Origin of the sequence: Burkholderia lata, from assembly GCF_000012945.1 — a bacterium.
Taxonomy (GTDB): Bacteria; Pseudomonadota; Gammaproteobacteria; order Burkholderiales; family Burkholderiaceae; genus Burkholderia; species Burkholderia lata.
The window spans coordinates 2,778,289-2,890,827 of sequence record NC_007510.1; the positions used below are offsets into that span (position 1 = coordinate 2,778,289).

Consider the following 112,539-nt stretch of genomic DNA (forward strand, 5'->3'; position numbering starts at 1 on the left):
CCATGCGACGCGACGATGCCGTGCGATCGCGGCGAGCACCGCGCCACCGATCGCGAAGCGCACGATCAGCAGCCCGAGCACGTCGACGCCGGCCGCATACGCGTAGCGGCCGAAGATCGCCATCGCGCCGAACGCGGCGGCGGACAGCGCGACGTAGAGCGTGCCCTGCAGGGCGGCGGACGATGGGCGGGTGGTGGCGGTCATGACGGAACGGGGGCAAGCGGCGTGGCGCCGGAAATCGTCGGAGTGTAACGGCGCGGCGGCGGCGAGCCTAGCCCGCGCTTACCCGTTCCCCGGCGCCGGCTCAGAATGCGGGCAACCGGCCGGCGCCGCGCGTCTGCACGGCCCGCGCGCCATCGCCATCGCCACGGGCACCGCGCAACCCGCTCCCGCCCGCCGCCAGCGCCGTCCGCCGACCCGGCGTACAATGCGCGACGCGGCATCACGCCGTCCGAATCACGACGTTTCCCCACCATGTTCAATCCAAGCCGCGACGAAGTGCGTCGCTTTTTCACCGAGACCTGGCGCAAGCAGCGCGCGGGCGAGATCCTGACGCCGCTGGAAGCGATGGCAGCCGACTGGATCGTCGAGCATCCCGAATACCACGACGAACTCGCCGACGCCGATGGCGCGACCGCGCGCGAGTACACGCCCGAGGAAGGCCGCACGAACCCGTTCCTGCACCTGTCGATGCATCTCGCGATCAGCGAGCAGTTGTCGATCGACCAGCCGCCCGGCATCCGCGCCGCGCATGACAAGCTCGCGGCCAAGCTCGACTCGACCCACGACGCGCAGCACGTGATCATGGAATGCCTCGGCGAGACGATCTGGGAAGCCCAGCGCACGAGCACGCCGCCCGATACCGACGCATACCTGCAGCGCATCCTGCGCCGCGCATCGCGCGACTGAGCGCCGCGGCGCCGGCCCCCGGGCGCCTGAGCGCAGGCAAAAAAATACCCCGCCTCGGCGGGGTATTTTTGCTGCGCGAGCCCGTCAGGCCCGTCGCGCTTACTTCTTGAACACGAGATCGGTCTCTTTCAGCGACTCGATGTAGGCAGCGATGTCCTTCATGTCGCTGACCGACAGGCTCTGCACCTGCGCCTGCATGATCGCGTTGTTGCGACCGAGCAGCGGATTCGTCAGGCCCATCTGGTACTGGCGCATCGCCCACACGAGGTAGTCGGCATGCTGGCCGGCGAGGCGCGGATATTCGGCGTTGATCGGCTTGTTCATCTGCGCGCCGTGGCAGGCGGCGCAGTTGTGCGACTCGACCAGCTCCTTGCCCTTCGTGGTGTCCGCCGCGTGCGCGGTACCGATCGCGAGGCCGGCCGCCAGTGCAACCGCCGCCGTCTTGAATGCGTTGTTCATGAATGCTCCTGTCCCGCCGGTCAGATCGGCGGCGCGCGCTTTACTTGTAGGGATTGTCCTTCGTGTCGGCCTTCTGCACGGCGTAGTACGCCGCCAGATCCGCGATGTCCTGGTCCGTCAGCGAACCGGCGATCGCATTCATCGACGGGAAGTGACGATCCTTCTTGCGGTAGGCCTTCAGCGCGTTCTCGAGGTATTGCTGGTTCTGGCCGCCGAGGACAGGCACCCGGTAGACCTCCGGGTACGCCGCGCGGTAGTCCTGGATGCCGTGGCAACCGATGCACATGGCGGCCTTGCTCGCCCCGTCCTTCGGGTTGCCGACCACACCGGCCGCCTGCGCGCTGCCCGCGAGCGCCACGAGCGCTGCGACAACGACGTGTTTGCCGACGAATTTGTTCATAGCTCTTGTAACCTAGCTTGAGGGGAAACTGGCGCCAAAGCGGCAACGGCCCGCGCCGTTATGCTTATCAGGTCGCCACGCAGGCCAAAAAAAACGGCCAGATTGTACCGCGTCGGTGGGGAATGCGTCCACAAGGCGCCCCCGTTCGCCCCGCCACAGCCCTGCAACGATACGCGGGCGTGGCCCAACCGGACAGCCCTTCTGACTTATACTGGGTTTTTTCCCCGATTGAGAAGAGCGCCGCCATGCGTTTCGAAGGGTCCTCGCACTACGTCGCCACCGACGATCTGAAGCTCGCGGTCAATGCCGCACTGACGCTGCAACGCCCGCTGCTGATCAAGGGCGAGCCCGGCACCGGCAAGACCATGCTCGCCGAGGAAGTGGCCGCCGCGCTCGACATGCCGCTGCTGCAGTGGCACATCAAGTCGACCACGAAGGCGCAGCAGGGCCTGTACGAATACGACGCCGTATCGCGGCTGCGCGATTCGCAGCTCGGCGACGAGCGCGTGAAGGACATCTCGAACTACATCGTCAAGGGCGTGCTGTGGCAGGCGTTCGATGCCGAGCACCCGAGCGTGCTGCTGATCGACGAGATCGACAAGGCCGACATCGAATTCCCGAACGACCTGCTGCGCGAGCTCGACCGGATGGAATTCCACGTGTACGAAACACGGGAAACGGTCCGCGCGAAGCACCGCCCGCTCGTCATCATCACGTCGAACAACGAGAAGGAGCTGCCCGACGCGTTCCTGCGCCGCTGCTTCTTCCACTACATCCAGTTCCCCGACCCGGCGACGATGCAGAAGATCGTCGCGGTCCATTTCCCGGACATCCGCGAGGAGCTGCTGCGTGCGGCCCTCGAGAGTTTCTTCGAATTGCGCGGCGTGTCGGGCCTGAAGAAGAAACCGTCTACGTCCGAGCTGCTCGACTGGCTGAAGCTGCTGCTCGCCGAGAACATCCCGGCCGACCAGTTGCGCGGCGTGGATGCGAAGCAGATCGTGCCGCCGCTTGCGGGCGCGCTGCTGAAGAACGAGCAGGACCTGAGCCTGCTCGAACGCCTCGTCTACATGAACCGGCACAACCGGTAATCCTCTCTCACCCGCGAAGGCCCGGCCATGCTGCTCAATTTCTTCTACGCGCTGCGCGCAGCCAAGCTGCCCGTCTCGGTGAAGGAATACCTGACGCTGCTCGAATCGCTGAAGGCCGGGCTGATCTCGCCGTCGATCGACGCGTTCTACTTCCTCGCGCGGATGACGCTCGTCAAGGACGAGCAGTACTTCGACAAGTTCGACCAGGCGTTCGGCGCGTATTTCCACGGCGTGTCCACCCTGCCGTCCGAAGCATTCGACATTCCGCTCGACTGGCTCGAAAAGCGCCTCGAGCGCGAGCTGTCGCCTGAGGAGAAGGCGCAGATCGACGCGATGGGCGGGCTCGACAAGCTGATGGAGCGCCTGAAGGAACTGCTCGACGAGCAGAAGGAACGCCACGAAGGCGGCAACAAGTGGATCGGCACCGGCGGCACGTCGCCGTTCGGGCACGGCGGCTACAACCCGGAAGGCGTGCGCATCGGCGGCCCGTCGAACGGCAACCGCACCGCGGTGAAGGTGTGGGAAGCACGCGCGTATCGCGACTACGACGATTCCGTCGAGATCGGCACCCGCAACATCAAGGTCGCGCTGCGACGGCTGCGCCGCTTCGCGCGCGAAGGCGCCGCCGAGGAGCTCGACCTGCCCGGCACGATTCGCAGCACCGCCGCGAACGCGGGCTGGCTCGACCTGCGGATGGTGCCCGAGCGCCACAACAACGTGAAGGTGCTGATGCTGCTCGACGTCGGCGGCTCGATGGACGACCACATCAAGCGCACCGAAGAGCTGTTCTCGGCCGCGAAGGCCGAATTCAAGCACCTGGAATTCTTCTACTTCCACAACTGCGTGTACGACCACCTGTGGAAGAACAACCGCCGCCGCCACTCGGAACGCTCCGCAACGTGGGACGTGCTGCACAAGTTCACGCCCGACTACAAGCTGATCTTCGTCGGCGATGCAACGATGAGCCCGTACGAAGTGCTGCAGCCCGGCGGCTCGGTCGAATACAACAACCCGGAAGCCGGTGCCGTGTGGCTGCGCCGACTCGCCGACCAGTTCCCCCATCATGCGTGGCTGAACCCGGAGCCCGAGCGGCTATGGGAATACCGGCAATCGGTCGCGGTGATCCGCGACCTGCTCGGCCATCGCATGTATCCGCTCACGCTCGCAGGCCTCGAAACCGCGATGCGCGCACTCAGCAAGTAACGACACCCACCAAGACACGAAGGCCGCGTCCGAACGGCCTCCCCCGGAGATAGCATGAACCCCTTGCCCACCGCGAGCGCCAGCCGCGCCGGCGGCCGCCGCTTTTTCGCCGATACCTCCGTGTCGGCACTCGTCGCCGGCTTCGTCGCGATGATGACGGGCTACACGAGCTCGCTCGTGCTGATGTTCCAGGCCGGCCGCGCCGCCCACCTCACCGATGCGCAGATCTCGTCGTGGATCTGGGCGCTGTCGATCGGCATGGCGCTGACGACGATCGGCCTGTCGCTGCGCTTTCGCGCGCCCGTCGTCGTCGCGTGGTCGACGCCCGGCGCCGCGCTGCTGATCGCATCGCTGCCCGGCGTGCCCTACCCCGAGGCGATCGGTGCATTCGTCGTCTGCGCGGTGCTGCTGATGGCCGTCGGCTTGAGCGGGCTGTTCGACACGCTGATGCGCAAGATTCCGGCCGGCATCGCCGCCGCCTTGCTCGCGGGCATCCTGTTCGAGATCGGCATCGAGATCTTCCGCGCCGCGCAGTTCCAGACGGCGCTCGTGCTCGCGATGTTCTTCACGTACCTGATCGTCAAGCGGCTCGCGCCGCGTTACGCGATCGTGACGACGCTGATCGTCGGCACGGCGGTCGCCGGCGGTCTCGGCCTGCTCGACTTCAGCGGCTTTCACGTCGCGTTCGCGAAGCCCGTGTTCACGATGCCCGCGTTCTCGATCGCGTCGATCGTCAGCATCGGCATTCCGCTGTTCGTCGTCGCGATGGCGTCGCAGAACGTGCCGGGTATCGCGGTGCTGCGCGCGGACGGTTATCAGACCCCGTCGTCGCCGCTGATCGCGACCACCGGCCTCGCGTCGCTGCTGCTCGCGCCGTTCGGCTCGCACGGCGTCAACCTCGCGGCGATCACGGCCGCGATCTGCACGGGCCCGGAAGCGCACGAGGATCATGCGAAGCGCTACACGGCCGCCGTGTGGTGCGGCACGTTCTACCTGATCGCGGGGATCTTCGGCGCGACGATCGCCGCGCTGTTCGCGGCGCTGCCGAAGGCGCTCGTCGTGTCGGTCGCCGCGCTCGCGCTGTTCGGCTCGATCATGAGCGGCCTCGCGAACGCGATGCAGGACGTGAAGCAGCGCGAAGCCGCGCTCGTCACGTTCATGGTCACTGCGTCGGGCCTCACGCTGCTGTCGATCGGCTCGGCATTCTGGGGGCTCGTCGCCGGGATCGTCACGCAGGTGATCCTGAACGCGCGCCGCCCCGCGTGATGCGGCACGGCGCCCGCCGCTGCGGCCATCGGACACGCCGGAACGTGCCCGACACGAATCGGGCCTAGAATAGCGGATCGGAGGCGGTGCCCGGCGCCGCCTCGCTTCGCCGCCGCGTTCGCGCGGCCCGTGAGAACCCGGCGCCTTGCGCCCTTCTTCCGAATCGCCATGACTACCGCACTCGACCAGCTGAAGCAGTACACGACCGTCGTCGCCGACACGGGCGATTTCCAGCAGCTTGCGCAATACCAGCCGCAGGACGCGACCACGAACCCGTCGCTGATCCTGAAGGCCGTCCAGAAGGACGCGTACAAGCCGATCCTCGAGAAAACCGTCCGCGATCATCGCAACGAAAGCACCGATTTCATCATCGACCGCCTGCTGATCGCATTCGGCACCGAGATCCTGAAGCTGATCCCGGGCCGCGTGTCGACCGAGGTCGACGCGCGCCTGTCGTTCGACACGCCGCGCTCGATCGACAAGGGCCGCGAGCTCATCAAGCTGTACGAAGCAGCCGGTATCGGCCGCGAGCGCATCCTGATCAAGCTCGCATCGACGTGGGAAGGCATCCGCGCGGCCGAAGTGCTGCAGAAGGAAGGGATCAAGTGCAACATGACCCTGCTTTTCTCGCTCGTGCAGGCCGCCGCATGCGCGGAAGCCGGCGCGCAGCTGATCTCGCCGTTCGTCGGCCGCATCTACGACTGGTACAAGAAGCAGGCCGGCGCCGAGTGGAATGAAGAGAAGGACGGTGGCGCGAACGATCCGGGCGTGCAGTCGGTGCGCCGCATCTACACGTACTACAAGACGTTCGGCTACAACACCGAAGTGATGGGCGCGAGCTTCCGCACGACCAGCCAGATCACCGAACTCGCCGGCTGCGACCTGCTGACGATCAGTCCCGATTTGCTGCAGAAGCTGCAGGACAGCAACGACACCGTCACGCGCAAGCTGTCGCCGGACGCGCTGCAGGACAAGCCCGCCGCGCGCGTCGCGATCGACGAGGCCGCGTTCCGCTTCCAGCTGAACGACGACGCGATGGCGACCGAAAAGCTCGCCGAAGGCATCCGCGTATTCGCCGCCGATGCGGTGAAGCTCGAGAAGCTGATCGACTCGCTGCGCTAAGCCGCGACACGCGTCAGCGGCTGTCAGCAACACTGGCAACAGCCGTCAGCACGCACGCCGCACACGGCCGCGAACGTCATGTTCGCGGCCGTTTTTATTTTTCATTCCATCGTCAAGCACGCGCACTACAATCCACGTCACGGGTGCGTCGGCCGCCTCCCGAGGCCCCCTTTCCCAGTCAGTCTTGCACGACGCCGAACCCGCGCAGATGCGCAGGCCGGCTCCCCACTACAGGAGACAACGATGCAAGTCCAACCGTACCTGACGTTCTACGGTCGCGCCGACGAAGCCCTTCAGTTCTACGAAAAGGCACTCGGTGCGAAGACGATGTTCAAGATGCATTTCAAGGACGCGCCGCCGAATCCCGACTACCCGATGACGCCGGAGATGGCCGACAAGGTGATGCACGCGAGCTTCACGATCGGCGACTCGATGATCATGTGCTCGGACGGCGACTGCAGCCAGCCCGGCGGCGGCATGCACGCCGGCTATTCGCTGTCGCTGAACCCGGCGACGGTCGAGGAAGGCCAGAAGCTGTTCAATGCGCTCGCCGACGGCGGCGAAGTGACGATGCCGTTCGGCAAGACGTTCTGGGCGCTCGGCTTCGGGATGGCGAAGGATCGTTTCGGCGTGCACTGGATGGTCAACGTCGAGGACCTGTCGCAGCGCGAGGATCTCGCGCAACGCGCGGGCCAGTAACGCCCGCGTCAACCGCCCGGACCGCCGCACAACCGCGGCGATCCGGGCGGGACCGTTATTTGCGCAGCACCTCCGCCAGCGCCTGCTCGAGCGTGTCGTTCGAGCGGCACGCGACGCGCGCCCCCTTCTGCTTGCCGGCCGCGACCACGCCGGCCATGCCCGCGACGTCGATCGACACGGTCACGCCCTGCGTCGCTTCGTCGACGCGCGTGACGACCTTCAGCGTGTGCGTCACGTTCGACGTCTGCTTGAGTTCGGAACAATCCAGGAAGTTGCCCGCGTTCGGATAGTCGGCATACGCGGCGGCAACGAGCCCCGCGTCGCGATCGCTGACGCGCACCGCCAGCTTGTGATCTGCGTAGAACTGCGCAACCGCCGCCCACACTTCGTAATACTTGCGATTGCCGATCACGATGCGCGATGCGGCGTCACCCTTTGCCGCGTCGGACGCGTCGGACGCTTCTGACGCGCCGGCCGCATCGTCGGCCGCGTCATGTTTTTCCTGCGACGCATTGCGCGCCGCGTAGCGCTGCCCGGGGCCATACACCGAAATGCAGCCGGTGAGCGCCGCGCACAGCACGGCGGCCGACAAGATCGTTTTCATCGCGGCCCGCCGTCAACGGTAGTACATGTTCGCGCAGCCGGCGAGCAGGATCGGTGCGACCAGCGCCCACATCAACAGGATTCTCATCGCGCGCCTCACCGGTAGTACGCATTGACACAGCCGGCCAGCGCCACGCAGCACATGCCCATTACCCAAACCCAAATCTTCGTCATTGCATCCCTCATATAATCGGATCGTGTGGAGATCGAATCACCCGGTACGGCCGGGCGGGACGCATTATTGGCAAGCAGGCCGCCGACCATCCAATCGGTCTTGCACCGATTTTCACCACGGCGCGGCCACCCTAGAATCGCTTGGAGATCGGCGCAAACGGGCGCACGGCCACACGCGGTATTCGCGGCGCACCATGCAAAACGCCCGCGATCTGCATCGCGGGCGTCGTGTCGAAACTGCAACAGAAGGCGGGGAAATCAGCCCTCGACGACGTCGAGATAATCCTCCGGCCGCGTGCGATCCTCCGCATGCGCCATGCCCATCACGCGCACCAGCACGCTCACCACCACCGCCACCACCAGGTTCACGATCAGCGACCACACGGCTGCATAGCCGGGGATCGCGAGGCCGAACAGGTGGATCGTGAAGATCGACCCGGCCAGCTTCAGCGAGATCGCCATCCACGTGCCGCACACGATGCCGGCCGCCCAGCCGGCCAGCAGGCCGCGATGGTCGAGCACGCGCGTGTACAGGCCGAGCACGATCGCCGGCAGCGTCTGGATGATCCAGATCCCGCCGAGCAGTTGCAGCTGGATCGCGTAGGTCAGTGGCAGCCCGAGGATGAACGCGACGGCGCCGACCTTCACGATCAGCGACACGAGCTTCGCGACGTGCGTTTCCTGCTCGTGCGACATGTTGCGGTTCACGAACTCGCGGTGAATGTTGCGCGTGTACAGGTTCGCGGCCGCGATCGACATGATGGCCGCCGGCACCAGCGCGCCGATGCCGATCGCCGCGAACGCGACGCCGACGAACCACGACGGGAAATACTCGAGGAACAGTGCGGGCACCGCGAAGTTCGGGCCGAACGCCTTGAAGTACGGCGCGTACTGCGGCATGTCCTTCACGCCCGATGCGAGCGCCATGTAGCCGAGCAGCGCGAGCAGGCCGAGCACGAACGAATACGCGGGCAGCATCGCCATGTTGCGGCGGATCGAGTTGCCGGACGACGACGACAGGATCGCCGTCACCGAGTGCGGATACAGGAACAGCGCAAGCGCCGAGCCGATCGCGAGCGTCGCGTACGCGCTGTAGCCGTTCAGGCTCATCGCGTCGGGCGCCTTCAGCAGCAGCTTCGCGGGCGGCACGCTCGCGAAGATGTGCCCGAAGCCGCCGAGCTTCGCCGGGATCACGATGACCGCCGCGGCGATCGTGATGTAGATCAGGATGTCCTTGACGATCGCGATCATCGCGGGTGCGCGCAGCCCCGACGTGTACGTGTACGCGGCGAGGATCGCGAATGCGATGATCAGCGGCAGGTCGCCGACGAAGCCGGTCGTGTCGAAGCCGAGTGCGCCGATCACCACTTCGATGCCGACGAGCTGCAGCGCGATGTACGGCATCGTCGCGAGAATGCCCGTCACCGCGATCGCGAGCGCGAGCATCCGGCTGCCGTAGCGCGCGTTGACGAAGTCGGCGGCCGTCACGTAGCCGTGCCGCTTCGCGATGCTCCACAGCTTCGGGAACACGACGAACGCGAACGGATAGATCAGGATCGTGTACGGCAGCGCGAAGAAGCCCATCGCACCGGCGCCGAACACGAGCGCGGGCACCGCGACGAACGTGTAGGCCGTGTAGAGGTCGCCGCCGAGCAGGAACCACGTGACGATCGTGCCGAAGCGGCGGCCGCCGAGGCCCCATTCGTCGAGATGGGCGAGATCGCCGCGCCGCCAGTTCGCGGCCAGGAAACCGATGATCGTGACGCCGATGAACAGCAGGACGAAGACGAAGGTTGCACCGAGATTCATCGCGCACCTCCCTGCGGGCCGCTCGCCTTCCACGCGTTCTTGGTCTTGAAGTACACGAACGCGGTGATCACCGCGCTGATGAAGACCCAAAGGAGCTGGTACCAGTAGAAAAACGGAAAACCCAACCATTGCGGTTCGATCTTGCTGTACGACGGTACCCAGACCATCGCAATCAGCGGCAGTACCAGCAGCCAGAGCCAGCGCTTGGCAGCCCGGTTGGCGTCGGCATCGTGAGCCATGACGTCTCCTCTTCTTTCCCGGTTATCGATCTTGTTGAGCGGGTACGGCGCCGAGAGGAGCGCAAAACGGGTAGGCTGCGGCTCCCCTGGCTTCGCGCCAGTATAGGAGCCGCGAGCACGCGGTCAAGCGGGGGCGAACCCGAGGTGATCCGCCCCTTGTCGCGTGGTTGCACCGGCATGCCGCCGGTGCATGAAGCGTCAGATCGCGAACGAAGCGTCGCGCGCGCCGGTCGTTTCTTTCAAAGCTTTCACCCACTTGCGTGCGGGCAGCTTCAGCGTGTCCTCGATCAGCTTCGCACGCTCGTCGAGCTGCGCGAACGACACGTCGAGCGCGGGGCCCGAGAACGCGATCGCGATCCGGTTGCCGTCATGCACTTCCGGCAGCGCGATCACGCGGTGATCAAACGCCGCGTTCAGGTGCTTCATGTTGCGCACGAAGCTCGGATGATCGCCGAACAGGTTGATCGTCGCGATGCCCGCGTCGGCGAGGCAGCCGCGCACCGCGCGGTAGAACGAAACGCTGTCGAGCACGGGGCCGCGCGCGGTCGCGTCGTACAGGTCGATCTGGATCGCGCCCGTGGTGCCGCGGTTGGCCGGATCGTTGACGAAATCCCACGCGTCGGCTTCGTGCACGGCGAGGCGTGCATCGTCGGGTGGCAGCGCGAACATCGTGCGCGCGGCGACGATTACGGCCGGGTTCAGCTCGACGGCCTCGACCTTCGCGTGCGGCAGGAAGCGGTGCGAGAACTTGGTCAGCGCGCCGGTGCCGAGCCCGAGCTGGACGACCCGCTCGGGCGTTTCGAGGAACAGCAGCCACGCCATCATCTGCTGGGCGTATTCGAGCTCGATATGCAGCGGCTTCGAAATCCGCATCGCGCCCTGCACCCATTCGGTACCGAAATGCAGGAAGCGCACGCCGCCCTCTTCCGAGAACGTGACGGGCGCGAAGCGCGGCTTGCGCGGGGCTTCGAGCACGGGCACGTCGTCGTGTTCGTCGATCTCCGGGCGGCGCTTCACGCGCGGCGGCTGGAGTTTTTCGGAGCCGTTGTAGGCGGACGGCTTGCTGCGCTTGGACGCGCGCGCCTCGGCGGACGCGCGCTTGATCAGTCGGGTCATGTGTGAATCTCGCTGGGTGAAGCTGGTTTTAGCGGACGAGAGGATAGCATTGGTGCAGAGCCGAAGCCGCGCCGACTGCCCGGCCGCGCATGACTTCGACTCCCGTTGGCGCTACGCTGCAATTGTTGATCGAAGGAGGACACATGACCTCGAACGACAAGAAGATCTGGTTTCCGGCAAAACGCTATGGCTGGGGATGGGGGTTGCCGGTCGCGTGGCAAGGCTGGGTGGTCCTGCTGCTCTTCGTGATCGGCGTCGTGGCGGTTGCGACGCACCTGTCGCCCGCCCAATCACCGTTCGCGTTCGCGGCATGCATCGTGGCGCTGGTGGCCGCGCTCACGATCGTATGCTGGCTGAAAGGCGAACCGCCGAAATGGCGCTGGGGGAAAGACGACTAGCCGCCGCCATCCCGGGCCATCAAGACAGAAGCCCCCGCCACTGCGCAAGCTTCTGCTCGAACGTCAGCATCGCATTCGCCGGGCTCGACGAAGGCAGCACGAGCGTGTCGTACCCCGCCGCGCCGATCACCTCCGCAAACCGCCCTGCCGTCTTGCCGTTGAAGCACACGCGCTTCAGCAACGGCGCATGCTCGCGCAACGCATCGAAATCGTTCGGCTTCGCATGCCGGATCGCCGAATCGAGGCTGCCTTCGCGATGGCACGCGGCCAGCACGTCCCAGATACCGATCCCGTGCGACAGCACACGCTCGAGCCGCGCGTCATACGCGAGCTCGTGCAGCCCGTGCTCGCCGAGCACCGTGCCGAGCAGCCGCCAGAACTGGTTGCGCGGATGCGCGTAGTACTGCGCGGCATCGAGCGACGCCTCGCCCGGAAAGCTGCCGAGGATCATCGTGTGCGTATTCGCCGCGACGACCGGCGGGAAACCCCGCAACATCACGCGCCTCCGCCCGGCCCGCCCGAGCGCGGCCCGTCGCCGTGCGCGTCGAGATGGCGCCACAGCGCCGGCAGCATGCACTCAGTGACCATCAACGGCTTGCCGTGGCGCTGGAACACCGAGCGTCGCGCGGCGAACGAATGCGGCGCTCGCGCCCCGCCAAGCGCATGGGTCGCCAGCGCATACAGCGGATGGCCGGCGATCACGCGCCGGCTGACGAGCGCCGAACGCTCGACCTGCGGATCGCTGTACAGCAGCTCCGCCAGCGGCCGCGTGCGCAGCCGCCGCATGGCCTGCCACACGCCCTTGCTGGCCGCGAGCGGCGCGATGCTGTGCGCGGCGACGTACGGCGTGCCGTCGACCGACAGGATCACCTCGCGCACCCACATCGGCGCGCGCGGTGCACTGGCGACCGCGTCCGGCTCGTCGAACCACGGGCAGTCGACGGCCTCGCGCGTCACGCGCACGTTCACGCGGCCGAGCCGCGCGAGGTGCGCGGTCAGCGATCCGCCACGCGTCAGCCAGTCGCGCTGATCGAGCGTGCAGCCAGGCCGCGGCGTCTCGCGCCAGCCGGCCTGACCGCCGTCGAATCGCATGCGTGTGTTCACGCGGCGCGCGACAGCAGCAGCGCGTTGGTCCGCTTCACGAAGCTTGCCGGATCGTCGAGCATGCCGCCTTCGGCCAGCAACGCCTGATCGAACAGCAGATGGCACCAGTCGCCAAAATCGGCGCTGTCGGCCTTCAACTGCTTCACGAGCGCGTGCTCCGGATTGATCTCGAGGATCGGCTGCATCGCCGGCGCGTTCTGGCCGGCCGCCTTCAGCATGCGCTGCAGGTAGCCGCTCATGTCGTTGTCGTCCGCGACGAGGCACGACGGCGAATCGGTCAGGCGGAACGTGACACGCACTTCCTTCACCTTGTCGCCGAGCGCTTCCTTCATCTTCTCGACGACCGGCTTGATCGCCTCGCCCGCCTCTTCCTGCGCCTTCTTCTCTTCGTCGTTCAGCTCGCCGAGATCGAGGTCGCCGCGCGCCACGCTCGCGAGCGGCTTGCCGTCGAATTCCTGCAGGAACGACAGCATCCATTCGTCGACGCGATCGGTCAGCAGCAGCACCTCGACGCCCTTCTTGCGGAACACTTCAAGATGCGGGCTGTTCTTCGCGGCCTGCCATGCGTCGGCGGTCACGTAGTAGATCCTGCTCTGCTCGGGCTTCATGCGCGACACGTAGTCGGCGAGCGACACGTCCTGCGCGTCGGTATCGCCGTGCGTCGACGCGAAACGCAGCAGCTTCGCGATGCGCTCGCGGTTCGCGTGATCCTCGCCGAGGCCTTCCTTCAGCACCTGGCCGAACGCGCCCCAGAACGTCTTGTACTTCTCCTTGCCGGCATCCTCTTCCGCATTCGCGAGCTCTTCGAGCATCGATAGCGCGCGCTTGGTCACGCCTTCGCGGATCGCCTTCACGTCGCGGCTTTCCTGCAGGATTTCGCGCGACACGTTCAGCGGCAGGTCGGCCGAATCGACGACGCCCTTCACGAAACGCAGGTATTGCGGCAGCAGCTGCTCGGCATCATCCATGATGAACACGCGCTTCACGTACAGCTTCAGGCCGCCGCGATAGTCGCGGTTCCACATGTCGAACGGCGCGTGCGACGGCACGAACAGCAGTTGCGTGTATTCGCTGCGGCCCTCGACGCGGTTATGCGTCCACGTGAGCGGATCCTGATGATCGTGTGCGATGTGCTGGTAGAACTGCGTGTACTGCTCGTCGGAGACCTCGCTCTTCGAACGCGTCCACAGCGCGCTCGCCTGGTTGACGGTCTCGTCCTCGTCCTTCAGGACCATCTCGCCCTTTTCCTGATCCCATTCTTCCTTCTGCATCAGGATCGGCAGCGCAATGTGGTCGGAATACTTCTGGATGATCGACTGCAGGCGATGCGACGACAGCAGCTCGTCCTCGCCTTCGCGCAGGTGCAGCGTGATCGTCGTGCCGCGTTGCGCGCGCTCGATCGCGTCGATCGTGAAATCGCCCTCGCCCGCGCTTTCCCAGCGCACGGCTTCGCTCGCCGGCAGGCCCGCGCGACGCGTTTCAACCGTGATCTTGTCGGCGACGATGAAGCCCGAGTAGAAACCGACGCCGAACTGGCCGATCAGCGCCGCATCCTTCTGCTGGTCGCCGGACAGCTTCGTGAAGAATTCCTTGGTGCCCGAACGCGCGATCGTGCCGAGGTTCGCGATCGCTTCGTCGCGGCTCATGCCGATGCCGTTGTCGTCGATCGTGATCGTGCGCGCGGCCTTGTCGTAGCCGATGCGAATGCGCACGTTCGGATCGTCCTCGTACAGCGCGTTGTCCGCGAGCCCTTCGAAACGCAGCTTGTCGGCCGCGTCGGACGCGTTCGACACCAGTTCGCGCAGGAAGATTTCCTTGTTGCTGTAGAGCGAATGGATCATCAGGTGGAGGAGTTGCTTGACCTCTGCCTGAAAGCTCATCGTTTCGTGTGCCATGGATGCTGTTTCCTCTTACTTGAACTTGAATGGTGTGGCGCGAGCGCCCGGCGCGCGATGCCGGCCGGCCCGTGAAAGGCGACCGCCTGACGCTGGCGGTTTGCGCGCGTATCTGGGGATGGCACGCCCGATTTCAAGGGCGGGCGTGCCGCGCCGCGTCACGACGCGCGGCGCACGGCCGAATCGATATAGCGCGACAGCAGCCCCGGCAGCGCCGGATCGCCGCAGTTCGCGACGTTGAAGCGCATCCACGTGGACGGCGATTGCTGCGGCGAGAACAGGCTGCCCGGCGTCAGCAAAAAGCCGGCCTCGTGCGCGACTGCCGCGAGCGCGTCCGAATCGACACCCGTGTCGGCCCACAGGAACATCCCGGCCGCCGGCATCGTGAACAGGCCGAGCCCCGTGCGCTCGAGCATCCGCGCGGTCTTGTCGCGCACGCCGTCGAGCCGCGCGCGCAGCCGCTCGACGTGGCGCCGGTAATGCCCTTCGGTCAGGATCTTGTAAAGCACGCGCTCGTTGAGTTCGGGCGTCGTCATCCCGACCAGCATCTTCTGGTCGGTGACCGCCTTCGCGATCTCCGGCGCGCATGCGACATAGCCGACCCGCAGGTTCGCCGCGAGCGTCTTCGAATAGCTGCCGAGGTAGATCACGCGCTTCAGCTGATCGAGGCTCGCGAGGCGCGTGGCCGGATAGCTCGGCGGGCACAGGTCGCCGTATACGTCGTCCTCGACGACGAGGAAGTCGTACGCCTCCGCGAGCTTCAGGATCCGGAACGCCTGCGCGGCCGACAGCGACGTGCCGGTCGGGTTCTGCAGCACCGAATTGATCACGAGCATCTTCGGCCGCCACATCTGGACGAGCGTCTCGAGCGCGTCGAGATCGGGGCCGTCCGGCGTGTACGGCATCCCGACGAGCTGCGCGCCCTGCGCCGCGAAGCGGCCGAACATCTGGAACCAGGCCGGATCGCCGACGATCACCGCATCGCCGGGCTTCACGTAGATCCGCGAGATCAGGTCGATCGCCTGCGTGATCCCGGACACCAGCACGATCTGTTCGGGCTTCGCGCCGATTTCCACTTCGGCGAGGCGCGTCTGCAGTTGCTGGCGCAGCGGCAGGAAGCCCTGCGCGGTGCCGAAGCCGAGCATCTGCGCGCCGGACTGGCGCCCGAGCGCGCGCAGCGCACCGGTGATCAGTTCGCCGTCGAGCCAGCGGCCCGGCAGATAGCCGAGACCCGGCCCCTTTTCCGGGCTGACGGTGTGCAGCATGTTGCGCAGCAGCCAGACGACGTCGATCGTGTTGTGCACCGGCGCAGCCTCGGCCACGCGTGCGACGCTGTCAGCCGGCTGCGGGCCGGCGGCCGTGCGCTCGCGCACGTAGAAGCCCGAGCCGCGCCGCGAGTCGAGGTAGCCCTGCGCGACGAGCCGCTCGTACGCCTCGACGACGGTGAAGCGCGACACGCTCTTGTCGAGCGCGAGCTTGCGGATCGACGGCATCCGCATGCCGGGCCGGAACACGCGTTCGTCGATGCGCCGCCGCGCCCACTGGACAAGCTGGTCGACGAGCGTGAGCGTGGCCGTGTCGTGCGGCACGGGAATCTGGGCGAGTGGGACGGTGGACATGGGCTGGAGCTCCAACTGTACCGAAGGCTATCGCGCCGATTGTACCGTTACTGTGCCGGTAGCGACGATTACAGTTGATCGCAATGGCGACCGTGCGGCCGCCGCTCCGGCCCCGCCGCATCGGGCATCGCGCCCACCGGCCTGCATCGCGGCCGGTACGCCGGCCGGTCCGGCCACCGCCCGGCGCATCGCCCGCCCACCATGACACTTTCGCTTCCCGACCGACGTTCATGCCAGCCCGCTCCCTGACACTCGACCATCTCGTGATCGCCGCGCGCACGCTCGACGAAGGCGTACGCCATGTCGCCGACGCACTCGGTATCGAACCGGCCGGCGGCGGCCGCCACCCGCTGATGCGGACCCACAATGCACTATTCGGCGCGTGGGGCGGGCTCTACCTCGAAGTGATCGCGATCGACCCCGATGCGCCGGCGCCGAACGACAGCGCGGAGCCGCCGCGCGCGCGGCTGTTCGGGCTCGACGAGCCGGCCACGCACACGCGGCTCGCGCAAGGCCCGTTTCTCGCGCACTGGGTCGCGCGGGTCGACCGTCCGCGCCAGCTCGCGCTGTGGCAGAGCCAGTACCCGGCGCGCATCCCGCCGGTCGTCGCGATGCGGCGCGGCGACCTGAGCTGGGGCCTCACGGTGCCGGACGACGGCACGTTCCCCGCGTGGCAAGGCACGGGCGACGGCCTCCTGCCGTCGCTGATCCAGTGGGACAGCGCGCGCCACCCGGCCGAATCGCTGCCGGGCGACGGCGTCGCGCTGAAGGCACTCAAGGGTGCCCACCCGCGTGCGGACGCGATCCGCGAGCAGCTCGACTGGCTCGGCGCCGCCCACCTGCTCGACCTCGAAGCCACCGACGGCCCGCCCGCGCTGGTCGCCGAATTCGACACGCCGCAGGGCACGCGCACGCTGCGCTGAACCCCCTGCCGCCCCCTGAACTACACCAATACCGGCAACACGGAGACACCCCTCACATGAATTCGCGCGAAACCCGGGGCATGCTGCTCGGCCTCATCGGCGTGATGATCTTCAGCCTGACGCTGCCGATGACGCGCATCGTCGTCTCCGAACTCCATCCGCTGCTCAACGGGCTCGGCCGCGCGCTGGCCGCCGCGGTCCCGGCCGGCCTGCTGCTGTGGTGGCGCCGCGAGCCGCTGCCGACCCGCGCGCAACTGAAAAGCCTCGCGATCACGTCGCTCGGCGTGATCATCGCGTACCCGGTGTTCTCCGCGTGGGCGATGAAATCGGTCCCGGCGTCGCACGGCGCGGTGGTCAACGGCCTGCAGCCGCTGTTCGTCGCGCTGTACGCCGCATGGCTGTCGCACGAACGGCCGTCGAAGGCGTTCTGGGCCAGTGCGGTGGCCGGGAGCGCGCTCGTGATCGCGTTCGCGCTGCGCGACGGCGGCGGCACCGTGCAGGCCGGCGACGCGCTGATGCTCGTCGCGGTTGGCATCGGCGCGCTCGGTTATGCGGAAGGCGCGCGCCTCGCGCGCCAGATCGGCGGCTGGCAGGTGATCTGCTGGGCGCTCGTCGTGTCCGCGCCGTTCCTCGTGCTGCCGGTCGGCTGGCTCGCGTGGATGCAGCATGCCGCACATCCGGGCCCGCTCGCCCTGCGCACGTGGCTCGCATTCGGCTACGTGACCCTCTTTTCGCAATTCATCGGCTTTTTCGCGTGGTATGCGGGGCTCGCGATGGGCGGCATCGCGCGCGTCGGCCAGGTGCAATTGCTGCAGATTTTCTTCACGATCGCCTTTTCCGCGCTGCTGTTCGGCGAAACGGTGACGCCGTCGACGTGGCTGTTCGCGGCCGCGGTGATCGCCACCGTGATGCTCGGGCGCCGCTCGGCGGTCACCACCGCCGCGCGACCGGCTCGCGCCGGCTGAACAGCTGCGCCATAATGGACGTTTTGCCTGATCGGTTTTGCCCACCCGGCCGCGAAGGCTCGATCGCGCTCGTGCCTGCCCACCCGGCAGCGTCGAAGCGATTTGCCCGAACGACCTTTCTTGACTGACCACGATATCCGAACGAGGAGACTATGAATCCGAGCGACCTGCATCCGCCGCACTGGCAGCTTTCCGAACGCGCACGCAAGCTGACGAGCTCTGCAATCCGCGAAATCCTGAAGGTCACGGAACGCCCCGAGGTCATCTCGTTCGCCGGCGGCCTGCCCGCCCCTGCCACGTTCCCGGCCGAGCGCATGCGCGCCGCCGCCGATCGCGTGCTGCGCGACGCGCCGGCCGCCGCGCTCCAGTACAGCGCGACCGAAGGCTACCTGCCGCTGCGCGAATGGATCGCCGAGCGCTACAGCGTGCGCGTGTCGCAGGTGCTGATCACGACCGGCTCGCAGCAGGCGCTCGACCTGCTCGGCAAGGCGCTCGTCGATCCGGGCAGCCCGATCCTCGTCGAAACCCCCACCTACCTCGGCGCGCTGCAGTCGTTCTCGCTGTACGAGCCGCGCTACGTGCAGGTGCCGACCGACGAGCAGGGCCTGCTGCCGGACGGCCTCACGCCCGAACTCACGCAAGGCGCGCGCCTGCTGTACGCGCAGCCGAACTTCCAGAACCCGACCGGCCGCCGCCTGCCCGTCGAGCGCCGCCGCGCGCTCGCCGCGTTCGCGCAATCGAGCCCGTTCCCGGTGCTGGAAGACGATCCGTACGGCGCGCTGAACTACCGCGGCGAGCCGCTGCCGACGATGCTGTCGATGGCGCCCGATCACATCGTGCACCTCGGCACGTTCTCGAAGGTGCTCGCACCGGGCCTGCGGATCGGCTACATCATTGCCCCCGAAGAACTCCACTTCAAGCTCGTACAGGCCAAGCAGGCCACCGACCTGCACACGCCGACGCTCACGCAGCGCATCGCGCACGAAGTGATCAAGGACGGCTTCCTCGACGAGCACATCCCGACGATCCGCGAGCTGTACAGCGCGCAATGCGACGCGATGCTCGCCGCGCTCGAGCGCCACATGCCGGAAGGCATCACGTGGAACCGCCCGGAAGGCGGGATGTTCATCTGGGTGAACCTGCCCGCGCAGATCGACAGCATGAAGCTGCTCGCCACGGCCGTCGACAACCACGTCGCCTTCGTGCCGGGCGCGCCGTTCTTCGCGGACAACGCGCAACAGAACACGCTGCGCCTGTCGTTCGTGACGGTGCCGCCCGAGAAGATCGAGGAAGGCGTCGCGCGCCTCGGCAAGCTGCTGCGCGAGCGTCTCTGATCCCCTTTTTCCTGTCACGACTCTCTACGAGGAATCGAATACATGGCTAACGTCTACGACAAACTCAAGTCGCTCGGCATCGAGCTCCCGACCGCCGGCGCACCGGCCGCCGCCTACGTGATGAGCGCGCAAACCGGCAACACGGTCTTCCTGTCGGGCCACATCGCGAAGAAGGACGGCAAGGTCTGGGCCGGCAAGCTCGGCGCGGATCTGCAGACGGAAGACGGCAAGGCCGCCGCCCGCTCGATCGCGATCGACCTGCTCGCGACGCTGCACGCGCACACCGGCGACCTGAACAAGGTCACGCGCATCGTCAAGCTGATGAGCCTCGTCAACTCGACGCTCGACTTCACCGAACAGCACGTCGTGACGAACGGCGCGTCGGAACTGATCGCGGAAGTGTTCGGCGACGCAGGCAAGCACGCGCGCTCGGCATTCGGCGTGGCACAGATCCCGCTCGGCGCGTGCGTCGAGATCGAGCTGATCGCCGAAGTTGCGTAACGGACGCACCGCGATGTCCGGTCATCGGGTCCGCTTCAAGCAGGTCGACGTGTTCACGGCGGTGCCGTTCAAGGGCAACGCGCTCGCCGTGGTGTTCGACGCCGATTCGCTCGGCGACGACGACATGCTCGCGATCGCCCGCTGGACGAACCTGTCGGAAACGACGTTCCTCTGCACGCCGACCGATCCGGAAGCCGACTACCGCGTCCGGATCTTCACGACGGAAGGCGAACTGCCGTTCGCCGGCCACCCGACGCTGGGCACCGCGCATGCGTTCCTGGAAAACGGCGCCCGACCGCGCACGCCGGGCCGGCTGATCCAGCAGTGCGGGGTCGGCCGGGTCGCGCTGCGCGAGCAGGCCGACGGCTGGGCGTTCGCCGCGCCGCCGGCACGCGTCACACCGCTCGACCGTTCGGACTACGCGGCGCTGGCTGCCGCGTTGCGCAGCGACGCGATCGACCTGGATGCCGAGCCGTGCGCGGTCGACAACGGCGCACCGTGGCTGGTCGTGCGACTGCAGTCGGCCGATGCTTGCATCGGCCTGACGCCCGATCCGGCTTTGCTGGAGGCGCTCACACGCCGCTACGGCACGGACGGCGTCGCGGTCTACGCGCCACACGCCGAAGGCGGCCCCGCGACGTTCGAAATCCGCTGCCTGATGACGGGCGGCAACTTCGGCTTCGGCGAGGATCCCGTCACCGGCAGCGCAAACGCCGCGCTCGCCGGGCTGCTGACGCGGCAGGAACGCCGCCCCGGCCAGTCGTATACGGCCCGCCAGGGTACGGCGATCGGCCGCGACGGCCGTATCTTCGTCAGCTATGACGAAGACGGCACCACATGGATCGGCGGCCACGTCGTCACGGTCGTCGACGGCACCTTCCTGTCACCTGCCTGACATTTCGCGATGTGCGATGGCGCCGGCCCGTCCGGCGCCCCCTACGATTCGCCCAACTATCGCAAAAACGTTCCAGCCAGTAATATCGGGCCTAATCCGTTGTTTCGGAGGTCTGTCCATGGTTGCGTGTCCCGCGAACGAACAGACGTCGGGACAACCCCAACCCTAGATAGCCATCCAGACGGATGGCGCACGCGAGCAGGACGCCGCCCTCTTCGATGAGATCATCGCGCGGCTGTCGGTGGAAAAGGACAGCGCGTACAAGGAAGCCGCGGCTTCCGCCGCAATCCTGTCCTCCGCGCTCGAGCAGCATACGGTCAAGGCGATCCACCAGGTCGACCAGATCACCCGCTTCGTCAAGTTCGAATTCGAGAAGTCGCCCGCGCGCTTCAATCTCGCCAGCGCCGTCGAGAAAGGCGTCGTGCCGAGCGACACGCTGATCCAGGTATCGCTCGTCAACGCGAAGGGCATCCTGTTCGCGAACACGGCCGAGCTGCATCCGCAGCCGATCAACCTGTCCGACCGCGAGCACTTCAAGGTCCACCTCGCGCACAACGACGACCGCCTGTTCATCAGCAAGCCCGTCCTCGGCCGCGTGTCGAGCCACTGGACGCTGCAGATGACGCGGCGCCTGAACAACCCGGACGGCAGCTTCGCGGGCATCGTCGTCGTGTCGGAAGACCCGAGCTACTTCACGAACGACTTCTACAACAACGCGGCGATCGGCAAGGAAGGCGTGATCGCGGTCGTGTCCGATACGGGCGCCGTGCTCGCGCGGCGCACGGGCTCGGTCAGCAACGCACCCGGCGCGTTTTCCGCGTCGGGCGTCTACCCGATCGCCGAGCGCGTGACGGGCACGATCATCGACCCGATCGACGGCGTGACGCGCATCGTGTCGTACCGCCACCTCGACGGCTACCCGCTCGCGGTGATGGTCGGGCTGTCGCAAACCGAGGAATTCGCGGACTACTACCACACGCGCAACGTCTACCTGCTGATGACGAGCTTCATCACGCTCGCGATGCTCGCGTTCTTCGGCGTCGCAACGGGCCTGATCGGCAAGCTGCTCGGCCGTGAGCGGGAAATGACGCAGCTCGCCGAATACGACCTGCTCACCGGCCTCGCGAACCGCTATGCGACGCTGCGCGGGCTGCGCAACGACGTGTCGATGCCGGCGAGCCTGTCGCGGCTCGGGCTGCTGTTCATCGATCTCGACAACTTCAAGACCGTCAACGACACGCTCGGCCACAACGCCGGCGACATCGTGCTGCAGATGACCGCGTCGCGCCTGTCCGATGCGGTCGGCGACGAAGGCTCGCTTGCGCGCATCGGCGGCGACGAATTCGTCGTGGTGATGAAGGGCGACGACGTCGAGCGGCGCGCGGTGCGGCTCGCGGAAGCGATCATCCGGATGTTCGGCGAACCGTTCGACGTGCGCGGCAGCTCGTTCGTGCTGCATGCGAGCATCGGCATCGCGCTGCACTCGGTGGCGAACGAAAGCGAGATCGACCTGCTGAAGAAAGCCGATCTCGCGATGTACAGCGCGAAGGATGCCGGCAAGAACTGCTACCAGTTCTATGCGCCGCACCTGTCGCACCGCGCCGACCACCTGATGCGCTGGGAGCAGCAACTGCGCGTCGCGCTCGCCGAGGGGCAGCTGTTCCTCGCGTACCAGCCGAAAATCGACCTCACGCACCGCCATATCACCGGCTTCGAGGCGCTCGCGCGCTGGGATCACCCCGAGCATGGGATCATCTCCGCGAACGAATTCATTTCGATTGCCGAATCAACGGGCCTGATCGTGCCGATCGGCGACTTCGTGATCCGCACCGCGTGCGAGCAGATCGCGCGCTGGCGCGACGAGGGCCACGACACGCTGACGCTCGCGGTCAACATCTCGCCGGTGCAGTTCTGGCGCGGCGACCTGATCGAGACGATCTCGCGCACGCTGCTGGAAACCGGCATCGACGCGAACCGGCTCGAAATCGAGATCACCGAAACCGCGATGATGGAATATCCGGAGCTCGTGTCCGAGAAGATCGTCGCGCTGAAGAAGCTCGGCATCCGGATCGCACTCGACGATTTCGGCACCGGCTATTCGTCGCTGTCGTACCTGCACCGCTTCTCCGTCGATACGCTGAAGGTCGACCGCTCGTTCGTGCAGGCCATCCCGAACGATCGCAGCGTGTGCGTGATGGTGTCGTCGATCGTGCATCTCGCGCGCTCGCTCGGCCTGACCGTCGTCGTCGAAGGCACGGAAACCGAGGAGCAGATCACGTGGCTGGCCGCGCTCGGCGAGATCGAGGCGCAAGGCTTCCTGTTCTCGCGACCGGTGCCCGCCGACGCGATTCCCGCGCTGATCGCACGCTTCGGCGTGCGTGGCGACGCCCCGCACGTCATCGCGCACCGCGCGACCGGCAGCACCGGCGCGTAAGCGCATCGCGGCCGTGGCGCGCGTTGCGCGCGCCGTCATTGTTTCGTTTTCCGATCCGATTGTTTAGTTCATGAACTAGCGTTTTCGCGCATGGCAGTGTCACGGTGCGCGGCGGACAATCGGGAGGGCCAACGTGTCGGCGGGCCGCCGGCATGGCCACACGCGAGAGATCGGGCCCCGCGCTCACACCACCAACATGACCACCGTAGAAATCGAAGCGACCGCTGATGTCGAACAGGCGCAGGCGTCCCTGTGGGACCTGTTCAAGGTCGTCGCCAGCATTTCGGCGGTGTCGTGGGGCGGGCTGTCGATGATGGCGCAGCTCGAGCGCCACTACGTGGAACGGCTGCGGCGCATCGAGCCCAACGTCTTCGGCGACCTCGTCGCGCTGGCCTGGCTGGTGCCGGGCCCCGTCGGCTGCAACGTGGCGGTGCAGGTCGGCCAGATCCTGCACGGCCGCGTCGGCGCGTGGATCGCCGGCATCGCGAGCGTGCTGCCGTTCTCCATCCTGATGACGCTGTTCGCGATCTTCTATCGCACGCCGCTCGTGCGCTCGCTGGCCGCGCCGATGCTGATCAATCATTTCGGGATGGTGCTCGCCGCGCTGATCGGCGTCACGTGGGTCAAGCAGTTGCGCTCGCTCGCGCAAACGCGGCGCGAGCAGTTGATCGCCGCGTTGTCGACGATTCTGCTCGGTTTTGCGCATAATCCGGCCGCCTTCGTCGGGATTCTGTTTGCGGCATTCGCGGCAGGCTGGCTGACGGGACCGCCGCAACGCGACGCGGTCGATTTCACGCTGTCGACCCGCGACCGCAACCTGCTCGTGCTGCTCGGCATATTCGTCACGCTGTTCGCGGTGCCGCTGCCCGGCGATTACCAGGCGACGCTGCTGTGGCCACGCCTCGCCGGCGCCGGCATGACGCTGTTCGGCGGCGGCTTTTCCGCGCTGCCCGTGCTCAAGACGCTGTTCGTCACGCCCGCAACGGGCATCTCCGATCACGACTTCACGCTTGCGTTTGCGCTGTCACCGGTCGCGCCGGGACCGCTGCTGAACGTCGTACCGTTTCTCGGCTACCTGACCGACGGCTGGGTCGGCGCGCTGCTCGCGACGGCCGCGCTGTTCATTCCGTCGGGGTGCCTCGTCGTGTTTGCGCAGAACCATCTGTCCCGGCTCAAGCGCCATTCGCGCTTCGAGTACGGGATGCGCCTGCTGCGTGCCGCGACGACGGGTTTTCTCGTCGTCGCCGTCGTGAGGATCCTGTACCGCGAACCAGCCGACCCCGTTTACTGGCTGACGGGCGCCTTCGCGACGCTGTGCTTTGCGCGCTTCAAGGTGCCCGTCTATGCCGTGTACGGCACGGTCGCGGTTGCGTGCGGCGTGTGGCTACTGGCCGCCGCGCGCTGACGGGCGACCGCCGCCGCCCTGCCGGGTTCTACCGGCATTCGTCCCGCTCGCCCGCCTGACCCGTCCTCAACCTGCCTGCACCGCGATCCGGCGTGCGATCCAGCGGGCGCGCAGCGCGTCGTAGGCGAGGTTGAAGCAGAACGTGTAAGGCAGGAAGAACAGCACGATGCCGAGGTCGAGCAGCAGCGCCTCGACGAGGCTCACGTTCAGCCACCACGCGGCTACCGGCACCACCATCGCGACGAGGCCGAGTTCGAACATGACCGCATGCGCGATCCGCATGCCGAGCGTGCGCTTCAACCCGGCCCGCCGCTCGAGGCGGTCGAACAGCGTGTTGAACGCCATATTCCACGCCATCGCGATCAGCGACACCATCACCGTCAGCACGCCGACGTGCGACACCGGCATGTCGAGCAGCCACGCACCGATCGGCGCGCACAGCGCGATCGCGACCAGTTCGAACGTCAGTGCATGCAGCAGCCGTTCCGTCACCGTTTTATTGACCTGTTTCATGATTCCCTCCGATTCGTCTACTTCGTTCATGGCGGCCATTTTGATCGGCGGGACCGTATGAATCCAGTTTGATATCATCGGTTTTACCAATATATCGCCACCAGGAGCGCCGCATGCGCCACGCCCCCGAAGCCCTGCTCGCCTTCGCCGAAGCCGCGCTGCTCGGTTCGTTCACGGCCGCCGCGCGCAAGCTCGGCAAGCGCCAGTCGACCGTGTCGGAGGCGATCGCGAACCTCGAGATCGATCTCGGCGTGCAGTTGTTCGACCGCTCGACGCGCACGCCGACGCTGACCGACGCCGGGCGCGCGCTGCTGCCGCAGGTGCAGCGCGCACTCGAGGCCGGCGCAGCGATCGACCGCACGGCCGCGCGGCTCGCGCGTGGCGAGGAAGCACGGCTGACGCTCGTCGTGTCCGATACGTACCAGTCGAAGCGCTACGAAGAAACGTTGATGGCGCTCGAACGGCGCTTTCCGGCACTCGAGCTCGAATGCCAGATCGCCGAGCACGAAGACGTGCTCGACCTGATCCAGCAGGGGCGCGCGCAGCTCGGGCTGATGGCCGCACGCGCGGCCTACCCGGCCGATATCGGCGCGGCGACGATTGCGGAGGAGTCGGAAATCGGGCTGTTCGTCGGCCGCACGCACGCGCTCGCCGAATACGGCGACGCCGACGTGCCGCACGCCGCGTTGCGCGACGTGCGCGAACTGCGCCTCAATACCTATGTGAAAACGGAAGGCCGCGGCGCCGACGACCGGATCGTCGTCGGCACGCAACACTGGCTGGCACCGAGCTACCTGATGCTGCTGGAGATGGCCGTGCTGGGGTTCGGCTGGGCCGAACTGCCGCGCTGGATGGTCGACCACTTTGCGCGCGATCGCCTGTGCGAGCTGCGCGCACGCGGCTGGCCGCGCCGCGTGCGGGTCGATGCGGTCTGGTCGCGCAACCGGCCGCTCGGCCCGGTCGGCTCATGGCTGCTCGACGCGATGCTGGCCGCGTAGCGGCGTTTGCCGGCGCACCGGCGGCTGCACGCGGGCCAGCCGGCTCCGGTGAATCAGAAGCCGCGCGACAGCACCGCCGCGCCGATCGTGACGACGCCGAGCACGAGGTTCACGAGGACGAGCAGGCGCACCGTATTCACCGCGCGTGCACCGTCCGGCCACTTCTGCGCCTGCACCGCACGGCGGATGCGCGGGAACAGCGCGAACCGGATATGCCCGAAGATCAGCATCATCACGACGCCGAGCCCGGCCATCGCGTGCAGCGACCACGTCGCGTGCGCACCGCCGAATTCCATGAGCAGGAAGCCGCCGGACAGCAGGATCACGATCACGGAACCCGACACCCAGTTGAAGAAGCGGCCGAACACGCCTTCGATCAGCGGCAACCGAAGCTGCGGCGACAGGTCGGACAGCGCCGGACGCAGGCAGAAGTTGGCGAAGACCATGCCGCCCACCCACACGGCGACGGCCAGCAGATGAAGAAACAGCGCGACGGAGACAGCATGGGACATGACGGCAATCCTGTGAGGAGTTGGGTGCGGCGAACGGCCGCGTCGTACGCGGCATCGAGCGACGTTCGACCGGATTGTCGCTGCTCGGTTCAGACCCCAGGCGCGATTTCACACTATTTTGCAAGTTCCGCGTGACAGCGCCACGCTTGCTTACCCGAATCCCCCTCCAAAAGAAAAGGCCGCACGTCCGCCGAAGCGGAGGTGCGGCCTTCGATCGCGGCCGAGCCGGACGATCTAACGGGTGCGGCGTCAGCCGAGCAGCGGACGCAGTTCGCTGACGACCTTGAGCTTCGTGTCCGGCGCGCGGCCCTTGCGTGCGCGCTTGCCGACGTGCGGCGCCAGCCCCGCATACGACAGCGTCTCGTCCATCGCCTTGCCGCCGCGACCGGTGCCGATCAGCACAACGCCGGCCGGATCGATCGCGAGCGCCTGAACGAGCGTCTCCTTGTCGTCGAGCGCCATCAGGATCACGCCGCGCCCGCCGCCGGACAGCGTCTTCATCTCGTCCATCCCGAACACGAGCAGGCGGCCGCCGCTCGACAGGCACGCGACCTGCGTGGCGTTCGGCAGCACGGGCATCGGCGCGAGCGGCACCGCGCCCGCATCGATCGTCATGAACGCCTTGCCGGCCTTCACGCGGCTCACCATGTCGCCGACCTTCGCGAGGAAGCCGAAGCCGTTGCTCGACGCGAGCAGCAGTTGCTGGTCGGCCGGTGCCGCGAAGTAGTGCATCAGGTGCGAGCCCGATTCGAGCTCGATCAGCGACGTGACGGGCACGCCGTCACCGCGCCCGCCCGGCAGCACCGACACGTCCACCGAGTACACGCGGCCGCTGCTGCCCCACGCGATCAGGCGGTCCGGCGTGCGGCACTGGAACGCCGCGTACAGATGGTCACCGGCCTTGAACGAGAAGCTGGCCGGGTCGAGTCCGTGGCCCTTCAGCGCACGCACCCAGCCCTTCTGCGACACCACCACCGTCACCGGCTCGTCGACCACCTTCGCCTCGAACGTCGCGCGCTTTTCCTGCTGGATCAGCGTGCGGCGATCGTCGCCGTACTGCTTCGCATCGGCCTCGATCTCCTTGATCATCAGCCGCTTCATCGCGCTTTCGTTCGCGAGCAGTTCCTCGAGCTTCGCCTTTTCGTCGCGCAGCGCTTCGAGTTCCTTCTCGATCTTGATCTTCTCGAGCCGCGCGAGCTGGCGCAGCCGGATTTCGAGGATGTCTTCCGCCTGCCGTTCGCTGAGACCGAACGCGCTCATCAACGCGGACTTCGGCTCGTCCGACTCGCGGATGATGCGGATCACCTCGTCGATGTTCAGGAAGACGATCATCCGCCCTTCGAGGATGTGGATGCGGTCGTCGACCTTCGCGAGACGATGGCGGCACCGGCGCGTCATCGTCAGCTGGCGGAACTTCACCCACTCGTCGAGGATCGTCAGCAGGCCCTTCTGGCCCGGCCGGCCGTCGGCGCCGATCATCACGAGGTTCAGTGTCGCGTTCGATTCGAGGCTCGTGTACGCGAGCAGCGTGTTCACGAATTCCGTCTGGTCGATCGTGCGCGACTTCGGCTCGAACACGAGCCGCACCGCCGCTTCCTTGCCCGACTCGTCGCGCACCGCGTCGAGCAGGTCGAGCATCGCCTTCTTCGTGTTGAGCTGCTCGGGCGTCAGCGTCTTCTTGCCGAGCTTGAGCTTCGGGTTCGTCAGTTCCTCGATTTCCTCGAGCACCTTCTGCCCCGACGTGTTCGGCGGCAGCTCGGTGACGACGAGCTGCCACTGGCCGCGTGCGAGATCCTCGATCTTCCAGCGCGCGCGCACCTTCAGGCTGCCGCGGCCGGTTTCATAGGCCGCCGCGATTTCGGTGTCGCTCGAGATGATCTGGCCGCCGCCCGGGAAATCCGGGCCGGGAATCAGGTTCATCAACTCCGCGTGCGAAAGCTTCGGATTGCGGATCAGCGTGACGGCCGCCGCCGCGACTTCACGCAGGTTGTGCGACGGGATTTCGGTCGCAAGACCGACCGCGATGCCCGACGCGCCGTTCAGCAGCACGAACGGCATGCGACTCGGCAGCGTCTTCGGCTCCTCGAACGAGCCGTCGTAGTTCGGCATGAAGTCGACCGTGCCCTGGTCGATTTCGTCGAGCAGCAGCTTCGCGATCGGCGTGAGGCGTGCTTCGGTGTATCGCATCGCCGCGGCGCCGTCGCCGTCGCGCGAGCCGAAGTTGCCCTGCCCGTCGATCAGCGGGTAGCGCAGCGAGAAATCCTGCGCGAGACGCACCAGTGCGTCGTACGCCGACTGGTCGCCGTGCGGGTGGTATTTACCGAGCACGTCGCCGACCACGCGCGCCGATTTCACCGGCTTCGCGTCCGGGCCGAGGCCCATTTCGTTCATCGCGAACAGGATCCGGCGCTGCACCGGCTTCTGGCCGTCGCACACGTCGGGCAGCGCGCGGCTCTTCACGACGCTGACCGCGTAGCTGAGGTACGCCTGCTCCGCGTAGTTGCCGAGCGTCAGCGCTTCGGCGTCCGGTGCATCGGAGCTGGCGAAGAGATCGGAAGTGTTGTCGTCCATCTGAATTCCGTATTCGTAAGTGGCGTGAGGCCGGGCCGGGCGTCAGGCCCGGCCGCGCAGGTGTTCGGCTTAGATGTCCGCTTCGACGTCGTTGCCCTTTTCCTCGAGCCAGCCGCGCCGCGCGGCTGCCTCGCCCTTGCCCATCAGCATCGTCATGCGTGCGACGGTCGCCTCGTAGTCGAGCTCGCCGAGCTTCACCGGCATCAGACGCCGCGTGTCGGGGTTCATCGTCGTATCCCACAGCTGCTCGGCGCTCATTTCGCCGAGACCCTTGAAGCGGCTGATGCTCCATTGCGTCTCGCGCACGCCGTCCTTGCGCAGCTTGTCGAGGATCGCTTCGAGTTCGCCGTCGTCGAGCGCATAGAGCTTCTGCGCAGCCTTCTTGCCGCGCGCGGGCGCGTCGACGCGGAACAACGGCGGGCGGGCGACGCACACATGGCCGCGCTCGATCAGTTGCGGGAAATGCTTGAAGAACAGCGTGAGCAGCAGCACCTGGATGTGCGAGCCGTCGACGTCCGCGTCCGACAGGATGCAGATCTTGCCGTAGCGCAGGTTCGACAGGTCGACGCTTTCATCGGGGCTGTGCGGATCGACGCCGATCGCGACCGAGATGTCGTGCACCTCGTTGTTCGCGAACAGGCGGTCGCGCTCGGTTTCCCACGTGTTCAGCACCTTGCCGCGCAGCGGCAGGATCGCCTGGTATTCCTTGTCGCGGCCCATCTTCGCGGAGCCGCCTGCCGAATCGCCCTCGACGAGGAACAGTTCGTTGCGCGCGATATCTTCCGTCTCGCAGTCGGTCAGCTTGCCGGGCAGCACCGCGACGCCCGAGCTCTTGCGCTTCTCGACCTTCTGGCCCGCACGCGTACGCGCCTGCGCCTGCTTGATCACGAGTTCGGCGAGCTTCTTGCCGTGCTCGACGTGCTGGTTCAGCCACAGTTCGAGCGCCGGACGCGAGAACGACGACACGAGCTTGACCGCGTCGCGGCTGTTCAGGCGTTCCTTGATCTGCCCCTGGAACTGCGGATCGAGCACCTTCGCGGACAGCACGAACGACACGCGCGCGAACACGTCTTCCGCGAGCAGCTTCACGCCCTTCGGCTGCAGGTTGTGCAGTTCGACGAAGCTTTTCACCGCCTGGTAGAGGCCGTCGCGCAGGCCGGATTCGTGCGTGCCGCCGGCCGGCGTCGGGATCAGGTTCACGTACGACTCGCGCACGAGCGAACCTTCCTCGCTCCATGCGACGACCCACGACGCGCCCTCGCCTTCGGCGAAGGTGTCGTCGCCCGAACGCGAATCGGCGAAACGCTCGCCTTCGAACAGCGGGATCAGCAGCTCGCTGCCGTTCATTTCGTCGAGCAGGTAGCCGCGCAGGCCGTCTTCATATTTCCACGTCTGGCGCTCGCCCGACTTCTCGTTGACGAGCACGACCTCGACGCCCGGCAGCAGCACGGCCTTGGAGCGCAAGAGGCGTTGCAGTTCGCCGAGCGGCAGGTTCGGCGAATCGAAGTACTTCGGATTCGGCCACACCTGCACGCGCGTGCCGGATTTCTTCTCGCCGCGGCCAGCACCCTGCGTCGCGAGCGGTTTCACGACATCGCCTTCGGCGAAGCCGAGCTCCGCGATCTTGCCGTCGCGCCAGACCGTCACGTCGAGGCGCGTGGCCAGCGCGTTCGTCACCGACACGCCGACGCCGTGCAGACCGCCCGAGAACGTGTAGGCGCCGCCCGCGGCCTTGTCGAACTTGCCGCCCGCGTGCAGGCGCGTGAATACGATCTCGACGACCGGCACACCCTCTTCCGGGTGCATGCCGAACGGGATGCCGCGGCCGTCGTCTTCGACCGAGACCGACTGGTCGGCGTGCAGCGTGACCGTGATCTGCTTGCCGTAGCCGCCGAGCGCCTCGTCGGACGCGTTGTCGATGACTTCCTGGATGATGTGCAGCGGATTCTCGGTACGGGTGTACATGCCGGGCCGCTGCTTGACCGGCTCGAGACCCTTGAGCACCTTGATCGATGCTTCGCTATAGGCCGCGCTGGGTTTCTTCGTTGACATAGGCGCTGAATTTCATCATTCATCGGGACGTTGTCCACACCTCGTGTGGATAACGTCGTGGACAAAACGTTGAGTTCCGTAAAAAAGCGAATCGAAACAACGGTGTGCTTGGACTGCTCCGAAAGCGGGCGCGCGGCGTGCGCTGCGCTGCCCGGGACGCGCGGTATTTTACTGGTTCCGCGTGGCACGCCAATCGCGGAATCGCGCGCGGCGGCCGCCGGCCGCGCGACGTGTCATGCGTTTTACGCAGGCTTGCGCTTCGCCTCGAGCGTTTCCCACCGTTCGAGCGCGGCGAGCAATTCGTCGTCGATCGCCGCGAACCGCTCGGTCAGGCGTGTGCCTTCCTGCGGATCCTTCGCGAAAATCGAACCGTCTTCGAGCCTGGCGTTGATCGTCTTCTGCTCCTCTTCGAGCGCGGCGATCTTCTCCGGCAGCGAATCGAGCTCGCGCTGCTCGTTGAACGACAGCTTCACCGTGCGTTGCGTGTTGCGGCCCGCGGCACTTTTCGCCGGTTCTTCCTTGACGGGTGCGGCTTCCTTGACCGCGCGCTTCGCGGCTTCCTGCTGTGCGAGCTGATCCGCGCGCGCGCTCTGGATCTGCCAGTCGCTGAAGCCGCCCACGTATTCGCGCCACTTGCCGTCGCCCTCGGCCGCGATCACCGACGTCACGACGTTGTCGAGGAACGCGCGATCGTGGCTGACGAGCAGCACCGTGCCGTCGTAGTCGGCCAGCAGTTCCTCGAGCAGCTCGAGCGTCTGGATGTCGAGGTCGTTGGTCGGTTCGTCGAGCACCAGCACGTTGGCCGGACGCGCGAACAGGCGCGCGAGCAGCAACCGGTTGCGTTCGCCGCCCGACAGCGACTTCACCGGCGAACGCGCGCGTTCCGGCGCGAACAGGAAATCGCCGAGATAGCTCATCACGTGCTTGCGCACGCCGCCGATCTCGACCCATTCGCTGCCGGGGCTGATCGTATCCGCGAGGCTCTTTTCCTGGTCGAGCTGCGCACGCATCTGGTCGAAATACGCGACCTGCAGGTTGGTGCCGATGCGCACCGTGCCTTCGTCGGGCTTCAGTTCGCCGAGAATCAGCTTGAGCAGCGTCGTCTTGCCGGCGCCGTTCGGGCCGATGAAGCCGATCTTGTCGCCGCGCATCACCGTCGTCGAGAAACGATCGACGACCGCCCGGCCGCCGTAGCGCTTCGTCACGTCGGTCAGCTCTGCGACGATCTTGCCGGACTTCTCGCCCTGCGCGACATCCAGCTTCACGTTGCCCAGCGTGTTGCGGCGCTCCGCGCGATCGTTGCGCATCTGCACGAGCCGCGCGATGCGGCCGACACTGCGTGTACGGCGCGCTTCGACGCCCTTGCGGATCCACACTTCTTCCTGCGCGAGCAGCTTGTCGAACTTCTCGTTTTCCACGCGCTCGATTTCGAGCTGCTGCTCCTTGCGCGTCTGGTATGCGGAGAAATTGCCCGGGTACGACAGCAGCCGGCCGCGATCGAGGTCGACGATGCGCGTCGCGACGCGGTCGAGGAACGCGCGATCGTGCGTGATGAACAGCAGGCCCGCGCGCTGCGCGACGAGCAGCTCTTCCAGCCAGCGGATGCCGTCGAAGTCGAGGTGGTTGGTCGGTTCGTCGAGCAGCAGCACGTCGGGCTGCAGCACCAGCGCGCGTGCCAGCGCGACGCGCTTCTGCATCCCGCCCGACAACGCATCGACGGGTGCATCGACGTCCGCCAGGCCGATCTGCGCGAGCGTCATCGACACGCGTGTGCGCCAGCTCCATGCGTCGTGCGCGTCGAGCGACGACTGCAGCACGTTCATCCGTGCGAGCAGTGCATCGTGCTCGGCGCCTTCGGGGATATCCGCGAGGCGGTGCGCGATCGAATCATATTCTTCGAGCAGTTCGCGCGTGTGCGCGAGCCCCGATGCCACGGCATCGAACACCGTCGCGCCCGGCTCGAATTCGGGCTCCTGCGGCACATAGACGGTCACGAGTTCCTGCTGGCGCGTGACCAGCCCGTCGTCGGGCTTCGCGAGCCCGGCGACGATCTTCAGCAGCGACGACTTGCCCGCGCCGTTGCGGCCGATCAGGCCGACGCGCTCGCCGGCTTCCAGCGAGAAATCCGCGTGATCGAGCAACGCGACGTGACCGAACGCGAGCTGCGCGCCGGAAATGGAATAGAGCGACATGGGGAGACGGCGAAGAGAGAAATCGGAAGCGCCCATTGTACCGGTCGCGGGCGGCGTCACCGGTATGGCCGGATGGATAAGGCAGGCAAACGGGTTGGGAGACGGGCTGGAACGCGCGTTTGACGGCTGGCGGATGGCGTCCATCGAGCGCATCGGCGCGATGCGATGGCACACCATGTGCGCCCGGCTTCCGTTAGCGGACGCCGGCAGTGGGTTCTGGGTGAAAGGTCCAATGCCGACCGGATGCCGGCGGTCGGCCTCGACCATGCCGCGCCGGACGCCTCGAGCGCCCGTACGCGGCACATACGCTTACTTCACGTTGACGTTGATCGTCGAGCTCATTTCGGGGCCGTACGAGCGGTGCGCGCCGTCGCCGAACTGCAGCGTCAGCGTGTGCGGGCCGGGCGGCAGCTTGATTTCGGTTCCGGTCTGGGCCTTGCCGAAGTGCAGCGAACGCTCGCTCGCGGGGATCACGTCGCCCTTCGGAATCGGCCGGCCGTCGATCAGCAGGTGATGATGGCCGGTATTCGGCGTCATGTCGCCGGCGGGCCGAAGCTCCATCCCTTCGAGCCCGAACTTCACGAGCACCGGGTTCGACACCGTCGCGCCATCGCTCGGCGCTTCGAAATACACGCGCGCCTCGGCCCGCGCCATCGTCGACACGGCCATCGCCGCCACACATACCGCACCTGCGATCCACTTTCTGTTCAGCATCGCATTCTCCTTATGATTGGACAGCCTCGGAAGCATACACCGCACGCACGGCAGTCGTGTTTCAGTTGCGTTGTTCGCGATGCGTACGTTTAAAACGACGTTGCGGAGCCGTTCGGCGAAATTCCGGTACCATTGCGCCTTTCGTCCGCCGGCCAGGCCGCGGACGGCATCACCGGATTTCCATTTTCCCGAGCGCTACATGAGCGAAGTAACCGAATACCAGAGCTGGGTCTGCCTGATTTGCGGGTGGGTCTACAACGAAGCGGAAGGGCTGCCCGACGAAGGCCTCGCGCCCGGCACCCGTTTCGCCGATATCCCCGCCGACTGGCGCTGCCCGCTGTGCGATGTGGGCAAGGAAGACTTTGTTGTCGTCGATTTCTGATTCGCCGACTCCCTGATTTCTGATCTCGGCTGATTGCGCGATCGCGCGCGTCGGCGTGCATTCCGCCCCGCCGACGCGCCGCGCGTTTGCTATACTCTGCGCGCTGTCCACACCGCCGTCCGGTTCGCGTTTTTTGCGTTTCACCCGGACATGGCTCTCCCCGTAGTTCAATGGATAGAACAAGCGCCTCCTAAGCGCTAGATACAGGTTCGATTCCTGTCGGGGGGACCAGCTAAGTTCCCAACTCTTCCCAAGTTTGCCCGGTACGAGCAGCCTAACTTGGGGGCATTTTTTGGGACATGCCTCCATACCCACGAACTTGATGCTCCCGCGCGATGCCGAAGCGCGCTACCCCGCTGACCGAAATGCAGATCCGCAAGGCCAAACCGACCGAGAAACCTTATCGCCTGGCTGACGGAAAAGGCTTGTATCTCGAGGTCATGCCGAACGGGTCGCACAACCGGCGGATGAAGTACGGCTTCGACGGCAAAGAGAAGCGTGCTGGCGCAGCAGTCATCCCAATCAATGTCGAGCGATGACTGCGTCGGTACGGACAATTTATTCGCGCTCTAAAAGGCAACGGTCTTTCAATTTGACGGAGCCTTTGTGCATCGCCACGGATACCGAAAAGATAGCCATCCAACTGATCGAGCGCGGAGACGGTTGCTATATTTTGAGATTTTGAAGGTACCGAGATGCCCGAGGAGAGGCAGCGAGCCCAGCTTTTAGCCTATTTAGCTGGGTGAAATCGAAGTCCGGTGGCTTCGGCACCCATATGCCAGACGTAACATTCCTCTCGACGTCTGCGACGAACAACGCCTGCGCGTACTTGTAAAAAGCGAAGCTGCTATGAGTGATGAACGGATGCTCACCTGCCTGGAACACACAAGTCGCATCGTATGATGTCGCTACTGGCACGCTTGAAAAGCCGACAACACAAACGCATTTTTGCGCTCCCATCGACGGAAACGCAATCGGATCATTAAGAATGGCGAAGAGGTGTGAGTAAGTCCCGGGGCCGGACGGCGCCAAAAATGCCGCCCCCGCATGAGCGGCCCAGGTCGGGACAGTGCTCACGCGTGGCTAAACGCAGCTCGGATGTGATCAGCTTCTTCCAGACGAGCTAGTAGCTCCTTGATTGCGACTTGATCGTAACCAAGGGCCTTAAACAGGCGCTCGTACGTCACTTCAGACGGAACCCCACGGCCGTCCGTCCACTCGCGACATTTCGAATGAATGTAGTCTGCGAGCGCCCAATGAGTCATTCCTCCGAACTCATCCCAGACCGCATCCAAGACCGCTATGTCAGCATCGCTGAGTTGCGTCGAATGGTCGAAGTACGCTTCCGGCTCTTCTGCAAATATCGGCACGCGAACTCTTAACTCGTGGTTCGCCAAATTCTCTATCCGATCTTCCCAGCCCGGGACGTCGCCGGCAAGCCTCTGATACGTGCCGTACAAGACCGGGCTCTTCTCAAAAACAAGGAGCTGATCGCCTGTCAGCGGCTCACCATAGCGGGCAAAGGACTCGCGCTCCGCCAGATAGAGTAAGCGGTTCAATTTGGCCCCATTTACCGGCGCGCGAGCACGAACGAGCAGATACATCGCTGCATCTGCCGCCTTCCTTTCGTCGTATAAGTGCTCGAACATGATATGTCCCCGGACGTGCCATTGACGGCGGAGTCGGTCTGCCAATCGGTTGGAAACTACGGAAACTTGACAAACCTCGAATTTTGCAACCGCAAAACACACCTCGACTGTATCTCGGAGCGTCCCGCACTGTCTATACGCAGATATCGGAATACAGTGACTGAATTTTAGTGTCGCAATTCCACCACTACCGAAAAGAGAGCAAGTTTTGCACCATTCCCCAATCGGCGGCCCTCAGAGCGTTGCGCCCTTTGCGAAAGGCAGAAAGGGCGCTCGATCCGTTGCATCCGCGAAACGCCTACTTGCCAAAATAAATCAGTGACAGAATACCTGTCCACCCCTGATCAGCGCTGCGTACCCCACTCGAGGTGTCTAGACAGTGCCAGCGATCGGTCGTTCAATATTGAAGCGTGGAGACAAGAATGAGCGAAGAGAATCTCGACCCAGTGGGAACCAAAGCGCTTGCCGAAGCCGCCAAGATCGTCACCGAAAAGACTGTGACCGGCATTGGCGCCTTTCTAAACAAGGTTTGCATGCCGGCAGCCGAGGAATTTGGACTCCTGCTCCAAGACAGAGTCCGAAGCTGGCGTGCGTCCAATGCAGTGGCCATTCTCGAGAGGAGCCGAGCCCACCTCGAGCGGAATGAACAAGCCGGCGAGATTCATGTACATCCCCGCATCGCAGGTAAGATCATCGACAAAAGCTCGTGGGTAGACGCTGAGAACCTGCAGGAGATGTGGTCGGGACTTTTCGTGAGTTCGTGCTCCCCCACTGGCACAGATGACAGCAACCTTATTTTCATCACACTGCTTGATCAATTGACGGCAAGCGAAGCAACGCTGATCGAATTTCTCTGTAAGGACACTCGGATATGCACGTCCGAACATCGCTTGGTACTTGCCGAAACTCAAGTAATTGTTCCGCTCGAAGGTCTGCGCAAAGTCACGAGCATCGATAGCGCCAGCGAGCTTGACATAGCGATCGACCATCTTCGTGAGGTTGGCCTTCTTCAAATGGAAAGTGGATTTAATCTGAATAGCAGTCCAACCCCAGTCGCGATCCTCACGCCCAGTGCACTCGGCCTAAATCTCTTTGCTCGGACTCAAGGATGGACGAGCGACCCATACGATTTTTACGAAAAAGGTTCGCCTGTAGGTGTTCGCGAGATCGCGCCCGTAGCACCGAACACTTCACACCCAAGTGGGTATCACGACGCGTTCTAACTCTAGTCACCTCGATACCAAACCAACCATGCGCCTCTACTATCTCACTGCGCAGCGATGGGCAGAGAAGATCCTGCAAGAACAGCGGTTTAAACTGTCAACTATCCATGAAGCTAACGACCCTTTCGAGCTTCTTGGCGCGTCGATAGGTGCAGCAAAGGCACGCCGCGCCTATAAGGCCCTACATGCACATTGGGCTCAATCCATCGGCATGCTCTGCACCACCAAATCATGGGATAACCCAGTCATGTGGGCGCACTACGGCGATCGCCATCGCGGAATTTGCCTAGGTTTTGATGTAGTGGACGCTGAGATACATCAAGTCCAATACGAGGCCAACAAACTTACGGGCCTACTCGAACACATAGAAAGCGGCTCGCACTTGCTCGAAGAGCAATTTAGGGCAATCCTGACAACCAAATTCAAAGACTGGGAGTACGAACGAGAATGGCGCATCTTTGCCAGCCTGAAAAATCGGGAAGCCCAGAGTGGTCTTTACTACTTGAACTTTGCCCCGCACTTCATGCTTCGAGAAGTGATTCTCGGAGCTCGATGCCCTGCAACGCCTGAGGAACTTGCGGGCCATGTGAAATCGGGCAGCGCATGCGTCGAGATCTTCAAAGCGCGACCAGCCTTTCAGAGCTTCAGAATAGTTCGTCAGAAGCAGATCCCTATCATAACGGTCACATCACAAACGACACCTTCGGAACGCACCGTATAAGCACCCAGATAGTCAGTCTCTCCGGAAAATGTGATCAACCATGAGCTCCATCTCCCCTAAGGAACCGCGAAGTGAACATCTACTTCGACAACAATACCTTGACCAATTTGGCTCAAGCCGGTATCGACCCTGTCGCCGCGCTAGCGCATAGCGAGTTCAGTCTAGCGGTTACGCCGGACCTCGCCACCGAGTATCAGCAGGGTGTCGACAGTGACAACACAACAGCGGCTGAGAAGGATCTGTGTCGGCGCCTTCTCGCCGCTGCGCCCGAGCGCGGCATCTTCGGTTTTGCTGGCCCTGACGGATCGAGTGGAGGTTACTCTGGTTTCGACCACGGCTATTGGGCAGATGAAGGCACGATCGGAACTCTACAGTCAGTCAAAGTCACCGAACGTCCCGGCAAAGCAATCCCGAAGAATCGCACGGATGCGTTCCTCGTCGCTCTAGCTGCTGATGCAGTAGTCGTTACGAACGATACCGGCAAGCACTTTCGGCTCGCACGGAAAAGCGGCCATCACGTCTACTCATGGGCAGAACTCGTCGACGTCGGCAATGCGCCCACCGTGATCGCGCGCCGCCTTGTGGCACTGTTGAATCAGCGGCATTAATCTGCACAAACCCTCATCGCCGATCGCCTACCGATCAATACAACGTTCCGAGATCCACTTGATCATGTGACTGCGAGACCTCAGCGCCGTCCGGCATATCCTCCGTGTCATGATCAAAATGTATTCCGGAAAGAAGGCGGTCGCGTACTGGCACAAAGAAGTCTTTTCCATCGTTCCACGCCACAACCAACGGGCCAAATGAGCCGTCCTTAGACGAAAGGACTTCAATCACCTGGCCAGTAGCCAATAGAGCCAAGGAGTATCTACCCTCATATGTCGATCCATTTTTCATAAAATTCGATTCGATCATAATATGCTCTTTAACATGAGCCCTATAGATCAGGGTAAATTCCGCCGCAATCTTCCCTTTCTCCTTCGACATTACAATACCATCGAAAACCGAACGATCTGCTCCAGCCAAACCTATGACGTACGGCTTGAGACTAAGAATCCGCCTCGATAGTGTTGAGGGATCAGATTTCACACGAAGACACGCCCCCCAGAGAAATGCAACGTCCTGTAGAGCAAGGTTCGCAATGTCCAACTCTCCTAACACACGATCTATAGCCCCAGAATCAGGCGTCAGCCCATGTGCTACCCACGTGTCTTGAATCGAACGAAGAAGTCGAACAATTGCGCTGGCAAAATATTTTTCCACCAAATCGGGGAATGCCAAGAGTAGGTCTTTAAGATCCTTCTCCTCAACGACGTGCAATCGATACGACCTCTGAACCTCAATTTTCCTCAACCAGTCGCGAGCTGGATTAGTCGGGTACGACGACATGAAGAACACAAGATGGTCTGGTTGCTCCGCATCCGCCCACGCAATTTTCGATGTTAAGTCGTCAGGCGGCACACCACCGGATGTGTAGTGCTTACATTCGAAAAACCACCGCTCTTCGATAGTTCCCACCACTGCATTGTGCAGCCGCAACGTCGCTTCGATGTCTCGGCCGCTATCTGCCCCTCCGCGACGCCACTTCAGTGCATAGAATCCATTCCTGCTCACTAGGTCATAACAAAGCTCTTCAAACTGTGACGGAGTAACTTTGCGAAAATCAATATCGAGGTCGGTGAATTTCATACTTAGTTGCGGGCGTCGTGGAATTCTTGATTCTATCTAACATCACGTCCTTTCAAAGCATCGAGGTTGTTTTCTCTGGTACCCACTTAACGCTAGCCATGGGGGTCGGCCAGATATCGGTGGATCTCACCGTTCTTCCACACTGTGCACCGTGACGACAATTGAATCGGCTGCGGCGCCCGTCCAGCCACGCAGAGCTTTCGCCATGTCTCCCGGCAGACGCCCACAAACGGAGCGATTTGCCTCCAGCACGATTGCCCAGTCAACCTGCACACCACGAATCGTCACGCTTGGTGAAGGCGAGCCGCAGATTCCATTCGATGCAAATCACAGATCGATTGACTCTCGACATCAGCCCTAGTACACTTCGCGCCGCGGGGTGGAGCAGTCTGGCAGCTCGTCGGGCTCATAACCCGAAGGTCGTAGGTTCAAATCCTACCCCCGCAACCAATACCGAAGCCCGCTCTGCGAAAGCAAGCGGGCTTCTTGCTTTCCGCATGCACGGCTGCGTGTGCACTGACTGCCAGCATCACATACGGATCAAGGAACATTCAGCCCCTGGCATCGCCTGCGACACACGATCGCATCCCACTCAATCGCCACGGCCCTGCACCGGAGATTGCGTAGAATTCCGAACCTTCTCCAGCATCCGGACTCCCGCAATGATTCGAGCGATCGTGGCACTCGCCGCGCTTTCAGCGACGACCGGCACGGCTACCGCCGCCGACACCGTCACCGCGCCCGCAACGCAGCGCTATGTCAGCCCCGGCATCGCCAACATCACGAACGCAGCAGCACCGCACGCGGAAAACCCCGCCCCCAACTCACGCTGCCGTGAACTGGCCGCCGGCATCGATGCCGTCACGCACGCTCCCGACCGCGGCCAGAAAATCGTGCGCGGGATGGGCCCGGACGGCAAGCCGCGCAACGAACTGCGCGCTTACGACAAGCGCGCCGATCTCGAAACCGAGCATCACCAGCTCGGCTGCCGATAACGAACGCAACACCGCCCGGTCGAAAACCCACGCCGGGCGTCGGCATTCACGCAATCACGCGTTCGCGCCACCATCGATCGTCAACCCCGTCCCGTTGATCGACCGCCCTTCCGGCCCGACCACGAACGCGACGAGCGCCGCCACGTCGTCGGCTTTGCCGTACTGCGGGATCGCCATCCGCGAACGCTGCGCATCGGCATGCTCACCGCCGGCCGGGTTCATGTCGGTATCCGTCGACCCCGGATGCACGATATTGACCGTGATGCCGCGCGAACCGAGATCGCGCGCGAGCCCCTGCGTCCAGCCGATCAGCGCGGCCTTGCTCGCCGCATAGAGGCTCATCCCCGCATCGGGCACGCGCGTCGCGAGGCAACTGCCGGTCGACACGATGCGCCCGCCCTCCCCGAGATGCCGTGCCGCCGCCTGCGACGCGACGATCACCGCGCGCACGTTCACGTTCAACGTTGCGTCGATATCGTCGAGCGTGAGGTCGCCCAGCGCGCCGGCCCTGAAGATCCCCGCGTTGTTGACGAGAATGTCGAGGCCGCCGAACGCCTCCGCAGCACGATCGACCGCGTCGCGCACGGCCACCGGATCGGCGCTGTCGGCCTGGATCGCGACGGCGCGGCGGCCCAGCGCCTCGATGCCGGCGACGACGGCCTGCGCCCGCTCGGCCGATTTCTCGTAGGTAATCGCGACGTCCGCGCCATCGGCCGCCAGCCGTTTCGCGATCGCCGCACCGATGCCGCGGCTGCCGCCCGTGATGAGTGCACGCTTGCCCTGAAGTCGGTTCATGTCGGTTCCTTTCCTCATTTATGTAACGACCGACACAGAATGTGGCAAGTTGCGCGACACAGTCAATTGATTTAATTTATCGATCGATACAGATATCTGCGAAGGAGCGGACGCAATGGCTGAACGGGGCCGACCGAGAAGCTTCGACAAGGAAGCGGCGCTGGAGCGTGCGATGGAGGTGTTCTGGCGCCTCGGCTACGAAGGCGCATCGATGACCGACCTGACGGCCGCGATGGGCATCGCGTCGCCGAGCCTGTATGCGGCGTTCGGCAGCAAGGAAGCGTTGTTCCGGCAAGCGCTCGAGCACTACGGCGCAACGGAAGGACGGGAAATCTGGGGAGGTGTCGAGCAGGCCGGCAGCGCGCACGACGCCGTGCGGAACTACCTGATGGATACCGCACGCGTGTTCACGCGGCGGTCGAAGCCGGCAGGCTGCCTGATCGTGCTGTCGGCGCTGCACCCGGCCGAGCGCTCCGATACGGTCCGGCAAACGCTGATCGCGATGCGCGAGCGCACGGTCGAGAACCTGCGCGAGCGCCTCAGGCAAGGTGTCGCGACCGGCGAGATCGCGGCACAAGCGAACCTCGACGCAATCGCGCGGTACTACGTGACGGTCCAGCAGGGAATGTCGATCCAGGCGCGCGACGGTGCGAGCCGTCGCGATCTGGAGGCCGTCGCACAAGCCGCGCTGGCTGCGTGGCCAGCGCTCGTCGGCACGGGCGGCGCGTAGCGGCAGGACGCTACCGCCGCACCGTTACGTTACTGCTTCGCTGCGTGCTGCACGTCCTTCGACGCATGCCACACGCGATAGCGCACATCAAAGCCGTCCGGCACATAGACGACGAGCGGCAGGCGGCTGTTGTAGCGCAGCAGCTGGCCGTCACCGCGCACCTGCACGAACCGTTGCTGCGGCGCCTGGCCCGGGCATGCCATCAGCGTCGATGCCGGCCCCTTCACGTCGGTGAGCTGGTAATACGTATAGCCCCAGCCCTTCACGTCCTCGGCGGTCAGCTCGCCGCCGAACCACTGCTGGTTGCAGTCGGTCTGCAGCGTCTTGCCGATCATCAGCTCGACGCGCGCATCGCCTTCGTTCTCGAGCGCGGGCAGCGCGATCACGACGCGCTGCTGGCCGGCCGCTGCCTGCGGAAACATCTTGATCGACTCGGCCGTCACGGCAGGCGCCGAGGCAGGCGCGGCCACGCAAGCGGCGGCAGTCGTCACGCAGAAGGCGGCCAGCGCGGCCCGGATCGCGAATTTCATCGATGTACTCCTGAAAAACAAAATGAGCCCCGGATGCTAACACTTTCGTCGCAGGACCTTACGGCGCTGTAATTTGACGACACAATTGCAAACAGCTGGCAATCCCCTTGCGCGGTACTTATAGGGGAACCAACGGAGAACATCATGCTGAAGCTCATTGCTGCCGCCGGCGTCGCCACCCTGCTGGCTGGCTGCGTCGTCGCCCCGGACGCCGGATACGGCTACGGGCAGCCCTACTATTCCGCTCCGGGCTATGCGTACAGCCCGTCGCCCGTGTACGGCACGGTCAATATCTGGGGCGGCGGCGGTGGCGGCGGACGCGACTGGGATCGCGGCCGGCGCGACTACCATCGCTGGGACGGCGATCGTGGCAACCGCGGCAACGGCTGGGGGCACGGCGGCGGACACCGCGGTGGCGACTGGAACGGTGGCGGCGGTGGCGGCGGCGGCCATCGCCACTGACGCGCATTTGCAACCGTTTGTATCCGCGCACGGCCCGCCGACGGCCGACGCGTCACGCAGTTGAACGGACGGTCCCGCAAAAGACAAAGGCCCTCGCACGAAGCGAGGGCCTTTTGTCGTCCGGTGCGGCGAAGCGAACGGCGGCGGCGCCGACCGCTCACGCTTCGCGCGTCCGCCGGCTTACCAGCCGGCCGGCTGCGCGTAACCGCCCGACACGGGCGCGCCGCACACATACGCGCGCTGGTAGCGGTCGTAGCAATAGTTCGGGCCGTCGTCCTGGTACTGCGCCTGCTGGTAGGTCGGATAGGCAGGCTGCTGATACGCGGGCGCCTGGTAGTACGTCGGCGGCTGATAGGCCGGTGCCTGGTACGCGGGCGCCTGATACGCGACGGGCGGATTCATCGCGGACGTCACGATCGCGCCCAGCACCGCGCCGCCGATCAACGCGCCGATCACGGCGCCACCGTCGCGGCCATGCGCGGACGCCGGACCTGCCACGGCAAGCGAACCGGCGAGGACACACACTGCGGCAATTTTTTTCATGATGGACTCCCACGCGAAGTGGTACTGGATGCGATGCATTGTGGCGGCTTGCGGCCGTAATAGATGCAGCAAGTGGTAACGCGCGATTACCGGCATCACGCCCATCGAAATGCGCCGTCGCCGTGCTACGATTTTCGGCATACAGGAGACGCCGTCATGCAGCCCGAAACCGCCCGCCGTTTCGATACCGAATTTGCCCCGCGCATCGCACAGGCAATCGCCGCCTTCTTCGCCGATCACGTGCTGACCGACGTCGTCCCGTATGGCGGTCACGGGCACCCGACGCGCGTGCAGATCCGCAGCGCGCCGCACGAGCACGTTAGCGGCTTCGACCATCCGCTGAACCTCGAGCTGACCTGGGACACCGACGAAATCGAGCGGCTGATGGAACCGGACGGCCGGCAACGCTTCGAGCACTACCTGGCCGCACTGCCGAAAAAGCTCGGTGCCTGGCAGGGCGCGCGCGACATCGATCTCCTGTCGCGCACGCAGGCCGACCCGCTCGTGCGGCTCGGCGGCCTCGACTTCGAAGGCTGAGTGCCGGCGTCGCGCCATGCGGCCCGGTGATACACTCGACCGGCCCCGCTCCGGTGCCGCTGCATCGGCCGGGCCGCTCATCGCCGCCTCCACCCCTCCGCATGGTTGCGCACGCAACCGGCAACCGGGCGCGCGGACAACCACGCATCTGCTCCCGCCATGAACGCCGATACCGGCCTGCCGCTTCCGCAACGCTACTGGGCGATCGTCTGCGTCGCACTGGGCATCACGCTCGCCGTGCTCGACGGTGCCATCGCAAACGTCGCGCTGCCGACGATCGCGCGCGACCTGCATGCATCCGATGCCGCATCGATCTGGATCGTCAACGCGTACCAGCTCGCGGTCACGATCACGCTGCTGCCGCTCGCGTCGCTCGGCGAGCGCATCGGCTACCGCCGCATCTACATCGCGGGGCTCGCGCTGTTCACCGCGGCGTCGCTCGGCTGCGCACTCGCCGGCTCGCTGCCGATGCTCGCTGTGATGCGCGTGATCCAGGGCTTCGGCGCGGCCGGCATCATGAGCGTCAACGCGGCGCTCGTGCGGATGATCTACCCGTCGTCGATGCTCGGGCGCGGGCTGTCGATCAACGCGATGGTGGTGGCGCTGTCGTCGGCGATCGGGCCGACGGTCGCGTCCGCGATCCTGTCGTTCGCCTCGTGGCCGTGGCTGTTCGCGGTCAACGTGCCGATCGGCATCGCCGCGGTATTCGGCAGCCTGCGCGCATTGCCGTCCAACCCGCTGCACGATGCGCCGTACGATTTCCCGAGCGCGCTGATGAACGCGTGTGTGTTCGGCCTGCTGATCACGGCCGTGGACGGGCTCGGTCACGGCGAAGGCCATGCGTACGTCGCGGCCGAGCTGGCCATCGCGTTCGTCGTCGGCTACTTCTTCGTGAAGCGCCAGCTGTCGCAGCCGGCGCCGCTGCTGCCGGTCGACCTGATGCGCATCCCGATGTTCGCGCTGTCGATCTATACGTCGATGGCGTCGTTCACGTCGCAGATGCTCGCGTTCGTCGCGCTGCCGTTCTGGCTGCAGAACTCGCTTGGCTTCTCGCAGGTCGAGACGGGCCTGTACATGACGCCGTGGCCGCTCGTGATCGTGTTCGCCGCGCCGCTCGCGGGCGTGCTGTCGGATCGCTATTCGGCCGGCATCCTCGGCGGGATCGGACTCGCGCTGTTCGCGGCCGGGCTGCTGTCGCTCGCGACGATCGGCGCGCACCCGGGCACCGTCGATATCGTGTGGCGGATGGCGCTGTGCGGTGCGGGCTTCGGGTTGTTCCAGTCGCCGAACAACCGCGCAATGCTGTCGTCGGCGCCGCGCGAACGCAGCGGCGGCGCGGGCGGCATGCTGAGCACCGCGCGCCTGACCGGTCAGACGCTCGGCGCCGCGCTCGTCGCATTGATTTTCGGGCTCGTGCCCGATCGCGGGCCGACGATTGCACTCTATGTCGCCGCGGCATTCGCGGCAGTGGCCGCGGTCGTCAGCATGCTGCGCATCACGTCGCCGCGACCGGACACGGCGACCTGACACCACCGCTCGCCGCCCTCGGACCCGCGCGTCATTCGGCGTCGAGCGCGTCCATCACGAAGCGCACGCGCGCCTGCACGCTCTCGCGCGGCAATTCGACCAGCCGGTAGCCATACGACGTGTAACACGCGACCATCGCGTCGTAGGTGCGCACGGCTTCCGCAAAATCCTGCCGACGCTCGGTGTCCTGCGCATAGATATCCGGCCACGGCGGCGCGATGAACACGCGCCGGTGATAGCGGAAACGGCGGGCGGCGGCGTCCGCATGCGCGGGCACCGCGAGCCCTGTCAGCCGTAGATAGCCGACCACGTCCGGCACGCCGCGATCGAAGAACACGGGCCCGCGCGCGTCGCGCGCGAGATCGTACGAGCGCATCTCCCAGCTCAGCATCAGCTCGGCGAACGCGGCCGAATCGCGCCATGGCAACGCGTGGCCGTCGATCGCCATCTGGTCGCGAATCACGCCGCGACCGGCTTCCTGCGAGCGCGCGAAACCGGCGCCTTCGAGCGCGTCGAGCAACGTGCTCTTGCCCGAGCCCGGACCACCGGTCACGACGAAGAAGCGGCGGGAGGCGTCGTCGTCGGCGACGCCGGGCCCTTCCACGACCTCACGCATGCGCGACCCGCCGGCCCGCGCGCCGCGTGACCGACGCGGCAGCCGCGACACTGCGCAAGTCGGCGACGAACGTATCGCGCCAGACCGACAGGTCGTTCACACGCAACCGCGCGAGGTTTTCCTCGTGGCGCGCCTGCCGCTCCGCGAGCGGCATCGACAGCGCGCGCTCGAGCGCCTCGGCCATCTGCGACAGGTCATACGGATTGACGAGGAGCGCGCCGGTCAGCTCGGCTGCCGCACCCGCGAACTCCGACAGCACGAGCACGCCCGGATCGGCCGGATCCTGCGACGCGACGTACTCCTTCGCGACGAGATTCATCCCGTCGCGCAGCGGCGTCACGTAGCCGACCTGCGACATCCGGAAGAACGCCATCAGCAGGTTGCGCTCGTACTTGCGGTTCAGGTACTGGATCGGGGTCCAGTCCAGCTGCGAGAAGCGGCCGTTGATGCGGCCGGCCTCGCCTTCGAGCGTTTCGCGAATGTCCTGATAGGTCTTCACGTCGGAACGCGTCGGCGGCGCGATCTGCAGGAGCGACACGCGCCCCTGCCAGCCCGGCGCGTTCGCGAGCATCCGCTCGAACGACTGGAAGCGCTCGACGAGCCCCTTCGAGTAGTCGAGGCGGTCGACGCTCATCACCAGCTTGCGGCCGTCGAGCGCCTCGCGCAGCATCTTCACCGGCTTGCGCGCGCTGTACTGGACGGCCGCCTGCGCGATCGCGTCGGGATGCACACCGATCGGATAGGCGGCGACCTTCACGACGCGGCCATGCGCGTGCAGCATTCCGTCGTCGCTCGCCGCACCGATCCCGCGCCGTTCGATGTAGTCGGTGAACGCCTGCTTGTCGGTCTCGGTCTGGAAGCCCGCGACGTCGTACGCGCACATGAACTTCACGAGTTCCTCGTGCGGCGGCACGAGACGCAGCATGTCGGGCGACGGAAACGGAATGTGCAGGAAGAAGCCGATCGGGTTCTTCACGCCGAGCTCGCGCAGGTAATGCGCGAACGGCAACAGGTGATAGTCGTGTACCCAGATCAGGTCGTCGGGGCGCAGCAGGGCGGCAAGCTGCTTGGCGAGCATCGCGTTCACGCGCAGATAGCCCGCGTACTCCTGACGGTCGAAGCGCGCGAGATCGCCGCGGTAATGGAACACCGGCCACAGCGTCGCGTTCGAGAAGCCGCGGTAGTACTGATCGTAGTCGCGCCGGTTCAGCCCGACCGTCGCATAGGTGACGTTGCCGTCCTGCTGGATCGCGGGTTCGGTATCGGGTGCGTCGACGATCTCGCCGTTCCAGCCGAACCAGACGCCGCCCGTTTCCTTCAGCGCGTCCATCACGCCGACCGCCAGGCCACCCGCGCTCGGGCGCGTGTCCTCGCCGGCGGCGACACGGTTCGATACCACGATCAATCTGCTCATGCGGCTTCCCCTCCTCGATTCGATTGGCTGGCGCGCGGCGCGCGCCAAGGCGGACACGGCGACCCGAAGGCGGCCGTGCGGCGATTCAGACGTGAGCAATGCAGGTGTGAAAAACAGCGGCGGAATGCGGCGGCAACGACATCAGGCGTCCTGTTCCTGGCCGAGATCCCGCTGATAGTCGAGCCCTTCCGGGCGAGCGCCGCCCTGGTTGTGATCGCCGTCCGACGGCGGCTCGCCGGGCGCGCCGGCAGGCGGTGCCGGTGGCGCGTCGGTCTGCGGACGCGAGCGGTCGGCCCCAGCTTCGGGCGGCCGAGGCGAAAACCGTTTCGAACGGCGCATGGCTGGGTGTCTCATGTGCGGCGCGGCCCGAGGCCGTCGTAGAAACCTTCCATAACTCAAAAGTCTAGGTCGCTTCCTTGCACGTCACGGTAACAATTGCCTTCAATTTGTAACGTTTCGACCCCTCTGGATTCATCTGTCCGACAATGGCGCCGCGCGCACGCGCGCAGCCTGCCGTCCGGCGATTTGTCAAAGCTTTGCAGTTTTCCTATGACAATTGCGAAACAATGACGCGGCATGACGGCGTGCATGCGACGCCGCTCACCCAGACAGGACTTGCACTCAGGGATGAACATTCGTTTCGAATCGCCGCGCCGGGCCACGCCGGCGCGCGTCGTGCTGGCCGTGATCGCCACGGCCGCACTGCTGTCCGGCTGCAACTCGCTGTACAGCGAGGGCGCGACAGCCGGCGCCGGTATCGCGGGCGCCGCGATCGCCTCCAAGGTCACCAACAACGCCGCCGTCGCGACGGGCATCGGCCTCGGCGCGGTCGCCGGCGCGCGCGCAGGCGTCCAGTACACGCAGCGCGTCGCACACCGTTACACACAGGAACAGATCGCGAAGGCCGCCGGCCCACTCGAAGTCGGTGGCGTCGCACCGTGGTCGACGCACCACTCGTTCCCGATCGAGGACGACGAGCAGGGGCGCGTGACGGTCAGCCGGATGATCAGTGTCGGCCCGCTCGACTGCAAGGAGATCGTGTTCGCGGTCGACACGCCCGCGAAAGCCGACAAGGCCGCGCAATCTGCGTTCTACGTCGCCACGATCTGCCGCGACGGCCCCGCGTGGAAATGGGCATCGGCCGAACCGGCAACCGAACGCTGGGGCGCGCTGCAATGAGCGTCGCGCTTCGTATCGCGGCCATCGGCGCGCTGTGCGCGGCGACGGCCACGCTGTCGGGCTGCGGGTCGGTCGGCGCAGCGAGCGGCGCACTCGCCGGCGCGGCGACGGGCCTCGTCACCGCGAACCCGGCGGTCGGCGTCGGCGTCGGGATTGCCGTGCAGGCCGCGACCGACGAAGCCGTCAACCGCACGATGAAGCAGCTCCATCAGAACCAGCAGGACGCGATCGCGAAGGTGGTCGGCAGCCTGGCCGTCGGCGAAGTGAAGCCGTGGAAGGTGAAGAACACGCTGCCGCTGGAAAACGGCGAAGGCGAGGTGCGCGTCGCACGCGCTTATTCGACTCCGCTCGCGCTGTGCAAGGAATTCACGTTCTCGGTGAAGGACGGCGACAAGGCCGACTGGTATTTCGCGAATGCCTGCCAGCAAGGCACGCACTGGAAGTGGGCGTCGGCGGAACCGGCGGTCGACCGGTGGGGGAATCTGCAATAAGGACGCAGTGGGCTCCATGCATGCAGCCCGCCCTGCCGCCCTGGACCACGACGATCTGTCGTCGTGACATACGCGCGTGATGTCGCACGCCCTCCCCTTGATCCCGGCGGGCAGCACGTCGTCCTCCGGACTCCGGAAAATCGACCCGGCTCAGCGGACGGCTTTCCCGATCAGATCGCTCAGGTAGCGTTCCAGCACGCTGAACCTGACGATCGACGCGTTCCGCCTCGTCGGATGCGCACTCGCCGCGGCCCTGACCTCGACTGGCAAATCATCCCTCAGCCACATCTCGGGAATCTGCAGCCTGGCATACGTTCCGCCCGCGATGTCCTCCAGAACCATGTGACCGCGCCACGGATACTCGCCGAACAACCCTGCCCGCGCGCCGACGAACATGAGAGCACGCTCACCGACTTCCAGCGGCACGTTGCCCCAGGTCGGCGGACCGCCGACGAACTCGATCTCTGCCCCGAGATGGTCCTGCGTGATGCCCTTTCCAGCGGAATAGATGTGTTCGACCTTCGCATGAAAGACCTGCGGCCGTGGAGAATCGACAACGGATACGCGCACCAGATCGTACTGTTTCGCCGCGATGGCATACGGCCCCTTCTTCTCGCTCATGGGTGCCCTTTGGATCACTGACGAGGGTCGAAGGCATCGAATCGCTGATGCAATCGATGGAATGCGTTGCACCAGCCTTCGGCGCCTTGCCCGTCAACGTATCAACGCATCAGCGATGCGTGTCGCAGGCAAACGTCCCGGCCGCGACAGACCCAGCGCTTTCTGCCCTGCCAATGAACCCGGCGCCCGTTGCAGGTGCCAGGGACAAGCCGCGTTCGCATTGACTCGAAGCGGCCGAACGAAACCGCGAAACCGGCATTCAGGCGACAGGCGCCCGAATGCCTCGCCGACTTCAGGACTCGACGTCCTCGAGACTGAAGATCTCGGTCTGGTCGTTGTACGAGAAGATCTCGCCGTAACGGCCCCAGTCGATCACCGCGTCGAGCGTCTCCTCGGCCGCACCGTCCGACAGGAAATCCTCCAGTTCCTGCTCGAAGCGCACGCGCGGCGCACGATGGCCCGGGCGCTCGTTCAGCACCTTCTTGATCCGCGCGGCGAGCGGCACGTGCTTCAGCAGGTGATCCGCGAACATCAGCTTGCGCTCCTGCGTGCCGAATTCCGCGAACACGCGCCCCGGCGGCGTCAGGAACACGTCGCCTTCCCGCACGTCCGCGAAACCGAGGTACTGCAGCACTTCGGCGATCGGGAACAGGTCGTCGACCTCGAGGTGCAGCGTGCGTGCGATTTCCGGCATGTCCGCGCGGCCGTGGTACGGCGCCATCGCGAGCGTTTCGATCAGGCCGGCCATCAGGTTGGTCGACACCTGCGGCAGCCAGCTGCCGAGCTCCAGCCCCTTCTTCGTCGCCTCGCCGGTCTGGCGGGCGGTCATCTTCGCGTAGATGTCGTCGACGAGCTTGCGGAACGCCGGGTCGAGACGGTTACGCGGATGCTTGAACGGCACCTTGATCTCGGCGATCACGCGGCCCGGGTTCGACGACAGCACGAGGATCCGGTCGCACATGAACACCGCTTCCTCGATGTTGTGCGTGACGATCAGCACCGACTTGATTGGCATCCGGCCTTGCGTCCACAGGTCGAGCAGGTCGGTACGCAGCGTCTCGGCCGTCAGCACGTCGAGCGCCGAGAACGGCTCGTCCATCAGCAGGATCGTCGGATCGACGACCAGCGCGCGCGCAAAGCCCACGCGCTGGCGCATGCCGCCCGACAACTCGCGCGGATACGCGTTCTCGAAGCCGTCGAGACCGATCAGGTCGATCGCGGCGAGCGCACGCTCGCGCCGCTCGCGTGCGCCGACGCCGAGCGCTTCGAGGCCCGCTTCCACGTTCTGCAGCACGGTGAGCCACGGGAACAGCGCGAAGGTCTGGAACACCATCGCGACGCCTTCGGCCGGGCCGCGCAGCGGCTGGCCGAGATAGGTCACTTCGCCGCCGGTCGGCTCGATCAGCCCGGCGATGATGCGCAGCAGCGTCGACTTGCCCGAGCCGGAACGGCCGAGCAGCCCGACGATCTCGCCCTCGCGCAGCGACAGGTTCGCATCGTCGAGCACGAGCAATTCGCCCTGCGTCTTGTTGAAGCCGCGACAGACGTGATCGACGCGCAGGATTTCCTCACCGAGGCGCGGCGGCTGGTTCGTCTGGACGGGGGCGTTTACAGCATTCGGATTGTGCATCGCGTTTCGCTCTCAATCGGTCTCAGTCGAGCCGCAGCTTCGCTTCGGCGAAGGCATACAGCGGACGCCACAACAGGCGGTTGAACAGGGTGACGAACAGGGACATCACAGCGATGCCCAGGATGATCTTCGGAAAATCGCCGGCGGCGGTGGTCTGCGCGATATACGCACCGAGGCCGTGCGCCTCGATCTTGGTATTGCCCCACTGCACGGCTTCCGACACGATGCTCGCGTTCCACGCGCCGCCTGATGCGGTAATCGCGCCGGTCACGTAGTACGGGAAGATGCCGGGCAGGATCGCCTGCCGCCACCACTGCCAGCCACGGATGCGGAAGTTCGTTGCCGCTTCGCGATAGTCGTTCGGGTAGGACGTTGCGCCGGCGATCACGTTGAACAGGATATACCACTGCGTGCCGAGCACGATCAGCGGCGACAGCCAGATATCGGCGTTCAGGTGGAAGCGCGCGATCACGATCACGAACGCCGGGAACAGCAGGTTGGCCGGGAACGCCGCGAGGAACTGCGCAAGCGGTTGCAGCTTCTCGGCGAGCCGCGGGCGCAGCCCGATCCACACGCCGACCGGCACCCAGATCACGGACGCGATCGCGATCAGCACGGCCACGCGCAGCAGCGTGATGAGCCCGAGCACGAGCACGTGGCCGACCTCGGCCAGCGTCACGCCGGTCGACACGAAGCTGACCACGCGCCACACGACATAGGCCGTACCGATCAGCACGAGAATCGCCCACGCAATGTCGACCGTGCGCGACGCCTTCTTCTCGACACGCGGCAGCGAGAAACGCATCGCGCCCGACAGCGGCAGGCGCAGCGGAATCCGCGCGGCCTTCGCGAAGAACCAGCCCGCCGGCACCAGCAGTTGATGAATCAGGCGCGTGCGGCGCACGAGGTCCAGCAGCCACGACTCCGGCGCGTTGCCCGAGCTGGTGTTCTCCATCCGGAACTTGTCGGCCCACGCGACGAGCGGGCGGAACAGGAACTGGTCGTACGCGAGGATCACGACCGACATCGTGAGGATCACCCAGCCGATCGCGCCGAGGTTCTTGTCCGAGATCGCCTGCGCGAGATACGCGCCGACGCCCGGCAGCGTGATGGTCTGGTTGCCGACCGTGATGGCCTCCGACGCGACGACGAAGAACCAGCCGCCCGACATCGACATCATCATGTTCCAGATCAGGCCCGGCATCGAGAACGGCACCTCGAGCTTCCAGAAGCGCTGCCACGACGTCAGGTGGAAGCCGCGCGACACTTCGTCCAGGTCGCGCGGCACCGTGCGCAGCGACTGGTAGAAGCTGAACGTCATGTTCCACGCCTGGCTCGTGAAGATCGCGAAGATCGCCGCGAGCTCGGCGCCGAGCACGCGGCTCGGGAACAGCGCGAGGAAGAACGTGACCGTGAACGAGATGAAGCCGAGCACCGGCACCGACTGCAGGATGTCGAGGATCGGGATCAGCACCATGCCGGCACGCCGGCTCTTGGCCGCGAGCGTGCCGTAGACGAGCGTGAACACGAGCGACGCGACCATCGCGGCCAGCATCCGCAGCGTGGTGCGCAACGCGTATTCGGGCAGGTTCGACGGGTCGAGCGAGATCTTCTGCGTCTGCAGGGTGCCGATCGGCGCCATCGTTTCGTGGAAACCGACGACCGCCATCGCGATCAGGCAGATGATCAGCGGAAACGCGATGAAATCCCACCGGTTCGGCAGAACGCGCCACGCGGACGCGTTGGCGGTCCGGTTCGGATTGAAGAATCCGACGTCCATCAGGCGCCCTCCCCGGTTAGGCCGAACGAAGCCGGCAGTCGATGTTGATTCATGGCAAAGCGCACGGGTGCGGTAATTCGATTGACTGACGATCGCGCGCGAGCGCGGGGCGCCGTGCGTGCATGCGCTGCCGCGCCCCGGACGAGTCGGCCCGCGACGGCACGACACTACACCAACCTGTATTTCAGGTACAACCGTCCGGGAACGGCGCAGGCGTCGCACGGATCGTGCCTGGCGCGTGGGTGGATGGCGGGTGCGCGGGTCGAGCAGCCCGGCCGCAGTCTTTCGGCCAGCATGCAGGCCCGAATTATGCCGTGATCCGGGCCGCCCGGGAACCCGCCAACCGCACGTGCGTGCAAACCATGTCGGGCGTCACCAGCCGGATACGACTATGCGGGTATGATCAGGGCTGGCCCTTGGGGTATGTTGCGGACGGTCCGATGGCAACGCATGCGCGTGCCCGATGTCAACAGGCCCTGGGGATCGATCGACGAGCGGGAGGAAAGGGAATGGCAGGAAACTTGGTGATCGTCTGCCGCGATCAGGATGCCGACGCGTTCTACGAACTGATGCAGGAGTACGGGTCGTTCCAGACGCGGCTGTCGTCGACGGCGTGGTACCTGAACATGAACGTCGTGCCTGAATCGCTGCAGGAGGAAATCCTGGAGCGCCTCGGCCGGTATACGACCGTCTACATCTTCGAGGCCACCACCGTGACCTACAACACCATCGACAGCAACGCGGCCGAGACGCTCGGCACGCTGTTCGAATGATGCCACGCGGCGCCAGCCCGGCCGGGCCGGCGCCGCAGCCGCTTATGCGGCCTGTGCGTGGGGTTCGTCCTTCGGCACGACCTCGAACGGGAACGTCATCGACACGCGCAGGCCACCTTCGGGGCGGTTGCCGATGTCGCACGCCCCGCCCAGCCTGAGCACCAGCCGCTCGACGATCGCGAGCCCGAGCCCGCTGTGGCCGTTCCCGCCGCGCGCGGGGTCGAGCCGTACGAACGGCCGCGTGGCCGCCGCGAGATCGCGCGGCGCGATCCCGCCGCCGCTGTCGCTGACCGACAGCACGTAGCCGGTCGGCGTGCGCGCCGTCTCGACGAGCACGGGCGGCGCACCGTATGCATGCGCATTGTCGAGCAGGTTCGACAGGATCCGGTCGAGCGTCGCCGTCGGCAGCCGGAAACCCGGATCGGCGTCGAGCCGGGTCTGGACCGTCGGCGCGTTCGGCGCGACCGCGCGATAGCTGCGCGCGATCCGCTCGCACGCCTGATCGACCGGCACCGGCTCGCTGCGATCGGACCCGCCGTGCGCAAACACCAGGAATTGATCGACGATGTGCGACATCGAATCGACATCGCGCACGACGCCGTCGCGCAACCGGACGTCGTCCATCATCTCCGCCCGCAGCCGCATCCGCGCAAGCGGCGTGCGCAAATCGTGCGCCACGCCCGCGAGCATCACCGCGCGGTCGCTCTCGGCCTGCGACACCTGTTCCACCATCTGGTTGAAGCCATGCGTGAGCTGGCGCAGCTCGCGCGGGCCGCGCTCGCGCAGCGGCGGCACCGGCTGGCCGCGGCCGAAGCGCGCGACCGCACGTGCCAGCGAGCGCAGCGGCTGCTGCAGTTGCCAGGCCGCGAACAGCGCGGCGATCACGCCGGCCGAGAAGATCGTGCCGAGCCACAGCAGCATCCGGTCGAGCGAGCGCGGCGGCCGCAGCGGCTGCACCGGCACCACGATCCAGTTGCGGTCGGTCGGCTCCTTCACCCACAGCACCGGCGGATGGCCGGGCGCGCCGATCTCGACGCGCGTGCCGGGCGGCATCCGCTCGCTCACGTCGTCGCGGAACCGCTTGAGCGGCGCCGGCAGGTTCGACGGATCGCCATTCGGTACGTCGGTGCTGTCGGGCGTCACGAGCCGCACGCGCGACGGCAACGGCTGGTCGGGCGTGCGCTCGACGTGCTGGCGCACCGCGTCGACCAGGAACGCGGCCTCTTCGACCGCGTAACGCGTCTGCATCTGGCTGCGCTCGAGCCGCATCGCGAAAAACCACGCGAAGTGCGACAGGAGCAGGACACCGACGACGAGTAGCGCCAGCCGCCCGAACAGCGAATCAATGGGTTTGCGCATGGGCCTCGCCGTCGGGCACGAACACATAGCCGCGCCCACGGACCGTCTGGATGAAGCGTGGCGTCGACGGATCCGTTTCGAGGATGCGGCGCAGGCGCCACACCTGGACGTCGATGCCGCGGTCGGTACCGTCGTACTCGGGCCCGTGCAGCAGCTCGAGCAGCCGCTCGCGCGTGAGCGTGCGCAGCGCATGGTTCACGAAGATCTTCAGCAGCGCGAATTCACTGCTCGACAGCGTGGCCGGCTTGCCGTCGACCGACAGCGTGCGCGCCTGGAAGTCGAGCACGAAGCGGCCGAACGCGAACGGCTCGCGCTGTTCAGGCGCCGCGGCCGACGGCGTCGCGCGGCGGCGGCGCAGCACGGCCTGCACGCGCGCGAGCAGCTCGCGCGGGTTGAACGGCTTGCCGAGGTAGTCGTCCGCGCCGAGCTCGAGCCCGACGATGCGGTCGACGTCGTCCGCGCGGGCGGTCAGCATGATCACGGGGATGTCGTCGCCGGCCGCGCGCAACTGGCGCAGCGCGGTCAGGCCGTCGACGCCCGGCATCATCAGGTCCAGCACGATCAGGTCGGGCCGCTCGCGCTCGAGGCGCTTCTCGAGCGTCGCCGCGTCGTGCAGCACGGACACTTCCATCCCCTGGCGCACGAGGTAGTCGCGCAGCAGGTCTCGGAGTTCTTGGTCGTCGTCGACGATGAGGATCTGGGTAGTCATGGCTCGAAGTTTACCGCGCGAGGGCGGAGTCAAAGAACGAAACAAAGGGACGAAAGGGTTACTGCGAGTTACCGCGCAAGGGAACTGTAATGCGCGGTAACCCAGCCACCGCCCCACGTAACACCGGCCGCGGCTTGCATCGCTAACCTGCGTCTTACCGGATGCGGTACTCGGCTTTCCCGGTACCGCATCGCCGGACCCTTTGGATACAAGGAGTTTCTGAAATGTATAAGAAGACTTCCCGCGTGGCCATCGCGGCCGCCACCGTGCTCGCTCTCGCATTCGGCACCGCGCATGCCCAATCGGCCGATACGCCGCCGCCGGGCGGCCCCGGCGCCCACCAGATGCACGGCGGGCACGAAGGCGGCCCGTTCGGCGCGATCATGAAACTGCACAGCCAGTTGAAGCTCAACGCGTCGCAGGAACAGCAATGGCAGGCGGCCGTCAACACGATGAAGCAGAATCGTGACGCGATGCGCAAGAGCCACGAGCAGATGCGCGAGCAGTTCAAGGCGCAGCAGAACCAGCCGATCCTCGACCTGAGCGCGATGCACTCGGCTCGCCAGCAGGCCGAGTCGCAGAACGCGCAACTGCGCGAGCAGACGTCCGCCGCCTGGCTCACGTTCTACAACGGGCTGAACGACCAGCAGAAGACGATGGTCAGCACGGCGCTCAAGCAGCAGTTCGCGAAGATGGAACAGCGCCACGAGAAGATGAAGGAACGCTGGGAGCAGCATCGCGCGGCGAAGGCCGCGTCGGCACCGGCGCAGTAAGCCGGCGGGCCGCTCCCGGGAGCGGCATCGAAGGGGACGCGGGCACCGGCCCGCGTCCCCTTTTTGCGTTTCAGGCGACGTCGAACAGCAGCACCTCGGCCGCCCGGCCGCGCCCGAACGCCACCGCGTCCACGCCGCTGATCCGCGCGCCGTCGCCCGCAGTCAGCGCGCGGCCGTTCACCTCGACGTCACCGCGCACCACGTGCACGTACGCGCGGCGCCCGGCCGGCACGTCGAACGCCGCCGCTTCATCGCCGTCGATCAGCCCCGCGAAGATGCGTGCGTCCGCCCCCATCTGCAGCGCGCCGTCGCCACCGTCCGGGGCCGCCACCAGCCGCAGCCGCCCGCGTTTCTCGTCGTCGGCAAAGCGCGCCTGCACGTAGCCGGGCCGGCCAGCCGCCCCGGCCGGCGCGAGCCAGATCCGCAGCAGGCGCAGCGGCTCGTCACACGACGCGTTGGTTTCGCTCAGCATGACGCCGGTGCCGGCACTCATGCGCTGCAGGCCGCCCGCACGGACAATCGCCCCGTTGCCGAGGCTGTCGCGATGCGCGAGCGCGCCGTCGAGCACATAGGTGACGATTTCCGCGTCGCGGTACGGCCGCATCCCGTAGCCGCGGGTCGGTGCGATGCATTCCTCGTTCAGTTCGCGCAACGCGCCGAACACCGGCGGCCCGCTCCGGCCGGACGCGCAAGGAAAGCTGTGAAGGAATTCGTGCCAGCCTTGGCTGCGCTGGTCGCGATCGGCGGCGCGGCGGATCTGGAACATGGGACGGACACTCCGTGAGATGCGTGGTTCGGGCATCCCGTCACTGTATGAGTGTGCCAATCGCGCCACAATCCGCCGCCTGCGCACCGCATCGTTGCACCGACGGATGCAATCGGTGCAATGTCCATTGCGAATGCGACGATTATCGCAACAGCCGGATCAATGCGTCGAAGAATCGATCGGTCGGCCCGGATTGCCGGTTTCCGGGTATCGCGTTCGGGTAAAATACCGGCCTTTTGGCGTTCGCCGTTCCGGCGGCCGCCATTGCCAGAGCGCCGATCGGCGATTTTTGGCCGTCTAGAATACGCCGCGGCGCCCGGTCCGACCGGCCGCGAGCACTCCCGGAAAGTCAGCAACAGAAGGATGGAAATGAAGAAGGCCGCCCTGTGCGCCGCCCTCGCCCTCATGGCGGGTAGCGCCTTCGCGAAGGAGTGGAAGACCGTGCGGATCGGCGTCGATGCCAGCTACCCGCCGTTCGAGTCGACCGCGCCGAGCGGCGAGATCGTCGGTTTCGACGTCGATCTCACCAAGGAAATCTGCAAGCGAATCAACGTGAATTGCGTGTGGGTGGCGCAGGATCTCGACGGGATCATCCCGGCGCTGAAGGCGAAGAAGTACGACGTCATCGTGTCGTCGCTGACCGTCACGGACAAGCGCCGCGAACAGATCGACTTCTCCGACAAGGTATACGACGCGCCGGCGCGGATGATCGCGAAGACCGGCTCGCCGCTGCTGCCGACGATCGCATCGCTGAAGGGCAAGCGCGTGGGCGTCGAGCAGGGCTCGACGCAGGAAACCTACGCGAAGGCGTACTGGGAGCCGCAGGGCGTGACGATCATTCCTTACCAGAACCAGGACCAGGTCTATGCCGATCTCGGCTCGGGCCGTCTCGATGCGACGCTGCAGGACGAGCTGCAGGCCGACTACGGCTTCCTGCGCACGCCGCGCGGCAAGGGCTTCGCGTTCGCCGGGCCGGAAGTGAAGGATCCGAAGACGATCGGCGACGGTACCGCAATCGGCCTGCGCAAGGAAGATACGGACCTGAAGCTCAAGATCAACAAGGCGCTGGCCGACATGCACAAGGACGGCACGTACGATCGGCTGTCGCACAAGTATTTCGCGTTCAGCGTCTATTCGGCTGCGGCCCGCTGAGCGACGAAAAGAAGAGACAACGGACGCGGGGGCGGCCTCGCATCCGGGCAGTACAGGCAGTCAACCACGCGCCGCCCGCTCCCTTGCCCGCCGCTCGCGCGACGGGCGGGCCCGGCACCGATGCCGGGGCGGACGGTCATGATACGCACGGGGCGTTCCGCGCAGCTTGGCGGGCGCGTCTTTCGCGGCGCACCGCGTGCGCCCTAAGGGACCACACCAGGGACCACATATGTTTCTACAAGGTTACGGCCCGCTGATCCTCGCTGGCACCTGGCAAACCGTCAAACTGGCGGTGCTTTCGCTTGCGCTGTCCTTCCTGCTGGGCCTGCTCGGCGCGGGCGCGAAGCTGTCGCGCAACCGCTTCACGAGTGGCGTCGGCACCGTCTACACGACGCTGATCCGCGGCGTGCCCGACCTCGTGCTGATGCTGCTGCTGTTCTACAGCCTGCAGATCTGGCTGAACATGGCTACCGACGCGCTCGGCTGGGACCAGATCGACATCGACCCGTTCCTCGCCGGCGTGCTCGTGCTCGGCTTCATCTACGGCGCGTACTTCACCGAGACGTTCCGCGGCGCGTTCCTGTCGGTGCCGCGCGGCCAGCTCGAGGCCGGCAGCGCATACGGGATGACGAACTGGCAGGTGTTCACGCGGATCATGTTTCCGCAGATGATGCGCTTCGCGCTGCCGGGCATCGGCAACAACTGGCAGGTGCTCGTGAAGTCGACCGCGCTCGTATCGATCATCGGCCTCGCCGACGTCGTGAAGGCGTCGCAGGACGCCGGCAAGGGCACGCTGCGGTTCTTCTTCTTCACGCTGATCGCGGGTGCCGTCTACCTCGCGATCACGACGATCTCGAACTTCGTGCTGATGTGGCTCGAAAAGCGCTACTCGACCGGCGTCCGCAAGGCTGACCTATGATCGAACTCATCCAAGAATACTGGCGCAACTATCTCTACACCGACGGCTATCGCATTACCGGTGTGGCGATCACGTTGTGGCTGCTGGTCGTGTCGATCGGCCTCGGCTTCTGCCTGTCGATACCGCTCGCGGTCGCGCGCGTGTCGAAGAAGAAGTGGCTGTCGGGCGCCGTATGGCTCTACACGTACGTATTCCGCGGCACGCCGCTCTACGTGCAGCTGCTGCTCTGCTACACGGGCCTCTACAGCCTGCAGGCCGTGCGCGGCACGCCGATGCTCGACGCGTTCTTCCGCGACGGGATGCACTGCACGCTGCTCGCGTTCACGCTGAACACCTGCGCGTACACCACCGAGATCTTCGCGGGCGCGATCAAGGCGACGTCCTACGGCGAAATCGAAGCCGCGCGTGCGTACGGGATGTCGACGTTCACGATGTATCGCCGCGTGATCCTGCCGTCAGCGCTGCGCCGCGCGCTGCCGCTGTACAGCAACGAAGTGATCCTGATGCTGCACGCGACCACCGTCGCCTTCACCGCGACCGTGCCGGACATCCTGAAGATCGCCCGCGACGTCAACTCGGCGACCTACATGTCGTTCCATGCGTTCGGCATCGCCGCCCTGCTCTATCTCGTGATCTCGTTCACGCTCGTCTGGCTGTTCCGCCAGGCCGAGCGCCGCTGGCTCGCGTATCTGCGCCCGCAAGGCAAGTAAGTTTTCGCAGGACTATTGATGAATTCCCAGACTCAGAAGCTTTTCGTCGACGATCTGCACAAGCGGTACGGCGACAACGAGGTGCTCAAGGGCGTGTCGCTGAAGGCGAACTCGGGCGACGTGATCAGCGTGATCGGCTCGTCCGGCTCCGGCAAGAGCACGATGCTCCGCTGCATCAACTTCCTCGAGCAGCCGAATGCGGGCCGCATCGTCGTCGACGGCGAGGAAGTGCGCACGACACCCGACAAGTCGGGCGCGCTGCGCGCGGCCGACTCGAAGCAGCTGCAGCGCGTGCGCACCAAGCTGTCGATGGTGTTCCAGCACTTCAACCTCTGGTCGCACATGAACGTGATCGAGAACGTGATGGAAGCGCCCGTGAACGTGCTCGGCATCCCGAAGAAGGAAGCCGAGGAGCGCGCACGCGAGTATCTCGAGAAAGTCGGCCTCGCGCCGCGCGTCGAGAAGCAGTATCCGTCGCACCTGTCGGGCGGCCAGCAGCAGCGCGTCGCGATTGCACGCGCGCTCGCGATGCATCCGGACGTGATGCTGTTCGACGAGCCGACGTCGGCACTCGACCCGGAGCTGGTGGGCGAAGTGCTGAAGGTGATGCAGAAGCTCGCCGAGGAAGGCCGCACGATGATCGTCGTCACGCACGAGATGGGCTTTGCGCGCAACGTGTCGAACCACGTGATGTTCCTGCACCAGGGCCGCGTCGAGGAAGAAGGCGTGCCGTCCGAGGTGTTTGCCAACCCGAAGAGCGAACGCCTGCGCGGGTTCCTGTCGGGCAGCCTCAAGTAACGCACGCGGCACGAGCGGGCGCCCGCGGTTCGCCGCGCGGCGCCCGTTTTGCGTTTACGCGGCGCTCACCGGCGCGCTGTCGGCGAACGCGCGCAGTTCGTCGCCCGCGAGCCGGTAACGCACCCATTCGCTCTGCGGCGCCGCGCCGACGCTCTCGTAGAAGCGGATCGCCGGCTCGTTCCAGTCGAGCACGCTCCACTCGAAACGCCCGCAGCCCGACTCGACCGCGATCCGCGCGAGCGCCTTCAGGAGCCGCAGCCCGGCGCCCGCACCGCGAAAGCGCGGCGATACATACAGGTCCTCGAGATACAGCCCCTGCCGGGCCAGCCACGTCGAATACGAGAAGAAATACACGGCAAAGCCGGCCGGCTCGCCGTCGACCTCGCACATCAGCGCGCGCGCCGGCGATCCCTCGCCGAACAGGCTGCGCTCGAGCGATGCGGGCGTCGCGATCACTTCGTGTTCCGCCTTCTCGTAGATGGCCAGCTCGGTAATGAAACGCAGGATCTGCGGCACGTCGGCGACGGTGGCGGAACGGATATCGATTTGCACGGGTTGAGCCCTCCTCCGGCCCTGACTTGAAACGGGAAACGGCGCCGCGCAGCCGCGCTGGCGCCCATCAGATCGTCATGCTACGTTCACGCAGCGCCTGCAGGAAGTGCAGTTTCTTCATCCGGACCTGAACATGATGCATCCCGATCTACGCCGCCTCGACCTGAACCTGCTGCTCGTGTTCGATGCGCTGTACCGTCACCGCTCCGTCGCCGCGGCCGCACACGAGCTCGCGTTGAGCCCGTCCGCGTTGAGCCACGCGCTCGCGCGGCTGCGCGACGCGATCGGCGACGCACTGTTCGTGCGCCTCGGCAACGAGATGCAGCCGACCGTGCGCGCCGACGACATCGCGACCTGGGCCGGCGATGCGCTCGACACGATGTCGAAGGGGCTCGCCCGCGCGCGCCGCTTCGATCCCGCGCAAAGCGACCGCACGTTCGTGTTCGCGGCGACCGACTACACGGCCTTCGCCGTATTGCCGGCGTTTCTCGCACGCATCCAGCATGTGGCGCCGCGACTGCGGATCCGCGTCGTGCATTCCGACCGGAAAATCTCCGTCGACGAACTCGCGGCCGGCCGCATCGATTTCGCGCTCGGCTATCACGAGGAATCGGCGGCCGACGCGCCGGGCATCGAGGACTTCGACTGGTTCTCCGACGACTACGTCGTGATCGCGAGCGCCACGCATCCGGACATCCGCCGGCGGCTGACGCTCGACCAGTACCTGGCGGCACGCCACGTGGTCGTCACGCCGTGGAACGAGTCGCGCGGCGTCGTCGACCATGTGCTCGACCGGCTCGGCCTCGCGCGGCAGGTCGCCGTGCAGTTGCCGACCGTGCTGGCCGCGCCGTTCGTGATCGCGGAATCCGCGCTGCTGATGACCGTGCCGAACCGCGCCGCGCAGGCGCTGCGGCACGCGGCGCCGATCCGCATCTTTCCCGCGCCGTTCGAGATCCCGCGCTACACCGTGAAGGTCTACTCGCACGCGAAGCATGCGCGCACCGATGCGCATCGCTGGATTCGCGCGCAGTTGCTCGAGGCCAGGCCCGCCACACCCTGACCAACGCACGTCGGAACATCGCGCTGCGCGTTGCCGGACAAGGGTTTCAGGCAGCGGCTGGCCCTCTCCGGCAGCCGCTCATTCATTACGAAATACTTACCAATTTTTTGTATCGGACGCTTACGCTCGCGCCCTCGCAGCGTCAATAGTGGCAATCCTTGATCCCTGTTTGCGAAATTCGTGTCTCCCTTGCGGCACAAGGGTTTTCCGTTAATTGCAAACCCTTGGCACCCCTGTTGCGCACCGTGTTGCATGGCAATTTGACGACAGGTGTTAGTCAAACAACGATTTCCATCGCCACAAAATTGTATTTTTGCTAAATTAGTAACCAAAGTAGCAAAACGAAGTTCGTGAAATGTAGTTTAGCTTCACGACACTACAAGGAGACCCCGCAGGCCGACCCGGCTGCGCGGGACCGCTCAACGGTTTTCCGTCCGCTTGCCCGCGTGCTGCGCTTACCGGCCCTGCACGAGGTCTCCCTGGTTATCCCGCTTTTGCCCGGCGCTCGCGCTCCGGGCATCTCGTGCAGTCTGGGTTGACTTTTTGACAGGGTATGGAGGAGATGATGAAGAAAGCTTTGGTCGCGGCCGCGCTGATGGCTGCTGGGGTGGTGACGGCGCACGCGCAGAGCAGCGTCACGCTGTATGGCCGCCTGGATGCCGGCATCGAGTACATGAACGGCCTGCAAAACGGCCACCAAGTGCGCGCGGAAAGCGGCGACTGGGGCACGAGCCTCTGGGGCTTGAAGGGCACCGAGGACATCGGTGGCGGTAACAAGGTCCTGTTCCACCTCGAAGGCGCATTCAACACGATGACGGGCGGCTTCAGCGGCTCGATCTGGGATCGTTATGCGACGGTCGGCATCTCCAACGACCGCTACGGTACGCTGCTGCTGGGTCGCGAACTCGCGATCGCCAACGGCGTGTGGGACTTCGACCCGTTCGGCCAGTCGGCCTGGTCGACGGCCTCGCTGGTGCGCGGCCGCAACTGGAACAAGACCAGCAACAACGTGTCGTACCAGTCGCCGCAGTTCTACGGCCTCGACTTCTACGGCCAGTTCTCGTTCTCGAACTCGACCAGCTTCAACGGCAACACGACGGCCGGCCAACCGGGTCGTGCAGCCGGCGCACAGGTCACCTATACGAATTCGCTGTTCCAGTTGCGCGGTATCTACGACGAAACGCGCGACAGCAACGGCCGCTTCTCGGACGTGTTCAACTACTCGCGTGAATACTTCGCGGGCGTGAACGTGTTCCTCGGCCAGTTCAAGGTTCAGGCAGCCTACCAGGCATCGCGCGCTGACGGCAGCGGCGGCCCGGCAGTGAACGCCGGCGTGACGGGCACCCAGCAGGTCTGGGGCGGCGTGACGTGGCAGGCAACGCCGGCAGCGGCACTGATCGCAGCCGTGTATCACGTGAACGCGAACCACGGCGGCGGCAACGCGAACATCTATACCGTCGGCGGCTCGTACAACATCTCGAAGCGCACGCTGTTCGACCTGCAGGTCGCAACGGTGCGCAACAGCAAGAACGCCAACTTCGGCCTGAACGCGAACGGCGCCGGTACGGCCGTGTCGACGGGCAACCCGAATCCGGGCGGCAGCCAGACGGGCGTCTACGCCGGTATCCAGCACCTGTTCTGATCAGGCGCCGTTCTCAAAGAATCGATTCGACAACGTTTTCCACGCTGCTGCGAGAGGCGCGTATCGGTGCGGTACCCAACCGGGTATCGCACCGTTTTTTATTGGCGGGCCGGCTTTGCGCGGCCCATCGACGAATGCGGCGCTCAGACGGCCGCTTCGTTCTCTTCGCCGGTACGGATGCGGATCACGCGCTCGACGTCCGACACGAAGATCTTGCCGTCGCCGATCTTGCCGGTGCGCGCCGCGCCGATCACCGCATCGATCACCTGGTCGACCTGCGCTTCCGCGACGACCACCTCGATCTTCATCTTCGGCAGGAAATCGACGACGTATTCGGCGCCGCGATACAGCTCGGTATGGCCCTTCTGGCGGCCGAAGCCCTTCACTTCCGTCACGGTCAGGCCCGTGAGACCCACTTCGGCGAGCGCTTCGCGGACTTCGTCCAGCTTGAACGGCTTGATGATGGCAGTGATGCGTTTCATGGTGGTTGTCCCCCAATGCTCGTTTGGATGAAAAATCGCGACCCCGATTGTAAGCCTGCGAGCCGCATGCGGCCCAGCACCGCTCAATCGAGGCGTTCGGTAAAACGTGACGTGATCGGGTAGCGCCAGTCGCGCCCGAACGCGCGATGCGTGACGCGAATGCCGATCGGCGCCTGGCGGCGCTTGTATTCGTTGATCTTGATGAGCCGCGTCACGCGTTCGACGTCGGTCTGCGCATAACCGGCCGCGACGATCTCGGCGAGCGGCCGGTCCTCTTCCATGTACATCCGCATGATCGCGTCGAGCACGTCGTACGGCGGCAGGCTGTCCTGGTCGGTCTGGTTCTCGCGCAGCTCGGCCGACGGCGCGCGCGTGAGGATCCGTTCGGGGATCACGTCGCGCAGCGGGTACGCGGTGGTTTCGTTGCGATAGCGGCAGAGCCGGTACACGAGCGTCTTCGCGATGTCCTTGATCACCGCGAACCCGCCAGCCATGTCGCCGTATAGCGTGCAGTAGCCGACCGCCATCTCGCTCTTGTTGCCGGTCGTCAGCACGATCGAGCCGAACTTGTTCGACAGCGCCATCAGCAGCGTGCCGCGGATGCGCGCCTGGATGTTTTCCTCCGTCGCGTCTTCCGCGCGGCCCGCGAACTCACTCGCGAGCGATGCGCGGAATGCATCGAACATCGGCGCGATCGCGATCTCGTCGTAGCGCACGCCGACGCGCCGCGCCATCTCCGCCGCGTCGGTCGTCGAGATGTCGGCCGTGAAGCGCGACGGCATCATCACCGCGCGCACACGCTCGGGCCCGAGCGCATCGCAGGCGACGGCCAGCACCAGCGCCGAGTCGACACCGCCCGACAAGCCGATCAGCGCACCCGGAAACCCGTTCTTGCCAATGTAGTCGCGCACGCCGGTCACGAGCGCACGGTACACCTGCGCGTCCGTCGACAGCTCGGGCGCAATCGCGCCCGGCAGCGGCCGCGCGCCGTCGAATTCGACGATCGCGTGCCCTTCGTCGAACTGCGGCATCTTCACGACGAGCGCGCCCTGCGCATCGAGCACGAACGAGCCGCCGTCGAACACGAGCTCGTCCTGCCCGCCGACGAGGTTGATGTACACCATCGGCAGCCCGGTTTCGCGAATCCGCGCGCGCAGGATGTCGAAGCGCACCGCTTCCTTGTTCATGTGGTACGGCGAGCCGTTCGGGATCAGCAGCACCTGCGCGCCGGCCGCCTTCGCGATCTGCGCGGCCGATGCGTGCCACGCATCCTCGCAGATGATCACGCCGTACTTCACGCCGTTCAGCTCGAACACGAGCGGCTCGGCGTCCGTCGCGAAGTAGCGCTTCTCGTCGAACACTTCTGCGTTCGGCAGATCCTGCTTGCGATAAGTGCCGACGATCTCGCCGCCGACGATCAGCGATACCGCGTTGTAGGTATCGGTGGGCGGCACGCCGCGCTCGATCGGGCGGTTTGCATTACCATCGACGGCTGGCGCGTGCGCGCCTTCGCCTGCGCCGCGTAGCGGATGGCCGACCAGCACCGCGAGCCCGTCGAATGCCTTCAGCGCATCGGCGAGCGCGTCGAGTGCCGAGGCCGCCGCTGCATAGAACGCGGGCCGCAGCAGCAGGTCTTCCGGCGGATAGCCGGACAGCGCGAGTTCCGGCGCGACCATCAGCTGCGCACCATCGTTGTGCGCGGCGCGTGCGGCCGCGACGATCCGCGCGACGTTGCCGGCGAAGTCGCCGACGGTGACGTTGATCTGGGCGAGAGCGAGTCGGGTCTTCATGGCGGGATCGGCGCAGCCCGGCGGCGCGCCCTGAACGGCTGACGAAATCGTCCCGGTGCGGGCCGCGCAGGCCCTCGCATCCGGCGACACAGAACGGTACGGATTCACGCTTGAAACACGAACGCATCGATTATCGCACGGGCATCCTGTCGTCCCCCGCAGAGGTGCCGGCCGAAGAATGGAACGCGCTGCTCGCCCGCGACGCGCAGCCGACGCCCTTCCTGCGCCACGAATTCCTCGACGCGCTGCACGTCGCGCGCTGCGCGGTCGACGATACCGGCTGGTCGCCGCACTTCGTCACGCTGACCGACGAGCGCACCGGCCGCCTCGCGGCCGCCGCGCCCGTCTACGCGAAGCAGCATTCGTACGGCGAATACGTGTTCGACTGGGCGTGGGCCGACGCGTACCAGCGCAACGACCTGCCCTACTACCCGAAGCTGCTGTGCGCGGTGCCGTTCACGCCCGTGCAGGGCACGCGCCTGCTCGCGGCCGACGACGACGCGCGCCGCCGGCTCGCGGCCACGCTGCTCGCGTTCGCCGAGCAAAGCGACGTGTCGTCGCTGCACGTGCTGTTCCCGACCGGCGACGAAGCGGCGCTCCTCGAATCGATGGGAATGATGCTGCGCGAAGGCGTGCAGTTCCACTGGATCAACGACGGCTACCGCCACTTCGACGACTTCCTCGGCACGCTCGAACAGAAGAAGCGCAAGAACATCCGCGCGGAGCGGCGCAAGGTGCACGACGCGGGCGTGACATTCCGGCGGCTCACCGGCGACCAGATCACCGACGCCGACTGGCGCTTCTTCTCGCGTTGCTACCGGCAGACCTATCGCGAACACTATTCGAGCCCGTACCTGAACCTCGACTTCTTCCGCACGATCGGCGCGACGATGCCCGAGAACCTGTTGCTCGTGATCGCGGAAGCCGACGGACAGCCGATCGCGAGTGCGCTCGCTGTCTACCGGCGCGGCGAAAACGGCGGCGGCACGCTGTACGGCCGCTACTGGGGCGCGGTCGAACACGTCCCGTGCCTGCATTTCGAAACGGCCTACTACCAGTTGCTCGAATTCTGCATCGAGGCCGGGCTCGATACGTTCGAAGGCGGCGCGCAGGGCGAACACAAGCTCGCGCGCGGCTTCCTGCCGACCGTCACGCACTCCGCGCACTGGCTCGCGCACCCGGCGTTCTCCGACGCGGTCGCGCGCTTTCTCGAACGCGAGACCGAGCATATCCACGCGTACGTCGACGAACTGCGCGAACACGATCCGTTCCGGCGCGGCGCCGAGTAACGTCATCAAGCATGCCGGCATGCGACGAAGCCGCGACCGGCTTCGCCGCATGCCGCACGGCCCCGGTCAGCTCAGTGCGCGGCGAGCGTCACCGTCGTCGTCGGCACCTGCGGGTCGCGCGACGAAGCCGCCGCCGACAGCCCGTAGTACCCGCCGCGATCCGCCACGCGTACGCGTGCGCATTCGCATCCCGGATGGCACAGCGCTGCGCCGGCACCGCGACGCTAACGGTCAGCGCCGCGCCCGGCTGCCGCGCGCGACCTTGGTCCAGCCGACGAGCCGCTTCGGCGGTTCGCGGAGCGATGCGGGCCGCACCGCGAGCGCGCACGCGGACACCATCGTCGAACGCCGGGACAGTGAAGTTTTCGTTGATCCGACTGAATTGATCTGTTGTACTTGTCACCACACTCCAGCGTCCAAGCAAAAAACGACCGGTCACCATGCTTGACCGGCAAGAGCAGTACTTGACCTCTCGCAGCGGGGGCAAACCCGAAGGTCATGGAGAGAGACATGGAGTTACGACAGAAATCGGTATCCGTCCGGGTCTACCGACAGGCGCTCGACGACATGCGCCGCAACGGCTTCGACCTCGCGCCGTTGTATGCGACGCTCGGCATCGGCGCGACCGATCTCGCCGACGATGCGCGGCGCATCCCCGGCGATCGGCACGTCGCCGCGATGCGGCTGATGAGCGAATGGCCGTTGTCCTGGCATCGGCCGCCGCCGCAGGTCGTGCCGTGGCTCGCGCCGTTCCCCGAGCTCGCGGGCATCACCTGCAACGCCGCGACGCTGCGCGATGCGCTGCACGGCTACTTGCGCTACCGCGAACTGATCGGCAACGTCGACTGGGTGTTCGCGCATGAAACCAGCGGCGCGATCGCGCTCGAGTACGTGAACGAGGGCGACGGCCGGCCCGCCAGCAGCGCGTTCGCAAATTTCGCGATCCTCGTCGCGCTTGCGCGCCTGTACGATCCGCACGTGCAGGTCGACGAAGCCGCGTTCGCGGGCCGCGCGTTCGCGCCGACGGCCGCGCTGCGCGACCTCCTCGGCGCGGCAGTGTCGTTCGATGCCGCGTACAACCGCGTCGTGCTGCGCTCCGCGCGCCTCGACACGCCGTTCGAGCGCTACAACGCGCCGCTTGCGGACATCCAGCGTCATGCAGCCGACGCCGCGCGCGCGCGCGTGCGCGCCCGCTCGACGTTCGGCTCGTCGGTCGAACAATGCGTGCGTGACTGGCTGCGCACGTCCGACGACGCCGACGTGCCGTCCGACACGCTGATGGAGCACGTCTGCACACGCTTCGCGATGTCGCGCTGGACACTGCGCCGGCGGCTGCATCGCGAAGCGGTCGGGTTTCATGCGCTCGTCGCACAGGCCCGGCTCGGTGAAGCGCGCGACCTGCTGCTGAATACGCAACTGCCGATCGGCGAGATCGGCGTGCGGGTCGGCTTCCGTTCGACGAGCGCGTTCACGCGCTTCTTCACGCGCGAACTCGGCGCGGCGCCGAGCCGCTTCCGCGACGGGCACGGCGATCGGTGGCGTTGACGGGCACTTTTTCTGAGACACTGGCGGCTTCGCATCCCGCCGCCCTGCCATGTCCTGGTTTCTGTATCTGATCGAATGCGCCGACGACAGCGTCTACACCGGCATCACGACCGACGTTGCCGCGCGCTTCGACGAGCACGCATCCGGCAAGGGCGCGCGCTACACGCGCTCACGCAAGCCGCGCGCGGTGCTCGCGTCGTTTCCGCTGCCCGACCGGTCGAGTGCATCGCGCGCCGAATACTGGGTGAAGCGGCTCACGGCGGCGCAGAAACGGGAGCTGGCGGCCGGGTTGCGGACGCTGGAGTCGGTGCTGCCGGCCGTGGTGGCCGTCGATGCGAGTGGTGATGTGGCCGGGTTGAAGGCCGGTGCTCGCGGGCGGAAGAAGGCGAAGGCGGAGAACGTCGATAGCGCGGCGAAGACGGTTGAAGCGGGTAAAGGCACGAAGAAGGCTGGAAAGGCGGGGAAAGCCGAGACGGTCGACAAGGTCGTAAAGGTCTCAAAGGCCGGAAAAGCGGAGAAGGTCGACAAGCCCGCGAAGACCGCCAAGCCGACAAAAGCCGCACCGGTCGCGAAACGCAAGAAGCCCGACAGCGATGCGGCCTCACGCAAAGCTTCGTCGCGCGACGCCCTGGCAAAAAAGGACAAGCCGGCCGCACCCTCTTCGTCGAAAAAAAAGGTGCCGGCAGCCAGTGGCAAACCCGTCACGACCGGACGCGAAGACGCCGCGCCCGCACCGGGTCGCCGCCGCCCGGCAGCCACGAAAGCCACCAAAGCCACGGCGGCCTCCGTTGCACCCGTTGCCCCTCGCCGCGCGAAGCGCACGAAGGATGCGCAGGCCACCGCCACACCGCGTGCGTCCGTGGCCGCCTCGGCGCGCAAACAACCTCAACGCACAAAACAAAACCGCGCGGCCTCCTGAGGAGACACGCGCGGTTTGCGTTTCGCACGAACCGGCCGTCGGCCGGTACGCCGCTTACTTCTTGTAGTTCGCTGCGCCGTCGGTGATTTCCTTGTGCGCGGCTTCGATGCCTGCCCAGCCTTCGACCTTCACCCACTTGCCCTTCTCGAGCGCCTTGTATTGCTCGAAGAAGTGCTTGATCTGGTCCTTCAGGTACTCGGGCACGTCGTCGATCGACTTCAGGTTCGCCGTCATCGGGCAGACCTTGTCGTGCGGCACGGCGACCAGCTTCGCGTCGACGCCCGACTCGTCGGTCATCTGCAGCATGCCGAGCACGCGCGAACGCACGATCGAGCCTGCCAGCAGCGGGAACGGCGTGATCACCAGCACGTCGACCGGATCGCCGTCGCCCGACAGCGTCTGCGGGATGTAGCCGTAGTTCACCGGATAGCGCATGCCCGTGCCGATGAAGCGGTCGACGACGAGGAGGCCCAGTTCCTTGTCTGCCTCGTACTTCACCGGATCGCTTTGCGCGGGAATCTCGATGATCACGTTGAAATCTTGCGGCAGGTCCTTGCCGGCCGGAACATGATTGAAGCTCATGAGCACTCTCTGTAGGTCGATGGGAATTCGGGACAGGGCGCCGCGGCCGATGCACCGCCGCAGACGTCCCGCAAGGGAATGCGCCATTATAGCCAATCGACCGGTGGCGTCCGGATGACGATCGGCCGATAATCGTTCCGGATGCCCGGCCGTCGAACCACCGGCCGCGTTAGGTGGAACCGGCGTTGGTGGCTGAAGCGCTGTCGCCGGTCGACCGCGAAACATGGGGCCCGGGTGAGCGCTGAAGTGCTGACTCGGGTCGATCGTGAAGCATGGGGCCTGGGTAAGCCCTAAAGCGCTAACTTGGATCGACCGCAAAGCATGGGGCCCAAGCAAGCGCTAAAGCGCTAACTCGGGTCGACCGCAAAGCATGGGGCCCAAGCAGGCGCTAAAGCGCTAACTCGGGTCGACCGCGAAGCATGGGGCCCAAGCAAGCGCTAAAGCGCTAACTCGGGTCGACCGCAAAGCATGGGACCCAAGTAAGCGCTGAAGCGCTAACTTGGGTCGACCGCGAAGCATGGGACCCAAGTAAGCGCTGAAGCGCTAACTTGGGTCGACAGGAGCTGGCATGGAAGAGGCGAAGCACTTCATCGCGGGCGAATGGACGTTGCCCGCGCAACTGGAAACCATCGCGGTCGTCGATCCATCCGACGGCCAGCCATTCGCGTCGATCGCCCGCGGCACGGCGCCCGACATCGAGCGCGCAGTCGCCGCGGCCCGCGACGCATTCGCAGGCCCGTGGGGCGCGGCCAGCGCCGCCGAGCGCGGCCGCGTGCTGATGCGGCTGTCAGCGCGCGTCGCCGGCTCGATCGAGGAGCTCGCCGCGATCGAGGCGCGCGACACCGGCAAGCCCCTGAAGCAGGCACGTGCCGACGCAGCCGCGCTCGCGCGCTACTTCGAGTTCTACGCAGGCGCCGCCGACAAGCTGCACGGCGAAACCCTCCCCTATCAAGCCGGCTACACGGTGCTGACGGTGCGCGAGCCGCACGGCGTCACGGGCCACATCGTGCCGTGGAACTACCCGATGCAGATCTTCGGGCGCAGCGTCGGCGCCGCGCTCGCGGCCGGCAACGCCTGCGTCGTCAAGCCGGCCGAGGATGCGTGCCTGTCGTTGCTGCGCGTCGCCGAGCTGGCCGTCGAGGCCGGGCTGCCGGCCGGCGCGCTCAACATCGTCACCGGCTATGGCCATGAAGCCGGTGCCGCGCTCGCGCGCCATCCAGGCATCGACCACATCTCGTTCACGGGTTCACCGGCCACCGGCAAGCTGGTCACGCAGATGGCGGCCGAGAATCACGTACCCGTCACGCTCGAACTCGGCGGCAAGTCGCCGCAGATCGTGTTCGCCGACGCCGATCTCGAAGCGGCGCTGCCCGTGCTCGTGTCCGCGATCGTGCAGAACGGCGGACAGACCTGCTCGGCCGGCAGCCGCGTGCTGATCGAGCGCGCGGTGTACGAGCCGCTCGTCGAGCGCCTCGCCACCGCATTCAACGGGCTGCGCGTCGGCCCGAGCCGCGCCGACCTCGACTGCGGCCCGCTGATCAACGCGAAGCAGCAACAGCGCGTGTGGGATTTCCTGTCCGACGCGCAGCATGACGGCATTCCGATGGCCGCGCACGGGCAGGTCGTCGCCGACGCGCCCGAAAGCGGCTTCTACCAGGCGCCCGCGCTATTGCGCGACGTACCGCCGTCACACCGGCTCGCACAGGAGGAAGTGTTCGGCCCCGTGCTCGCCGCGATGCGTTTCGTCGACGAAGACGAAGCCGTCGCGCTGGCGAACGGCACGCCGTACGGCCTAGTCGCGGGCATCTGGACGCGCGACGGCGCACGCCAGATGCGTCTCGCACGGCGCCTGCGGGCGGGCCAGGTGTTCATCAACAACTATGGCGCGGGCGGCGGTGTCGAACTGCCGTTCGGCGGTGTCGGCCACTCGGGGCATGGCCGCGAGAAAGGCTTCGAGGCACTGTACGGCTTCACAATGCTGAAAACGATTGCGATCCGGCACGGCTGATCACGCCGCAAGCAGCATGCGGCATACGACCGGCAGCGCCCGGTCGCGTGCCGAAGCACGACGACACTCATATCCAGCACAGGAGACACACCATGCGGTTGAGCGGCAAGACGGCAATCGTCACGGGCGGTGGTTCGGGGTTCGGCGAAGGCATCGCGAAGACGTATGCGCGCGAAGGCGCGAACGTCGTCGTCAACGACCTGAACGGCGCGGCAGCCGAGCGCGTCGCGAGCGAAATCGCGCTCACGGGCGGCAAGGCCATCGCGGTGGCCGGCGACGTGTCGAAGCAGGACGACTGGCACGCACTGCTGCAGGCCACGCTCGACGATTTCCACGCGGTGCAGATCGTCGTGAACAACGCAGGCACCACGCACCGCAACAAGCCGGTGCTCGACGTGACGGAAGCCGAATTCGACCGCGTGTACGCGGTCAACATGAAGAGCCTGTTCTGGTGCGTGCAGACCTTCGTGCCGTACTTCCGCGAACAGGGCGGCGGCGTGTTCGTGAACGTCGCGTCGACGGCCGGCGTACGGCCTCGGCCGGGCCTCGTCTGGTACAACAGCACGAAGGGCGCGATGATCACCGCAAGCAAGTCGCTCGCGGCCGAACTCGGCGCAGATCGTATCCGCGTGAACTGCATCAACCCCGTGCTCGGCGAAACGGCGTTGATGACCGAATTCATGGGCTGCGAGGATACCCCCGAGAACCGCAGCCGGTTCCTCGCGACGATCCCGCTCGGCCGCTTCTCGACACCGCAAGACATCGCGAACGCCGCGCTTTACCTCGCATCCGACGAAGCCGAATTCATTACGGGCGTCTGCCTCGAAGTCGACGGCGGGCGCTGCATCTAGCCGCACCGGGCTGTTCACGCGCCGAGCCGGGATTCTTCGGCAGGCACGGCATCCACGCACTGCTTCGCACGAAACCGGGCCTGCCACTGATACGCCGGTCCCGGCCAACTATAAGGACAGCGGTGCATGGGATCCAAGTAACCGCTAAAGCGCTAACTTTGATCGACCGCGAAGCATGGGACCCAAGTAACCGCTAAAGCGCTAACTTTGATCGACCGCGAAGCATGGGACCCAAGTAACCGCTAAAGCGCTAACTTTGATCGACAGGAGACAACATGGCAACATCGACGCAGTCGCTGCCGGGCTCGTCCGGCGCATTCGAGGAAGCAACCTACCGCAAGGTGTCGTGGCGGCTCGTGCCGCTCCTGCTGCTGTGCTACGTGGTCGCGTATCTCGACCGCGTGAACGTCGGGTTCGCGAAGCTGCAGATGGCGAGCGACCTGAACCTCAGCGACACCGTCTACGGGCTCGGCGCCGGGATCTTCTTCTTCGGCTACTTCCTCTTCGAAGTGCCGAGCAACATCATCCTGCACAAGGTCGGCGCGCGCGTGTGGATCGCACGCATCATGGCGACGTGGGGCGTGATCTCGATCCTGACGATGTTCGTCACGACGCCCACGATGTTCTACGTGATGCGCTTCCTGCTCGGCGTCGCTGAAGCGGGCTTCTTCCCCGGCGTGATCCTCTACCTCACCTACTGGTATCCCGCGCACCGGCGCGGCCGGATGACGACGTTCTTCATGACGGCCGTCGCGCTGTCCGGCGTGATCGGCGGGCCGCTCTCGGGCTTCATCCTGAAAGCGTTCGACGGCATCAGCGGGTGGCACGGCTGGCAATGGCTGTTCCTGCTCGAGGGGATCCCGTCGGTGCTGGTCGGCGTGGTCGTGTTCCTCAAGCTGGACGAGCGGATCGAGAAGGCGAACTGGCTGACCGACGACGAAAAGGCACTGCTCACGCGCAACGTCGATGCTGAAGAAGCCACCAAGGAAGACCTGCCGCTCGGCGCCGTGATGTCGAGCCCGCGCGTGTGGCTGATGGCGCTGATCTACTTCTCGTTCGTGATGGGGCTCTACGGCGTCGGCTTCTGGCTGCCGACGATCATCAAGGCCACCGGCGTGACCGACACGTTCACGATCGGCCTGCTGTCCGCGATTCCGTATGCGGCCGCAGTGGTCGCGATGATCCTGATCGCACGCAGCGCGGACCGGCACCGCGAACGCCGCTGGCACGTCGCGATTCCGGCCGCAATCGGTGCGCTCGGGCTCGTCCTGTCGGTGATCTGGGCGCACCAGACCGCGCTTGCGATGCTCGGCCTCACGCTCGCGACGATCGGCATCCTGACGACGCTGCCGCTGTTCTGGAGCCTGCCGACCGCGTTCCTTGGCGGCACGGCGGCCGCGGCCGGCATCGCGATGATCAACTCGATCGGCAACCTCGCCGGCTTCCTCAGCCCGTACATGATGGGCTGGCTCAAGCAGGCAACGGGCGCCAACGATTCCGGCATGTACATGCTCGCCGGGTTTCTCGTGCTCGGCGGGCTGTTGGCATTGTCAGTGCCGAAGCGACTGGTCGACAAGTAACCCTGAACGCATGACGTCCTCCGGCCGATAACCGACCGACACCCGAAACGCCCCGCTGGCCGGAACCGCTCCGGCCGGCGGGGCGTTTCTGCTTCCGCGCACGCACCGCCTGAGCGATACGGGTTCGGTATCCCGCAAACGATGACTTTCCCGCCGCAAAAATGCTCCCTATTAATCCGTTTACCATGGAACAATAAGGAACATTTTGAGCACCACTGGCCGAACATGCTCCATACCATCGAAGAGTCCGCCGCCCGCCTGCGTCTCCACCCGAAGACCGTCCTGCGCTTCATCCGCGAGGGCAAGCTGCCCGCAACGCGGGTCGGCCGTGCATACCGCATCCTCGACGCCGACCTCGCCGCGTTCGCGCAAACGAAGCCGGCCGCGCCCATGCCGCGTGCGGTGCGCGTCACCAGCATCGTCGACATTCCGGACGCATCGCAGTCGCTGCACCAGTACCTGTCGCGGTCGCTGCATGCGATGGCATCCGGCCGCACGTCGTATGTCGACCCGGTGCGAATCGACGTCACGTTCGATCCCGCCGGCAGCCTGGTCAAGATCATCGTTGCCGCAACGCCGGCCGACACGGCCGCGCTGATGTCGTCGGTCGAGGCACTGTTGCAGCAAAGCGGGACATGAGCGCGATCGTCAGGTCGCCCCGCCACGCCCGCGCGATTCGCTCGGCTTACGAGGCTGCGCTGTCGCACTGGCCGGCTGGACATCGGCGCATCACCGTGCAGACGCGCCATGGCACCACGCATGTGATTGCCTGCGGTCCGGAGCACGCGCCGCCGGTCGTACTGATCCACGGCGCGCAGACGACAGCGGCGAGTTGGCAGCACTACGCGGGCGAAGGGTCGAAGCATTTCCGGCTCTACGCGATCGACGTGATCGGCGAAGCGGGACCCAGCGCCCCGTCGCGGCCACCGCTCGCGAGCGACGCGTACGCGCAGTGGCTCGACGACGTACTCGACGGCCTGGGCGTGTCACGCGCCGCGTTCGTCGGCATCTCGCTCGGTGCGCGAACCGCGCTCGATTTCGCGTTGCGGCGGCCGGCGCGCGTCACGCGGCTTGCGTTGCTTTGCCCGTCCGGCATCGGCCGGCAGAAACCGTTTCTGTGGTGGGCGCTGCCGCTGTTACTGCTCGGCGATGTCGGGCGCGCCGGCGTGCGACGGCGCGTGCTCGGCCGCCTGCCGCCCGCATCGACGCCGGCCGAGCGCGACACGTTCGCGCTCATGCGCGCCGTGGATCGCGGCTTCCGGCCGCGCCTCGAAGCGATCCCGGTGTTCGGCGACGGCGCGCTGCGCACGCTGTCCACGCCCGTCATGGCGATCGTCGGCGGTCGCGACGTCATGCTCGATTCGCGCGAGACGCGCGATCGCCTGACGCGTCTCGTGCCGCACGCGCAGGTCCTGTTTCTTCCGGATCAATACCACTTCATCCGCGGGCAGCGCGACACCGTGCTCGCATTTCTCATGTCGACGGAGCCAACCCGCATGCACCACCGAATCGTCCAGGCAGCCGGCCACCGTGTGCTGGTCCGCGATCCCGCCGCCGGCCTGGTACAACGCGAAAGCGATGCGCTCGACCTCGTTGCGCTCGCGCACGAGCATGAAGCCGACTGGGTCGCGGTGCCCGCCGACGCGCTGCACGATGATTTCTACCGGCTCGAAAGCGGCCTCGCAGGCGCCGTGTTGCAGAAGCTCGTCAACTACGGCGTCCGGCTCGGCGTGGTCGGTGAAATCGACCACCGGCTCGCGCGCAGCGAAGCGCTTCGCGCGCTCGTTCGCGAGTCCAATCGCGGTACCTCGGTGTGGTTCGTCTCGAACGAGGGGGATCTGCTGCGCAAGCTCGGCGCGTGACGCGTCATCCAGGCTCACCCCGGACGAACAAAAGCCCCGAAGGCCTTCCGGCATTCGGGGCTTTTGTTGCGCAAGTTGCGCGAGCCGCCTGCATCAGGCGGCCACGCCACCCGCGTCAGACCACCGTAATCGCGAGCGCGCTTTCGCGGTAATGCTTCGCAGCCTTGTCGGTTTCGCCGAGATGCTCGAACAGTCGCGCGAGCGCGCGATGCGCGCGCACCTTCAGCGCCTCGTTGTCGGCCAGCTTCAGTGCCGATTCGAGGAACGACTGCGCCTTGCCCCACAGTTGCTGCTGCTGGCACAGGCGGCCGAGCGCGAACAGCAGGTCGGCATCCTCCGGGTGATCCTTCTTCCACCCTTCCGCCTTCTGGATCAGCGGCAGCGCATCGGCGCCGGCCGTGTCCGGATAACGGCGCAGCAGGCGCGCATCCCAGTTGTGCGCGAGCGCGTCTTCGACGATGCGGCGCGCTTCGTTGCGGCGTTCGAGCGGGACGAGCAGATCGGCGGCGAGATCGGCGAGACGCGGCGACTGGCGCTCGACCGGCGACAGCGACTGCCATACCTCGAGCAGTGCATCCGGGTCGTGCCGGCGTTCACGCAGCAGGTTTTCCGCAGCCTGCTGACGCAGCCGCACGGCCGCGGCCGGATGCAGCGCCTCGCGCTTCTCGAGCGCCTTCGCCAGCTTCAGCACCTCGGCCCAGTTCTTCAGCTGCTGCTGCGCGCGCAGCGCAACCTGCTGCGCATGGATGCGCTTGCCGCCCGCCTGCAGGTCGGCCAGCGCGGCGAGCGCACCGTCGGCATCACGTGCATCCGCGCGCATGTCGGCCGCGGCGAGCAGCCGTGCGTCCTGCCATTCCGGCGCGTCGACCTTCGACAGCCAGTCGTCGCGGCGCGTGTACTCGTGCATCCGGTGCGCAGCGGTGGCCGCGACGAGACTCGCCGCGCCCTGGTTCGCATCGACCGACAGCGCTTCACGCGCGGCCTTCTCCGCGCGCGAGAAGCGGCCTGCGTACAGGTTCGCGATCGCGTCGCGCAGCGATGCCTGCGCCTTCTCGTTGCGCGAACGCGCCCGATACGCGGCGACCCGCTGCGGCATGCGCCAGATGTTGCGCACGATGCGCAGCAGCGCATACACGACGATGAACAGCACGACGATGGCGATCACGAACAGGTTCAGCGACACGTCGATCCGGTACGGCGGATAGACGAGCAGCACCTGCCCCGCGTCGAAACGGCCAACCGTGGCGAGCGCAGCGGCGATCGCGAACAGGACCGCGAGCCAGACGATTCCTCGAAGCGTCATCGTTACCCCCGGCTCTTGAACTGCTGAACGGCGTTCAGGCTCGTGTTCAGGTTCGGCACCGCAACCGTCAGCGATGCGCCGTCAACCTGCTTGAGCAGATCCTCGACGGTCTGCGTATCCTTCGAGGCCTGGTCGAAATACTTCCCGAGCGACGCCTGCGCAGCGTGCAGGTCGGCCTTCATCGCGCTGTCGTTGCGCGCGAGCAGCGACAGGCGCGCGGTCAGCAGGCGCAGCTTCACGTTCTCGCGCACGAAGGAGCCCTGGTCGGGCGACGCGAGCATCGCGTCCGCGTTGTCAATGCGACGCACCTGCACGAGCCCCTTCAACTGCTGGCCAAGGCCGGCCGAGAAGTCATGCCACCACACCTTCCAGCGCGGCTCGCCGGCCACGGCCGACGACGCGGCGTCGGCCGGTGCGGCCTTCGGCGCTTCGTGCGGGACGATCGCCTCGCCGGACAGCGGCAGCGCGTCGATCTTCGCAATGGCATCGTCGAGCTTGATCGCAAGGCCCGTGAGGTCGGCCGCCGGTGCGGCCTTCAGCTTCTCGATGTCCAGCGCGAGCGCCTTGCGCACCGTGACGGCCTGCGCGCTTTGCGACGTTGCGAGGCGTGCGTCGGCGTTCTGCAGCGCGATCAGCGCGAGCTGCGTGTTGCCGGTCAGCTGAAGCTGCTGGCTCGCGCTCGACAGCATCTGGTCGACTTCCTCGAGCATCCACGCATCGCGGTTACGCGACAGGTCCTGATATTGCTGCTGCAGCGCCTGCTGCGCGCTCTGCGCGTCGGCGAGCTTGCCGTCGAGCTGCGCGAGCTGCGTGTCGACCTGGTGCGTGCTCGCGAGCGCCTGCTCGGTCTTCAGGCGCGTCTCGGCGGTCTGCGCATCGAGCGCCTTCTGGCGCGTGACGAACGTGCCGTCGAGCCTGTCGATCTTGCGGTTCAGCGCGTAGCCGCCGACGCCCGCCGCGCAGCCGAGCACGACGACGACGAACCACAGCACCGCGCTGCCGCCGCGGCGCGCAGGCGGTTCGGCGCCCATATAGGCGGGACGGGACGGCGGTGCGGATGCAGCGGCCGGCTGGGAAGCGACGCTTTTGGAATCGTTGGTATCTGTCATGCGTTTAGTCACCGGTGCGGCTGTCGCCGGTTGGACGGCCTCGTCGGCCATCGTTCGAAACGCGCGGACGATGCGCTCATCGCCCGCGCCGGTCAGCGTAATCCTATCAAAACCCAATGAACGCGCGGTCTGCTCGATCCGCGGATGGGGCGTCACGAGCGGCGCGTGCTTCAGCGCGTCGATCTCGGCGTCGTTCAGGTGCGACCGCGCGAGTTCGTGCAGGTTGCGCACGCCTTCCGAGCTCGTGACGAGCCACGCATGCGGCTCGCCGTGGAGCAGCGCGTGCACGCGCTCCCACGCGCCGACGCGCGGATCGGGCACGACGCGCCGGTACGCGGCGACGAGCGTGACGTCCGCGCCGGCCTCGCGCAACCGGTCGGCGAGCCATTCGCGCCCGCCGTCGCCGCGCACGATCAGCACGCGCTTGCCCGCCAGCGCCTGCGCGCCGCCGAATGCGGTCTCGATGCACGCGAACAGGCTTTCCGAATCGTAATGGGGCACGCCACCGTCGGCCGGCGCCTGCGGCGCGATCACGCGATGCGCGGGCGCCGCGATGCCGTGACGCTCGAGCGCGGCGACGCTGCCGGGCCCGACCACGCCGACCGGCAGCGCGTTCGGCCAGATCGCGCCGTACTGCGCGAGCGCGCGGTCGATCGCGTTCGGCGACACGAAAATCACCAGTGTGTAGTCGGCGAGCGCCGCGAACGCCGCGTCGAGCGGCGCCGGATCGTCGACCGGCGCAATGTCGATCAACGGGAATTCGAGCACGTCGCAACCGGCCTCGGCCAGTTGCGACGCAAGCGCGCCGGACTGGCCGTCCGGGCGCGTCAGGACAGCGGTGAACGCGCGCGCGCCGCCCGCCATCAGGCGTCGCCCTTGCCGGCGGGCGGCGAGCCCGCGAGCAGCGCCTGGACGATGTCGAGCGCGCCTTGCGCCTCGAGTTCGTCGGACACGGCGCGGCCGAGCGCGAGCGCATCGGCGACGGTCACGACGGCCCCGCACTCCTCGGCCGTCAGCACACGCTTGCCGTCGGTCGTCGACACGCGGCCGGTGAGGTACAGTTCGCCCGCGCGCCACACCGCGTGCGCGGCGAGCGGCACCTCGCAGCTGCCGCCGAGCGCGCGCGACACCATCCGCTCGGCCTCGACCGCGAGCGCGGTCTGCGGGTCGTGCAGCGGTGCGAGCCACGCGGCGACGTCGCTGCGGTGCGATGCGATCTCGATGCCGAGCGCGCCCTGGCCTGCGGCGGGCGGGCTCGCCTCGACGTCGAGCAACGCGCGGATCCGCGTTTCGAGGCCGAGGCGCTTCAGGCCGGCAGCCGCGAGGATGATCGCCGCGTAGTCGCCGCGGTCGAGTTTCGACAGGCGGGTATCGAGGTTGCCGCGCAGCGGCAGCACTTCCAGGTGCGGATAGCGCGAGCGCAGCATCGCCTCGCGGCGCAGGCTCGACGTGCCGACCACGGCGCCGGCCGGCAGCGCGTCGAGCGACGCGTAGTCGTTCGACACGAATGCATCGCGCGGGTCTTCGCGCTCCATGATCGCGGCGAGCGAGAAGCCGTCGGGCAGCGCCATCGGCACGTCCTTCAGCGAATGCACGGCGAGATCGGCGCGGCCGTCGGCCAGCGCGGCCTCCAGTTCCTTCACGAACAGGCCCTTGCCGCCGACCTTCGACAGCGTGCGATCGAGAATCTGGTCGCCGCGCGTCGTCATCCCGAGGATGTTCACGTCACAAGCTGGATATAATTTGCGCAGCGCATCACGCACATGTTCGGCTTGCCACATCGCCAGGCGGCTCTCGCGCGAAGCAATCGTCAACGTCGCGGGCAGCTGTGCCTGTTGCGGCCCGGCCGCAGGGGTCTCGGAATTCATTGCTGGAACATCGAAGGACGGGATTGAAGATCGAACAATGGTAGCACGCACGCCCCTGCCCGCCCGGGCCTGGAGCCTGCGCCCGGCCTGCCGCCACGCGGGTCGCGGCGCCGATGTGCGAATGTGCCGCACGTAGCTGGTTGCTTGACCGCAGTTTCGCAGTTTCCGCAGTTCCTTTTGACTCGAGCTTTCCCAAGGAAACCCATCGTGAAGTCTTCCGGATCGGCGCGTACGGCGCGCCGCAATGCTGCCCTGTCCTCCTCCGACGCCTCGACGGACACCGTCGCCACCGCCGCGAACGGCCGTGCGAAAACGGCAACGAAACCGAAAGACCCGATACGTCAGACAAAACGCACGGCGAAAGCCGCCGGCCCGGCTGCCCGCACCGCGGCCCGCACGGCCGCCGCGCCGAAGTCCGGCACGCGCACGCGCGAAGACAAGGACGGCCCGCTGTTCGACGACATCCGCTTTCTCGGCCGCCTGCTCGGCGACGTCGTGCGTGAGCAGGAAGGCGACACCGTGTTCGACGTCGTCGAAACGATCCGCCAGACCGCGGTCAAGTTCCGCCGCGAGGACGACAGCGAAGCCGCGCAGACGCTCGAGAAGAAGCTGCGCAAGCTGACGCCGGAGCAGACGGTGAGCGTCGTGCGCGCGTTCAGCTATTTCTCGCATCTCGCGAATATCGCGGAAGACCGCCACCACAATCGCCGCCGCCGCATCCACGCGCTGGCCGGCTCCGCGTCGCAGCCCGGCACGGTCGCGTACGCGCTCGAACAACTGAAGACGACCGGCAACGCGTCGAAGCGCCTGCTGCAGCGCTTTTTCGACGATGCGCTGATCGTGCCGGTGCTGACCGCGCACCCGACCGAAGTGCAGCGCAAGAGCATCCTCGACGCACAGCACGACATCGCGCGCCTGCTCGCCGAACGCGACCAGGAACTGACCGGCCGCGAGCGCCAGTACAACGAATCGATGCTGCGCGCCCGCGTCACCGCGCTGTGGCAGACCCGCATGCTGCGCGACGCGCGCCTGACGGTGGGCGACGAAATCGAGAACGCGCTGTCGTACTACCGCGCGACGTTCCTCGACGAGCTGCCCGCGCTGTACGGCGACATCGAGGCCGCACTCGCCGAGCACGGCCTGTCGGCGCGCGTACCCGCGTTCTTCCAGATGGGCAGCTGGATCGGCGGCGACCGCGACGGCAACCCGAACGTGACCGCACCGACGCTCGAAGAAGCAATCAACCGCCAGGCCGCGGTGATCCTCGAGCACTATCTGGAACAGGTGCACAAGCTCGGCGCCGAGCTGTCGGTGTCGAACCTGCTCGTCGGCGCGAACGACGCCGTGAAAGCGCTCGCAGCAGCGTCCCCCGACCAGTCGCCGCATCGCGTCGACGAGCCGTATCGCCGTGCGCTGATCGGCATCTACACGCGCCTCGCCGCAAGCGCGCGCGTGCGTCTCGGCGAAGGCACGGTGCCGGTGCGCAGCGCAGGCCGCGGCGCGGCGCCCGTGCGCGCGACCCCGTATGCGGATTCCGAAGCGTTCGTCGCCGACCTGAAGGTGCTGACCGCGTCGCTCGACGAACACCACGGCACGTCGCTCGCCGCGCCGCGCCTCGCGCCGCTCGTACGCGCGGCCGAAGTGTTCGGCTTCCATCTCGCGAGCATCGACCTGCGCCAGAGCTCCGACATCCACGAAGCCGTAGTCGCCGAACTGTTCGCACGCGCGGGCGTCGAGGCCGACTACGCGGCGCTCGCCGAGGAAGACAAGCTGCGCGTGCTGCTCGCCGCGCTCGCCGATCCGCGTCCGCTGCGCTCGCCGTACTTCGAATACTCGGCGCTCGCGCAGAGCGAACTCGGCGTGTTCGAGAAGGCGCGCGAAGTCCGCGCGCAATTCGGCGCACGCGCGGTGCGCAACTACATCATTTCGCATACGGAAACCGTCAGCGACCTCGTCGAGGTGCTGCTGCTGCAGAAGGAGACGGGCCTGCTCGACGGCGCGCTCGGCGTGCCGGGCGGCGATGCGAAGAACAGCCTGATGGTGATCCCGCTGTTCGAGACGATTCCCGACCTGCGCGACGCCGCGCGCATCATGCGCGAATACTTCGCACTGCCGGGCATCGACGCGCTGATCGCGCACCAGGGCGCCGAACAGGAAGTGATGCTCGGCTATTCGGACAGCAACAAGGACGGCGGCTTCCTCACGTCGAACTGGGAGCTGTATCGCGCGGAACTCGCGCTCGTCGACCTGTTCCGCGACCGCAAGATCACGCTGCGCCTGTTCCACGGCCGAGGCGGCACGGTCGGCCGTGGCGGCGGCCCGACCTACCAGGCGATCCTGTCGCAGCCGCCGGGCACCGTGAACGGCCAGATCCGCCTGACCGAACAGGGCGAGGTGATCGCGAGCAAGTTCGCGAACCCGGAGATCGGCCGCCGCAACCTCGAGACGGTCGTCGCCGCGACGCTCGAGGCGACGCTCCTGCCGCAGAACAACGCGCCCGCGCAGTTGCCGGCGTTCGAGGCCGCGATGCAGACGCTGTCCGATTCGGCGATGGCCGCGTACCGCGCGCTCGTCTATGAAACCCCGGGCTTCACCGACTACTTCTTCTCGTCGACGCCGATCACCGAGATCGCCGAGCTGAACATCGGCAGCCGCCCGGCTTCGCGCAAGCTGCAGGATCCGAAGCAGCGCAAGATCGAAGACCTGCGCGCGATTCCGTGGGGCTTCTCGTGGGGCCAGTGCCGGCTGCTGCTGACCGGCTGGTACGGCTTCGGCAGCGCGGTGAGTGCGTATCTCGACGGCGCGCAGGACGACGCCGAGCGCACGAAGCGCGTCGCGCTGCTGAAGAAGATGAACAAGACCTGGCCGTTCTTCGCGAACCTGCTGTCGAACATGGACATGGTGCTCGCGAAAACCGACCTCGCGGTCGCGTCGCGCTACGCGCAGCTCGTTTCCGATCGCAAGCTGCGCAAGCACGTGTTCGAGCGGATCGTCGCGGAATGGGAGCGCACGTCGCAGGCGCTGGCGGAAATCACCGGGCACGAAGGCCGCCTCGCGACCAACCCGCTGCTCGCGCGCTCGATCAAGAACCGCTTCCCGTATCTCGATCCGCTGAACCACCTGCAAGTCGAGCTGATCAAGCGTCACCGCGCGGGCGATACGAACGCGCGGCTGCGCCGCGGGATTCACCTGACGATCAACGGGATCGCGGCCGGCCTGCGCAACACGGGCTGATCCGCCTGCGGCGCGGGGCGGTTCCGCGCCGGCCCGGATAACGAAAGCCGCGATACGCAATGGTGCGTATCGCGGCTTTTTTCATGCGCGGGCGAAACCGCGGCGGCACACCTCGCGCTCAGTGCGCATCGATCAGCAGTGCGTCGTGCTCGAACGAGCCATCGGGCTGCACCGCGTAGTAGCCGCGCACCTCGTCCGGCGCATGCGCCCACAGCGCGCGAATGCCGGTGACGCTGTCGGCCGGCGTGCGGATGCGCGCAACCCACGTATCGAAATCGATCGGCAGCCGCCAGCGGCTGTGCACGTGCGCGTCGAAGCCGGCGTCGCGGAACATCGCGAGCCATTCGTCCGCCCGGTAATCGCGCACGTGCGACGCGTCGCGCAGCACTTCCGCGGCCTGCAGGTACGTATCGAGAAGCGGATGCTCGTTGCCGGCGATGTCGATCATCAGCACACGGCCACCCGGTTTCAGCACGCGGCGCACCTCGGCGAGCGCCGCGCGCATGTCGTGCCAGTGGTGCGCGCTCATCCGGCTCACGACCCAGTCGAACGTCGCCGTCTCGAACGGCAGTTGCTCGGCCGGGCCCTGCTGCGTGCGGATGTTCGCGAGCCCGCGCTCGCGCGCGGCCGCGTCGACGGTCGCGAGCATCTGCGCGGCGAGATCGTAGGCGACCACGTCGCGCACGTGCGGCGCGACCGCGAAGCTCGCATGGCCGGCGCCGCAGCCGAGATCGAGCACCGCGGCGTCGGGCGTCGCGCGCACTGCGTCGGCGAGCGTCTGCAGATCGGCGCCCGTCGCGTGGACCGTGCTCGTCAGATAGGCGGCGGCCGTCGTGCCGAATGCGTCGGCGACCTGATCGTGGTGTTTCATCGTTCGCTCCTTTGTACCGTTGCCGGTGCGACAGACGCATCAGCGCCTGCTCCGGCCCCATGCAACGCGTTTTGTGGGACGCTCGCTGCCCTGCCAGCGCGCGAGCCGCTACAATAGGCCTGCGTTTGTACCAGTACAAGTTAAGCAGTTATTCTGGTATTCGATACACCTGTCTGATCGTTGCCGCGTCCCCGCTTCCATTTCGCCGTTTCCGCATGAACCATCCGTCCTCCACCCCCGTCCCGCCGCTCGACGCCACGCCCGCCCGTGCACTCGGCGAATTCATCCGCGCCCACCGCGAGCGGCTGTCGCCGCAGGCCGTCGGCCTGCCGCCCGGCCCGCGCCGCCGCACGCCGGGGTTGCGGCGCGAGGAAGTCGCGCAACTGTGCGGCGTCAGCCCGACCTGGTACACGTGGATCGAACAGGGTCGCCCGGTGTCGGCCTCCGCCGACGCGCTCGCGCGAATCGCCGTCGCGCTGCAACTGTCGAAGGCCGAGCGCGCGTACCTGTTCGAGCTGGCCGCGCAGCGCGACCCGGCCGAGCCCGACGTCGCGGGTGGCGACCTGCCGCCGACGCTCGCCGCGACCGTCGCGGCAATCGCGACGCCCGCGTACGTGCTCGACCGTCAATGGAACGCACTCGCATGGAACACGCCGGCCGCCGCGTTGTTCTCCGGCTGGCTCGACGGCGAGCACGATCGCAACCTGCTGCGCTTCACGTTCATGTCGCCGGCCGCGCGCACGCTGATCGTCGACTGGGAAACCCGCGCGCGGCGGCTCGCGGCCGAATTCCGCGCCGATTCGATCCGTCACCTGACCGATGCGCCCACGCGCGCGCTGATCGACGCGTTGACCGCCGGCAGCGATGCGTTCGCGCAGTACTGGGCATCGCAGGACGTGTTCGAACGAGAAGGCGGCCTGCGCGAATTCGACCATCCGGCCGACGGCCGCCTCGTGTACCAGCAGATCACGCTGAAGCCCGCGCACCGCGAAGACCTGAAGCTGGTGGTGCTGGTGCGCGACTGACGCAACTCAGAAGCTGATCGTTGCAGTAATCGAATCGCTGTAGTTGCCCGGCGCGGGGGTTGTCTGCGCGGGCACGCGCCCGTACACGGGTATCGTCTGGCTGAATCCGCTGCCCGACCCCGTCGCCATCGACGTGCCGCCGGTACCGTCGCCCCATGGCGTCGTATAGCCGCCGTCCGCGTAAAGCTGATAGCCGACCGACCCGCCGCCGCCCGTACGCGACATGGTGCGTGCGGCGACGTTGCCGCTGCTGCCGCCGTTCAGCGCAATCTGGAACGCGTCGCCGTTCGTGCAGCGCGCATTGATCGACCCGGCCGCTGCCAGCGGAGACGTCAATACGCCGGTGGCCGGAAACGCGACGCCGGTCGCGGTGATGATGCAGTCGTTGGCGACCGTGGCCGTGGCGGAGAAGCTCACCGTGCCGGCCGCCGACTGCGCCGCGCAGGTCAGCGTCGGCAGGATGCTGAGCAGCGAAAAGCTCTGGCTGTAGGTCGCCTGGTTGCCGCTGAAGCTCTGGGTGTAGACGGTGCTGCTGTTGTTCACGGTCGGCACGGTCGGCTGGTTGGCCGTGACGCGGCCATAGATGGTGATATTCGCGCTCGCGCTGGTGCCGAGCAACGGTTTCTGCAACGTCACGGAGATCGGCGTGGTGCCGGCGCTGACGGAACCCCACGCCTGCGAGTAACCGGAGTCCTGGTACAGGTCGTACTGCATCTGGTTCGTCCCGTTGCTCAGGTAGCGCGGGCTCGTGCCGCCGAGGTTCACGCAGACGAGCACGCCCGTGTTCAGGCTCAGCACATCCCACGTGCAGTTGACGGTCATCGTGCTGGTGGTCGTGACGGCCAGCAGCCGGATCGGGCTGACGGAGCCGAAGCTCGGCGCCGGTGGCGTGACCGAACAGGCATCCGCGCGTGCCGACGCCCACGGCGCGCCGAGCGCCACGACCAGCAGCAGGCACGACAGCATGCGCAGCCAGCCGCGCGCCGTGTCGAATCGCTCATCCGCCATGGTTTTCCCCGTAAGCACGCTCGCCCCGCGACAACCGTCGCCAGGCCACGCGCCCCTCGATGGTAGCCGGCCGCGTACTGCGTCGTTCGCGCCGATTCTTGATCCAGGTCAAGCCGCCCACAGCAATCTATCAGGAATCCGGCACAAAACCTGCCGCTTCGGCATTTTCACCATTGCCGGCGCCCGAAAGCGTGGAGTAGTCTTCCGTCAACGACAGCGCAGTTCCGTCGGCACGGCAGGCACAACGCGGGAGGCCACCCGCGAGCCGGGCGACACCCCTTGAACGGCTGGAGATAACCACAATGAACGCTACCCGACGTCGTGTCCTTTCCGCTGCGCTCGCGACCGCCTTCGCATTCGCACCGGCGCTGCAACCCGTTACCGTCGCCGCCACTTACTCGAACGGCAACGCCACCGCCCAGTTCAACGTCACGCTGACGATCCAGGCGAACTGCACGATCGCCGCCAACCCGCTCGCATTCGGCACGACCGGCGTGCTCGCGTCGACGATCAGCCAGCAGACCACCCTGTCCGTCACCTGCACGAACTCGACGCCGTACAACGTCGGGCTCGATGCGGGCGCCGTCACGGGCTCGACGGTCGCCAGCCGGCTGATGGCCGGCACCGCAAGCGGCAACACGAGCACGACGGTCGGCTACCAGATCTACCAGGATTCGGGGCACGCCACGGTCTGGGGCAACACACAGGGAACGGACACGGTCGGCGGCACCGGGACCGGTTCCGCGCAGTCGCTGAACGTGTACGGCCAGGTGCCGGCGCAGGCGACACCGAAGCCCGACACCTATCAGGCGACCGTCACCGCCACCGTCTACTTCTGACGCCCCGTGGCGTTCCTTCCGCGCGCGCTCGCCGCGCTGTGGGCCGCGTCGGCGGCGGCCGTATCCGCGGCCACGCTGCAGATCACGCCCGTGACGATCGAGCTGCCGCCGTCGGCCGCCGCGGCCAGCGTCATGCTCGACAATCCGGGCGGACGGCCGATCTACGGCCAGGTCCGCACGTACCGCTGGACGCAGGAAAACGGCGACGACGTGATGACGCCGACCGACGCGCTCGCCGCATCGCCGCCGCTGCTGCAGATCGGCGCGAACGCCGGGCAGCTGATCCGGCTCGTGCGCACGGCCCTCGACGCGCCGGCCGCCGAGGAAAGCTATCGCGTCCTGATCGACGAACTGCCCGCGCCTGGCACCCCGGTCGAAAACGGCATCACGATCCGGCTGCGCTATTCGGTGCCCGTGTTCGTCGAACCGCCCGGGATGCCGGCGCCGCCGCGTCTCGCGTGGCGCGTCGAACGCGACGCGCAGGGCCTGCGGCTCGCGGTCGACAATCGCGGCGGGCGGCGGGCGCAGCTTTCCGCGGTCCGGCTGGTCGACGCGCAAGGCGCCACTCACGAGGTCGCACGCGGCCTGCTCGGCTATGCGCTCGCCGGCAGCACGCGCCGCTGGCCGCTCAGGCTCGACGCGCGCGCGGCATCGTTCGTCAAGGTGCAGGCAACCGTCAACGCGCAGCCGGTCGAGGCGCAGTTGACGCCACCCTGACGCGCGGGCACGAACCCGCCACGCTGCCCGTGCCGACGACGCGCGATGCCCACCGGGCCAACGCCCCCGCGCGACACGCGCGGCTCGCTGCCACCCTCGCGATCGCGCTGGCGCTGCATGCCGTCGCGGCACGCGCCGAGCCGGCACCCGCGCGGCCCGCCCCCGCGGCGGCCCCCGAACCCGGCGTGCTGTTTCTCGACGTGTCGCTCAACGGCGAGCCGACTCACCGGATCGCCCGCGTCCAGCAGATCGACGGGCGACTCTACGCGGCCTCCGCCGACCTGAACGATCTCGGCGTCGCGACGGGCGACCGCACGCACGAGCCGTCGAATGCGCTCGTCGCGCTCGACACGCTTCCGGGGCTGCGCTACGACGTGGACACGAGCCGCCAGACGCTCGACCTGCGCGTGCCCGACGCGCTGCGCATTCCGCACACGTTCGATACGCGCGCGCTCACCGCCGCGCCGCCCGCCACGGCCGGCCGCGGCTTCGTGCTGAACTACGATGCCTACGCGCAGACCCTCGCCCATTCGCCGCTCGCGATCTGGAGCGAGGCGCGCTACTTCGACCCGGCCGGCGTCTTCAGCAGCACCGGCATCGCATACCTGTACGACGATCGCCAGCGCTACCTGCGCTACGACACGTCGTGGACGCGCTCGAACCCGGCGACGCTCACGACCACGCAGTTCGGCGACACGATCTCGTCGTCGCTGTCGTGGACGCGCTCGCTGCGCATCGGCGGCGTGCAATGGCGCAGCAACTTCGGCCTGCGTCCCGATCTCGTGACGTTCCCGGTACCGGCGCTGTCCGGCAGCGCGGTCGTGCCGACGTCGGTCGACCTGTACGTGAACAACGTGCGCCAGTTCAGCGGCGACGTGCCGGGCGGGCCGTTCGTGATCAACAGCGTGCCGGGCATCACCGGCGCGGGTAACGCCACGGTCGTCACGCGCGACGCGCTGGGCCGCTCGGTGTCGACGTCGATCCCGCTGTACATCGATACGCGCCTGCTCGCGCCGGGCCTCGCGAGCTATTCGGTCGAGGCGGGTTTCCTGCGCCGCGCGTACGGCATCACCTCGTTCGACTACGCACACACACCGGCGGCGAGCGGCTCGCTGCGCTACGGCATCAGCGAGCGGCTGACCGTCGAGGCGCACGCGGAAGCGACGACCGGCGTCTACAACGCCGGCGCGGGCGTGCTCGCGCGCATCGGCAACGGCGGCGTCGCGAACGCGTCGCTGGCCGTCAGCGCGCAGCGCAGCGCCGGTGCGCAGGTGGGCCTGGGCTACCAGTACGTGACGCCGCATTTCTCGATCGATGCGCAGACGCAGCGCGCATTCGGCGGCTACGGCGACCTCGGTGCGCGCGAAGGGATCCCGGTGTCGAGTGCCTCGGACCGCATCACGGTGTCGTTTCCGTTCCTGCGCGCGCAGACGCTGTCGTTCAGCTATCTCGGCCTCAAGTACCCGGGCATCGATGCATCGCGCATCGGCTCGATCGCGTACCTCGTCAATCTCGGCATGCTGACCTCGCTGACCGTCAGCGCGTTCCAGGATTTCCGGCAGCGCGACACGCGCGGCTTCTTCGCGAGCCTGAGCATCGGCCTCGGCGGCAACACATCGGTCTCGGCCAGCGCGGGCCGGCAGAATGGCGAATCGACCTTCGCGGTGAACGCCACGCGCCCGCCCGACTACGGCGGCGGCTTCGGCTGGAACGTGCAGGCGGGCACCAGCGCCGCGCTGCGCTACGGGCAGGGTCAATTGCAGTATCTCGGCCGCGCCGGCGAGGTCACGCTGCTCGCGCAGTCGTTCGGCGGGCGCGGCAACGCGTCGGTCGACGTCACCGGCGCGCTCGTGCTGATGGACGGCCGGCTGATGACGGCGCGCCGCATCGACGACAGCTTCGCGCTCGTCTCGACCGATACGGGGCGCGTCCCCGTGCTGCACCAGAACCGGCTGATCGGCGAGACCAGCCGCGCCGGCTACCTGCTGGTGCCCGATCTGAACGCCTACCAGAACAATCGCGTCGCGATCGACGGCGCGACGCTACCGGCCGATGCGCGCATCGCCGACACGACGCTCGACGTCGTGCCACAGGCGCGCTCCGGCGTGCTCGCGCATTTCGCCGTGTCGCGCTACAGCGCGGCGTCGATCATCCTGCACGCGCCCGACGGTACGCCGCTGCCGCCGGGGCTCGAAGTCCGCGACGTCGAGAACGGCCAGCGCACGATCGTCGGCTACGACGGCCTCACGTTCGTCGACGGCCTCGTCGAGCACAACCGCCTGGAAATCTCCGGCAACGGCCACGATTGCGCGGTTGCCTTCGCGTACCGGCGGCCGGACGACGGCACGCTGCCGCGGATCGGCCCGCTGACCTGCTCGCCGCGCTAGCGCCCGCGCCGCTCCCGCCCCCGACGGGCTTGTGCCGGACACCCGGCCGCGAATGCTAAAATCACCGGATTCCTCGGCGGCGCACGCCGCTCAATCTCCCTTCGAAGAATCGCCATGACGTCCCAACTGCACAAAAAGGGCGAGGCCTGGTCGGCCCGCTTCTCGGAACCGATGTCCGAGCTGGTCAAGCGCTACACGTCGTCGGTATTTTTCGACAAGCGCCTCGCGCTCGTCGACATCGCCGGCTCGCTCGCGCACGCGAACATGCTCGCCGCGCAGAAGATCATCAGCGCCGACGACCTGGCCGCGATCGAACGCGGGATGGCGCAAATCAAGGGCGAGATCGAGCGCGGCGAATTCGAATGGCAGCTCGACCTGGAAGACGTCCACCTGAACATCGAGGCGCGCCTGACCGCGCTGATCGGCGACGCCGGCAAGCGCCTGCATACGGGCCGCTCGCGTAACGACCAGGTCGCGACCGACATCCGCCTGTGGCTGCGCGGCGAGATCGACCGCATCGGCGGCCTGCTGAACGACCTGCGCGGCGCGCTGCTCGACCTCGCGGAACAGAACGCCGACACGATCATGCCGGGCTTCACGCACCTGCAGGTCGCCCAGCCCGTCACGTTCGGCCATCACCTGCTCGCGTACGTCGAGATGTTCTCGCGCGACGCGGAGCGCATGCGCGACTGCCGCACCCGCGTGAACCGCCTGCCGCTCGGCGCGGCCGCGCTCGCCGGCACGAGCTACCCGATCGACCGTCACGCCGTGGCGAAGACGCTCGGCTTCGACGGTATCTGCGCGAACTCGCTCGACGCGGTGTCGGATCGCGACTTTGCGATCGAATTCACGGCCGCCTCCGCGCTCGTGATGACGCACGTGTCGCGCTTCTCCGAAGAACTCGTGCTGTGGATGAGCCCGCGCGTCGGCTTCATCGACATCGCCGACCGCTTCTGCACCGGCAGCTCGATCATGCCGCAGAAGAAGAACCCGGACGTGCCCGAGCTCGCGCGCGGCAAGACGGGCCGCGTGAACGGCCACCTGATGGCGCTGCTGACGCTGATGAAGGGCCAGCCGCTCGCGTACAACAAGGACAACCAGGAAGACAAGGAACCGCTGTTCGACACGGTCGACACCGTCGCCGACACGCTGCGGATCTTCGCCGAGATGGTTGCCGGCATCACCGTGAAGCCGGACGCGATGCGCGCGGCCGCGCTGCAGGGCTTCTCGACCGCCACCGACCTCGCCGACTACCTCGTGAAGCGCGGCCTGCCGTTCCGCGATGCGCACGAAGCCGTCGCGCACGCCGTGAAGGTCTGCGACGACCGCGGCATCGACCTGGCCGACCTGACGCTCGACGAGATGAAGCAGGAACTGCCGAACGTCGCGCACCTGATCGGCGAAGACGTGTTCGGCTACCTGACGCTCGAGGGCTCGGTCGCCAGCCGCAACCACCCGGGCGGCACCGCGCCCGACCAGGTGCGTGCGGCGGTCAAGGCGGCGCGCGCCGCGCTCGGCCAGTAAGCCTGCTGTTCCGGACGGACGCCTTTGGCGTCCGTTTTTCATTCGGGCGGCCGTCGCGCCGCCCATCGCCTTCCCTGCTTCCCGAATGCCGCCGATGACCTTTTCCGCCGCGCTCTTCGACATGGACGGCCTGCTCGTCGATTCCGAGCGGACCATCATGAACACGTGGATCGACGTGTCGAATGCGCACGGCGTCACGCTGACCGCCACCGACTACCTGCAGATCGTCGGCCGCTCGTTCGCCGAGGGCCAGGTCATCCTGGCGCGCCTGATCGGCCACCCCGATACGTTCGACGCGGTGCGCACCCGCGTGCGCGAGCAGCTCGCGGCGCCCGAACCGCATCCGAAGTTTCCGTTGAAGCCCGGCGCGTTCGCGCTGCTCGACACGCTCGCGCAGGCCGGCATTCCGTGCGCGGTCGCGTCGTCGTCCGCGTGCGACGTGATCCGCGCGCGGCTCGACGCGGTCGGCGTGCTGCCGTTCTTCCGCGCGATCGCGGGCGGCGACGAAGTCGCGCGCGGCAAGCCCGATCCGGCCGTCTACCGGCTCGCGGCCGAGCGCCTCGGCGTGCCGGCACACGCATGCGTCGCGTTCGAGGACAGCGATTTCGGCGCGCAGTCGGCCGCCGGTGCGGGCGCATCGGTCGTCACCGTGCCCGACCTGAAGGCGCCGACGCCCGAAATCGTCGCGCTGAGCCTGCACGTGCTCGCGTCGCTCGACGATGCGGTCGCGCTCGTGCCGTCGTGGTTCGGCGGGCACGCTCCGCAACGGCCCGCATGAATCGCTGCCGCCAAATGAAAAACGGGCACCTTCGGGTGCCCGTTTTGCTTTTTGACGTGTCGCCGAACCATCGGCTACGCGATTGCGCTTACTTGTTGCCGGCCGTCTCCGACAGCCGCTTCATCGTCGCGATGCGCGCGCCGATCAGGTCGACGCGGCCGTCCTCGCCGACGAGCGGCGCCGTCGCATCGCGGAACCCGACCCACGCGCGCTGCGCACGGACGAGCGTCGCGGCCGAATGCGCGGGCATCTTGCGGCGCAGCTTCTGGTAATAGCGGTTCAGGTCGAACAGCGCGTGCTCGCACGCGGCATCCTGTTCGCACGGCCGCACGCGGCGCACGGCCGGATCGCGCTGCGCATTCGCCGGCTTGGCGTTCGGTTTGGCCGCACCCTGGGCCGCACCCGGGGCATCGCTCGCGCCACCCTGCGCACCACTCGTGGCCGCGACCGGCACGGCAGCGGGCGGCGGCGCATAGCGATCGGCCGCACTGCGCAGCGCCAGCGCGCGATCGCGCACGGGCTGCAGTTGCAGGTCGGCGCTCGACATCGCGTACGACGTCCCGCGCGTCGTGTCGTACACGGCCTTCAGCAGATGCACTTCGTCCTTGCGCCACGTGAGCCAATGGCGCTGGCTGTCCTGCCAGCCGCGCTTCGCGTCGGCGGGCGCATCCTTCAACAGGCGCTGGTACGCGCCGTCCATCACGGCCTGCCACTGCTGCTGCGCTTCACCCATGCACTGGATTTGGCCGGCCGGCGAGGACCGGTCGCGCCGCGCGAGGCATTGCCGCATCGCGACGTCGATCGGGTCGGCCGCCGCGACTTCCGCGTGCGCGACCCCGACTCCCGCCAGCCCTGCCGACCCTGCCGCCCAGACGACGAGCGCGGCCAACGCCGCACGCATCGCCCGGATTCGTCCGTGCGTCGCCATCAGTCGCGCACGCAGTCGACGAAGTACTCGACGCGGCCGTTCACCTCTTCCGCGACGAGGCCGTGGATGTCGGTGTGGAAGCCCGGGAAACGCTCGTTGAAGTCGCGCGCGAACCGCAGGTAGTTCACGATCGTCTTGTTGAAGCGCTCGCCCGGGATCAGCAGCGGAATGCCCGGCGGGTACGGCGTGAGCAGGATGCTCGTCACGCGGCCTTCGAGCTCGTCGAGCGGCACGCGGTCGATCTTGCGGTGCGCGAGCTTCGCGAACGCGTCCGACGGCTTCATCGCCGGTTCCATGTCCGACAGGTACATCTCCGTCGTCAGGCGGGCGATGTCGTTCGCGCGGTACACGTCGTGGATCTGCGTGCACAGGTCGCGCAGGCCGACACGCTCGTAGCGCGGATGCTGCGCGACGAATTCCGGCAGCACGCGCCACAGCGGCTGGTTGTTGTCGTAGTCGTCCTTGAACTGCTGCAGCTCGGTCACCATCGAGTTCCAGCGGCCCTTCGTGATGCCGATCGTGAACATGATGAAGAACGAGTACAGGCCGGTCTTCTCGACGATGATCCCGTGCTCGGCCAGGTACTTCGTGACGATCGCGGCCGGAATGCCGGTCTCGCCGAACTCGCCGTCGACGTCGAGCCCCGGCGTGATGATCGTCGCCTTGATCGGGTCGAGCATGTTGAAGCCTTCCGCCAGCGGGCCGAAGCCGTGCCAGTGGTCGTTCGGCTTCAGCATCCAGTCTTCGCGCGAACCGATGCCTTCTTCCGACAGGTTGTCCGGGCCCCACACGCTGAAGAACCAGTCGTCGCCGTATTCGGCGTCGACCTTGCGCATCGCGCGGCGGAAGTCGATCGCCTCGGCGATCGATTCCTCGACCAGCGCGGTGCCGCCCGGCGGCTCCATCATTGCGGCCGCGACGTCGCACGACGCGATGATCGCGTACTGCGGGCTCGTCGACGTGTGCATCAGGTACGCCTCGTTGAAGCGGTGCTTGTCGAACGTGCGGTTCTCCGAATCCTGCACGACGATCTGCGATGCCTGCGAGATGCCCGCGAGCAGCTTGTGCGTCGAGTGCGTCGCGAACACGAGCGCGCCGGTGCGCGGACGGCCGTCGCCGATCGCGTGCATGTCGCGGTAGAAGTCGTGGAACGTCGCATGCGGCAGCCATGCTTCGTCGAAGTGCAGCGTGTCGAGCAGGTCGCCGAGCAGGTCCTTGATCATCTCGACGTTGTAGACGACGCCGTCGTACGTGCTCTGCGTGATCGTCAGGATGCGCGGCTTCAGGTCCGGATTCTCGCGCATCGCTTCACGTGCGAACGGGTTCGCCTCGATCTTCTTGCGGATGTTCTCCGGCTTGAATTCGTCGCGCGGGATCGGCCCGATGATGCCGAAGTGGTTGCGCGTCGGCGTGAGGAACACGGGGATCGCGCCCGTCATCGTGATCGCGTGCAGGATCGACTTGTGGCAGTTGCGGTCGACCAGCACGATGTCGCCCGGGGCGACCGTCGCATGCCAGACGATCTTGTTCGACGTCGACGTGCCGTTGGTCACGAAGAACAGGTGGTCCGCGCTGAAGATGCGCGCCGCATTGCGCTCGGACGCCGCGACCGGGCCCGTGTGATCGAGCAGCTGGCCGAGTTCGTCCACTGCATTGCAGACGTCCGCGCGCAGCATGTTCTCGCCGAAGAACTGGTGGAACATCTGGCCGAGCGGGTTCTTCAGGAACGCGACGCCGCCCGAGTGGCCCGGGCAGTGCCACGAGTACGAGCCTTCGTCCGCGTACTTGACGAGTTCCTTGAAGAACGGCGGCGCGAGCGAGTCGAGATAGACCTTCGCCTCGCGGATGATGTGGCGCGCGACGAACTCCGGCGTGTCCTCGAACATGTGGATGAAGCCGTGCAGCTCGCGCAGGATGTCGTTCGGCAGGTGGCGCGACGTGCGCGTCTCGCCGTACAGGAAGATCGGGATGTCCGCGTTGCGGCGGCGCACTTCGGTGACGAACGCGCGCAGCTCGATGATCGCGGTCGCGAGCTCGGGCAGTTCGCCGTCCGAGCCGGTCTCGCCGAGCATGAGTTCGTCGTCGTCGATCGACAGGATGAAGCACGACGCGCGGCTCGACTGCTGCGCGAACGACGTCAGATCACCGTAGCTCGTGAGACCGAGGACTTCGACGCCCTCCTTCTCGATCGCTTCGGCCAACGCCCGGATGCCGGAGCCCGAAATGTTCTCGGAGCGGAAATCTTCGTCGATGATGACGACGGGGAAACGAAACTTCATGGGCGATTCTCCAAAAAGAACGACCGCGGCGCGTCACGCGCAGCGGTCACCCGGAAACTGGTGAGACGTTATACAACCAGATCAGGTTTTCGGCAGCGTGACACCACGCTGCCCCTGATATTTGCCGCCGCGATCCGCGTACGACACGTCGCACACTTCGTCGCTCTCGAAGAAGAGCACCTGCGCGACGCCTTCGTTCGCGTAGATCTTCGCGGGCAACGGCGTGGTGTTCGAGAATTCCAGCGTGACGTAGCCTTCCCACTCGGGTTCGAACGGCGTCACGTTGACGATGATCCCGCAGCGCGCATAGGTCGACTTGCCGAGGCAGACGGTCAGCACGGTGCGCGGGATGCGGAAATATTCGACGGTGCGGGCCAGCGCGAACGAGTTCGGCGGGATGATGCACACGTCGCCCTTGAAATCGACAAACGAACCCTCGTCGAAGTTCTTCGGATCGACGATCGTCGAGTTGATGTTCGTGAAGATCTTGAATTCGTCCGCGCAGCGGATGTCGTAGCCGTAGCTCGACGTGCCGTAGCTGACGATCCGGCGGCCGTCCTCGGACGCGCGAACCTGATCGGGCACGAACGGCTCGATCATCTTGTGCTCTTCGGCCATGCGCCGAATCCATTTGTCGGACTTGATGCTCATATCGGGGCGCCTGGAAACGCTGCGTGACAGTCGGTGAGGGCCGCTCCTCGCGCGAGGCAGCGGCCGGGAAAGGCGCACATTTTACGCGATCATCGGGCCGCGCACGCGGCGGCCGTCAACGGATCACGCCACAGGCAAGCGCGGGCCCCGCGCCATGCTGCGGAAACGCGGGGTCGCTCGCTTCGCGGTGCACCAGTGCCGCGCGGTTCATCGCCGACCGCACGCCATCGAGGGCCAGATCGGGCGCGACGATGAAGCCGGCCGCGACGCCGTTCGAATCCGCGTGGATGTTGCCGAGATCGCCGGCGACGCGGGCACCCGCGCGCAACCGGTCGGCCGCCGGCGCGAACACCTGGCCGGCGCTCGAGCCGTCGCCCGCGTTGCAATCGCCGCGTTCGTGTACCTGCAAGGCGTGATCGCTGTTCGGCGGCAGCCCGGCCAGGTTGTAGGTAACCTGCACGCCGTCGGGACGCTCGACGAACGTCACCGCGCCGCGCGTCTGCGAGCCGACTGTCGGCTGCAGTTGTGCGTCGGCCCGTTTTTCGTGCGACGAGGAAAAGGAGGTGCAGCCGGCCAGCAGGCCCAGCGCGGCGGCGGCCAGCAGCGCGCACCGCACGCGGCCGGCATACACGCCGTGATGTCGTTGTTTCATTCGATCCTCATGCCGGCTGGCGGCCGTTTGACACGACGGCCGCGCCGGGCGGGTAAAGGGACCCGGGAAAAGTCGCCATGATACCGCGCCTCGCGGCGCCGTAAACAGCGTGAGGGCCCGCCCCGCAAGGGTTTTACGTATTTTGAACAACGATCGACGGGAACTTCGACGTCATGTCGCGCGATCGCTCGGCAATCGCCAGCGCGACCCCGCGCGCGATGTCGCGATAGCGACGCGCCAGCGCGCCGTCGGAATCGGCCACGACCGTCGGCGTGCCGCTGTCGGCGCGCTCACGGATCGCGATGTCGAGCGGCAGGCTGCCGAGCACGGTCACGCCGTAGTCCTTCGCCATCCGCTCGGCCCCGCCGGCGCCGAAGATGTGCTCCTCGTGGCCGCAGTTCGAGCAGGTGTGGATGCTCATGTTCTCGACGATGCCGAGGATCGGAATCCCGACCTTCTCGAACATCTTCAGGCCCTTCTTCGCGTCGAGCAGCGCGATGTCCTGCGGCGTCGTGACGATCACCGCGCCCGTGACGGGTACGCGCTGCGCGAGCGTGAGCTGGATGTCGCCCGTGCCCGGCGGCATGTCGACGATCAGGTAGTCGAGTTCGCGCCAGTTGGTCTGGCGCAGCAACTGCTCGAGCGCGGAGGTCGCCATCGGGCCGCGCCACACCATCGGGTTGTCTTCCTCGATCAGGAAGCCGATCGAGTTCGCCTGCAGCCCGTGGCCGACGAGCGGGTTCATCGACTGGTTGTCGGGCGACTCGGGGCGCTGGCCGTGGATGCCGAGCATCGTCGGCAGCGACGGGCCGTAGATGTCGGCGTCGAGGATGCCGACCGACGCGCCTTCCGCGGCGAGCGCGAGCGCGAGGTTGACGGCCGTCGTGCTCTTGCCGACGCCGCCCTTGCCCGACGCAACCGCCACGATGTTCTTCACGTTCGGCAGCAGTTTCACGCCACGCTGCACCGTGTGCGCGACGATCTCCTGCGACACGGCCACGCGCGCGTCGCGCACGCCGGCCACGGCCTGGAGCGCTGCGGTGATGCGTGCGCGCACGTCGTCGTGCTGGCTGCGCGCGGGATAACCGAGCACCACGTCGAGCGTCACGACGTCGTCGTCGATCGCGACGTTGCGCACGCCCTTGTTCGCCGCATACGGACGGTCGGTATTGGGGTCGACGACAGCCGCCAAAGCGGCGTCGACTTGTGCCCGGTCAATGCTCATCGAAACTCCATGAAAACGTTTTTCTCGCGCGCAAACGTCAAAAAATATCAAATTACGCTGCGAAAATCGGGAAAAGTGAAAGAATCTGTTGCACGCCATTGCGCGAACGCGCGACCCGGCGCACTCTTCGCGTGCGGCATGCTATGGGGCCAAATCGGCCACTAACCGCCTATATTGTAGAGGCTGACGCGTCGCACTGTCCCAACAGCCACGCTGACGGACAGGGCATGCGGCCACCTCGCCGGCTGCCGCGAGCGCAGGCCTGCCCTCCTTTTTCGGGCGGCCCGCGCAGGGAGCCGTAACTGTTGTTGTCGTCGTTGTCGACTCGTTCAACCAAGAGAGGAATCCAAGATGAACATGAAAATCGCGACCCGCTTGTCCGTCTTCGCATTGGCCGGCGCACTGCTGGCAGGCTGCGCCACGCAGCAAGGCAACAACACGGCCGTCGGTACCGGCACGGGTGCGGCGCTGGGCGCAGGCATCGGCGCGCTGGCAGGCGGCGGCAAGGGCGCGGCGATCGGCGCAGGCGTCGGCGCACTGGTCGGCGGCGTGACGGGTTACAACTGGCAGGCGATCAAGAACAAGCTGGCACCGTCGGCAGCGCAAACGGGTACGCAAGTGACCGAGCAGCCGGACGGCTCGCTGAAGCTGAACGTGCCGAGCTCGGTGACGTTCGCGACGAACCAGTACGCGATCACGCCGGCCTTCCAGCCGCTGCTGAACGACCTGGCGACGACGCTGAACCAGAACCCGCAAGTGACGGCATCGATCGTCGGCTACACGGACAGCACGGGCTCGGCCCAGCTGAACCAGACGCTGTCGCAGAACCGCGCGCAAAGCGTCGTGAACGCACTGGCACAGCGCGGCGTGAACGGCGGCCGCCTGTCGGCGCAAGGCATGGGCGCATCGAACCCGATCGCGGACAACGCGACCGAAGCCGGCCGCGCACAGAACCGCCGCGTCGAAATCTACCTGCGCGCAGCGCAGGCGCAGTAAGCACACGAAGAGGGGAAGGCGCGGGCCCACCGCCCGCGCAGCCCCGCCGGACAAGGCTTCCGGCGGAGCCGGTAACAAATCGAAAATATTTTCGAACTTCTGTCGCAGGCCGCGGTCAGTATTTACGGTACGCGGCTGGTGTTGCCGGCGCGTCACCATTCTCCTCTTGTCGTTGTTGCTCCGGGGCCGTATCCGCCCCGGTTTTTTTTGCCCGCAGAAATCGTGCTGCACCGCAGCACATCACCGTCGGGCACGCCGCGTGCGCGGCCCTGCCCGTTTCGGCGCCCGGTCAAGGGCGCCTGCCCGCGTCGCTGGCGCGCGCCCCTGCTAGAATCGCAGTTTCCCGTCGTTTTTCCGCCGTTCCTCTACAGACCCTATGTCCGCATCCGACCTCACTTCCGTGCAGGCTGCGGCGCCGCAAGGTGACCGCCAGATCCTCGTTACGTCCGCACTGCCCTATGCCAACGGGCAGATCCACATCGGCCACCTGGTCGAGTACATCCAGACCGACATCTGGGTGCGGACGCTGCGAATGCATGGCCATGAGGTCTACTACATCGGCGCCGACGATACGCACGGCACGCCGATCATGCTGCGCGCGGAGAAGGAAGGCCTGACCCCGAAGCAGCTGATCGATCGCGTGTGGACCGAACACAAGCGCGATTTCGACAGCTTCGGCGTGTCGTTCGACAACTTCTACTCGACCGATTCGGACGAGAACCGCGTGCTGAGCGAGAAGATCTACGTCGCGCTGCAGGACGCCGGCTTCATCGCCGAGCGCGAGATCGAGCAGGCCTACGATCCCGTCAAGGAAATGTTCTTGCCGGATCGCTTCATCAAGGGCGAGTGCCCGAAGTGCCACGCGAAGGACCAGTACGGCGACAACTGCGAAGTGTGCGGCTCGACCTACCTGCCGACCGAACTGCTGAACCCGTATTCGGTCGTGTCGGGCGCGACGCCGGTGCGCAAGACGTCGAAGCACTACTTCTTCCGCCTGTCCGATCCGCGCTGCGAAACGTTCCTGCGCGAATGGGTGAGCGGCCTCGCGCAGCCCGAAGCCACCAACAAGATGCGCGAATGGCTCGGCGACGCCGGCGAGGCCAAGCTCGCCGACTGGGACATCTCGCGTGACGCGCCGTACTTCGGCTTCGAGATCCCGGGCGCGCCCGGCAAGTATTTCTACGTGTGGCTCGACGCGCCGGTCGGCTACTACGCGAGCTTCAAGAACCTGTGCGACCGCAACGGCGTCGACTTCGATGCGTGGGTCCGCCCGGGCTCGACCACCGAGCAGTATCACTTCATCGGCAAGGACATCCTGTACTTCCACACGCTGTTCTGGCCCGCGATGCTCGAGTTCTCGGGCCACCGCACGCCGACCAACGTGTTCGCGCACGGGTTCCTGACGGTCGACGGCGCGAAGATGTCGAAGTCGCGCGGCACGTTCATCACCGCGCAGAGCTACATCGACACGGGCCTGAACCCCGAATGGCTGCGCTACTACTTCGCCGCGAAGCTGAACGCGACGATGGAAGACATCGACCTGAACCTCGACGACTTCCAGGCGCGCGTGAACAGCGACCTCGTCGGCAAGTACGTGAACATCGCGAGCCGCGCGGCAGGCTTCCTGATCAAGCGCTTCGACGGCCGCGTGCAGGACAGCGCGATGAACCATCCGCTCGTCGCGAAGCTGCGCGAGGCGATCCCGCAGATCGCCGCGCACTACGAAGCACGCGAGTACGGCCGCGCACTGCGCCACACGATGGAGCTCGCGGACGAAGTGAACGCGTACGTCGATGGCGCCAAGCCGTGGGATCTCGCCAAGGATCCGGCCAACGCGGTCGCGCTGCACGAAACCTGCAGCGTGAGCCTCGAGTCGTTCCGCCTGCTGTCGCTCGCGCTGAAGCCGGTGATGCCGCGCGTGGCCGAAGCCGTCGAATCGTTCTTCGGGATCGCGCCGCTCGCCTGGTCCGATGCCGCGAAGCCGCTGTCGTCGGAGCAACCGATCAAGGCGTACCAGCACCTGATGACGCGTGTCGACCCGAAGCAGATCGAAGCGCTGCTCGCCGCGAACCGCGATTCGCTGCAAGCCGAAGCCACCGGCGCGGCTGTCGCGACCGCGAACGCCGCGAAGGATGCGAAGAACAGCGCGAAGGCGAACGCAAACGCGAAGCAGGCTGTCGTGAACGGTGCGGACGACGCACCGATCTCGATCGACGATTTCGCGAAGATCGACCTGCGCATCGCGAAGATCGTCGCGTGCCAGGCCGTCGAAGGCTCGGACAAGCTGCTGCAGCTCACGCTCGACGTCGGCGAGGAAAAGACCCGCAACGTGTTCTCGGGCATCAAGTCCGCGTACCAGCCCGAGCAGCTCGTCGGCAAGCTGACCGTGATGGTCGCGAACCTCGCGCCGCGCAAGATGAAGTTCGGCCTGTCCGAAGGGATGGTGCTCGCCGCGTCGGCCACCGACGAGAAGGCCGAGCCGGGCCTCTATATCCTCGAGCCGCACAGCGGCGCGAAGCCCGGCATGCGCGTGAAGTAAGCCGAACGCGCTGCAGCTTGCGCGAAAAAAAAGCCCCGCACATCGTGCGGGGCTTTTTTCATGGCTGCTCGGCGCGCCGCTCGCGCGCGGCGTCGCTGCCGAACCACCGGTCGAAGCGCCGCGTGTAGTTCAGGTCGACGCCCTGGAACGTGCCGCCGTATGCGGACACCGACCAGAAGCGCGTCAGGTTGATCGTCGCCTTGAACGCGTTGCTCGCCGACTGCAGGCCCTGCTCGAAGCCGAGCACGAACCGCTCGTTGATCGCCTTCGACACCAGCACGACCTGCGGGTCGGTCAGGCCGACTTCGCTGCGGCCGACCGAGACCTCGTCGAGACCGAAGGTCTGCGCGACGCGCTTGCCGGTCACGCTGCCGAGCAGCCCGAGCGCCGCCGTCATCGTGCCCTGCTGGCCGACGTTGTTGCCCTGGTCGGTGCCGTGCCCGAACAGCAGCCACGACAGCTTTTCGTTGTCCGTGACGTTCGGTTCCGACACGAGCTTGACCGTCAGCGACTGGATCGTGCCCGTGACCTGCACGCCGGCCTCGACTTCCTGGTTGCGCCGCATCGCGAGGATGTTGACGCCCGGGTTCGACACGGGGCCGTTGAACGTGAAGAAGCCGTTCTCGATCGCGAGCTTGCGGCCGAACGACGTGTACGTCGATCCTTCGGTCACGCGCACGTTGCCGACCGCGCGCAGCGGCACGCCCGGCGCGCTCATCACCGTGATCGTCCCGCGCAGCCCGAGATCGGCGCCGTGGCCCTTGAAGCGGAAGTTGTTGCCGAGACCGATGTCGATGTTCGCGCGCGGCGCGAGCGACGGGGCCGGCTTGTCCTCCACCGGCTTCGGTTTCGCGACGGCGGTGCCGGTTGGTGTCTCGCCGCGCACCGTGCCGTCCGGCTGCATGATCACCACATCGTCCGACAGGTGCGGCGCCGATTCCTCGGGCAGGTCGAACAGCGCGCGATCGACGACGAACTTGCCGTCGATCGACAACGCGCCGCGCGGCCCGTCGTTCGCGACCGTCGCCTTGCCCGACAGCGACAGCTTGCGGTCCGGCGCCGCGAACAGCTCGAGCTTGTCCGCGACGATGCTCGCGGTCAGGTCGGGCGCCTCGCCGTCGAGGCGCACGCGGCCGAGTGCGCGCAACGTACCGTCGCCGCCGTGGAACTCGACCTGCTGGAATTCGACCAGGTTCTCCGACAGCTTGATGCGCACGATGCCGTCCTTCAGCTGTGCGCCCTGGTCGACGAGCGTCGCGGACAGGTCGTCGCCCGTCAGCATCCCCGACAGGTTCGGCTTCACCGGCGTGCCGGCGACCGTCAGCTTCAGCGCCGCGCGCCCGCCGAGCAGGTAGCTCGGCCCGAACAGGTTGCCGGTCGTCTTCAGCGCCGGGATGTCGGCGTCGATGCGGCCCGACAGCGGGCCATCGTTGACCACGCCGAACATGCCGTCGCGCAGCGCGAACGGCACGACGACGTTCGCGTCGAGCGTGCCGATCCGGTTTGCCTTCGCGAGTGCCGTCACGTTGAGCCGGTTGCCGGGCGTGAAGCTCGCGCGCGCGGACAGGTCGGTCAGCCCGAGCGATGCGATGCCGCGCCCGCTCTCGATCGTCACGTCGCCGCCGCGACGCTTCACCTGCACGTAGCCCGTCGCGTTCGCGCCGAGCGAGAAATCCCAGTCGGCATCGAGCACGACGTCGGTCCGCACCGGCGGCCGCTGGCCCGTCAGCTCCTGGCGGACCTCGAGGAAACGCGCGACCGATGCACCGCTGACGGAGCCCGCCGAGCGCATCTGGCCGTGATCGAACACGAACGATTTCAGGTCGATCGCCGCGCCTTCAAGCGTGAGCCGGGTCGCGCCGAGCGTCACGCGGCCGGCGCCTGCCGACACGGTCAACGGCGACTGCAGCGCGATGGCCGGCGTGCCGCGGTTCGCAAGACGCGTGACGGTGCCGTCCCAGCGCATCCCGTCGCGGTTCTCGACCACGCCGCCGTTCGCCGCGAGCGTCACGTCGATCACGCGGCCGCCGGCCATCCCGAGCGCCGACGCGTCGAGCGTGTGCTTCGCGCGCGTGCCGTCGAGGTTCGCGCGCAGCGATTTCAGCTTCAGCGATCCGAGCGCGATGTCGGACGCGTCGGCCGTGAACACGAGCGCGCCGTGCGCGCCGTCGCGGATGTCCGCGCGGCCCTGCGCGGCACCGATCCGGTTCGAGCCGACGACGACGTGCTCGGCCTTGTAGGTGGCCGTCACGTTCGGGTGCGCGAAGCTGCCGGTCAGGTCGCCTTGCGCCTGCACGAGCCCTTCCACACCGAAACCGAGCCGGTCGAGCTGCGGCGCGTCGACGACGAAGCGCAGCCGGTCGCCGGGCGCACCGAAGCTGCCGCGCAGGTCGACATGATTGCCCGCGATCGACAGGTTCGCGTTGCTCGGCAAAATGCGCGAGCCGGCGAGCTGCACGACGCCGGCGCCGGTCAGCGGCACGCCGTCGTACAGGCTGTCACCGAGCTTGAAGGTCGCCTTCGTCGACACCTGCGGCGCGAATGCGCCCGACGCCGTCAGCGTGCCCGACACGCGCGTCTCGCCGCGCGAGGCCGGTGCCTTCGTTGCCTTGGCGGGCGCCTTGCCGCCGGCCGCCTTCGGCGCGCTCGCCGCGGCGAGCAGCAGCGGATCGAATGCGGTCAGCGTCGCCTTCGCGTCGTAACTCGAATGCGCGTCGTGGCGGAACACACCCGTCAGGTCGACCCGGCCCTTGCCCGCCGTCACGCGTGCGTCGGTCAGCACCGTCTGCTGCGATGTCAGCGCAACCTTCGCGCGCGCGCCGAGCGCGAGCTTCGGATCGTTCAGGTTGAAGTCGACGGTCGTCACGTCGCCCGCGAGCGTCACGCCGAGCGGGCCGGCGAGGCGCATCGGCCGCAGCTCGGCGACGAACGCGTTCAAGTCGAGGTTCGCGACCTTCAGGTCGAAGCGGCCCTTGCCGCCCGCCAGCGTGCCGTTGCCCGTCACGCTGCCGTCGCGGATCAGCTTCAGCGCGAGCGCGTCGATCCGTTGCGCGTGCGCGTCGAGATGCACGTTCGCGTGCGCGTCGATCACCGGCAGCAGGTGGTCGCCGAGCGTGCCGGGCTTCGCGTTAACGACCGACACCGGGCCCGTCACCGCGAAACCCTTCGCGGGCTCGGCCCCGGCCGGCGCGGTCACGGGCGCGAGTTCCGCGCGCACCGCGAGATCGGCGGCCGGCGCGCCGGGCGCGAGCGCCTGCGGGTTCACGTGATCGAACGCGAGCGATGCGCGCGTAAGCGGCACCGCGCCGAACGGCGCGGCCTCGACGTGCGCGCGCCCGTTCAGCTTCATCCCGCTCGCGTCGACGTCGGCGACGAGCGCCTCGAGCGAGCCCGACACGCGGGCACGCGCGTCGACCGGCTCGTCGGACAGCTTGCCCGCATAAGTGGCTTCACCCGTCAGCGCGAACGGCTTCACGCCGTCGAGCTTCGCGCGTGCGGTCAGCGCGCCGTACGGCGTATCGACGCCGTCGAGCACGAGTTCATGGTGACGGCCGTCGCTGCGGCCGTTCAGCGCGATATGGTCGAGCTGCGTCGTCGAGCCGCCGTCGTGGATCGCGAGGCGATCGACCCGCAGGTCGTCGATCCGCAACTGCAGCGGCAGGCTCAGGTCCTGCGGCGTCGTACTCGGCGTCGACGGCCCCGGCGCGATCCGCACATCGATCGTGCCGGCGCGAAGATACGCGATGGACAGCCGCCACGGCGCGCGGGTCAGCGCCCAGCGGCCGTCGAGCCGGTCGATGCGGATTTCGGTACCGGTGCCGTCGGGGCTCGTCCACGCGAACCCGCGCAACCGCACGCCGGTCGCGAGCGAGCCGCCGTCGAGCGTGCCCGCGAGCCGCGCGCCGAGCACGCGCTCGGCCACCTGCCACGCGAGCCGCGTGCCGTGCTCGGTCGTCACCGCGGCCAGCACGAGGCCGACCGCCAGCACGACGAGCAGCACGAGCGTCGCAAGCGTCCACGCGACGAACCGCCCGATGCGCGCGACGGGCCCGCGGCGCGGCGCGCGCGGCGGCGCGTCGGGCGCGCCGTCGGGCGAGTCCGGATCGTGAGGCGGCGGCGTGTCGTTCGGGTCCTTCGTCATGCGGTTCGTCGTCGGTGAAGCGGTACGGTCAGAAAGCGATGCCGAGCGTCAGGTACGGGCGCACGCTATGGTTGCGCAACCCGTACGCGACGTCGACGTTGATCGGGCCGACGGGGCTGCGCCAGCGCGCGCCGATGCCGACACCCGGGTAGAACACGCGCTCGCCCCACGCATCGGTGGCGGTGCCGATGTCGAAGAACGTCGCGGCGCCCCAGTCGCGGTTGAACCAGTGCTGGTATTCGGCAGTGCCCGTCATCAGGTACTTGGTCGGCAGCACGGAGCCGTCGACGCTGTTGCCGATGCTCTGGTAGCCGTAGCCGCGCACCGAGTTCGAGCCGCCCGCGCGGAACAGCAGCGACGCCGGCACGCCGGTCGAGCTGCCGCTCGTGAACACGCCGCCGAGCTCCGCGCGGAACACGAACAGGTCGCGCTTGCCGATCGGCAGGTACTGCTGGCCGCGCGCGTAGCCGCGGATGAACGACTGGTCGGTCGCCACGCCCTTGATCGCAAAGCCGGCCTCCGCGTGGATCAGGTTGCCCGAACGCGGGAACAGCGGATCGTCGACGTTGCGGCGCGTCCACGCCCATTGCGGCACGAGCGCGCGGCTCGTGGTCGGACCCGCGCCGTTCTGGTCGAGCCGGTCCTGGTAGTACATCAGCGAATACGAATAGTCGATGAACTGGCCGGTGCGCGTGCGCTGCACGCCGACCCGCGCGCTGTAGATGCGCGTGTCCGACACGTTGGTGTTCGTGTACGACGCGAGCACGCTGTTGGTCCAGCCCTTCGCGCCCGGCGGCATCGACAGCTGGACCTGCCCGTATTGCTGGATCTGGTCGAGCCGGCCCGACACGGTCAGCGGCCACGCGGCGCCGAACGTGTCGAGATACGTATAGGAACCCTGCACGTGCGGCCCGGTGTCGGTGGCAAAACCGACACCGCCGCGGATGTTGTTGTACGGGAACTCGCTGACCTTCACGTGCACGGGCGTGCGCTCGGGCTTCGCCGTATCGTCGCCGACGTCGATCGCGACGCTCGCGTAATAGGGCGTGTTCTGCAACTGCCGCTGCAGTTCGGTGATGCGCTGCACGTCGTAGATCTCGCCTTCCGACAGCGGATTGACGTTCGTGACGATCTTTTCCGGATAGCGCCGCACACCGTCGACGTCGACCTTGCCGATCGTGAACGTCGGGCCGCTGTCGAACGTGACCGCGAGCGTCGCGCGCTGCGTGCGCGGGTCGATGCGCGCTTCCGACGACGCGATCTTCCCGCCGAGATAGCGGCGCGACTGCAGTTGCTTGAGCGCCGCGCCCTTCGCGCCGTCCCAGTCGGACTGCGTGAACGGGTCGCCCGGCTTCAGCGAAAACGCGAAACGGGTCGCGGCTTCCTGCTTCGGATCCTCGGTGTCGATGGGCCCCTTGAACGTCAGGTCGACGCTCGACACGATCGTCTGCTTCCCCGGATCGACCGCGATGCGCACGTCGCGCTTGCCGTCGCGCGTGCGCACGTCGGTGCGCACGACCGGCGAGAAATAGCCGGCCGTCGCGGTCAGGTCGCGCACCTGTTGCGGCGTGGCGGTGACGAGGAAGTCGAACTGGTCGTCGCTGATGTCGTCGCGCTTCGCGAAGCGCGCGATATCGAGATGCGACTTGAGCAGCTTGCGAACCGAGCGCGGCGCATCGATGTCGACGTTGTACTTCGCGTGGGCCGGCAGCGCGAAGCACGCGGCAAGGCAACCCGCGAGGGTCACCCGCGCGGCGCGAGCCGCGGCGCCGGCGCGATTGCGTTCCACGCGCGGGCCCGCGTCATGTGCCGTGTGTGCTTGCTGGTTCGACTGCCCCGCCAAATATGACCTCGCCCTCGGTTATCACGGTTTTGTGGAAAACCCTGTATTTGACCACAGGGGGCTGGCACCAAAGCTTAATGTTTGTAAACCGCTGCGCGCACGAGCGCGGCCGCGGCGTCATGCGTGACGGCGCGCGTCCGGGTGCCGGCTGCGCGCCGGCCCGCGGATTCGACGCGCGATTGACGCCGGCCGTTCCCGCGATGCGGTAAAATCCCGCCATCGTGAATCCGGCGCATCGTGCGCCGCCCGAAACGGAAAACCCAGCCATGCCGTACCAGTCCGATGTCACGCAGTTCCTGAACCAGCTCAAGCAGCAGAAGCCGACGCTCGAGGATGAGCAGCGCAAGGGCCGTTCCCTGCTGTGGGACAAGCAGCCGATCGACCTCGAAGAGCGCGCCGAGCAGCAGGAATCGCGCGTGAAGCAAACGTCGTACGTCTACTACCAGAACTTCTGACGACGTGAGCGCCGCAGACGAGGCCAGCGCCGCCCGGCAGGACGACGCGATCGCCGCGCCCGCGGGCGCCGATTCGACGCCCGACACGGTCGACGGTGTCGCGGCATTCGCTCGCCTGTACGGCGAGCCGCTCTTCAAGCTGCCGCAGGATCTCTACATCCCGCCGGACGCGCTCGAGATCTTCCTCGAGACCTTCGAAGGCCCGCTCGACCTGCTGCTCTACCTGATCCGCAAGCAGAACTTCAACGTGCTCGACATCCCGATGGCGCAGGTCACCGCGCAATATCTGGGCTACGTCGACCAGATCCGCACGTCGAACCTCGAGCTCGCGGCCGAGTACCTGCTGATGGCCGCGATGCTGATCGAGATCAAGTCGCGGATGCTGCTGCCGGTCAAGAAGGCCGACACCGGCGAGGAAGCCGAGGATCCTCGCGCCGAACTCGTGCGCCGCCTGCTCGAGTACGAGCAGATGAAGCTCGCCGCGCAGCGGCTCGACCAGTTGCCGCAGCTCGGCCGCGACTTCCTGCGCGCCGAGGTCTACATCGAGCAGAGCGTCACGCCGCGCTTCCCCGACGTGAATTCGGACGATCTGCGCGCCGCATGGGCCGACGTGCTCAAGCGGGCAAAGCTCGTCCAGCACCACAAGATCTCCCGCGAGGAGCTGTCGGTGCGCGAGCACATGAGCCTGATCCTGCGCCGGCTGCAGAACGCGCGCTTCATGGAGTTCGCCGAGCTGTTCGACACGTCGCGCGGCGTGCCGGTCGTCGTCGTGAATTTCATCGCGATGCTCGAACTCGCGCGCGAGTCGCTCCTCGAGATCACCCAGGCCGAGCCGTTCGCGCCGATCTACGTGCGTCTCGCGTACCTGCCCGCGTAACCCCCGCGCCCGCCCTTTCCGTTCTCCCGAGTCATCCCGGCACACTCGCCGCCTCACCGCAGCCCGGCGCGGCCGCGCGAGTGGTTGCCGGCACGCCCGATTAAAAAGTGAACGACCGTTCTTTTATCGATGCGTTTGGCGGGCAAATCCTCTACAATCCGCCGACGCCCGATGCGCCGCCCGCGCGCCGGCGTTCTCCGCTTCGACCCCGACGCCGCTGCTGCGGCGCCAACGCGCGCCAGCGCGAGGAACCCGCTACCCGATCATGAAAGTCATCAGCTCGATCCATGAACTGCGCGACCAGCTGCGCGGACAGAACCGCACGGCGTTCGTGCCGACGATGGGCAACCTGCACGAAGGGCACCTGTCGCTGATGCGCCTCGCGCGCCAGCACGGCGACCCGGTCGTGGCGAGCATCTTCGTCAACCGGCTGCAATTCGGCCCGAACGAGGATTTCGACAAGTATCCGCGCACGCTCCAGGACGATATCGAGAAGCTGCAGAAGGAAAACGTCTACGTGCTGTTCGCGCCGACCGAGCGCGACATGTACCCGGAACCGCAGGAATACCGCGTGCTGCCGCCGGACGATCTCGGCGGGATCCTCGAAGGGGAATTCCGGCCCGGCTTCTTCACCGGCGTGTGCACCGTCGTGACGAAGCTGATGGCCTGCGTGCAGCCGCGCGTCGCCGTGTTCGGCAAGAAGGACTACCAGCAGTTGATGATCGTGCGCCGCATGTGCCAGCAGCTCGCGCTGCCGGTCGACATCATCGCCGCCGAAACCGTGCGTGACGAGGACGGCCTCGCGCTGTCGTCGCGCAATCGCTACCTGTCGGCCGACGAGCGCAGCGAAGCGCCCGAACTCGCGAAGACGCTGCAGCGCATCCGCGAAAGCGTGCTCGGCGGCGAGCACGACCTCGGCAAGCTCGAAGAAATGGCCCGCACGCATCTGGCCGGCCGCGGCTGGGCGCCCGACTACATCTCGATCCGCCGCCGCGCGAACCTGATCGCGCCGGACGCGGCCCAGCTCGAAGCCGGCGAACCGCTCGTCGTCGTCGCAGCCGCGAAGCTCGGCGCGACGCGCCTCATCGACAACCTGGAAATCTGACGGGCCGCCCCGCCCGCGCCTCTCACGCATCACGGAGACACCATGCAGCGCCACATGCTCAAATCGAAGATCCACCGCGCGGCCGTCACGCACTGCGAGCTGCACTACGAAGGCTCGTGCGCGATCGACGAAGATCTGCTCGAAGCATCGGGCATCATCGAGAACGAACGGATCGACATCTGGAACATCAACAACGGCGAGCGCTTCTCGACGTACGCGATCAAGGGTGAGCGCGGCAGCGGGATGATCTCGCTGAATGGCTCGGCCGCGCGTCGCGCGCAACTCGGCGACCTCGTGATCATCGCGGCATTCGCAATGGTCGACGAAGCCGAGCTGCAGGCCGGCTGGAAGCCGAAGCTCGTGTTCATGGACGACGGCAACAAGATCAAGGGCCACCGCGATCACGTGCCGACGCAGAACTGGACCTGACCTGAA

102 protein-coding genes, 2 tRNA genes and 1 pseudogene (1 of these 105 only partly in view) are annotated in these 112,539 nt (G+C 66.6%); 58 read left to right on the forward strand and 47 right to left on the reverse strand.

The window, feature by feature from the left end; translation table 11 throughout:
- Positions 1-204, reverse strand: the start of a protein-coding gene (locus BCEP18194_RS18530) for a DMT family transporter (protein WP_011352790.1). 726 nt of this gene lie to the left of the window's left edge; 204 of the gene's 930 nt are visible here — the first part of the coding sequence; it begins with the start codon at positions 202-204; the stop codon falls past the left edge of the window.
- 270 nt (positions 205-474) lie between these two features.
- Here BCEP18194_RS18530 and BCEP18194_RS18535 point away from each other — a divergent pair, with 270 nt between their 5' ends.
- Entirely contained in the window at positions 475-909 is a 435-nt protein-coding gene (locus tag BCEP18194_RS18535) for a DUF1841 family protein (RefSeq protein WP_011352791.1), read from the forward strand.
- A gap of 99 nt (positions 910-1,008) precedes the next feature.
- On the opposite strand, the gene BCEP18194_RS18540 is transcribed toward BCEP18194_RS18535, so the two are convergent.
- Positions 1,009-1,368 carry a c-type cytochrome gene (locus BCEP18194_RS18540; RefSeq protein WP_011352792.1) on the reverse strand — a complete coding sequence of 120 codons (360 nt, stop codon included), beginning with the start codon at positions 1,366-1,368 and terminating at the stop codon, positions 1,009-1,011.
- Between the two features lie 40 nt (positions 1,369-1,408).
- The gene (locus BCEP18194_RS18545) at positions 1,409-1,768 is read right to left on the reverse strand and encodes a c-type cytochrome (RefSeq protein WP_011352793.1); all 360 of its coding nucleotides are present in this window, start codon (positions 1,766-1,768) and stop codon (positions 1,409-1,411) included.
- 245 nt (positions 1,769-2,013) lie between these two features.
- Here BCEP18194_RS18545 and BCEP18194_RS18550 point away from each other — a divergent pair, with 245 nt between their 5' ends.
- From BCEP18194_RS18550 to BCEP18194_RS18570, 5 genes are all read left to right on the forward strand, one after another.
- A complete protein-coding gene (locus BCEP18194_RS18550; RefSeq protein ID WP_011352794.1) occupies positions 2,014-2,856 on the forward strand; it encodes an AAA family ATPase in 843 nt (280 codons plus the stop codon).
- 27 nt (positions 2,857-2,883) lie between these two features.
- The gene (locus BCEP18194_RS18555) at positions 2,884-4,059 is read left to right on the forward strand and encodes a vWA domain-containing protein (RefSeq protein WP_011352795.1); all 1,176 of its coding nucleotides are present in this window, start codon (positions 2,884-2,886) and stop codon (positions 4,057-4,059) included.
- Positions 4,060-4,113: 54 nt separating this feature from the next.
- The gene (locus tag BCEP18194_RS18560) at positions 4,114-5,325 is read left to right on the forward strand and encodes a benzoate/H(+) symporter BenE family transporter (protein WP_011352796.1); all 1,212 of its coding nucleotides are present in this window, start codon (positions 4,114-4,116) and stop codon (positions 5,323-5,325) included.
- 168 nt (positions 5,326-5,493) lie between these two features.
- Positions 5,494-6,447: a transaldolase gene (tal, locus tag BCEP18194_RS18565; protein WP_011352797.1), complete on the forward strand. Its 954-nt coding sequence runs from the start codon at positions 5,494-5,496 to the stop codon at positions 6,445-6,447.
- A 243-nt stretch (positions 6,448-6,690) separates the two neighbouring features.
- Positions 6,691-7,146, forward strand: a complete 456-nt coding sequence (locus BCEP18194_RS18570; protein ID WP_011352798.1) for a VOC family protein — start codon at positions 6,691-6,693, stop codon at positions 7,144-7,146.
- Positions 7,147-7,201: 55 nt separating this feature from the next.
- On the opposite strand, the gene BCEP18194_RS18575 is transcribed toward BCEP18194_RS18570, so the two are convergent.
- The 4 genes from BCEP18194_RS18575 to BCEP18194_RS18590 all read right to left on the reverse strand — a co-directional run bounded on the left by BCEP18194_RS18575 (position 7,202) and on the right by BCEP18194_RS18590 (position 11,087).
- The gene (locus BCEP18194_RS18575; RefSeq protein WP_011352799.1) at positions 7,202-7,750 is read right to left on the reverse strand and encodes a hypothetical protein; all 549 of its coding nucleotides are present in this window, start codon (positions 7,748-7,750) and stop codon (positions 7,202-7,204) included.
- 431 nt (positions 7,751-8,181) lie between these two features.
- The gene (gene mctP, locus BCEP18194_RS18580) at positions 8,182-9,732 is read right to left on the reverse strand and encodes a monocarboxylate uptake permease MctP (RefSeq protein ID WP_011352800.1); all 1,551 of its coding nucleotides are present in this window, start codon (positions 9,730-9,732) and stop codon (positions 8,182-8,184) included.
- Entirely contained in the window at positions 9,729-9,971 is a 243-nt protein-coding gene (locus BCEP18194_RS18585) for a DUF3311 domain-containing protein (RefSeq protein ID WP_011352801.1), read from the reverse strand. The genes mctP and BCEP18194_RS18585 overlap by 4 nt, the downstream gene beginning before the upstream one ends.
- A 198-nt stretch (positions 9,972-10,169) precedes the next feature.
- Positions 10,170-11,087: a spermidine synthase gene (locus tag BCEP18194_RS18590; RefSeq protein WP_011352802.1), complete on the reverse strand. Its 918-nt coding sequence runs from the start codon at positions 11,085-11,087 to the stop codon at positions 10,170-10,172.
- Between the two features lie 143 nt (positions 11,088-11,230).
- On the opposite strand from BCEP18194_RS18590, the gene BCEP18194_RS18595 reads away from it, so the two are divergent.
- Positions 11,231-11,485, forward strand: a complete 255-nt coding sequence (locus BCEP18194_RS18595) for a hypothetical protein (RefSeq protein ID WP_011352803.1) — start codon at positions 11,231-11,233, stop codon at positions 11,483-11,485.
- 19 nt (positions 11,486-11,504) lie between these two features.
- On the opposite strand, the gene BCEP18194_RS18600 is transcribed toward BCEP18194_RS18595, so the two are convergent.
- The 4 genes from BCEP18194_RS18600 to BCEP18194_RS18615 form a co-directional block, all read right to left on the reverse strand.
- Entirely contained in the window at positions 11,505-11,981 is a 477-nt protein-coding gene (locus BCEP18194_RS18600) for a DNA-deoxyinosine glycosylase (protein WP_011352804.1), read from the reverse strand.
- A complete protein-coding gene (locus BCEP18194_RS18605) occupies positions 11,981-12,577 on the reverse strand; it encodes a chorismate--pyruvate lyase family protein (protein WP_011352805.1) in 597 nt (198 codons plus the stop codon). Before BCEP18194_RS18605 ends, BCEP18194_RS18600 begins: the two co-directional genes overlap by 1 nt.
- 8 nt (positions 12,578-12,585) lie before the next feature.
- A complete protein-coding gene (gene htpG, locus BCEP18194_RS18610) occupies positions 12,586-14,484 on the reverse strand; it encodes a molecular chaperone HtpG (RefSeq protein ID WP_011352806.1) in 1,899 nt (632 codons plus the stop codon).
- 158 nt (positions 14,485-14,642) lie between these two features.
- The gene (locus tag BCEP18194_RS18615; RefSeq protein WP_011352807.1) at positions 14,643-16,103 is read right to left on the reverse strand and encodes a PLP-dependent aminotransferase family protein; all 1,461 of its coding nucleotides are present in this window, start codon (positions 16,101-16,103) and stop codon (positions 14,643-14,645) included.
- A 230-nt stretch (positions 16,104-16,333) separates the two neighbouring features.
- Between BCEP18194_RS18615 and BCEP18194_RS18620 the strand changes: the two genes are divergently transcribed.
- From BCEP18194_RS18620 to BCEP18194_RS18650, 7 genes and pseudogenes are all read left to right on the forward strand, one after another.
- The gene (locus BCEP18194_RS18620) at positions 16,334-17,026 is read left to right on the forward strand and encodes a VOC family protein (RefSeq protein WP_011352808.1); all 693 of its coding nucleotides are present in this window, start codon (positions 16,334-16,336) and stop codon (positions 17,024-17,026) included.
- A 56-nt stretch (positions 17,027-17,082) separates the two neighbouring features.
- Positions 17,083-17,991, forward strand: coding sequence for a DMT family transporter (locus tag BCEP18194_RS18625; protein ID WP_011352809.1), 909 nt, complete (start codon positions 17,083-17,085; stop codon positions 17,989-17,991).
- A gap of 152 nt (positions 17,992-18,143) precedes the next feature.
- A complete protein-coding gene (locus tag BCEP18194_RS18630; protein ID WP_011352810.1) occupies positions 18,144-19,325 on the forward strand; it encodes a PLP-dependent aminotransferase family protein in 1,182 nt (393 codons plus the stop codon).
- 42 nt (positions 19,326-19,367) lie between these two features.
- Positions 19,368-19,826 (forward strand): RidA family protein, encoded by a 459-nt coding sequence (locus tag BCEP18194_RS18635; RefSeq protein ID WP_011352811.1) that lies wholly within the window; start codon positions 19,368-19,370, stop codon positions 19,824-19,826.
- A 13-nt stretch (positions 19,827-19,839) separates the two neighbouring features.
- Complete coding sequence (locus BCEP18194_RS18640) at positions 19,840-20,721, forward strand: PhzF family phenazine biosynthesis protein (RefSeq protein WP_011352812.1); 882 nt, start codon at positions 19,840-19,842, stop codon at positions 20,719-20,721.
- 205 nt (positions 20,722-20,926) lie between these two features.
- Positions 20,927-23,155: pseudogene (locus BCEP18194_RS18645) on the forward strand (bifunctional diguanylate cyclase/phosphodiesterase); the annotation flags it as partial.
- Positions 23,156-23,351: 196 nt separating this feature from the next.
- A complete protein-coding gene (locus BCEP18194_RS18650) occupies positions 23,352-24,560 on the forward strand; it encodes a chromate transporter (RefSeq protein WP_041492919.1) in 1,209 nt (402 codons plus the stop codon).
- Positions 24,561-24,626: 66 nt separating this feature from the next.
- On the opposite strand, the gene BCEP18194_RS18655 is transcribed toward BCEP18194_RS18650, so the two are convergent.
- Positions 24,627-25,073, reverse strand: a complete 447-nt coding sequence (locus BCEP18194_RS18655; RefSeq protein ID WP_011352815.1) for a multidrug/biocide efflux PACE transporter — start codon at positions 25,071-25,073, stop codon at positions 24,627-24,629.
- Positions 25,074-25,186: 113 nt separating this feature from the next.
- On the opposite strand from BCEP18194_RS18655, the gene BCEP18194_RS18660 reads away from it, so the two are divergent.
- Entirely contained in the window at positions 25,187-26,071 is an 885-nt protein-coding gene (locus BCEP18194_RS18660; protein WP_011352816.1) for a LysR family transcriptional regulator, read from the forward strand.
- Positions 26,072-26,124: 53 nt separating this feature from the next.
- On the opposite strand, the gene BCEP18194_RS18665 is transcribed toward BCEP18194_RS18660, so the two are convergent.
- From BCEP18194_RS18665 to BCEP18194_RS18685, 5 genes are all read right to left on the reverse strand, one after another.
- A complete protein-coding gene (locus tag BCEP18194_RS18665) occupies positions 26,125-26,583 on the reverse strand; it encodes a CopD family protein (RefSeq protein ID WP_011352817.1) in 459 nt (152 codons plus the stop codon).
- Positions 26,584-26,832: 249 nt separating this feature from the next.
- Positions 26,833-29,154, reverse strand: coding sequence for a DNA topoisomerase IV subunit A (gene parC, locus BCEP18194_RS18670; protein WP_011352818.1), 2,322 nt, complete (start codon positions 29,152-29,154; stop codon positions 26,833-26,835).
- 69 nt (positions 29,155-29,223) lie between these two features.
- Positions 29,224-31,206 carry a DNA topoisomerase IV subunit B gene (locus tag BCEP18194_RS18675; RefSeq protein ID WP_011352819.1) on the reverse strand — a complete coding sequence of 661 codons (1,983 nt, stop codon included), beginning with the start codon at positions 31,204-31,206 and terminating at the stop codon, positions 29,224-29,226.
- Between the two features lie 242 nt (positions 31,207-31,448).
- Entirely contained in the window at positions 31,449-33,398 is a 1,950-nt protein-coding gene (locus tag BCEP18194_RS18680; protein WP_011352820.1) for an ATP-binding cassette domain-containing protein, read from the reverse strand.
- Positions 33,399-33,707: 309 nt separating this feature from the next.
- On the reverse strand, positions 33,708-34,112 hold the full coding sequence (locus BCEP18194_RS18685) for a DUF4399 domain-containing protein (protein WP_011352821.1): 405 nt from the start codon (positions 34,110-34,112) through the stop codon (positions 33,708-33,710).
- 199 nt (positions 34,113-34,311) lie between these two features.
- Here BCEP18194_RS18685 and BCEP18194_RS18690 point away from each other — a divergent pair, with 199 nt between their 5' ends.
- From BCEP18194_RS18690 to BCEP18194_RS18700, 3 genes are all read left to right on the forward strand, one after another.
- The gene (locus BCEP18194_RS18690) at positions 34,312-34,494 is read left to right on the forward strand and encodes a rubredoxin (RefSeq protein ID WP_011352822.1); all 183 of its coding nucleotides are present in this window, start codon (positions 34,312-34,314) and stop codon (positions 34,492-34,494) included.
- A gap of 156 nt (positions 34,495-34,650) precedes the next feature.
- Positions 34,651-34,725 (forward strand) — tRNA-Arg (locus tag BCEP18194_RS18695).
- Positions 34,726-34,829: 104 nt separating this feature from the next.
- Positions 34,830-35,033, forward strand: coding sequence for an Arm DNA-binding domain-containing protein (locus BCEP18194_RS18700; RefSeq protein ID WP_011352823.1), 204 nt, complete (start codon positions 34,830-34,832; stop codon positions 35,031-35,033).
- A 534-nt stretch (positions 35,034-35,567) separates the two neighbouring features.
- Here BCEP18194_RS18700 and BCEP18194_RS18705 read toward each other — a convergent pair.
- On the reverse strand, positions 35,568-36,143 hold the full coding sequence (locus BCEP18194_RS18705; protein WP_157687192.1) for a Panacea domain-containing protein: 576 nt from the start codon (positions 36,141-36,143) through the stop codon (positions 35,568-35,570).
- A gap of 422 nt (positions 36,144-36,565) precedes the next feature.
- Here BCEP18194_RS18705 and BCEP18194_RS38750 point away from each other — a divergent pair, with 422 nt between their 5' ends.
- The 3 genes from BCEP18194_RS38750 (at position 36,566) to BCEP18194_RS18720 (ending at position 38,695) form a co-directional block, all read left to right on the forward strand.
- Positions 36,566-37,366, forward strand: coding sequence for an Abi-alpha family protein (locus BCEP18194_RS38750; protein WP_011352826.1), 801 nt, complete (start codon positions 36,566-36,568; stop codon positions 37,364-37,366).
- 28 nt (positions 37,367-37,394) lie between these two features.
- A complete protein-coding gene (locus BCEP18194_RS39890) occupies positions 37,395-38,087 on the forward strand; it encodes a DUF2971 domain-containing protein (protein WP_157687193.1) in 693 nt (230 codons plus the stop codon).
- A gap of 71 nt (positions 38,088-38,158) precedes the next feature.
- Positions 38,159-38,695 carry a hypothetical protein gene (locus BCEP18194_RS18720; protein ID WP_011352828.1) on the forward strand — a complete coding sequence of 179 codons (537 nt, stop codon included), beginning with the start codon at positions 38,159-38,161 and terminating at the stop codon, positions 38,693-38,695.
- Positions 38,696-38,729: 34 nt separating this feature from the next.
- Here the strand turns inward: BCEP18194_RS18720 and BCEP18194_RS39895 are convergent, their stop codons facing one another.
- Positions 38,730-39,779 carry a restriction endonuclease gene (locus tag BCEP18194_RS39895; protein WP_011352829.1) on the reverse strand — a complete coding sequence of 350 codons (1,050 nt, stop codon included), beginning with the start codon at positions 39,777-39,779 and terminating at the stop codon, positions 38,730-38,732.
- A 373-nt stretch (positions 39,780-40,152) separates the two neighbouring features.
- Here BCEP18194_RS39895 and BCEP18194_RS18730 point away from each other — a divergent pair.
- Together BCEP18194_RS18730 and BCEP18194_RS18735 are read left to right on the forward strand one after the other, a co-directional pair.
- Positions 40,153-40,229: transfer RNA gene (locus BCEP18194_RS18730), tRNA-Met, on the forward strand.
- Between the two features lie 227 nt (positions 40,230-40,456).
- Entirely contained in the window at positions 40,457-40,774 is a 318-nt protein-coding gene (locus BCEP18194_RS18735) for a hypothetical protein (RefSeq protein ID WP_157687194.1), read from the forward strand.
- Between the two features lie 54 nt (positions 40,775-40,828).
- Here BCEP18194_RS18735 and BCEP18194_RS18740 read toward each other — a convergent pair whose 3' ends face one another.
- On the reverse strand, positions 40,829-41,569 hold the full coding sequence (locus BCEP18194_RS18740; RefSeq protein WP_011352831.1) for an SDR family NAD(P)-dependent oxidoreductase: 741 nt from the start codon (positions 41,567-41,569) through the stop codon (positions 40,829-40,831).
- A 115-nt stretch (positions 41,570-41,684) separates the two neighbouring features.
- On the opposite strand from BCEP18194_RS18740, the gene BCEP18194_RS18745 reads away from it, so the two are divergent.
- A complete protein-coding gene (locus tag BCEP18194_RS18745; RefSeq protein WP_011352832.1) occupies positions 41,685-42,299 on the forward strand; it encodes a TetR/AcrR family transcriptional regulator in 615 nt (204 codons plus the stop codon).
- A 29-nt stretch (positions 42,300-42,328) separates the two neighbouring features.
- On the opposite strand, the gene eco is transcribed toward BCEP18194_RS18745, so the two are convergent.
- Positions 42,329-42,829, reverse strand: a complete 501-nt coding sequence (eco, locus tag BCEP18194_RS18750) for a serine protease inhibitor ecotin (protein ID WP_011352833.1) — start codon at positions 42,827-42,829, stop codon at positions 42,329-42,331.
- A 144-nt stretch (positions 42,830-42,973) separates the two neighbouring features.
- On the opposite strand from eco, the gene BCEP18194_RS18755 reads away from it, so the two are divergent.
- On the forward strand, positions 42,974-43,291 hold the full coding sequence (locus BCEP18194_RS18755) for a hypothetical protein (protein ID WP_011352834.1): 318 nt from the start codon (positions 42,974-42,976) through the stop codon (positions 43,289-43,291).
- A gap of 180 nt (positions 43,292-43,471) precedes the next feature.
- Here the strand turns inward: BCEP18194_RS18755 and BCEP18194_RS18760 are convergent, their stop codons facing one another.
- The gene (locus BCEP18194_RS18760; RefSeq protein WP_011352835.1) at positions 43,472-43,873 is read right to left on the reverse strand and encodes a hypothetical protein; all 402 of its coding nucleotides are present in this window, start codon (positions 43,871-43,873) and stop codon (positions 43,472-43,474) included.
- Between the two features lie 117 nt (positions 43,874-43,990).
- Here BCEP18194_RS18760 and BCEP18194_RS18765 point away from each other — a divergent pair, with 117 nt between their 5' ends.
- Both BCEP18194_RS18765 and BCEP18194_RS18770 read left to right on the forward strand, forming a co-directional pair.
- Positions 43,991-44,371 (forward strand): DUF5594 family protein, encoded by a 381-nt coding sequence (locus BCEP18194_RS18765; protein WP_011352836.1) that lies wholly within the window; start codon positions 43,991-43,993, stop codon positions 44,369-44,371.
- Between the two features lie 159 nt (positions 44,372-44,530).
- Complete coding sequence (locus tag BCEP18194_RS18770) at positions 44,531-45,898, forward strand: MFS transporter (protein ID WP_011352837.1); 1,368 nt, start codon at positions 44,531-44,533, stop codon at positions 45,896-45,898.
- A gap of 31 nt (positions 45,899-45,929) precedes the next feature.
- On the opposite strand, the gene BCEP18194_RS18775 is transcribed toward BCEP18194_RS18770, so the two are convergent.
- The 3 genes from BCEP18194_RS18775 to BCEP18194_RS18785 form a co-directional block, all read right to left on the reverse strand.
- Positions 45,930-46,514, reverse strand: a complete 585-nt coding sequence (locus BCEP18194_RS18775) for an AAA family ATPase (protein WP_011352838.1) — start codon at positions 46,512-46,514, stop codon at positions 45,930-45,932.
- Positions 46,507-47,928, reverse strand: a complete 1,422-nt coding sequence (otsA, locus tag BCEP18194_RS18780; protein ID WP_011352839.1) for an alpha,alpha-trehalose-phosphate synthase (UDP-forming) — start codon at positions 47,926-47,928, stop codon at positions 46,507-46,509. The genes BCEP18194_RS18775 and otsA overlap by 8 nt, the downstream gene beginning before the upstream one ends.
- Before the next feature lie 141 nt (positions 47,929-48,069).
- A complete protein-coding gene (locus tag BCEP18194_RS18785; RefSeq protein WP_041492923.1) occupies positions 48,070-48,267 on the reverse strand; it encodes a hypothetical protein in 198 nt (65 codons plus the stop codon).
- A 288-nt stretch (positions 48,268-48,555) separates the two neighbouring features.
- Between BCEP18194_RS18785 and BCEP18194_RS18790 the strand changes: the two genes are divergently transcribed.
- Both BCEP18194_RS18790 and BCEP18194_RS18795 read left to right on the forward strand, forming a co-directional pair.
- Positions 48,556-49,107: a hypothetical protein gene (locus tag BCEP18194_RS18790; protein ID WP_041492924.1), complete on the forward strand. Its 552-nt coding sequence runs from the start codon at positions 48,556-48,558 to the stop codon at positions 49,105-49,107.
- Entirely contained in the window at positions 49,104-49,598 is a 495-nt protein-coding gene (locus BCEP18194_RS18795; RefSeq protein ID WP_011352842.1) for a hypothetical protein, read from the forward strand. The genes BCEP18194_RS18790 and BCEP18194_RS18795 overlap by 4 nt, the downstream gene beginning before the upstream one ends.
- Before the next feature lie 150 nt (positions 49,599-49,748).
- Here the strand turns inward: BCEP18194_RS18795 and BCEP18194_RS18800 are convergent, their stop codons facing one another.
- The 3 genes from BCEP18194_RS18800 to BCEP18194_RS18810 all read right to left on the reverse strand — a co-directional run bounded on the left by BCEP18194_RS18800 (position 49,749) and on the right by BCEP18194_RS18810 (position 53,629).
- Positions 49,749-50,219: a hypothetical protein gene (locus BCEP18194_RS18800; protein WP_011352843.1), complete on the reverse strand. Its 471-nt coding sequence runs from the start codon at positions 50,217-50,219 to the stop codon at positions 49,749-49,751.
- Between the two features lie 292 nt (positions 50,220-50,511).
- Complete coding sequence (locus tag BCEP18194_RS18805; RefSeq protein WP_011352844.1) at positions 50,512-51,849, reverse strand: ABC transporter ATP-binding protein; 1,338 nt, start codon at positions 51,847-51,849, stop codon at positions 50,512-50,514.
- A gap of 22 nt (positions 51,850-51,871) precedes the next feature.
- Complete coding sequence (locus BCEP18194_RS18810; protein ID WP_011352845.1) at positions 51,872-53,629, reverse strand: ABC transporter permease; 1,758 nt, start codon at positions 53,627-53,629, stop codon at positions 51,872-51,874.
- 509 nt (positions 53,630-54,138) lie between these two features.
- On the opposite strand from BCEP18194_RS18810, the gene BCEP18194_RS18815 reads away from it, so the two are divergent.
- Positions 54,139-54,402 (forward strand): double-stranded DNA-specific endonuclease, encoded by a 264-nt coding sequence (locus BCEP18194_RS18815; RefSeq protein WP_011352846.1) that lies wholly within the window; start codon positions 54,139-54,141, stop codon positions 54,400-54,402.
- Between the two features lie 42 nt (positions 54,403-54,444).
- Here BCEP18194_RS18815 and BCEP18194_RS18820 read toward each other — a convergent pair whose 3' ends face one another.
- Positions 54,445-55,761, reverse strand: coding sequence for an ATP-binding protein (locus tag BCEP18194_RS18820; protein WP_011352847.1), 1,317 nt, complete (start codon positions 55,759-55,761; stop codon positions 54,445-54,447).
- Positions 55,745-56,470 carry a response regulator gene (locus BCEP18194_RS18825; RefSeq protein WP_009693256.1) on the reverse strand — a complete coding sequence of 242 codons (726 nt, stop codon included), beginning with the start codon at positions 56,468-56,470 and terminating at the stop codon, positions 55,745-55,747. Before BCEP18194_RS18825 ends, BCEP18194_RS18820 begins: the two co-directional genes overlap by 17 nt.
- A 224-nt stretch (positions 56,471-56,694) precedes the next feature.
- Between BCEP18194_RS18825 and BCEP18194_RS18830 the strand changes: the two genes are divergently transcribed.
- Positions 56,695-57,243 carry a periplasmic heavy metal sensor gene (locus BCEP18194_RS18830; protein ID WP_011352849.1) on the forward strand — a complete coding sequence of 183 codons (549 nt, stop codon included), beginning with the start codon at positions 56,695-56,697 and terminating at the stop codon, positions 57,241-57,243.
- Between the two features lie 70 nt (positions 57,244-57,313).
- On the opposite strand, the gene BCEP18194_RS18835 is transcribed toward BCEP18194_RS18830, so the two are convergent.
- Positions 57,314-58,009, reverse strand: a complete 696-nt coding sequence (locus BCEP18194_RS18835) for a pirin family protein (protein WP_011352850.1) — start codon at positions 58,007-58,009, stop codon at positions 57,314-57,316.
- A 369-nt stretch (positions 58,010-58,378) separates the two neighbouring features.
- Between BCEP18194_RS18835 and BCEP18194_RS18840 the strand changes: the two genes are divergently transcribed.
- From BCEP18194_RS18840 to BCEP18194_RS18855, 4 genes are all read left to right on the forward strand, one after another.
- On the forward strand, positions 58,379-59,161 hold the full coding sequence (locus tag BCEP18194_RS18840) for an ABC transporter substrate-binding protein (RefSeq protein WP_011352851.1): 783 nt from the start codon (positions 58,379-58,381) through the stop codon (positions 59,159-59,161).
- A 229-nt stretch (positions 59,162-59,390) separates the two neighbouring features.
- A complete protein-coding gene (locus BCEP18194_RS18845; RefSeq protein WP_011352852.1) occupies positions 59,391-60,080 on the forward strand; it encodes an ABC transporter permease in 690 nt (229 codons plus the stop codon).
- Complete coding sequence (locus BCEP18194_RS18850) at positions 60,077-60,790, forward strand: ABC transporter permease (RefSeq protein WP_011352853.1); 714 nt, start codon at positions 60,077-60,079, stop codon at positions 60,788-60,790. The genes BCEP18194_RS18845 and BCEP18194_RS18850 overlap by 4 nt, the downstream gene beginning before the upstream one ends.
- 18 nt (positions 60,791-60,808) lie before the next feature.
- Positions 60,809-61,588: an ABC transporter ATP-binding protein gene (locus tag BCEP18194_RS18855; protein ID WP_011352854.1), complete on the forward strand. Its 780-nt coding sequence runs from the start codon at positions 60,809-60,811 to the stop codon at positions 61,586-61,588.
- A 54-nt stretch (positions 61,589-61,642) separates the two neighbouring features.
- Here BCEP18194_RS18855 and BCEP18194_RS18860 read toward each other — a convergent pair whose 3' ends face one another.
- Entirely contained in the window at positions 61,643-62,140 is a 498-nt protein-coding gene (locus tag BCEP18194_RS18860) for a GNAT family N-acetyltransferase (protein ID WP_011352855.1), read from the reverse strand.
- 133 nt (positions 62,141-62,273) lie between these two features.
- Here BCEP18194_RS18860 and BCEP18194_RS18865 point away from each other — a divergent pair, with 133 nt between their 5' ends.
- Both BCEP18194_RS18865 and BCEP18194_RS18870 read left to right on the forward strand, forming a co-directional pair.
- A complete protein-coding gene (locus BCEP18194_RS18865; RefSeq protein ID WP_011352856.1) occupies positions 62,274-63,200 on the forward strand; it encodes a LysR family transcriptional regulator in 927 nt (308 codons plus the stop codon).
- 562 nt (positions 63,201-63,762) lie between these two features.
- Positions 63,763-64,842, forward strand: a complete 1,080-nt coding sequence (locus tag BCEP18194_RS18870; protein ID WP_011352857.1) for a porin — start codon at positions 63,763-63,765, stop codon at positions 64,840-64,842.
- A gap of 143 nt (positions 64,843-64,985) precedes the next feature.
- On the opposite strand, the gene BCEP18194_RS18875 is transcribed toward BCEP18194_RS18870, so the two are convergent.
- Together BCEP18194_RS18875 and BCEP18194_RS18880 are read right to left on the reverse strand one after the other, a co-directional pair.
- Positions 64,986-65,324, reverse strand: a complete 339-nt coding sequence (locus BCEP18194_RS18875) for a P-II family nitrogen regulator (RefSeq protein ID WP_006398637.1) — start codon at positions 65,322-65,324, stop codon at positions 64,986-64,988.
- Between the two features lie 83 nt (positions 65,325-65,407).
- The gene (locus BCEP18194_RS18880; protein WP_011352858.1) at positions 65,408-67,114 is read right to left on the reverse strand and encodes an NAD+ synthase; all 1,707 of its coding nucleotides are present in this window, start codon (positions 67,112-67,114) and stop codon (positions 65,408-65,410) included.
- Between the two features lie 110 nt (positions 67,115-67,224).
- On the opposite strand from BCEP18194_RS18880, the gene BCEP18194_RS18885 reads away from it, so the two are divergent.
- The 3 genes from BCEP18194_RS18885 to BCEP18194_RS18895 all read left to right on the forward strand — a co-directional run bounded on the left by BCEP18194_RS18885 (position 67,225) and on the right by BCEP18194_RS18895 (position 70,867).
- Complete coding sequence (locus BCEP18194_RS18885) at positions 67,225-68,403, forward strand: GNAT family N-acetyltransferase (protein WP_011352859.1); 1,179 nt, start codon at positions 67,225-67,227, stop codon at positions 68,401-68,403.
- Between the two features lie 510 nt (positions 68,404-68,913).
- Positions 68,914-69,948: an AraC family transcriptional regulator gene (locus BCEP18194_RS18890; protein ID WP_011352861.1), complete on the forward strand. Its 1,035-nt coding sequence runs from the start codon at positions 68,914-68,916 to the stop codon at positions 69,946-69,948.
- 49 nt (positions 69,949-69,997) lie between these two features.
- Positions 69,998-70,867: a GIY-YIG nuclease family protein gene (locus BCEP18194_RS18895; RefSeq protein WP_011352862.1), complete on the forward strand. Its 870-nt coding sequence runs from the start codon at positions 69,998-70,000 to the stop codon at positions 70,865-70,867.
- Between the two features lie 54 nt (positions 70,868-70,921).
- Here the strand turns inward: BCEP18194_RS18895 and ppa are convergent, their stop codons facing one another.
- On the reverse strand, positions 70,922-71,449 hold the full coding sequence (gene ppa, locus BCEP18194_RS18900) for an inorganic diphosphatase (RefSeq protein WP_011352863.1): 528 nt from the start codon (positions 71,447-71,449) through the stop codon (positions 70,922-70,924).
- Between the two features lie 568 nt (positions 71,450-72,017).
- On the opposite strand from ppa, the gene BCEP18194_RS18905 reads away from it, so the two are divergent.
- The 5 genes from BCEP18194_RS18905 (at position 72,018) to BCEP18194_RS18925 (ending at position 77,750) form a co-directional block, all read left to right on the forward strand.
- Positions 72,018-73,457: an aldehyde dehydrogenase family protein gene (locus BCEP18194_RS18905; RefSeq protein WP_011352864.1), complete on the forward strand. Its 1,440-nt coding sequence runs from the start codon at positions 72,018-72,020 to the stop codon at positions 73,455-73,457.
- A 92-nt stretch (positions 73,458-73,549) separates the two neighbouring features.
- Positions 73,550-74,308, forward strand: a complete 759-nt coding sequence (locus BCEP18194_RS18910; RefSeq protein ID WP_011352865.1) for an SDR family oxidoreductase — start codon at positions 73,550-73,552, stop codon at positions 74,306-74,308.
- 275 nt (positions 74,309-74,583) lie between these two features.
- Complete coding sequence (locus BCEP18194_RS18915; RefSeq protein WP_011352866.1) at positions 74,584-75,888, forward strand: MFS transporter; 1,305 nt, start codon at positions 74,584-74,586, stop codon at positions 75,886-75,888.
- A gap of 225 nt (positions 75,889-76,113) precedes the next feature.
- A complete protein-coding gene (locus BCEP18194_RS18920; RefSeq protein WP_041492925.1) occupies positions 76,114-76,527 on the forward strand; it encodes a helix-turn-helix domain-containing protein in 414 nt (137 codons plus the stop codon).
- Entirely contained in the window at positions 76,524-77,750 is a 1,227-nt protein-coding gene (locus tag BCEP18194_RS18925; protein ID WP_011352868.1) for an alpha/beta fold hydrolase, read from the forward strand. Before BCEP18194_RS18920 ends, BCEP18194_RS18925 begins: the two co-directional genes overlap by 4 nt.
- A 115-nt stretch (positions 77,751-77,865) precedes the next feature.
- On the opposite strand, the gene BCEP18194_RS18930 is transcribed toward BCEP18194_RS18925, so the two are convergent.
- The 3 genes from BCEP18194_RS18930 to hemC are packed head-to-tail and all read right to left on the reverse strand — an operon-like array spanning position 77,866 to position 82,030.
- On the reverse strand, positions 77,866-79,053 hold the full coding sequence (locus BCEP18194_RS18930) for a heme biosynthesis protein HemY (RefSeq protein ID WP_011352869.1): 1,188 nt from the start codon (positions 79,051-79,053) through the stop codon (positions 77,866-77,868).
- Positions 79,054-79,055: 2 nt separating this feature from the next.
- On the reverse strand, positions 79,056-81,026 hold the full coding sequence (gene hemDX / locus BCEP18194_RS18935) for a fused uroporphyrinogen-III synthase HemD/membrane protein HemX (protein ID WP_011352870.1): 1,971 nt from the start codon (positions 81,024-81,026) through the stop codon (positions 79,056-79,058).
- Complete coding sequence (hemC, locus tag BCEP18194_RS18940) at positions 81,026-82,030, reverse strand: hydroxymethylbilane synthase (RefSeq protein ID WP_011352871.1); 1,005 nt, start codon at positions 82,028-82,030, stop codon at positions 81,026-81,028. The genes hemDX and hemC overlap by 1 nt, the downstream gene beginning before the upstream one ends.
- A gap of 207 nt (positions 82,031-82,237) precedes the next feature.
- Between hemC and ppc the strand changes: the two genes are divergently transcribed.
- On the forward strand, positions 82,238-85,264 hold the full coding sequence (gene ppc, locus BCEP18194_RS18945) for a phosphoenolpyruvate carboxylase (RefSeq protein WP_011352872.1): 3,027 nt from the start codon (positions 82,238-82,240) through the stop codon (positions 85,262-85,264).
- A 118-nt stretch (positions 85,265-85,382) separates the two neighbouring features.
- On the opposite strand, the gene BCEP18194_RS18950 is transcribed toward ppc, so the two are convergent.
- Complete coding sequence (locus BCEP18194_RS18950) at positions 85,383-86,135, reverse strand: class I SAM-dependent methyltransferase (RefSeq protein ID WP_011352873.1); 753 nt, start codon at positions 86,133-86,135, stop codon at positions 85,383-85,385.
- 215 nt (positions 86,136-86,350) lie between these two features.
- Between BCEP18194_RS18950 and BCEP18194_RS18955 the strand changes: the two genes are divergently transcribed.
- On the forward strand, positions 86,351-87,160 hold the full coding sequence (locus BCEP18194_RS18955; RefSeq protein ID WP_011352874.1) for a helix-turn-helix transcriptional regulator: 810 nt from the start codon (positions 86,351-86,353) through the stop codon (positions 87,158-87,160).
- A gap of 6 nt (positions 87,161-87,166) precedes the next feature.
- On the opposite strand, the gene BCEP18194_RS18960 is transcribed toward BCEP18194_RS18955, so the two are convergent.
- On the reverse strand, positions 87,167-88,168 hold the full coding sequence (locus BCEP18194_RS18960) for a Csu type fimbrial protein (protein ID WP_011352875.1): 1,002 nt from the start codon (positions 88,166-88,168) through the stop codon (positions 87,167-87,169).
- A gap of 302 nt (positions 88,169-88,470) precedes the next feature.
- Between BCEP18194_RS18960 and BCEP18194_RS18965 the strand changes: the two genes are divergently transcribed.
- From BCEP18194_RS18965 to BCEP18194_RS18985, 5 genes are all read left to right on the forward strand, one after another.
- Positions 88,471-89,007, forward strand: coding sequence for a Csu type fimbrial protein (locus BCEP18194_RS18965; protein WP_011352876.1), 537 nt, complete (start codon positions 88,471-88,473; stop codon positions 89,005-89,007).
- A gap of 6 nt (positions 89,008-89,013) precedes the next feature.
- Entirely contained in the window at positions 89,014-89,724 is a 711-nt protein-coding gene (locus tag BCEP18194_RS18970) for a fimbrial biogenesis chaperone (protein WP_011352877.1), read from the forward strand.
- Between the two features lie 23 nt (positions 89,725-89,747).
- Entirely contained in the window at positions 89,748-92,111 is a 2,364-nt protein-coding gene (locus BCEP18194_RS18975) for a fimbria/pilus outer membrane usher protein (protein ID WP_041493118.1), read from the forward strand.
- Positions 92,112-92,225: 114 nt separating this feature from the next.
- Positions 92,226-93,635, forward strand: a complete 1,410-nt coding sequence (argH, locus tag BCEP18194_RS18980; protein ID WP_011352879.1) for an argininosuccinate lyase — start codon at positions 92,226-92,228, stop codon at positions 93,633-93,635.
- 94 nt (positions 93,636-93,729) lie between these two features.
- Positions 93,730-94,413, forward strand: coding sequence for an HAD family hydrolase (locus tag BCEP18194_RS18985; RefSeq protein ID WP_041493119.1), 684 nt, complete (start codon positions 93,730-93,732; stop codon positions 94,411-94,413).
- Positions 94,414-94,501: 88 nt separating this feature from the next.
- On the opposite strand, the gene BCEP18194_RS18990 is transcribed toward BCEP18194_RS18985, so the two are convergent.
- The 5 genes from BCEP18194_RS18990 to apbC form a co-directional block, all read right to left on the reverse strand.
- Positions 94,502-95,341, reverse strand: a complete 840-nt coding sequence (locus BCEP18194_RS18990) for a lysozyme inhibitor LprI family protein (RefSeq protein WP_011352881.1) — start codon at positions 95,339-95,341, stop codon at positions 94,502-94,504.
- Positions 95,341-97,620, reverse strand: a complete 2,280-nt coding sequence (locus BCEP18194_RS18995) for an arginine/lysine/ornithine decarboxylase (RefSeq protein WP_011352882.1) — start codon at positions 97,618-97,620, stop codon at positions 95,341-95,343. The genes BCEP18194_RS18990 and BCEP18194_RS18995 overlap by 1 nt, the downstream gene beginning before the upstream one ends.
- Positions 97,621-97,701: 81 nt before the next feature.
- Positions 97,702-98,271: a dCTP deaminase gene (gene dcd, locus BCEP18194_RS19000; protein ID WP_006398615.1), complete on the reverse strand. Its 570-nt coding sequence runs from the start codon at positions 98,269-98,271 to the stop codon at positions 97,702-97,704.
- A gap of 115 nt (positions 98,272-98,386) precedes the next feature.
- Entirely contained in the window at positions 98,387-98,923 is a 537-nt protein-coding gene (sodC, locus tag BCEP18194_RS19005; protein ID WP_011352883.1) for a superoxide dismutase [Cu-Zn], read from the reverse strand.
- A 133-nt stretch (positions 98,924-99,056) separates the two neighbouring features.
- Positions 99,057-100,148, reverse strand: a complete 1,092-nt coding sequence (gene apbC, locus BCEP18194_RS19010; protein WP_011352884.1) for an iron-sulfur cluster carrier protein ApbC — start codon at positions 100,146-100,148, stop codon at positions 99,057-99,059.
- Positions 100,149-100,499: 351 nt separating this feature from the next.
- Between apbC and BCEP18194_RS19015 the strand changes: the two genes are divergently transcribed.
- The gene (locus BCEP18194_RS19015) at positions 100,500-101,144 is read left to right on the forward strand and encodes an OmpA family protein (protein ID WP_011352885.1); all 645 of its coding nucleotides are present in this window, start codon (positions 100,500-100,502) and stop codon (positions 101,142-101,144) included.
- 376 nt (positions 101,145-101,520) lie between these two features.
- Positions 101,521-103,683: a methionine--tRNA ligase gene (metG, locus tag BCEP18194_RS19020; RefSeq protein WP_011352886.1), complete on the forward strand. Its 2,163-nt coding sequence runs from the start codon at positions 101,521-101,523 to the stop codon at positions 103,681-103,683.
- Between the two features lie 58 nt (positions 103,684-103,741).
- Here the strand turns inward: metG and BCEP18194_RS19025 are convergent, their stop codons facing one another.
- Positions 103,742-107,824, reverse strand: coding sequence for a translocation/assembly module TamB domain-containing protein (locus BCEP18194_RS19025; RefSeq protein WP_011352887.1), 4,083 nt, complete (start codon positions 107,822-107,824; stop codon positions 103,742-103,744).
- A gap of 28 nt (positions 107,825-107,852) precedes the next feature.
- On the reverse strand, positions 107,853-109,667 hold the full coding sequence (locus BCEP18194_RS19030) for an autotransporter assembly complex protein TamA (RefSeq protein ID WP_011352888.1): 1,815 nt from the start codon (positions 109,665-109,667) through the stop codon (positions 107,853-107,855).
- A 266-nt stretch (positions 109,668-109,933) separates the two neighbouring features.
- Between BCEP18194_RS19030 and BCEP18194_RS19035 the strand changes: the two genes are divergently transcribed.
- The 4 genes from BCEP18194_RS19035 (at position 109,934) to panD (ending at position 112,533) form a co-directional block, all read left to right on the forward strand.
- The gene (locus BCEP18194_RS19035) at positions 109,934-110,122 is read left to right on the forward strand and encodes a DUF3460 family protein (RefSeq protein ID WP_011352889.1); all 189 of its coding nucleotides are present in this window, start codon (positions 109,934-109,936) and stop codon (positions 110,120-110,122) included.
- A gap of 4 nt (positions 110,123-110,126) precedes the next feature.
- Positions 110,127-110,999 (forward strand): segregation and condensation protein A, encoded by an 873-nt coding sequence (locus BCEP18194_RS19040; RefSeq protein ID WP_011352890.1) that lies wholly within the window; start codon positions 110,127-110,129, stop codon positions 110,997-110,999.
- Between the two features lie 265 nt (positions 111,000-111,264).
- The gene (panC, locus tag BCEP18194_RS19045) at positions 111,265-112,104 is read left to right on the forward strand and encodes a pantoate--beta-alanine ligase (RefSeq protein ID WP_011352891.1); all 840 of its coding nucleotides are present in this window, start codon (positions 111,265-111,267) and stop codon (positions 112,102-112,104) included.
- 42 nt (positions 112,105-112,146) lie between these two features.
- On the forward strand, positions 112,147-112,533 hold the full coding sequence (panD, locus tag BCEP18194_RS19050; RefSeq protein ID WP_011352892.1) for an aspartate 1-decarboxylase: 387 nt from the start codon (positions 112,147-112,149) through the stop codon (positions 112,531-112,533).
- The last annotated feature ends 6 nt before the right edge of the window (positions 112,534-112,539 follow it).

What these genes read in the sequence shown, in the direction of transcription:
- BCEP18194_RS18535 (WP_011352791.1), top strand. Translation starts at nt 475, where the DNA reads ATGTTCAATCCAAGCCGCGACGAAGTGCGTCGCTTTTTCACCGAGACC.
- BCEP18194_RS18540 (WP_011352792.1), bottom strand. Translation starts at nt 1,368, where the DNA reads ATGAACAACGCATTCAAGACGGCGGCGGTTGCACTGGCGGCCGGCCTC.
- BCEP18194_RS18545 (WP_011352793.1), bottom strand. Translation starts at nt 1,768, where the DNA reads ATGAACAAATTCGTCGGCAAACACGTCGTTGTCGCAGCGCTCGTGGCG.
- BCEP18194_RS18550 (WP_011352794.1), top strand. Translation starts at nt 2,014, where the DNA reads ATGCGTTTCGAAGGGTCCTCGCACTACGTCGCCACCGACGATCTGAAG.
- BCEP18194_RS18555 (WP_011352795.1), top strand. Translation starts at nt 2,884, where the DNA reads ATGCTGCTCAATTTCTTCTACGCGCTGCGCGCAGCCAAGCTGCCCGTC.
- BCEP18194_RS18560 (WP_011352796.1), top strand. Translation starts at nt 4,114, where the DNA reads ATGAACCCCTTGCCCACCGCGAGCGCCAGCCGCGCCGGCGGCCGCCGC.
- tal (WP_011352797.1), top strand. Translation starts at nt 5,494, where the DNA reads ATGACTACCGCACTCGACCAGCTGAAGCAGTACACGACCGTCGTCGCC.
- BCEP18194_RS18570 (WP_011352798.1), top strand. Translation starts at nt 6,691, where the DNA reads ATGCAAGTCCAACCGTACCTGACGTTCTACGGTCGCGCCGACGAAGCC.
- BCEP18194_RS18575 (WP_011352799.1), bottom strand. Translation starts at nt 7,750, where the DNA reads ATGAAAACGATCTTGTCGGCCGCCGTGCTGTGCGCGGCGCTCACCGGC.
- mctP (WP_011352800.1), bottom strand. Translation starts at nt 9,732, where the DNA reads ATGAATCTCGGTGCAACCTTCGTCTTCGTCCTGCTGTTCATCGGCGTC.
- BCEP18194_RS18585 (WP_011352801.1), bottom strand. Translation starts at nt 9,971, where the DNA reads ATGGCTCACGATGCCGACGCCAACCGGGCTGCCAAGCGCTGGCTCTGG.
- BCEP18194_RS18590 (WP_011352802.1), bottom strand. Translation starts at nt 11,087, where the DNA reads ATGACCCGACTGATCAAGCGCGCGTCCGCCGAGGCGCGCGCGTCCAAG.
- BCEP18194_RS18595 (WP_011352803.1), top strand. Translation starts at nt 11,231, where the DNA reads ATGACCTCGAACGACAAGAAGATCTGGTTTCCGGCAAAACGCTATGGC.
- BCEP18194_RS18600 (WP_011352804.1), bottom strand. Translation starts at nt 11,981, where the DNA reads ATGTTGCGGGGTTTCCCGCCGGTCGTCGCGGCGAATACGCACACGATG.
- BCEP18194_RS18605 (WP_011352805.1), bottom strand. Translation starts at nt 12,577, where the DNA reads ATGCGATTCGACGGCGGTCAGGCCGGCTGGCGCGAGACGCCGCGGCCT.
- htpG (WP_011352806.1), bottom strand. Translation starts at nt 14,484, where the DNA reads ATGGCACACGAAACGATGAGCTTTCAGGCAGAGGTCAAGCAACTCCTC.
- BCEP18194_RS18615 (WP_011352807.1), bottom strand. Translation starts at nt 16,103, where the DNA reads ATGTCCACCGTCCCACTCGCCCAGATTCCCGTGCCGCACGACACGGCC.
- BCEP18194_RS18620 (WP_011352808.1), top strand. Translation starts at nt 16,334, where the DNA reads ATGCCAGCCCGCTCCCTGACACTCGACCATCTCGTGATCGCCGCGCGC.
- BCEP18194_RS18625 (WP_011352809.1), top strand. Translation starts at nt 17,083, where the DNA reads ATGAATTCGCGCGAAACCCGGGGCATGCTGCTCGGCCTCATCGGCGTG.
- BCEP18194_RS18630 (WP_011352810.1), top strand. Translation starts at nt 18,144, where the DNA reads ATGAATCCGAGCGACCTGCATCCGCCGCACTGGCAGCTTTCCGAACGC.
- BCEP18194_RS18635 (WP_011352811.1), top strand. Translation starts at nt 19,368, where the DNA reads ATGGCTAACGTCTACGACAAACTCAAGTCGCTCGGCATCGAGCTCCCG.
- BCEP18194_RS18640 (WP_011352812.1), top strand. Translation starts at nt 19,840, where the DNA reads ATGTCCGGTCATCGGGTCCGCTTCAAGCAGGTCGACGTGTTCACGGCG.
- BCEP18194_RS18650 (WP_041492919.1), top strand. Translation starts at nt 23,352, where the DNA reads ATGACCACCGTAGAAATCGAAGCGACCGCTGATGTCGAACAGGCGCAG.
- BCEP18194_RS18655 (WP_011352815.1), bottom strand. Translation starts at nt 25,073, where the DNA reads ATGAAACAGGTCAATAAAACGGTGACGGAACGGCTGCTGCATGCACTG.
- BCEP18194_RS18660 (WP_011352816.1), top strand. Translation starts at nt 25,187, where the DNA reads ATGCGCCACGCCCCCGAAGCCCTGCTCGCCTTCGCCGAAGCCGCGCTG.
- BCEP18194_RS18665 (WP_011352817.1), bottom strand. Translation starts at nt 26,583, where the DNA reads ATGTCCCATGCTGTCTCCGTCGCGCTGTTTCTTCATCTGCTGGCCGTC.
- parC (WP_011352818.1), bottom strand. Translation starts at nt 29,154, where the DNA reads ATGGACGACAACACTTCCGATCTCTTCGCCAGCTCCGATGCACCGGAC.
- BCEP18194_RS18675 (WP_011352819.1), bottom strand. Translation starts at nt 31,206, where the DNA reads ATGTCAACGAAGAAACCCAGCGCGGCCTATAGCGAAGCATCGATCAAG.
- BCEP18194_RS18680 (WP_011352820.1), bottom strand. Translation starts at nt 33,398, where the DNA reads ATGTCGCTCTATTCCATTTCCGGCGCGCAGCTCGCGTTCGGTCACGTC.
- BCEP18194_RS18685 (WP_011352821.1), bottom strand. Translation starts at nt 34,112, where the DNA reads ATGCTGAACAGAAAGTGGATCGCAGGTGCGGTATGTGTGGCGGCGATG.
- BCEP18194_RS18690 (WP_011352822.1), top strand. Translation starts at nt 34,312, where the DNA reads ATGAGCGAAGTAACCGAATACCAGAGCTGGGTCTGCCTGATTTGCGGG.
- BCEP18194_RS18700 (WP_011352823.1), top strand. Translation starts at nt 34,830, where the DNA reads ATGCCGAAGCGCGCTACCCCGCTGACCGAAATGCAGATCCGCAAGGCC.
- BCEP18194_RS18705 (WP_157687192.1), bottom strand. Translation starts at nt 36,143, where the DNA reads ATGTTCGAGCACTTATACGACGAAAGGAAGGCGGCAGATGCAGCGATG.
- BCEP18194_RS38750 (WP_011352826.1), top strand. Translation starts at nt 36,566, where the DNA reads ATGAGCGAAGAGAATCTCGACCCAGTGGGAACCAAAGCGCTTGCCGAA.
- BCEP18194_RS39890 (WP_157687193.1), top strand. Translation starts at nt 37,395, where the DNA reads ATGCGCCTCTACTATCTCACTGCGCAGCGATGGGCAGAGAAGATCCTG.
- BCEP18194_RS39895 (WP_011352829.1), bottom strand. Translation starts at nt 39,779, where the DNA reads ATGAAATTCACCGACCTCGATATTGATTTTCGCAAAGTTACTCCGTCA.
- BCEP18194_RS18740 (WP_011352831.1), bottom strand. Translation starts at nt 41,569, where the DNA reads ATGAACCGACTTCAGGGCAAGCGTGCACTCATCACGGGCGGCAGCCGC.
- BCEP18194_RS18745 (WP_011352832.1), top strand. Translation starts at nt 41,685, where the DNA reads ATGGCTGAACGGGGCCGACCGAGAAGCTTCGACAAGGAAGCGGCGCTG.
- eco (WP_011352833.1), bottom strand. Translation starts at nt 42,829, where the DNA reads ATGAAATTCGCGATCCGGGCCGCGCTGGCCGCCTTCTGCGTGACGACT.
- BCEP18194_RS18755 (WP_011352834.1), top strand. Translation starts at nt 42,974, where the DNA reads ATGCTGAAGCTCATTGCTGCCGCCGGCGTCGCCACCCTGCTGGCTGGC.
- BCEP18194_RS18760 (WP_011352835.1), bottom strand. Translation starts at nt 43,873, where the DNA reads ATGCATCGCATCCAGTACCACTTCGCGTGGGAGTCCATCATGAAAAAA.
- BCEP18194_RS18765 (WP_011352836.1), top strand. Translation starts at nt 43,991, where the DNA reads ATGCAGCCCGAAACCGCCCGCCGTTTCGATACCGAATTTGCCCCGCGC.
- BCEP18194_RS18770 (WP_011352837.1), top strand. Translation starts at nt 44,531, where the DNA reads ATGAACGCCGATACCGGCCTGCCGCTTCCGCAACGCTACTGGGCGATC.
- BCEP18194_RS18775 (WP_011352838.1), bottom strand. Translation starts at nt 46,514, where the DNA reads ATGCGTGAGGTCGTGGAAGGGCCCGGCGTCGCCGACGACGACGCCTCC.
- otsA (WP_011352839.1), bottom strand. Translation starts at nt 47,928, where the DNA reads ATGAGCAGATTGATCGTGGTATCGAACCGTGTCGCCGCCGGCGAGGAC.
- BCEP18194_RS18785 (WP_041492923.1), bottom strand. Translation starts at nt 48,267, where the DNA reads ATGCGCCGTTCGAAACGGTTTTCGCCTCGGCCGCCCGAAGCTGGGGCC.
- BCEP18194_RS18790 (WP_041492924.1), top strand. Translation starts at nt 48,556, where the DNA reads ATGAACATTCGTTTCGAATCGCCGCGCCGGGCCACGCCGGCGCGCGTC.
- BCEP18194_RS18795 (WP_011352842.1), top strand. Translation starts at nt 49,104, where the DNA reads ATGAGCGTCGCGCTTCGTATCGCGGCCATCGGCGCGCTGTGCGCGGCG.
- BCEP18194_RS18800 (WP_011352843.1), bottom strand. Translation starts at nt 50,219, where the DNA reads ATGAGCGAGAAGAAGGGGCCGTATGCCATCGCGGCGAAACAGTACGAT.
- BCEP18194_RS18805 (WP_011352844.1), bottom strand. Translation starts at nt 51,849, where the DNA reads ATGCACAATCCGAATGCTGTAAACGCCCCCGTCCAGACGAACCAGCCG.
- BCEP18194_RS18810 (WP_011352845.1), bottom strand. Translation starts at nt 53,629, where the DNA reads ATGGACGTCGGATTCTTCAATCCGAACCGGACCGCCAACGCGTCCGCG.
- BCEP18194_RS18815 (WP_011352846.1), top strand. Translation starts at nt 54,139, where the DNA reads ATGGCAGGAAACTTGGTGATCGTCTGCCGCGATCAGGATGCCGACGCG.
- BCEP18194_RS18820 (WP_011352847.1), bottom strand. Translation starts at nt 55,761, where the DNA reads ATGCGCAAACCCATTGATTCGCTGTTCGGGCGGCTGGCGCTACTCGTC.
- BCEP18194_RS18825 (WP_009693256.1), bottom strand. Translation starts at nt 56,470, where the DNA reads ATGACTACCCAGATCCTCATCGTCGACGACGACCAAGAACTCCGAGAC.
- BCEP18194_RS18830 (WP_011352849.1), top strand. Translation starts at nt 56,695, where the DNA reads ATGTATAAGAAGACTTCCCGCGTGGCCATCGCGGCCGCCACCGTGCTC.
- BCEP18194_RS18835 (WP_011352850.1), bottom strand. Translation starts at nt 58,009, where the DNA reads ATGTTCCAGATCCGCCGCGCCGCCGATCGCGACCAGCGCAGCCAAGGC.
- BCEP18194_RS18840 (WP_011352851.1), top strand. Translation starts at nt 58,379, where the DNA reads ATGAAGAAGGCCGCCCTGTGCGCCGCCCTCGCCCTCATGGCGGGTAGC.
- BCEP18194_RS18845 (WP_011352852.1), top strand. Translation starts at nt 59,391, where the DNA reads ATGTTTCTACAAGGTTACGGCCCGCTGATCCTCGCTGGCACCTGGCAA.
- BCEP18194_RS18850 (WP_011352853.1), top strand. Translation starts at nt 60,077, where the DNA reads ATGATCGAACTCATCCAAGAATACTGGCGCAACTATCTCTACACCGAC.
- BCEP18194_RS18855 (WP_011352854.1), top strand. Translation starts at nt 60,809, where the DNA reads ATGAATTCCCAGACTCAGAAGCTTTTCGTCGACGATCTGCACAAGCGG.
- BCEP18194_RS18865 (WP_011352856.1), top strand. Translation starts at nt 62,274, where the DNA reads ATGATGCATCCCGATCTACGCCGCCTCGACCTGAACCTGCTGCTCGTG.
- BCEP18194_RS18870 (WP_011352857.1), top strand. Translation starts at nt 63,763, where the DNA reads ATGATGAAGAAAGCTTTGGTCGCGGCCGCGCTGATGGCTGCTGGGGTG.
- BCEP18194_RS18875 (WP_006398637.1), bottom strand. Translation starts at nt 65,324, where the DNA reads ATGAAACGCATCACTGCCATCATCAAGCCGTTCAAGCTGGACGAAGTC.
- BCEP18194_RS18880 (WP_011352858.1), bottom strand. Translation starts at nt 67,114, where the DNA reads ATGAAGACCCGACTCGCTCTCGCCCAGATCAACGTCACCGTCGGCGAC.
- BCEP18194_RS18890 (WP_011352861.1), top strand. Translation starts at nt 68,914, where the DNA reads ATGGAGTTACGACAGAAATCGGTATCCGTCCGGGTCTACCGACAGGCG.
- BCEP18194_RS18895 (WP_011352862.1), top strand. Translation starts at nt 69,998, where the DNA reads ATGTCCTGGTTTCTGTATCTGATCGAATGCGCCGACGACAGCGTCTAC.
- ppa (WP_011352863.1), bottom strand. Translation starts at nt 71,449, where the DNA reads ATGAGCTTCAATCATGTTCCGGCCGGCAAGGACCTGCCGCAAGATTTC.
- BCEP18194_RS18905 (WP_011352864.1), top strand. Translation starts at nt 72,018, where the DNA reads ATGGAAGAGGCGAAGCACTTCATCGCGGGCGAATGGACGTTGCCCGCG.
- BCEP18194_RS18910 (WP_011352865.1), top strand. Translation starts at nt 73,550, where the DNA reads ATGCGGTTGAGCGGCAAGACGGCAATCGTCACGGGCGGTGGTTCGGGG.
- BCEP18194_RS18915 (WP_011352866.1), top strand. Translation starts at nt 74,584, where the DNA reads ATGGCAACATCGACGCAGTCGCTGCCGGGCTCGTCCGGCGCATTCGAG.
- BCEP18194_RS18920 (WP_041492925.1), top strand. Translation starts at nt 76,114, where the DNA reads ATGCTCCATACCATCGAAGAGTCCGCCGCCCGCCTGCGTCTCCACCCG.
- BCEP18194_RS18925 (WP_011352868.1), top strand. Translation starts at nt 76,524, where the DNA reads ATGAGCGCGATCGTCAGGTCGCCCCGCCACGCCCGCGCGATTCGCTCG.
- BCEP18194_RS18930 (WP_011352869.1), bottom strand. Translation starts at nt 79,053, where the DNA reads ATGACGCTTCGAGGAATCGTCTGGCTCGCGGTCCTGTTCGCGATCGCC.
- hemDX (WP_011352870.1), bottom strand. Translation starts at nt 81,026, where the DNA reads ATGGCGGGCGGCGCGCGCGCGTTCACCGCTGTCCTGACGCGCCCGGAC.
- hemC (WP_011352871.1), bottom strand. Translation starts at nt 82,030, where the DNA reads ATGAATTCCGAGACCCCTGCGGCCGGGCCGCAACAGGCACAGCTGCCC.
- BCEP18194_RS18950 (WP_011352873.1), bottom strand. Translation starts at nt 86,135, where the DNA reads ATGAAACACCACGATCAGGTCGCCGACGCATTCGGCACGACGGCCGCC.
- BCEP18194_RS18955 (WP_011352874.1), top strand. Translation starts at nt 86,351, where the DNA reads ATGAACCATCCGTCCTCCACCCCCGTCCCGCCGCTCGACGCCACGCCC.
- BCEP18194_RS18960 (WP_011352875.1), bottom strand. Translation starts at nt 88,168, where the DNA reads ATGGCGGATGAGCGATTCGACACGGCGCGCGGCTGGCTGCGCATGCTG.
- BCEP18194_RS18965 (WP_011352876.1), top strand. Translation starts at nt 88,471, where the DNA reads ATGAACGCTACCCGACGTCGTGTCCTTTCCGCTGCGCTCGCGACCGCC.
- argH (WP_011352879.1), top strand. Translation starts at nt 92,226, where the DNA reads ATGACGTCCCAACTGCACAAAAAGGGCGAGGCCTGGTCGGCCCGCTTC.
- BCEP18194_RS18985 (WP_041493119.1), top strand. Translation starts at nt 93,730, where the DNA reads ATGACCTTTTCCGCCGCGCTCTTCGACATGGACGGCCTGCTCGTCGAT.
- BCEP18194_RS18990 (WP_011352881.1), bottom strand. Translation starts at nt 95,341, where the DNA reads ATGGCGACGCACGGACGAATCCGGGCGATGCGTGCGGCGTTGGCCGCG.
- BCEP18194_RS18995 (WP_011352882.1), bottom strand. Translation starts at nt 97,620, where the DNA reads ATGAAGTTTCGTTTCCCCGTCGTCATCATCGACGAAGATTTCCGCTCC.
- dcd (WP_006398615.1), bottom strand. Translation starts at nt 98,271, where the DNA reads ATGAGCATCAAGTCCGACAAATGGATTCGGCGCATGGCCGAAGAGCAC.
- sodC (WP_011352883.1), bottom strand. Translation starts at nt 98,923, where the DNA reads ATGAAACAACGACATCACGGCGTGTATGCCGGCCGCGTGCGGTGCGCG.
- apbC (WP_011352884.1), bottom strand. Translation starts at nt 100,148, where the DNA reads ATGAGCATTGACCGGGCACAAGTCGACGCCGCTTTGGCGGCTGTCGTC.
- BCEP18194_RS19015 (WP_011352885.1), top strand. Translation starts at nt 100,500, where the DNA reads ATGAACATGAAAATCGCGACCCGCTTGTCCGTCTTCGCATTGGCCGGC.
- metG (WP_011352886.1), top strand. Translation starts at nt 101,521, where the DNA reads ATGTCCGCATCCGACCTCACTTCCGTGCAGGCTGCGGCGCCGCAAGGT.
- BCEP18194_RS19025 (WP_011352887.1), bottom strand. Translation starts at nt 107,824, where the DNA reads ATGACGAAGGACCCGAACGACACGCCGCCGCCTCACGATCCGGACTCG.
- BCEP18194_RS19035 (WP_011352889.1), top strand. Translation starts at nt 109,934, where the DNA reads ATGCCGTACCAGTCCGATGTCACGCAGTTCCTGAACCAGCTCAAGCAG.
- panC (WP_011352891.1), top strand. Translation starts at nt 111,265, where the DNA reads ATGAAAGTCATCAGCTCGATCCATGAACTGCGCGACCAGCTGCGCGGA.
- panD (WP_011352892.1), top strand. Translation starts at nt 112,147, where the DNA reads ATGCAGCGCCACATGCTCAAATCGAAGATCCACCGCGCGGCCGTCACG.